The following is a 113,794-nucleotide window of genomic DNA, read 5'->3' as shown; positions in this document are numbered from 1 at the left end:
GAAACACGCGCATGGCTGATCGGCTGGTGGCAGCCGCAGCGCTCGCAGCGGAACAGTGCACCGCCTGGCAGCTGCAGCAGTGTGTCCTCGCTGGCGGAGGTGGTCTCCGCGCAATGGTGGCAGGTGACGGTGAGCGCGGTGATGCGTTCAACGCCACCGGACAGGTTGAAGACGGCTTCGAAAGCGCGGATGACAGGGTGGGACATAACCGCTCGCGAGTAGTACACGTCCGCATCCTCGCCTGCCACCCGTGACGGTGCAGTCAGCTGCGTGCATCGACCGGATCAAGACGCCCCACCGTCAGAGCTCCTTCCTTCAGAGCTCCTTCTTCTTGCCGCTCAGATCCAGCGGCGTGTCATCGCCCTTGCGCTCGCTGGACCAGACTTCAAGACTCTTGTTGCAGCGGCTTTCGCGTGCGGCGACCTGCGGCGGCAGGTCCTTCAGGTGCGGTGATTCCTGGCAGCCCGAATGCATGGCCGTGTCGTCATAGGTGGCGCAGGCAGCGAGCGAGGCAAGCATGACGGCATAGACCGAGGCGCGGAGCGCGGCGGGGGCGAAGCAGGTAGGCATGGACGGCATCCTGGGAAAGTGGGGGTGCCCTGATTCAATAATGTGACCCCGTGCCGACGCAATCGGTCTGCCTGCACTTGTTATTCAGTAACAAGTGTGGCGATACTCTGCGGTTGTGGCATCTGCGGGCTACGCGACGCAGATCATGAACAGTGCGGACAGCGCCAGCATCAGCATGAAGACCCGCCGGCTCAGGGCCAGGCAGGCCAGGCAGGCGGCCAGGGCCCAGGCCGCCAGCAGGACGCAGGTGAGCAGCCACAGTCCGGTGGTCATCAGTGACCCTGCAGCAATGGCTGACAGGGCGGACGCCTTGAACAGCGCGATACCCAGCACACTGCCCAGCACGCCGGCCTGCAGGGCGACCGCGTCATGGTGGGCAGGGGCACGGCGGGGAGGCATTGCGGTCCGGACGATCGACCAGGGGGTGTTGATCGAAGTCTGCCCGAACGGATATCCACGCCATGTGTAGTACCGTCGGCGGCCGCCGCAGGCCTGCCTGCCGCGTGCGGCGCCGCGGGACGGCCGGAGGACAGCAGTGTCAGTGACTGCGGGCGACCGTGCGTGCGCGGTTCTTTTCCAGCATCACCGCTACGCACCACAGCAGCAGGCCACCGAAGGCCGTGGCTGCGCCGACATAGCCGGTGGTGGCGGGACTGAAGCCGGCGCTGATGGCCATGCCACCCAGCCACGGCCCCAGCGCGTTGGCGGTGTTGAACGCGGCATGGTTGGAGGCCGCAGCCAGCGTCTGCGCTTCTCCCGCCACATCCATCAGGCGGGTCTGCAGCACGGCGGCGAGCGCACCCATGGTGCCCACGGTGATGATCATCGGGCCGATGGTCCACACCGACTGCGCAGCCAGCGGATACAGCAGCAGCATTACGATCGACCACGCCAGTACCAGCGCGGCGGCCTTGAAGTGGAATCTGTCCACCAGCCAGCCGCCGGCGATGTTGCCGATGATGGCGCCGATGCCGAACACACCCACGGCGAGCGGCATCCACGATTCGGCAACCCCGGTCACCTGCACCAGGGTCGGCGCAAGATAGGTGAACACACAGAACATGCCGGCGAATCCGACCGCACCGATGGCCAGTGCCAGCCATACCTGCGTGGTGTTGAAGGCGCGCAGCTCGCGCATCGGCGAGGTGCGCACCTCCTCCGGGTCGGGCAGCAGGAAGCGCGCGATCATCGCAACGGTGGCAATGGCCAGCAGGGTGACCAGCGCAAACGCCGTACGCCAGCTCAGTTGCTGGCCCAGCCAGGTGGTGAGCGGGTTGCCGATCAGGATGGCGATGGACAGGCCGAGCAGCACGCGCGACATCGCCTGGCCGCGCTGGCCGGCCGGGCTGATCGCCGCCGCTACCAGCATCGCCACGCCAAAGTAAGCGCCATGCGGAAGGCCCGCGACGAAGCGCGCGATGAGCATGGTGGCGTAGTTCGGTGCCAGCGCGCTGGCCAGATTGCCGACTGCATAGAAGCCCATCAGCGCCAGCAGCAGGCGACGGCGTGGGAAGCTGGCGCCGACGAACGCCAGGACCGGTGCACCGACCACCACGCCGATGGCGTAGGCGCTGATGAGATGGCCGACCTGTGTTTCGGTGATCGACAGGCCACGACTGATTTCCAGCATCAGGCCCATGCTGGCGAACTCGCTGGTACCGATGGCAAAGCCGCCGAGCGACAGGGCGAGGATGATCAGGGTGCGCTGGCGGGGCGTCAGCTGCGCGGCCAGGGAGGAATTGGGGCTCATGCGGGGGCGCAGGGGGCGGGGGAGCAGGCTATTGTACTGCTGCACCGCAACAGGGGTCATCGCCGGCTGCCAAGAATCAGCGTCCGGCCAGTGGTAGTGCTGCGCACCGCATGTTGACGGAATCTCCATTTCCATGAACATCTCCATAGCGGAGCAGAGCACCGTGCGGGTGCCTGCCCAGGCAGCTGCATCGCTGTCTTCCGCGAGACCTCCGCGGTTGGACAATCGCGGATGCACGGTTGTTACACCCTTCGTTCCCTGTCGCGGCGGTCTCCGGGCCGGTGCGTGGCCTAGCTCAAGGTGCTCCATGACACTTTCCGTCCGTACTGAAACGCCGGCCGACATCGCCGCCATCCATGCCCTGACCACCGCCGCTTTCGCCACGGCCGGACACAGCAGTCACACCGAGCAGTACATCGTTGATGCGCTGCGCGAGCGCGGCGAGCTGAGCATCTCGCTGGTGGCCGACGCGGCCGGAGAAGTCATCGGCCACGTCGCTGTTTCGCCGGTGTCCGTCAGCGACGGCAGCAGCGGCTGGTACGGCCTGGGCCCGATCTCGGTGCTGCCGGAGCGACAGGGGCAGGGCATCGGTGCCGCATTGATGCGCGCGGCCATCGAGGCCCTTCGCCAGCAGCACGCGCGAGGCTGCGTGTTGCTGGGCGAGCCGGCGTACTACGGTCGTTTCGGCTTCCGCGCCGAGCCGGGGCTGGTGCTGCCGGGCGTTCCTGCCGAGTATTTCCAGGCGCTGTGCCTGCAGCCGCCACTGGCGCAGGGAGAGGTGCGCTACTCCCGGGCGTTCGAAGCGACCGCCTGATCGCGGGCGTTCAGCCCGCGTGCCGAAGGTGGATCAGCGGATACGGACGGCCCTGCGAATCCAGCGCTGAGCGGCCGGTCTCGATGAAGCCCATGCGCAGGTAGAACCCCACTGCCTGCGCATTCTGCGCATTGACGTCGGTGCTCAGCTGCGGATGCAGGGCCAGTGCGTGCTGCAGCAGCTGGCGGCCGATGCCGGTGCCGCGCACGTCCGGGTCGATGAACAAGGCTTCCAGATGCGTTCCGTCGATCAACATGAAGCCCAGAGGACGATCATCTGCATCCACGGCCACGGTGGTCGGCGCCTGGGGCAGGAAACCAGCCACTTCAGCATCGATGGCCAGGCGGTCTTCAGGGCTGAGGAAGTCGTGGGTGGCGTCGACGGCGCGGCGCCACAGGTCGACGAGTGCGGCACCGTCATCGGCGCGCGAGGGGCGCAGGGTGGTCATGGGCGGGAACGTGAAGCGGGCAGGCAGCACAGTATGACGTCATTCTGGCATCCGCTGCGCAGCCCGGCGTTACACTGTGCGCCTGAGCTCCGCCGCCTCACGGAAACCGCCATGACCGACGCCCCGGGTGTACCGGTGCACGACGCCGACGAACAGTGGATGCGCCATGCGTTGGCGCTGGCCGAACGCGCGCAGCGCGAGTTCGACGAGATCCCGGTCGGTGCGGTGCTGGTCGGTGCCGACGGCCAGCTGCTGGGTGAGGGCTGGAACCTCAATATCGCTTCGCACGATCCCAGCGCGCATGCCGAGATCGTGGCGATGCGTGCCGGCGGCAAGGCGCTGGCCAACCATCGACTGTTGGGCAGCACGCTGTACGTGACGCTGGAGCCCTGCGCGATGTGCGCGATGGCAATCGTGCATGCGCGCGTGTCGCGGCTGGTCTACGGTGCCAGCGACCCGAAGACCGGTGCCTGTGGCAGCGTGTTCGACCTGCTGGGCGACGCGCGCCACAACCACCGCGTGGAGATCCACGGCGGGGTGCTGGCCAAGGAGGCGAGCACGCGGCTGACCAACTACTTCCGCGCCAAGCGCGGCAAGCCGCCCCTGTTGCTGGAAGGCCCGGCGGACGAGGGATGAGCAGCGAAAGGGTATGATGGGCGCCCCTTTCCTTTCCCGGCGGCCCGCGGGCCAGCCCTGCAGCGAGACGACACGATGGTGGAGAACGGCGCGGCCAACGAGCGATTGATCTGGATCGACCTGGAAATGACCGGGTTGGATACCGACAACGATTCGATCATCGAGATCGCCACCGTAGTGACCGATGCCCAGCTCAACGTGCTGGCCGAAGGACCGGAATTCGCCATCCATCATCCGCTGGAGACGCTGGAGGCGATGGACGAGTGGAACCGCAACCAGCATCGTCGTTCCGGCCTGTGGCAGCGCGTTCTGGACAGCAGCGTGACCCTTGCCCAGGCCGAGGCGCAGACGGTGAATTTCCTGGCGGAGTGGATTCCGGCTGGCCTGTCGCCGATGTGCGGCAATTCGATCTGCCAGGATCGCCGCTTCCTGCACCGGCAGATGCCGCGCCTGGAGAAGTACTTCCACTACCGCAACCTGGATGTGTCCACGGTGAAGGAACTGGCCAGGCGCTGGGCGCCGGGCGTGGCCGCTGGCGTCGGCAAGAACAGCAGCCATACCGCACTCAGCGACGTGCATGATTCGATCAACGAGCTGCGCCACTATCGCCGGTTCATGGGCGCGCTTTCAGGGTTGCCGACTGCCTGAACGACGACGCCGGGCATGGCCCGGCGCTACCCATCGTTCAACCGCGTGGCGCTACTATCGGCCCATGAACGAGCCGATCCTGCTGCCGCGCGATATCGCCCACGACGCCCGCGACTGGTCCGACCTGCAGCGGGCGGTGGCACTGCTGGAGGCGCCGACCCTGACCGCGCGCATGGCCAACCTGGTCGGCACGCCGCTGGAGTTCGCAGTGAAGGCCCTGCCGACGTCGGTGTCCAGCCGCATCCACGGCGCGGTGCAGGCGGCGCTGTCGAAATCCGCGCAGGCGGCGCTGTGGAGCATGGACAATTCACCCGGCAAGGGCGCATCCACCCGCTGGCACAAGGTGGCTGCCGCAACGTCCGGCGCGGTCGGCGGTGCCTTCGGTTTTGCCGCGTTGTTCATCGAACTGCCGGTGTCGACCACCATCATGATGCGCGCCGTGGCCGATGTGGCGCGCAGCGAAGGCTTCGACCTGTCCGAGTTCAGCACACGCCAGGCCTGTCTGGAAGTGTTCGCGCTGGGCGGCAATTCGCCGCGCGACGACGCCAGCGAGACGGGCTACTACCTGGCCCGCGGCTTCACCACCGATGTGATGCGCCACCTGTCGGCCGAGCTGGCCGGCCGCGTGGTGACCGGCCGCCGCGACCTCACCCTGGGCGTGGCGCCGAAGGAGGCCGGCAAGCTGTTGGCCAAGCTGGTGGAGAAGGTCGCCGCGCGTTTCGGTGTGGTGGTGACCGAGAAGTTCGCCGCGCAGGCGGTCCCCATCGTGGGTGCTGCCGCCGGCGCCACGCTCAACACCATGTTCACCGACTACTACCAGGACATGGCACGCGGGCATTTCATCGTGCGCCGGCTGGAGCGCAAGTACGGTGAGGATGTAGTGCGCACCTGCTATGACCGCGTGGCGCATGGCGGCGCCCTGATCGAGCCGACGCTCTAACCGGTGTCGGGGTCAGATCCCTCTGCCGTGCAAAGGGATCTGACCCCGGGCGAGACCGCGGGCGAGCCTATCATTGCCCCGGCGGAACAACTGTTTTGCCAGTCCGTGCCTGTTGCCCGGCGGGCGCCATCCCCATTCTTTGCGGCACTCCCCCGCAAGAGATGGCCGACATGCTGTTCACTCCCCACCGCCTGGGCGCACTGACCCTGCCCAACCGCATCGTGATGCCGCCGATGACCCGTTCGCGTGCGGCCCACGGTAATGTTGCCACCGCCGAAATGGCGGCGTACTACGCGCAACGTGCCGGCGCCGGCCTGATCATCAGCGAAGGCACCCAGATCAGCCCGCAGGGCCAGGGTTATGCCTGGACCCCGGGCATCCACAGTCCGCAGCAGGTACAGGGCTGGCGCCAGGTCACCGATGCGGTGCACGCGGCCGGCGGACGCATCTATGCGCAGCTGTGGCACGTGGGCCGTGTTTCGCATGTTGCCCTGCAGCCGAACGGTGAGGCTCCGGTGTCGTCGTCGGCATTGCTGGCCGAAGGCGTGAAGGTGTTCGTTGACCCGACCGGTGCCGGTCCGGAGGCCGGCGTCGGCGAGATGATCCAGCACTCGATGCCGCGCGCCCTGCGCGAGGACGAGATTCCAGGCATCGTCGAGGACTATGCACAGGCGGCGCGCAATGCACTGGCGGCGGGCTTTGATGGGGTCGAGCTGCATGGGGCCAATGGCTATCTCATCAACCAGTTCATCGATTCGCAGGCCAACCAGCGCACCGATGGCTACGGTGGCGCGCTGCAGAACCGGCTGCGCTTCCTGCGCGAGGTGACGCGGGCGGTGGTCGAGGTGGCGGGCGGCGACCGGGTGGGGGTGCGCCTGGCGCCGCTGACCACGCTGCAGGGGGCGGTGGACGATACGCCGCAGGCCACCTATCTGGCTGCCGCGCATCTGCTGGGCGGGCTGGGTGTGGGCTACCTGCACATCGCCGAAGCCGACTGGGACGACGCACCACCGATGCCGCTGGCATTCAAGCAGGCGTTGCGCATGGTCTATCCGGGAACACTGATCTACGCCGGCAAGTACACCGCCGAGCGCGCCGAGCAGGCACTGGCCGAAGGCTGGGCTGACCTGATCGGCTTCGGCCGGCCGTTCATCGCCAACCCGGACCTGCCGGAGCGGCTGCGCCAAGGTTCGGAACTGAACCTGCCGGACCGCGCGACGTTCTTCGGAGGCGGGGCGGTGGGCTTCACCGATTACCCGACGCTGGAAAAGAGCGTCGCTGCCTGATTCCGCATCCGCCGGGCATGGCCCGGCGTTACCCGTGCCGACCGGTCGAGCAGGTAACGCCGGGCCATGCCCGGCGAGCGCGCAGCGCGGGATGAGGCGCGGCGGTCAGGGCGTGTCGCGCACCAGCGCGTCGGCCTCGACCACGCCACCGTCCTTGCCGTGCAGGTACAGATGCATGTCCTGCTGCGGGTAAGGAATGTTGATACCAGCCTTGTCGTAGCCCAGCTTGATCTGCTCGAGCAGCGTCACCTTCGTGCCGAACCAGTCGGCCGACTTCACATAGCAGCGGATGCCCAGATTGATCGCGTGCGCGCCCAGCTCGTAGACCACCACGTCCGGCACCGGCGTCTGAAGTACGCGCGGGTCGGCCTTCATCAGCGCGAGGGCGGTATCGCGCGCCAGCTGGATGTCGTCGTCGTAGCCGATGCCGACCACCAACTCGACGCGACGGGTCGGTTCGGCCGTGAGGTTGATGATCGGCGCCGCGGTGATCAGGGTGTTCGGAATGGTGGTGTGCTGGTTGTCAGCGCCGGTGATAACGGTCTGGAAAATGCGCACTTCGCGTACCGTGCCGGTCTGGCCGGCGACCGTCACCACATCGCCCACGCGGAACGGGCGCAGGGTCACCAGCATCACGCCTGAAGCGATGTTGGACAGCGAATCCTTCAGCGCCAGGCCGACGGCCAGGCCTGCGGTACCGAGCACGGCCAGCAGCGGGGTGATCTGCACGCCCAGCGTGCCGATGGCCAGCACCACCACGATCACCAGCGATGCGGCGTAGACCACGTTGCGCAGGAAACTGCCCAGCATCGGGTCCACGCCCATGCGCGCGGTCGCGCGCGGCATCGCGTTGGACAGGCGGCGTGACACCCACAGGCCGACCAGCAGCACCACGATGGCGGCCAGCAGTGGCACGCCATAGGTTTCCAGCAGTCGCTCCCAGTCCAAGGTGTGGAACCAGGATGACGTGGCGGGCGTAGCGGGTGCGGCGGCGATCATGCGGGTGGTCCTCTGCTGCGAAAGGGAGTTGCCCAGGGCAGGGCAGGGCGTGCGCGCACGCCAGAAACAGCAAGCCCCGCAGAGGCGGGGCTTGCATGCAGCAGCAGTATGGGCGGACGTCGATGAAAACGACGTCAGCCTGCAGCCTTCAACGCATCATGCGCTGGCCTTCAGCTTGGCCAGGCGCAGCCAGGTATCGACCACGGTGTCCGGGTTCAGCGACACCGATTCAATGCCTTCCTGCATCAGCCATTCGGCCAGGTCCGGGTGATCGGACGGGCCTTGGCCACAGATGCCGACGTACTTGCCCTTGGCCCGTGCCGACTTGATCGCCATCGACAGCAGCTTCTTCACTGCCGGGTTACGTTCGTCGAACAGATGGGCGACGATCGACGAGTCGCGGTCCAGGCCCAGGGTGAGCTGGGTCAGGTCGTTGGAGCCGATCGAGAAGCCGTCGAAGATCTCCAGGAACTCATCGGCGAGCAGTGCGTTGGACGGCACTTCGCACATCATGATGATCTTCAGGCTGTTCTCGCCCTGCTTCAGGCCGTTCTGGGCGAGGACTTCCACCACCTTGCGGCCTTCTTCCAGCGTGCGCACGAACGGAATCATGACCCAGAGGTTGTCCAGGCCCATTTCGTTGCGCACGCGCAGTACGGCCTTGCACTCCAGCGCGAAGGCAGCCGAGAAGCTCGGATCGACATAACGGCTGGCGCCGCGGAAGCCGATCATCGGGTTCTCTTCGTGCGGCTCGTAGTTGCTGCCGCCGATCAGGTTGGCGTACTCGTTGGACTTGAAGTCCGACAGGCGCACGATCACCGGGTTCGGCGCGACCGACGCGGTGAGGGTGGCGATGCCCTCGGCCAGGCGGTCCACGTAGAAGCTGACCGGGTCGCCATAGCCGGCGATCTTCTCGTCGATCTTCTTCTTCGTTGCCGCGTCCTGGCGGTCGTACTCCAGCAGCGCGTTCGGGTGGATGCCGATGTGGCTGGCGATGATCATTTCCAGGCGCGCCAGGCCGATGCCGGCGTTCGGCAGCTGGCCGAAGTCGAAGGCACGTTCCGGGTTCGCCACGTTCATCATGATCTTCAGCGGAGCCGGCGGCATGTTGCCCAGATCGGTGGTGGTGCGCTCAAAGCCGAGCTTGCCTTCGTAGATGAAGCCGGTATCGCCTTCAGCGCAGCTGACGGTGACCAGCTGGCCGTCTTCGATGACCTTGGTGGCGTTGCCCGAGCCGACCACGGCCGGTACGCCCAGTTCGCGGGCGATGATCGCGGCGTGGCAGGTACGGCCACCGCGGTTGGTGACGATGGCCGAAGCGCGCTTCATCACCGGTTCCCAATCGGGATCGGTCATGTCGGCAATCAGCACGTCGCCCGGCTGCACGCGGTTCATGTCGTCCAGCGTCTTCACCACGCGGGCCACGCCCGAACCGATCTTGGCGCCCACGGCACGGCCTTCAGCCAGCACGTTACCGCCCTTCTCGGTCAGCGCGAAGCGCTCGATCTGGGTGGCGTGGCTGCGCGACTTCACCGTCTCCGGGCGCGCCTGCACGATGAACAGCTTGCCGCTGACACCGTCCTTGGCCCACTCGATATCCATCGGGCGGCCGTAGTGCTTTTCGATCACCAGCGCCTGCTTGGCCAGTTCCTGCACGTCCTCGTCGCTGATCGAGAAGGTGTTGCGCAGTTCGGCCGGAGTGTCCTCGATCCTGACGCGCTCGCCGGGAACGTCCGAATACACCATGCGGATCGCCTTGCTGCCGAGCGAGCGGCGCAGGATCGCCGGCTTGCCGGCCTGCAGGGTGGGCTTGTAGACGTAGTACTCGTCCGGGTTGACCGCGCCCTGCACGACCATTTCGCCCAGGCCGAAGGACGAGGTGACGAACACCACGTCGCGGAAGCCCGATTCGGTATCCAGGGTGAACAGCACGCCGGAGGAACCCACGCCCGAGCGCACCATCAGCTGCACGCCGGCGGACAGGAACACGTCCTCATGCTTGAAGCCGTGGTGTACGCGGTAGGCGATGGCGCGGTCGTTGTACAGCGAAGCGAACACTTCCTTGACCTTGTGCACGACATCGTCGGCACCGGTGACGTTGAGGAAGGTTTCCTGCTGGCCGGCGAACGAGGCGTCGGGCAGATCTTCGGCGGTGGCCGAAGAGCGCACCGCCACGGCCACGTCGCCGCCGCCGTTCTCGGCGCTCAGCTTGGCGTACGCGGTCCGGATGTCCTGGTCCAGCTGCGGCTGCAGCGGAGCGTCGATGACCCAGCCACGGATTTCCTTGCCGGCCGCGGTCAGCGCGGTAACGTCCTCGACGTCCAGCGTGGCCAGCTTGTCGAAGATGCGCTTGGACAGATCGTTGTGCGCGATGAAGTCCTTGAAGGCTTCAGCGGTGGTGGCATAACCGCCTGGCACCGACACGCCCAGACCGGCCAGATTGCCGATCATCTCGCCCAGCGACGAATTCTTGCCGCCTACGCGGGCCAGGTCGGCCAGACGCAGTTCGTGCAACCACAGGATGTTCTCGTTCAAGCGCGATGCTCCGTTTGGCCATCGCCCGAGGCGGGCTGTAATGGCCGCGTCCGTAGGAAGAAGCCGATATGATGCCGGGCAGAGTACCGTCGGCACAAGCTTGTGCTGGCGGCCTTTTTAGGCTTCGTAGGGGGTAAAAGCGCGCATGTCGACCATCCGCCCGGTGTTCTATGTTTCCGATGGAACCGGTATCACCGCTGAAACCATTGGACATAGCCTGCTGACCCAGTTCTCCGGGTTCAGCTTCATTACCGATCGCATGTCGTTCGTCGATGACCCCGAAAAGGCCCGTGAAGCCTGTGCCCGGATCCAGGCGGCGGGGGAGCGCTACCAGGTCCGGCCGATCGTGGTGAACTCCTGCGTGGACCAGAGCCTGAGCCTGATCCTGGCAGACAGCGGGGCGCTGATGCTGGACGTGTTCGCGCCGTTCATCGAGCCGCTGGAGCGGGAACTGTCCAGCCCGCGCTTGGCCCGGGTCGGCCAGGCCCACGGCATGGTCGATTTCGACACCTACCACCGCCGCATCAATGCGATGAACTTCGCCTTGACCCACGACGACGGCATCGCGGTGAACTACGACGATGCCGACGTGATCCTGGTGGCGGTGTCGCGGGCCGGCAAGACCCCGACCTGCATCTACCTGGCCCTGCACTACGGGGTGCGCGCAGCCAACTACCCGCTGACCGATGAAGACCTGGAAAGCGACCGCCTGCCTGCGCGGCTGCGCAACTACCGGCGGAAGCTGTTCGGCCTGACCATCGACCCGGACAGGCTGCAGCAGATCCGCCAGGAGCGCCGGCCGAACTCGCGCTACGCCAATCTGGAAACCTGCCGGCGCGAAGTGGCTGCGGCCGAGACCATGTTCCGCATGGAGAGGATTCCGACCCTGAGCACCACGCACACTTCCATCGAGGAAATTTCCAGCAAGGTGCTGGGCACGCTGGGGCTGCAGCGCGAAATGTACTGATCCTCTCCCGGCGGCGCCGACGATGCCGGGCCACGCTTGATGGCTGCGCTGCGTGCTCGCCGGGCATGCCCCGGCGCTACCCGTCGGCGCGTGGCTGGACAGGGACGATCGCGGCCGGTGGGTTGGCTGCGGCGTGAACCGCCCCCACGTTGAACCACCAACGTGTAGGATCGACCCATGGCCCGAGCCTTGCCCCGAACCGAACGCATTCCCCGCCTGAGCCGGCTGAGCTGGCTCATGGGCCTGTATGCGGAAAACTACCGGCACCTGGTGCGCCTGTTCGCACCGGCCGAGCTGGTTGCGGGCAGCTACATCTCTTCGGTGGGTGATGGTCTGGATGTGCGTCTGGACGTGATCGAGTGCCATCGCTACACCGTCGAACTGCGCCTGACCTACGACCTGGCCGACCCGGTGACCGGCGAGCCGGACCCGTCGGCCTATGTGCGCCTGTACCGCGACGCACGCCAGGCTGAAACCACCCATTGCTACGTCGGCCGCCGCTGGCAGGACACCATGGGGCTGTATCCGCCGCCGGCCGAACTGATCAGCCACCGCATGCGGATGAACACCTTCCTCGGCAAGTGGCTGGAATACCTGGCCGAGCGTGGCCATGGCGTGGCCACCCTGCGTCGCGATCCGGACGGCAGCGCGGCAGCCGATGGCGAGCGTCGCCTGTCGCTGGTGCGCTGATCGGCCATAATCCGGGGCTGACCTGCCGCCGGATGCCGCCATGCCGTATACCCCGATCGTCGCCACCCTGGGCTATGTGCTTTCGCCCGACGGGCGCCAGGTGCTGATGATCCATCGCAATACCCGCCCCGGCGACCACCATCTGGGCAAGTACAACGGCCTGGGGGGCAAGATCGAGCCGAGCGAGGACGTGGCAGCCGGCATGCGCCGCGAAATCGCAGAGGAAGCCGGCATCGCGTGTACCTCGATGCGTCTGCGCGGCACCATCAGCTGGCCGGGTTTCGGCAAGCACGGTGAGGACTGGTTCGGGTTCGTGTTCGTGATCGATGGCTTTGAAGGCAGCCCGCATGGCGGCAACCATGAGGGCACGCTGGAGTGGGTGGACCTGGACAAGCTCGACACGCTGCCGATGTGGGAGGGCGACCGCAATTTCCTGCCGCTGGTGTTCGATGCGGATCCGCGTCCATTCCACGGGGTGATGCCCTACAAGGACGGACGCATGCAGAGCTGGTCGTTCAGCCGGCTGTGAACTGCGTCGAGGCAGTGTGGATTAATACCCGGGTGATATTGACGCCATAAAATTGCCCGGGTAATATTTCCGCATCGCCCCGGTGCCCGTGCCATGTCCAATGCTCCCCTTCCGCCGTTCAGCTGCTTCGACGGTCATCGACTTGTCGCTTCCGGTACGCCGGACGTCGCCGCGCTGGCGCTCAGGCAGCTGCGTGCCGATGCGGCCGCCGGCCCGCTGCTGGTGTTCGACAACGCCACCGGCCTTACCCGGGATTTCGACACGCGTGGCAGCGTCGCGCAGCTGCTGGTGCGTATCGCCCAGGCCTTCCCGGCATCACGCCCGGACGCCGATGTGCAGACGGCGGCCACCGATGAACCGGTGGTGGCGCGCGGGCGCGGGCGACCGAAACTGGGTGTGATCGCGCGCGAGGTCACGCTGCTGCCGCGTCATTGGACCTGGTTGGCCGGACAGCCGGGCGGCGCCTCGGTGGCGCTGCGGCGGCTGGTGGAAGCGGCCAGCCGGGCCGGTGCGGATCTGGACCGGCAGCGCCGCAACGCCGAGCGCGCGTATCACTTCCTGCAGACCATCGGCGGCGATCTGCCCGGCTTCGAGGAAGCCACGCGTGCGCTGTTCGCGCACGACCGCGCGCGCCTGCAGGCTGTGCTGGAAAGCTGGCCTGTCGACGTACGCAGCCACGCTTTGCGTCTGGCCTTCGACGAACCTGCCGGCAGCACCGACGACTGACCTGCCGCCCCGCACATGCAAGCGGCCGCGCTGACCGCGGGCCGTTACTCCTCCCACCTGCGTCTCCTGCTGGCCCCTTGGCCGGGCAGGGCAACGCTTTGCCCATGGAATGCCCATGAATCCCCCATCACTGTCCGCAGCGCCTGTGTCGCCCCCCCTGTGGCGCGCCTATCTCGGGTTGTTGCTGCCGATGCTGTTGACCAACGCTCTGCAGCTGGCCTCCGGGACGCTCGACAACATCTACCTCGGCCACCTGCTCGGTGCACATGCGGTGGCCGCAGCGGCAGCGGTGTTTCCGATGTTCTTCCTGTTGCTGGCCCTGGCAATGGGCCTGGCTACGGGCGCCACGGTGCTGATCGGGCGGGCGTGGGGGTGCGGTGATGTGGTGCGGGTGCGGCGGGTCGCCGGAACGGCGATCGCACTGATGCTGGCGGTGTCGTTGCTGGTGATGGTGGTCGGCAACCTGTTCGCACCGCAGCTGCTGCAGGCGCTCGGCACATCGGCGCCGATCCTGGGTGAGGCCATCGCCTACGCGCGCATCATGCTGAGCGGCGTGCCGGTGATCTTCCTGCTCTGGCTGGCAACGTCGGTCAGCCGCGCGGTGGGCGATGCGATTTCGCCGCTGCACGCGTTGCTGATCGCCACCTTGATCGGCCTGCTGTGTACACCCTTGCTGATCGTCGGTGCTGCAGGCCTGCCGAGGATGGGAGCAGCCAGCGCCGCATTCTCCGCGGTGCTGGCTTCCACGCTGGCGTTGGCCTGGCTGTCGTGGCGCTGGCGCCGACAGGGGCATCCGCTGGCACCCGACCGTAATCTGCTGCGTGCGGTGCGCGTGGATGCGGGCACGGCGCGATCAATGTTGCGGATCGGGGTGCCGTCGTCGCTGCAGATGCTCAGCCTGGCCGTTGCCGAAATCGTACTGCTGGGCTGGATCAACCGGCACGGTTACCTGGCGACCGCCGCCTATGGCGCGGTCAACCAGCTGATGAGCTGGGTGCAGCTGCCGGCGATGTCGCTGGGCATCACCGCCACTGTACTGGCTGCGCACGCGATGGGCGCAGGGCGCGTGGCGCGGCTGCCTGCGATCGCCCGCACCGGTGCGTGGCTGGGGGGCGGGCTGCTGGCTGCGGTGGTGGGGCTGGTGATGCTGTCGGCACCGTGGCTGGTCGGCCTGATCCTGGACGCACCGGACGTACGCGCGCTGGCGACAGGGCAGCTGCGCACGGTGGCCTGGGGCGTGCTGGCAATGGGCGGCGCCTCGGTGCTGGTGGGCGTGATGCGCGGCAGCGGCACGGTCGTGTGGCCGGCGCTGCTCGGAATGGCGGCCATCGTGCTGCTGGAACTGCCGCTGGCGGCCTGGCTGCATGCGCGGCATGGCCTGGCGGGACTGTGGTGGGCCTGGCCGCTGGGACTGGTGATGATGCTGGTGCTGCAGCTGTTCTGCTTCGCCGGTTGGCGGCGCCGGATTGCCGGCTGAGCGCCTGTGCGCCTGGCCGCTGCGCTCGCCGGGCCATCCCCGACGGAAAACGATCACTGCCGGTGCGCCAGCAGCAGATGGAAGTGCTTCTCGCGCTGCTGGCCATCGTTGCCTTCCGCGGTTTCACGGTGTGCCCGCCAGGCCGAAACACGGAAGCCCGAGATCCGCAGCGCGCGTTCCACCGCCTCCAGTTCGTGCAGGTGGAAGGTCGAGGCAAACGGCAGACCGCGCATGAAAGTGGCATCGCCGAACGCCAGGCACAGGCGGCCGCCAGGGCGCAGCACCCGCGCCAGTTCGTCCAGCACCGGCGCCAGGTTCGGCCAGAAGTAGAGGGTGTTTACGCTCAGCGCCGCGTCCACGCAGGCATCGGTGACGGGCAGGGCGTGGGCGTCGCCATGGCGCAGTTCCGCGCGATCACCCAGGCCGGTCGAGGCCAGTCGCTGGTTGCCGGCCGCAACCATGGCGGTGGACAGTTCGATACCGAGGTAGCGGCTGTTGGCCGCTTGCAGCAGCAGGGGCGCGAACGCGCCATTGCCCGGGCCGATTTCCAGCACGCTCTCGCCTGCAGCGGTCGCGAGCAGGCGGATGGCGGCCTGGTTGAGCCCGCCATTGCTGCGGTTCATCGCGTCGGCCACGTCCAGGGCGTGGTCGCCATGGGGCATCCGCAGTTGAGCGGCCAGGGTGGCTGCGTCCAGCATCGGCATCGTCCGGTGAGGGGATCAGGACGTGGCGACGGCGGGTCCGCCGCTGACCATAGCGCCAGAGAGCCGGCTTGGGAAGGGCGGAAACCCCGCCAGAAGTGATGAGCAAATGTCCACCGTCGCAGTCGGTGAGAACGGGTTGTCCACAGGGGGTGTGGATTACGCGTGGGCAACTTTGTGGATAAGCCTCGACAGGCGCCACCCCCCTAGGCTGTCAAGATGGGTGGCGAAAAATTCACCGCTGGTGACGATGCGTGAGCGACCGGTGAAGGGGGAACGCGGGCCGTGCTGTCGCCAGCGGCTGCGCTCGCGGTAACCTGTGGTCCTTGATGCCCCGTGAGACTTCATGAAACGTCACTTCTCGATGCTGCGCGAGTTCCAGCTGGCGGACTGGTTCACCCTGGCCAACGCCTTCTGCGGCACCGGCGCGGTGTTCGCCGCCATGCGCTTCCTGCAGGATGGCGAGCGTGGCTACCTGCTGTTCGGCATGGCGTTGATCCCGCTGGCCTTCATCTTCGACGCGCTGGACGGCCGCATCGCGCGCTGGCGCAAATCCAGTTCGACGCTGGGCCGCGAGCTGGATTCGCTGTCCGACGTGATCTCCTTCGGCGTGGCCCCGGCCGCGCTGGCCTATGCCTGTGGCATGCAGGGCGGGTGGGACTGGCTGGTGCTGAGCTACTTCGTCTGCTGTGGCGTCAGCCGTCTGGCCCGCTACAACGTGACTGCCGAGGCGCTGGCCGGCGACGAGGGCAAGGTGAAGTTTTTCGAGGGCACCCCGATCCCGACCAGCCTGGTGCTGGTGATCGTGCTGGCGATCGCGGCGGGTACCGACGCGATCGGCCCGGACATCTGGCTTGGCCAATGGCAGCTGGGTCCGTGGCAGTTGCATCCGATGGTGCTGCTGTTCGCCCTGTCCGGGTCGCTGATGATCAGCAAGACCCTGCGTATTCCCAAGCCATGACGGCATCCTGCGGAGGCATGCGATGACCAGTTCGGCCCATGACGCCGGCAGCAGCGATTTCGAGACTCTGGCCCGGCAGTATTTCGGGGCTTGGGGCGATGCCCTGCGCCATGCCTCCGCCGCCGGTGCGCCGGGCAGCGGCGATGCCGGCAACTGGCAGCGCCTGTTTGACGGCTGGAGCCAGATGCTGCCCGAGCAGGGGCCGGGAGCGCCGGAGGACGCGGTGCGCCGGTTCCGCGAGCAGGCGGGCAGCTGGTACGGCACGATGCAGGAGGTCGCCAGCCGTTTCGCCGGTCGCGATGCCAGCAGCGAAGAAGTGGCACAGGCCTGGCGTGAGGCAGTGCAGGGCCAGGGGGATGGCCTGCTGCAATGGATGCTGCAGGGCGCGCGCGGCAGCACCCAGGCCGGCGGTTCGTTGCCGGAGTTCGCCAACTGGCTGCAGCAATGGCAGCTGCAGGCGGGCCCGTGGCTGCAGAGCCCCGCCTTCGGTCCCGGCCGTGAACACCAGGCGCGCTGGCAGGCCCTGCTGCGCGCGCAGGAGGATTACCAGCAGCAGTCACGCGCCTATGTCGAACAGATCCGGCAGGCGCTGGACGAGGCCTTCGAGCTGTTCGAGCAGCGGCTGGCCCAGCATGAGCAGCCCGGCAGCCAGTTGACCAGCGCGCGTGCGATGTTCGACCTGTGGATCGAGGCGGCCGAAGAGGCTTACGCCAAGGTGGCCCTGTCCGAGCCGTTCCAGCAGGTCTATGCCGACCTCGGCAACGCACAGATGCGCCTGCGCGCTGGGTTGCAGCGCGAAGTGGAGCAGGTAAGCGAGCGGATCGGCCTGCCGACCCGTTCCGAAATGGATGCCGCGCACCGTCGCATTGCCGAGCTGGAGCGCAGCCTGCGTCGCCTGCAGGCGCAGGTGACGGTGCTGGCGGGTACGGCGACGGTGGATCCGGCCGCACAGCCGGCCCCGGCCAGGGTGAAGCCTGGCACTCGCAGGGCGGCCGCGAAGAAGGCGGCGCCAACGCCGAAGGCGGCAGTCAAGAAGGCTGCAGTCAAGAAGGCTGCTGCAAAGCGTGCGCCAGCCAGGAAGGCGACCTCCCGTACTTCCTCGCGGAAAACATGACCGATGAAGGGACCTCTGGGCTTCAATGCCGATGACCTGATGCAGGAGACCCTGGCCATGCAGCGCAAGCTGATGGAAGGGCTGAAGCTGCTGCCGCAGGTGGAAGATGTCGATTACGGGGTGACCGCCCGCGAGGAAGTCTGGCGTGATGGCAAGGTGGTGCTCTATCGCTTCGTCGGCGAACAGGCACCGACCCGGCGGACGCCGCTGCTGATCGTCTACGCACTGGTCAACCGCCCCTACATGGTTGACCTGCAGGCCGATCGCTCGCTGGTGCAGAAGCTGCTGTCACTGGGGCAGGACGTGTACGTGCTGGACTGGGGCTACCCGGATCGATCCGAGCGGTTCCAGACGCTGGAGGACTACCTGCTGCGCTACATCGAGGGCGCGGTGGATGCCCTGCGCGCGCGCAGCGGCGGCCCGGTGGACCTGCTCGGCATCTGCCAGGGCGGTGTGTTCGCGCTGTGCTATGCGGCGCTGCGCCGGCAGAAGCTGGGCAAGCTGATCACCATGGTGACGCCGGTTGATTTCCACACCGCCGACAACATGCTCTCGCACTGGGCACGGCAGGTGGATGTGGACCTGCTGGTGGACACGCTGGGCAACATCCCGGCCGACCTGATGAATGCCAGTTACCTGATGCTCAAGCCGTTCCGCCTGAACGTGCAGAAGTACGTGGGCCTGCTGGACATCCTCGATGACAAGGCCGCGCTGGAGGATTTCCTGCGCATGGAGAAATGGATCTTCGATTCGCCGGATCTGGCGGGCGAGGCATTCCGCGACTTCATCAAGCAGTTCTACCAGGACAACGCGCTGGTGAACGGTACGGTGCGGATCGGCGAGGAAGCCGTGGATCTGTCGCAGGTGACCCTGCCCGTGCTGAACATCTATGCCGAACAGGACCATCTGGTGCCACCGGATGCGTCGCGCGCGATGCGGGGGCGCCTGGGCACGGAGGACTACACCGAGTCCAGTTTCCGCGGGGGGCATATTGGAATCTACGTGTCCGGACGGGCGCAGCGCGAAGTGCCAGCTACGATTGATGGCTGGTTGAAGGCCCGGGACGGGAAGGGCTAGTCTCAGGCGCTCTGGACGGGCTGGAGCCAAGGATGCTGTCGCACAAATCACTGCTGGTTGCAGCGCTGCTGCTGACCCCTGCATGGGCCCCTGCGGCCCCGGGCCCCGTAGCGCGCGGCGAAATCGCGCAGCTGATCTCCAGCCTGGACGGCTCCCAGTGCCGTTTCCAGCGCAACGGCCGCTGGTACGACGGCAGCAGTGCGCGCGCGCACCTGCAGCGCAAGTACGACTACCTGCTGAAGAAGGACCTGGTGGACAGCGCCGAGCAGTTCATCGAACGCGCCGCTACCCAGAGCAGCATGAGCGGCAAGGCCTACCGCATCCAGTGCCCCGGGCAACCGGAGCAGGCGTCGGCTGCATGGTTCAGCGCACGGCTGCAGGCGCTGCGCCAACGCACGCCGTAGACAGGGGGGCGGTGTAGAGTCGAGCCCTGTTCGACTGCTTTATGCACTGCCAGGAGGATCCGCCATGAGTACCACGCCCCGCACGTTGTCGCGCTCGCTGAACGACCGGATGATCGCCGGGGTGATGGGCGGCATCGCGCATCGCTTCGGCTGGAATTCCACGCTGCTGCGGGTGGTTTTCGTACTGGTGTCGCTGGCATCGGCGGCATTTCCCGGCATCCTGGTCTATCTGATCCTGTGGCTGCTGATTCCCAACGAGGCCGATTGAACCGTCCTGCCATGGTCCGGCCGATCTGGCTGCGTGCCTTGCAGGTGCTGGGGGCAGCCTGGACCGTTCCCAATTCGCTGATCGGCCTGGTCGGAGGCCTGGCCGGGCTGCTGGGCGGTGCGACGGTGCGCTGGAGCGGTCGTGAGTGCGCGCTGGTGTTCGATCGCTGGCCGTGGGGCCCCGGCGGCGCGATCACGCTGGGCAACGTGATCCTGCATACCGGGCATGACCTGGGCATTTCCTGCCGCACCTATGCGCATCAGGCGGGGTGGGGCGTGGAACCGCTGATCCGGCTGGATGATCACGAACGTGCGCACGTGTACCAGTACATGGTGCTGGGGCCGCTGTACCTGCCGGTGTACCTGCTGTGCGGCGGGGTGAGTGCGCGCAACCCGTTCGAGCGGGCTGCGGATCATTACGCCCGGTTCGGGCACGGCTGGTGGCCGTAGTCTGCAGCCAACGGCACAGCCCCTCGTGGGCGGCGAAGTGGGTTGCGGAAAGTCGGTCTACTGTGGGCTGGCCGGGTGGGTGGGACTGGCGGGGACGCCGTGAACCCGTCCTTGGGGGCTTAGCCGCGCCATCCATGGCGCGGATACCCCGCCAGCCCCACCCACCCGGCCGCTGACAGTTTTCTGCTGCGTCTACCGCCCACGGAAAAGAAAAAAGAAGATCAAAAGCAAAAGCAGCCTGGCCGGCTGCTTGATCGTTTCCTGTAGAGCCCGATCATGCTTGGCTCACAAGCACGCGCAGCGGGCGACCCGCTTCTGCTGTTCTTTCTTCTTTTCCGTGGGTGGCGAGGCCACGGCCATCTGACAGAGGGCGGTCGGGTTGGGTTCGCGGGGGTGTCCGCGGCATGGATGCCGCGGCCAAGCCCCCAGGGACGGGTTCACGGCGTCCCCCGCGAACCCAACCCGACCGACCAGCCCGCCGGTTCTGCATTTGGCGACAAAGCGTCGCCGCCCGCGAGGGGCTGCGCCGTTGGCGGGAATTCCCTTGGAATTCGTTAGCTGGAAGTTAAAGATCCGTAAGCATTCTGCTGCGATCCCGCCGTCATCTGCATGCAACCGATCGTCATTAGCCTGCGTGACGTTCCAGTCAGGTACAACGCGGTAAGCTCCTCTCCGATGGGCTCGCAACATCGCTCATCGAGTGCAGTACGCAGTAGCAATTTGGAGGAATACATCACATGGCAATCGTTCTCTATGTCGGTGGTAGCAAGGATGGCGAGAAGGGCGTGGTGCCCTATGGCTTCAGCAAATCGCGCGCCGACACCGCGCTGGGGCCGGAGTTCTACACCGAGCGGTTCATGGAACTGCAGGGTGTCGGCAAGGTCAGGCTGATGGCACTGGAAGGCATGCGTGACGAGATCGTCATGCAGCGCGCCGCCCGCCACTACCGCTGACCCTCGCAACACGCGGCAGGGCGCGCCCACCATCGCGCGCCCGCGCCGGCATCCCAGCCCCGGGCCAGTCCGAGCCCCCCTGCCAGGATGCCGGCGTCCAGACCGGCCACGCCGCTGAACCTCGTCTGCTGTCAATGTCTTGTCCGGCTCCGTCGCGGATTGCCAGAATGGGGTCTTCCCGTAACGCGGCACAGACCTGAAGCAATGCACGACGCCAAGAACGCCCAGAGCGCGCTCGCCCAGCAGATCGCCCAGACCATCGCCGAGGAAATCGGTGCCCAGCCCAGCCAGGTGCGCGCCGCGGTCGGCCTGCTTGACGAAGGTGCCAGCGTTCCGTTCATCGCCCGCTACCGCAAGGAAGTGACCGGTGGCCTGGACGACACCCAACTGCGCAATCTCGAAGTGCGACTCACCTACCTGCGCGAACTGGAAGACCGCCGTGCGGCGGTGCTGGCCAGCATCGACGAGCAGGGCAAGCTCAGCGACGAACTGCGCAACGACATCCTCGCCGCCGATACCAAGAGCCGGCTGGAAGACCTGTACCTGCCGTACAAGCCCAAGCGCCGTACCCGTGCGCAGATTGCCCGCGAGGCCGGCCTGGAGCCGCTGGCCGATGGACTGCTCGCCGATCCGACGCAGGACCCTCAGGCCTTCGCGGCCAGCTTTGTCGATGCTGACAAGGGCGTGGCCGATACCAAGGCGGCGCTGGAGGGCGCGCGGGCGATCCTGATGGAGCGCTGGGGGGAAGATGCCGCGCTGGTGGGCGAACTGCGCACCTGGCTGGGCGAACACGGCGTGATCCGCGCCCGCGTGGCCGAGGGCAAGGAGACCGAGGGCGCCAAGTACCGCGACTATTTCGAGCACGCCGAAGCCTTGGCGAAAATTCCCTCGCATCGCCTGCTGGCGCTGTTCCGCGCGCGTCGCGAGGAGATCCTGTACCTGGAGCTGGACCCGGGCAGCGATGCCGAGGCAGGCCATCAGTACGCAGAGGGGCGCGTGGCCCGCAAGGCCGGCATCGCCGACCAGGGCCGTGCCGCCGACCGCTGGCTGCTCGATGCCTGCCGCCTGACCTGGCGTGCCAAGCTGCACATGCACCTGCTGCTGGATCTGTTCAACCAGGCCCGCGAAAAGGCCGAAGCGGACGCGATCACCGTGTTCGGTGACAACCTGAAGGATCTGCTGCTGGCTGCGCCGGCGGGCCCGAAGACCGTGCTCGGGCTGGATCCAGGCATCCGCACCGGCTGCAAGATCGCAGTGGTCGATGCCACCGGCAAGCTGGTCGCCACCGAGACGATCTATCCGCACGAGCCCCGGCGCCAGTGGGAGCAGTCGCTGCAGACGATCAGGCAGCTGTGTACGCGGCACAACGTGGAACTGATCGCGATCGGCAACGGCACCGCCAGCCGCGAGACCGACAAGCTGGCCGGCGAAGCGATCAAGGCGGTCGGCAACCCGAAGCTGCAGAAGGTGGTGGTCAGTGAGGCCGGTGCTTCGGTGTACTCGGCTTCCGAGCTCGCAGCCAGGGAGTTCCCGGACCTGGACGTGTCGCTGCGCGGCGCGGTGTCGATCGCGCGCCGCCTGCAGGATCCGTTGGCCGAGCTGGTCAAGATCGAACCGAAGGCCATCGGCGTGGGCCAGTATCAGCATGACGTCGATCAGTACCGCCTGGCGCGCGCGCTGGACGCACGCGTGGAGGACTGCGTGAACGCGGTCGGGGTGTACGTGAACACCGCCTCGGCCGCGCTGTTGTCGCGCGTGTCCGGCCTGTCGGCGACGGTGGCCGAGAACATCGTGCGCCATCGCGATGACAATGGTCCGTTCAAGCGCCGCAAGGACCTGCTGAAAGTCGCCCGGCTGGGTGAGAAGACCTTCGAGCAGTGTGCCGGCTTCCTGCGCATTGCCGACGGCGACGAGCCGCTGGACGCGTCCGCCGTGCATCCGGAAGCCTATCCGGTGGTCGAACGCATCGTCGCCAGTACCCAGCGCCCGATCAAGGCGTTGATCGGCGATGGCAGCTTCCTGCGTGGGCTGAAGGCCGAGCAGTTCACCGATGCGACCTTCGGCGTGCCGACGGTGCGCGACATCCTCAGGGAGCTGGAAAAGCCCGGCCGTGACCCGCGCCCGGAGTTCAAGGCCGCACATTTCGCCGAGGGCGTGGAAGACATCAAGGACCTGCGCGAGGGCATGGTGCTGGAAGGCGTGGTCAGCAACGTCGCCGCGTTTGGCGCCTTTGTCGATATCGGCGTGCACCAGGACGGCCTGATCCACATTTCGGCGCTCTCCGACACCTTCGTGAAGGACCCGCGCGACGTGGTCAAGGCTGGCGATATCGTCAAGGTGAAGGTGCTTGAGGTGGATGTGCCGCGCAAGCGCATCGCGCTGACCCGGCGCCTGGACGATACCCCCGGCCAGGCCACCAGCCGCCCCGGCAGCCGTGACGAGCGTGGTCAGGGACGAGGGCCGCGGCGTGACGCAGGCGGGCCGGGCCGGAGCCCGGGGCGGGGCCAGGGCAACGGCGGTCGGCCCGCCCCCTCGGCAGCCCCGGCCAACAACGCACTGGCTGAAGCCTTCGCCCGCGCCAAGCGCAGTTGAGGAGCGTGTTCCCCGTCACGGTTGAACCGGGACGGGGGACTTGTCGATTTTCCCCGTGATTGCGCACACTTGCGCATCTGGGGAGGCGCGTGGCCGACCCGCTGTCGCTGGGGAGGACCATGACGCCAGCACGCCCCGTCCGATTCCGTGACAGCTGCAGCGGATTGCTGCGGCCCGTGCACGCCTGCGCGGGACGGAGAAGGGCTTGATGGCGGGTCAGGGCAACAACAGCAACGATCTGCTCGAACGCCGTCTGCATGCGCTGGCCGAAGAGCGTCGGCGGCTTGCGATGATCATCGAAGGCACCGCTGCCGGCACCTGGGAGTGGAACGTGCAGACCGGCGAAATGCGGGTCAACGCGCGCTGGGCCGAAATCGTCGGCTACCGGCTGGAAGAGCTGGAGCCGATCTGCCAGAAGACCTTCGCGGCACTGGTGCATCCGGACGACATCGCGCTGTCGGACACCGCGCTGCAGGAGCATTTCGATGGGCGCAGCGACAACTACGCCTGCCTGGTGCGTATGCGCCACAAGAACGGCCAGTGGATCTGGGTCCATGACCGCGGTCGCGTGTTCGAATGGGACGGTCAGGGGCGGCCGCTGTGGATGGCGGGTGCCCACGCCGACGTCACCGAGCTGCAGCAGGCACGACAGGACGCGGCCGAGAGCCGCCAGCGCCTGCAGTCGGTGGTGGACGCCTCCGACGACGTCGCGGTGATCGCGACCGATACCGATGGCACCATCACCCTGTTCAACACGGGGGCGCAGCGCCTGCTGGGTTACAGCGCCGCCGAGGTGGTCGGCCTGCGGCGGCTGGATGCCTTCCATGAGCCGGATGAGCTGAAGGCCTGGCTGCAACCGCTGGCCGACCCGCAGGGTCACCTGCCGGATGTGTTCGAGGCCCTCAGTGCGCATGCCGAAGGGCAGACCTATTCGCGGCGATGGACGCTGCTGCGCAAGGATGGACGGCAACGCCAGGTGCGGCTTTCGATCAGCCGCATGGACGGCGCCGATGGCACGCGCATCGGCTATGTCGGCATGGCCATCGATATCACCGAGATCCTGCAGGCACGTGCGGAAGCACGCATGGCGGCGGAGAAGTTCGCAGGCGCCTTCACCTCGGCTGCGCTCGGCATGGCGCTGGTTTCGCTGGAAGGGCGCTGGCTGGATGTCAATGACGCGCTGTGCCGCATCCTGGGCTATGCGCGCGAGGAGCTGCTGCAGGTCGATTTCCAGCGGCTGACCCATCCGGACGATCTGCAGGCCGATCTGGCCCTGGTGCAGGACCTGCTGGCAGGCCGGTGCAGCCATTACCACCTGGAGAAGCGCTTTCTCGATCGCAACGGCAGGGTGATCTGGACGCGGCTGTCGGTATCGCTGGTGCGCAACGAACGCGGTGAGCCGGTGCATTTCGTCTCGCAGATCCAGGACATCAGCGCACAACGCAGCAGTGAACAGCGCCTGTTTGAAAGCGAGCAGCGCAGCCGCATCACCCTCGACGCCGTCGCCGACCTGGTGCTGAGCGTCAGCCTGGAGGGCCGCATCGAATATGCCAATGCCGCTGCCGTGCGCATGCTGGCCGGCGACGGCGCACAGGCGCTGGCCGGCTACAGGGTGCAGGACGTGCTGGAACTGACCACCGAGTACGCCCCCGGCTCGATGCTGGACGTGGCAGTACTGCTGGACCCGGAAAGCAACGCGGTCGACCTGCATGCCGACCTGCTGCTGCGGCTGGGCACGGCGACGGTGCCGGTGGACCTGACCCGCGCCTGGCTGCGCGACGATGAGGGCCATGTGCGCGGTGCGGTGTGGGTGCTGCGCGACGATACCCAGCAGCGTGCACGGCAGCGCGAAGCGCGCCAGCTGGCGGAGATCGATCCGCTGACCGAACTGAGCAACCGGCGGGGGTTCGAAGTCCATCTGCAGCAGGCCATCACCCGGGTCGAGCGGACAGGCCAGGCGGCATCGCTGATGTACATCGACCTGGACCGCTTCAAGCCGGTCAACGACACCTGGGGCCACCTGGCCGGCGATGCGGTGCTGTGGGCGGTGGCCAGCGTGCTGCGCCACGGCGTGCGCGATTCGGACGTGGTGGCCCGGCTGGGCGGGGACGAGTTCGCGGTGATCCTGTCCGGCTGCACGCCGCGCCGCGCGGCGCGGATCGGCGGCGAACTGCTGCAGACCCTGGCCAGCCTCTCCATTCCCTGGGACCAGCACCGCCTGCGGGTGGGCGCCAGCATCGGTATCGCACCGCTGCTGGGCGGCATGGGGGTGGACCAGGCCGTGGCTGCGGCCGATGCGCAGTGCTACAGGGCCAAGGCAATGGGACGCAACAACGTGCAGGTGCAGGGGGAAGCCGGCGAATGGCCGGCTGAGGGCGTGGACAGCGACGCCGGTGGCGGCTGATCTCAGTCTGTGAGAGGACGGCCGCGAACACTGCGCGCACACCCACCCCGTTGGAGAACGACATGCGTTTCTGGACCCCGGATGCCCTGCGTGCCTTCGCGCCGGCAATGGTCGGCTGGTGGCTGGCGGTAGCCGCCTGCCTGCGTTTGGAGCAACTGCACGGCGATGCCCGGGCGCAGGCGCTGCTGCCCACCCTGCAGGGCGGCGTGGTGGTGCTGCTGATGCTGACCCTGGGTGCCATCGTGGCCGCCTGCGTGCTGCTGTGGCGGTCGCGGCGCGGGGATGCGCCGGCACGCTGCTAGCCCTGGCGCTCAGTCCAGCACGCTGTTGGCATCAACCAGCAGCACGTCGTGCATCTGGTTGAGGTAGGCCTCGTAGTAGCCCTTGTGCGAGGCGCCGACGAGGGTCAGCATGCGGGTGCCCGGGTGCTGGCCCAGCACCTCGCGCATGTTGGCGACCATGCGCAGGTTGCGGGTTTCCCAGTAGCCGACGTAGTTGCGGCCGAAGCCTTCTGGCGATGGTTCGACCAGGGCCGCGCCGAAATCGCTGTTGTAGACCTGGGCGATGGTGTCGGGCGCGTTGTAGTTCCGATAGAGCGCCAGCAGGCCATCCGTGCTGCCGAGTTCGGCGTGCAGGGCCGTATCGGCGGCCCGTCGTGCCTTGCTGGCGGGATTGTTCCAGGCGTTCATGATGGCTTCGCCAGCTGCCTTCTCCAGTGCCGCAGGGGTGGGCGAATCAGCGGTGTGGTCATCGACTGCCCACAGGCGTTCCAGGCCCAGGCGTGCGGCAAGCTCGGCCGCGATCAGGCTGACTTCGTTGCGTCGCACGGCGCGTTTGTCGAGGAACTGCACCAGTTGCGGTGACAGGCTGTCTGCGGCGCGACGCTCCTGCGGCGGCAGGCGCAGCCACTGCACCAGCGCAGAGCCGTTCTCACCTGCGGCCAGGAACAGTGCGGCCAGCCGGCGACGCTGTGCGTGCGTCGGTGTGGCGGGCCATGCCGCCAGCACGCGATCGACTTCGGCATTGGCCGCTGGAACATCCAGACCGGTGGCGGCCTGGGCAGGTGCAGGATCGACGCAGTAACTTCCCACGCTCTCGGCATAGCGGGCGGGATTGCGGCGCATGAAATCGCATTGCAGTCCGGACAGGTTCTCCACCGCGATCGCCGTCGGCCGCCATGCCTGCAGGCGCTGCAGCAGCGGCTCCAGCATTGCCGGCTGGAAGGTCGGGGGCAGGCCGGACAGGTGCGGTGAGCCCAGCACCAGCACTTCGTTGACGCGGCCGGCGGGCGGGCCCTTGAGCTGTGCGGGGTTGAAACTCGGCCGATAGCCTGCATCGGCGGCCAGCGCGCCGCTGCTGCACAGGCCGAGGGCGAAAAGAGCAGCCAGGCGTGAAAACATGCGATCTCCGTGTCGATGGACGGTCCGTGGTGGGCGCATCCTTGCCTGTCCACCCCCTTGCCGACAGCCCCGATGGTCATGGCAACCTTTTCGTTGCAGGCTGCATCGAGGGCGCCGTCAGGCGCTGCAGGGGGGAGGGGGCTGGACAGGGCCCGCTGCGGAGGGGCCTAAAGCCCGGAACGGAGGTGCCGATAACCTCACTGGATCCCGCTCCCGTCACCCGCTGCAGGACCCCAGGCTGCCCTGTCGGGCGGCCCGCGCAGTGTGTTCCGCCGCTCCCGGATACCGATCGCACCCGCCCCCAGATGTTCTTGCCCGTTGCTCGAGAGGTGCCTGCCGGCACCTGTAGTCCAAGCAATTGATGTTGCCGTCGGGCATCCCGCTTGACGGATCGCAGCCGCTTACCGGACACCGAGGATCAGACAATGCTCATTCCAGGCCTCACGGCGGGCGCGCAGGCGCCGGCCGAGCTGCACACCCGTTGGTCGCCGTTGCGTTCCCTGCTGGGGGCGCTGGCGGGACAGCCTCGGCCCGGCAGGGTCGACACCGACCGCGGTCATGCCGAGCTGGCCGCCCAGGTGGCCGCACTGCATCGCGTGCAGGCGGTGATCGAATTCGATCTGGATGGCACCATCCTGCAGGCCAACGACAACTTCCTGCAGGCGGTGGGTTATCGTCTGGACGAAATCCAGGGCAGGCATCATTCGCTGTTCGTCGATCCCGATCAGGCGTCCAGCGCCGAGTATCGGGACTTCTGGGCCCGGCTGGGACGTGGCGAGTTCGACGCCGGACAGTACCGACGGCTGGGCAAGGGCGGGCGCGAAATCTGGATCCAAGCCTCCTACAACCCGGTGCTGGACCCGCAGGGCCGGCCCTTCAAGGTCGTCAAGTTCGCGACCGACATCACCGCGCAGAAGCTGCAGGCCGCCGACTCGGCGGGGCAGCTTGCCGCCATCGACAAGTCGCAGGCGGTGATCGAGTTCAGCCTGGACGGGCACATCCTCTCGGCGAACGCCAACTTCCTCGCCGCCACCGGCTACAGCCTGGAAGAAGTGCGCGGCCAACACCATGCGCTGTTCGTGGAGCCCGAGCTTCGCGGCAGCCTCGAGTACCGCCGGTTCTGGGAAAAGCTCGGGCGCGGCGAGTACGACGCCGGGCAGTACCGGCGGCTCGGCAAGGGCGGCCGCGAGATCTGGATCCAGGCCTCCTACAACCCCATCCTGGATGGCAACGGCAGGCCCTTCAAGGTCGTCAAATACGCTACTGACATCACCGCGCAGGTGCATGAGAACCAGGCCATGCAGCGTGCGGTGGCGCAGACCCGGGAGGTCGTGGCGGCGGCCAAGCAGGGCGATCTGACCCGAACCGTCGCCATTGCCGACAAGAGTGGCCCCATCGCCGAGCTGTGCGATGGCGTCAACGCGCTGGTCGAAGCCATGGCGGGCATCATCGGCCAGATCAAGTTCGCTGCCGATACCATCGCGGTCGGCGCGACCGAAATCGCGCAAGGCAACAGCGACCTGTCGCAGCGCACCGAACAGCAGGCGGCCTCGCTGGAAGAAACCGCCGTGTCCATGAAGGGCCTGGCCGATACGGTGCAGCGCACGGCGGCCAATGCGCGCCAGGCAAGCCAGCTGGCCGGCGGCGCGGCGGAGGTGGCTGCGCGTGGCGGCAGCGTGGTGCACGAGGTGGTGGCGACGATGGCCTTGATCAACGCCTCCTCGCGTCGCATCGTCGACATCATCGGGGTGATTGACGGCATCGCATTCCAGACCAACATCCTGGCGCTGAACGCTGCCGTGGAGGCGGCCCGTGCCGGCGAGCACGGCCGTGGGTTCGCGGTCGTCGCCACCGAGATCCGCGAACTTTCGCAGCGCTCGGCCAGCGCCGCCAAGGAGATCAAGCAGCTGATCGACGCATCGGTGGCCAATGTCGGTGCGGGCACGGCGCAGGTGGAAAGTGCTGGCCGCACGATGGACGAGATCGTGCTCAACGTGCGCAGGGTCAGTGACCTGGTCACCGAGATCAGCAGCGCGTCGCAGCAGCAGAGCGATGACATCCAGCAGATGAACCACGCGGTGGACCTGATCGACCAGGGAACCCAGCAGAACGCGGCGCTGGTCGAGGAAGCGTCTGCCGCGGCGCGCAGCATGGAAGAACAGTCGGCCCACCTGCTGCAGACCGTCGCCGGATTCCGTGTGCAGGGGGCGGCGGGCGGCGCTGCCCTGCAGCATGGCGTGCCGACCCTGCGCGTGGTCTAGGCGCGCAGGGCAGGGGCCGCTGTACGTTCCGGCAAAGCCTCGCCGCGGACGCAGTTGCGGCCCGCGCGCTTGGCCCGGTACAGGGCCTGGTCCGCACGTTCGACCACGCTGTCCGGTTCCTGCCGAGCATCGGCAGCCAACCATGCCACGCCGATGCTGACGGTTACGCTGGACGGGCCGGACGGCAGCGCGGCGTCTTCGACCGCCACGCGGATGCGCTCGCCCATGGCCATCGCATGGGCCACGTCGGAGGAAGGCAGCGCAGCGATGAATTCCTCGCCGCCGTAGCGGGCGAGCAGGTCGTCACCGCGCTGCAGGCAGCCATCGATGATCGTGGCCACCGCCTGCAGGCGGCGATCGCCCTCCGGGTGCCCGTAGGTATCGTTGAGGCGCTTGAAGTGGTCGATGTCGATCATCAGCACCGCCAGGCCCAGGCCCTGGCGCCGCGCGCGCCGTTGGGCACCCGGCAGCGATTCATCGAAACTGCGGCGGTTGCCCAGCCCGGTCAGCGGGTCGCGCCGGGCCAGCGCTGCCAGATCGTCGCGCTGGCGCTGGATGTCCACCTGGCTCAGCACGCTGCGCAGCGCATAGCCCAGCATGGCGCCGATGAAGCCCACCGTTGCCATCGTCTGGTTCGTGCGCGCCATCAGCAATGCGACCAGCATCAGCAGAAGCGGCAGCATCAACGGCACGCTGGCCTCGACGAAACGCCGCAGGTTGCGGGGGACAGGCGGCGCGGTCCTGCGCCGCGGACTGCCGGCGATCACCGCCAGCAGCAGGAACAGGCCGCTGATGAGCAGATCTGCCCATCCGCCGTCCGGGGTCTGCGGCCGATACCGGCTGACGTACTGCTCGATCAGGAAGTAGCCGAGCAGGAACAGGGTGAGGGTGCGGAAGAAGTCGCGGCGATCTGCGTTGTCCTCGGCCAGGTAGCGGATCAGCGCGAAGCTGAACAGCAGGCTGTTCTGCGTGGTGCTGATGGCGTTCAGGCCATGCGTCCACAGCGCGGTATCCAGCTGCGCAGTCGATTGCGCGTGCGTGTAGTACAGCAGCCAGAGCAGGCCGATGATCGACAGGTCGACGCTGCGGACATGGCGGTTCCGGCTGTCGGCGCTGGCGGCCACGTAGGTCAGCGGGATGCGATAGAACACGTAAAGGATCAACGATGTCAGTGCGACCTGCGTCGGCCAGGCATCGGTGATGCCTGGAAACAGCAGTGGGAGCAGTGCGACCGGAAACAGGCTGACGGCGAAAGCGAAGGTCCTCCATTTGCAGGCGGCGTGGCTGTCACGCGCACGGCGCACGCATGCCATGGCCGCCAGCAGCGGCGCGGCGCTTGACATCAGGAACGAACCCACCGGATCTCCAGGGCCTGCCAGGCCGACGACGAATGCATGCGTGACCAGAAAAAACAGTGCAGCCGGCAACGTCATGCATTCCCCCGCCCCCAGGTACGGCCAGTCACGATAGGCAGATGCGCGTGCGCCTTGCAAGAATTCCGCAGCGTTGGCCTGCTGGCAACGTTGTCAGCTGCGGCGCGCACGGTGGCGGCGCTGGGCGGTCGCCGCGCGGGAGGGGCGACGAAGATGACGGGCCGGAAATGCAGAAGGCCAGGTCGTGGACCTGGCCTTTGATGCATGGTGCCGGTGAAAGGACTCGAACCTTCATGGGGTTGCCCCCGGCTGATTTTGAGTCAGCTGCGTATACCATTCCGCCACACCGGCAGGCAGCGGGTGATTTTACCCGAGGTCGAGCGCACTTTCATAGAGGCTGCCCGGCGCGGGACGATTGCGGCCGAATCTGCCGGCATTGCCCCCGTGATCGCTATACTGCGCCGGCGTGATATGCACAGGAGCGGGAATCGATGGCGGCGTTGCAGGACCTGCGGGTACTGGTGGTCGAGAACGACGAGATGAGCGCGGCCCTGCTGCAGATGCAACTGGTGCAGGCCGGTGCACAGGTGGTGGGGCTGGCTGCGAGCGTCGGCGAAGCACTGAGGCTGCTGGAAGAAACCACGCCGGACGTGGCGCTGCTGGACTATCGCCTGGCCCACCAGGAAACCAGTGAGCCGGTCGCGGCGGCGCTGGCCGCCCGCGGCGTGCCCTTCGTGCTCGCGACCGGCATGTCGGCGGAGCAGCTGCCACAGGCCATGCAGTCGGGTGTGCTGCTGGTCAAGCCCTACCTGTCCGCGGAGCTGTCGCAGGCGCTGGCCCGCGCGGTCGGGCATTCCAGCGCCCGCGCCTGATCCAGGCGCGGTGCCCGGACGATCCGGCCGCAGTGCGTGCTCAGGCGGACTCCTCGAAGACGTAACGGATCTCCTCGCGATCGTCGAGGATGCGGTATTGGCTGGCCAGATCGCCAGGTTCCGGATTGAGCCATGCATCGAGGTGCTCGGGCCGGATCGGCACGATGCCGCGATCATGGCCGGCGGCGGAGATATCGGCCGGCGGCGTATCGGTGATGGTCGCAAATGAGAGGAGGCGTCCTTCGGGGCCGTCCCACTCGGACCAGAGGCAGGCTACCAGCAGGTCGCGGGGCGGGTCGGGGCGGAACTCAAGGACCACATCTCCCGTCCTGTCATCAGGGGCCGGTGCGCGTCCGCCAACCGCGTGCCGGGACACATGCTCGTAGAAGGCCTGGATGACGACCACGCCATGACGCTGCCCGAAAGCGCCGCGCCAGTAGCCTTCCAGGCTGTCACGGCGGGCGTTGTAACTGCCCGGATAGAGCACGTCGTTGCGCGCGGGCGCATCCGGCAGACGGCACCGGTAGCGCATCGGCTTGATCACCCGTTGCCCGTTCTCGCTCACCATCACAGGCGCGTAGGTGCCGGGGAAAATGCGGTTGTCGCGAGGCAGCAGCTGCACGCGATGCAGGTCGTCGAGCCGGGTCTGCGCGCGATCGATGCGGTTGCCGGCGATGCGCAGCTCGTTGCGCGCCTTCAGTGTGGGACGGGTGGCCAGGGCTGCGATTGCGATGTCGCGGCGTTCGCGCTGCTGGGCCAGCTCGGCTTCCAGCGTGGCCTGCTCCTGTGCATGCCACCGCTGGATGCGGGCCACGATGTCGCGGCCGAGCTCCGTGCGCGCGCCAGCGAAGCCGTCATCCATGGCCTTGGGCGTCCTGGGTTGCTTCTTGCCGGGGTCGTACGCATACAGCGCGGCGAACTCCTCCAGCGACAGCACGGCACCGAACTCGCGCACCAGTTTGGCGTAGTCGGCCCGGATCAAAGCGGAGTAGCACATGCGATATCTGCCGGGGTGGGTCGCGGCGGCTGCGACGCGGATGCGGCAGGATAGCCTGACACTCAGGGAGATTCCGCATGAACGATCCTGCCCATTGCCATTTCCGTGAAGGCGTGCCCACGGTCGAGGCCTATTGCCAGCTCCGGGCGCTGGCCGGGCTCAGCGCCAAGACCGCCGAAGCGGCTGCACGTGCGCTGCCCAATACCCTGTTCGGTGTCTGCGCCTATCAGGGCAGTGAGCTGGTGGCGATGGGCCGGATCGTCGGCGATGGCGGCTGCCACCTGCAGGTCTGCGATATCGCCGTGCTGCCGCCGTTGCAGGGGCAGGGACTGGGCAAGGAGGTGATGCGGCGTCTGGACGAATGGATGCAGGCCAACCTTCCGCCTTCGGCCTATGTGAGCCTGCTCGCCGATGGCGAGGCACATCGGTTGTATGCGCAGTACGGATTCGCGCCGACGGCGCCAGCCTCGATCGGAATGTATCGACGCTTCTGAAAAGAAAAACCCCGGCCGAAGCCGGGGTTTTCAGAAATTGGCGTCCCCACGGGGATTCGAACCCCGGTCGCCACCGTGAAAGGGTGATGTCCTAGGCCTCTAGACGATGGGGACGCACGAAAACTTCAAGTTGTAGAACCTTCGACGGCCTGATGTCGAAAGTGGTGGAGCCAAGCGGGATCGAACCGCTGACCTCCTGCATGCCATGCAGGCGCTCTCCCAGCTGAGCTATGGCCCCATGAAACCAGGATGCCTGCCGGGAGCAGGGTCCTTTTGAAACTGGCGTCCCCACGGGGATTCGAACCCCGGTCGCCACCGTGAAAGGGTGATGTCCTAGGCCTCTAGACGATGGGGACGCACGAAAAACTTCAAGTTGTAGAACTTTCGACGGCCTAATGTCGAAAGTGGTGGAGCCAAGCGGGATCGAACCGCTGACCTCCTGCATGCCATGCAGGCGCTCTCCCAGCTGAGCTATGGCCCCGTGTTACCGAGCCGCCTATCATACCTGCGTGTTCACGTTTGTGGAAGCCTTTTGAGCTTTTTTCGTTCCGGCGCCCCGCATACGATCCGGGAGACCACCGTGACGCCACAACCTGAATGCCGGTTGGCGGTGAACAAAAAAGACCCGGTTATCGGCCGGGTCCTCGTTGTTCGTGATGAGTGGCGTCCCCACGGGGATTCGAACCCCGGTCGCCACCGTGAAAGGGTGATGTCCTAGGCCTCTAGACGATGGGGACGCAATTCTCATCAATGTTCTTTAGCGACCTTTCGACGGCCTAATGCCGAAAGATTGGTGGAGCCAAGCGGGATCGAACCGCTGACCTCCTGCATGCCATGCAGGCGCTCTCCCAGCTGAGCTATGGCCCCACGTCGCTGAGGAGCGAAATAATAGCGATGCCCCCTGGGGTTGGCAAGCATTTGTTGCACTTTTCTTCACGTCCGCGGCCGGGTGCGCCATCGTTCCGCCGGGTGCCTGGTCACTCGCCGTCTTCGGTCAGCGCCGCCAGGATCGGGCAGTGCACCAGCGCACCGTGGCCAGGGCAGGCCTCGACCAGTTGCGACAGTGCCGCATGCATGCGCTGCAGTTCGTTCATGCGCTGCTCGATGTCGCGCAGGCGCGTCCGTGCGGTGTCACGCACGCTGCCCATGTCGTGCTGGTGCTGGTCGCTCAGTGCGAGCAGTTCAGCGATCTCCTCCAGGCTGAAACCCAGCGCCTTCGCACGGCGGATGAAACGCAGGCGACGCAGGTCCTGCTCGCCGAAGATGCGGTAGCCACCGGCCGAACGTGCCGCGGTGGGCAACAGCTGCTGGCGCTCGTAGTAGCGGACCGTATCGATCGGGACGCCGGCCCGGCGCGCCAGCTGACCAATGTTCATGGCGGAATTCCTCGGGTTTCCGGTCGCCATTCTGAACCCTTGAGTCTGGTCCAGGGTCAATGCGATGTGTGAGTTACGCATCCAGTGCACTTTGCAACTTTCTTCATAGCCTCGCCGATGGAGCACTTTCTACCCTGCACCTGAACCGGTCATTCGCTGGCCAGAACCGAGGAGGTGCACCGTGGAGGGAATCAGGAGCGAGGGGTTCGTTGAAGTGGGGGTGGTCGAGTACCCCGGTGGCGACCCGTCGGCAGCATCGGTACTGGCTGAAATGGCACATGTGGCCAACCGCGTGGCGCAGCAGCAGCGGCGCCCGTTCAAGCGGGTGCTGGTGACCCGCTGGATCGTGCCGGCCAGCCGCAGCGGGGTACATCGCATCGCGGGCGCGGACATGCTGGACGCGGCCATTCCCGCGGTGATCGCGGTTCCGGGCCAGGTCAGTTCGACGGCCTCTCTTCGTACCGATGAAATCCTGCTCGACTGGCTCCGTGCGCACTACGACGGCGGCAGTCTGCTGGCGGCCGCGGCGGATGGGGTGAGCGTATTGGCCCGGGCCGGCCTGCTGGCGGGCCGGACCGTGTCGGGTCCGGATCTCAGCCGCCATCCCGGACTGGTGGCGCAGGCTGTCAGCTGGGTACCCAGCGAACGCGCACTGGTGGACGATGGTGATCTGCTGACCGTCGCAGGTGTGCAGGCATGGCGCTTTCTCGGCCTGCGACTGCTGCACCGGCTGTTCGGTCAGGGCGTGGCCAGCGCGGTGGCCACGCAGCTCGCGATCACCGTTCCGGAACCGATCCAGCAGGATCTGGAGCGCTTCAGCGCCAACTTCGCCCATGGGGACCGCGACGTGCTGAAGGCCCAGCGCTGGCTGCACACCACGGCGGCGCGCGGCGCCACGCTTGCTTCGATCTGCGAAGTGGCCGGGCTGGAGCCGCGCACTCTGCAGCGCCGCTTCCTCAGAGCGACCGGGTTGCGTCCGATCGAATACTGCCAGCGACTGCGGGTGGCCAAGGCGCAGACATTGCTGCAGCAGGGGGCGGGTATCGATGAGGTGGCCTGGGGGGTCGGCTATGCCGATCAGAGTGCGTTCCGGCGTCTGTTCCTGCGCATCGTCGGCATGACGCCGGCGAACTATCGACGTCACGTCAGCAACAAGCGCCGCGAACGCCCGCTGCTGCCCTCCGTGGCAGGGAGCCTGCGCGGATTGGCGCCGGCGCCGACGCCGGGCATTCAGATGGGGCGCAGCGCGGCTTGACGATTGACGGTCGGTCGTCGCGCTTGCATCGCAGGCGCGACGCTTCGACCATGCGGTCAGTCGATCGTTGAGTGGGTGGAATGATGTCCAGCGTTGGGCCGGTGCCGATGCCGGTCGTTCTGATTCTGATCTGTGTACTGATTGCGATGACGATCGCCCGGCTCTGGCCCGGTCGCCGTGCGCAGGGACCGCAGCCTTCGGCGGCCGGCATGGTGCTGGATATGCTGCTGGTGGGGCTGCTGTGTGGCCGCATCAGCTTCGTCGCCGTCAATGCGGCGCTGTATCGCGACTCGCCATGGAGCGTTCTGCAGATCACCGATGGTGGATACCACCTGGTCGTCGTGCTGATGGCTGCGTTGGCGTGGGGATTGTGGCGGCTGCGTGGACATCCCGCGCTGCGCCGGCCGGTATTGGCAGCAGCGCTGGCAGGTACGCTGCTGTGGGGCGCAGCCACTCACGGCGTGTCCGGGTGGCAGGCGCGGCATATGCCGCTGCCCAGGCTGGAGGTGATGGAACTGCAGGGCCGTGTCATCGATCTGCAGCAGTTCCGCGGGAAACCCGTGGTCGTGAATCTATGGGCAACGTGGTGTGGTCCGTGCCGACGTGAAATGCCCGTGCTGGCAGCCGCGCAGGACGCACATGACGATGTGCGGTTCGTGTTCCTCAATCAGGGAGAAAGTCTGGACGAGGTCCAGGGTTTCATTGCCGGCGAACGCCTGCAGCTGCGCAACGTGCTGCTGGATGACGATGCTGCCGCATCTGCGGCGCTCGGGGTGCAGGCGTATCCTTCTACCCTGTTCTTCGATGCTGACGGACGCCTGCAGGAGCTGCATCTGGGTGAACTGACCATGGCAGGGCTTGAACACAAACTGCGCCGGCTGCGGTAGCCTGCGCTGGCATCCCACTATGGAGTTCCCATGTCGTTGATTTCCCTGCGCACCGTTCCTGCGGTGCTGTTGCTGCCGGCCCTGCTGGCCTTGGCCGCCTGCAGCCAGGCGCAGACGCCACCGGGCAAGGCAGGAGCTGCGCCGGCAACCGGTGCGCCGGCCTCCGCTGCCAAGGGGGATCGCCCGGCGGTCCTGAAGGGCATCGAGAAGCATGGTTTCGAGGTCGTCGCCGAGTTCGACGCACCGGGTGGGCTGCGCGGCTTTGCCGGCGTGGTCGGTGGCCAGCAGCCTGCCGCCGCTTACGTGACCGCGGACGGCAAGCACGTGGTGGTAGGCAGTCTGTTCGATGCCGAGGGTAACGATGTCGCCGCTGATGCAGTGGAAAAGCTGGTGGCCGCGCCGATGTCGGCCAAGATGTGGAGCAAGCTGGACGCCAGTGCATGGGTGCGGGATGGCAAGGCCGACGCACCGCGCGTGGTCTACACATTCAGTGATGCCAACTGCCCGTACTGCCACAAGTTCTGGGAGGCGGCACGCCCATGGGTGGATGCCGGCAAGGTGCAGCTGCGTCATGTGATGGTCGGTGTGATCCGCGAGGACAGCCCGGCCAAGGCGGCCGCGATTCTGGCCGCACGCGACCCCAGCGCGGCGCTGCTGGAGAACGAGCGCCAGTTCGACCGCGGTGGCATCAAGCCGCTGCCGAACATCAGCCGCGAGATCGCGGGGAAGCTGGATGCCAACCAGGTCCTGATGATCGAGATGGGCTTCCAGGGTACGCCGGGGATCCTGTTCCAGGATGCGCAGGGCCAGGTGCAGCGTCGCTCCGGTCTTCCACAGGGTGCCGATCTGCAGACGGTGCTGGGTCCACGCTGAAAAGCGATCCTGCATGCAGGGTGTCATCGACAGGCCCGTACGGAAACGTGCGGGCCTGCTGCGTTCGTACGGCCATAACGGTGTGAACGGCTGCGCAGTGCTTGCTCGCCGTCACGTCTGAATCGTGACTGAGATCAAGCATCGTGCCTTGATTCCAATCAAGGCCAAAAACGACGTGCGCACTAGCCTGTGACGCATGAAATACAGCGATATCGCTTCTGCACTGCTGCACACGCAGGGCTCTCCCCAGAGCATGCCTGCATCGCAATTCACGACACTCTCACTCTGCGCTTGCTACCCAGACTGCTCCGGTCGCTGCCTCATCGGCGGTGCGAACCTGCCGGCGACCGTCTGTCTTAATCGCAGTATCCGTATTTCCAGCAACGGCGGAGCGAAGCCAGGACGGCGCACGCGTGCGGTCCGGCATCGCGTGGCGAGTGTTCGTGCACGGGGGATGCAATGCGCATGGCAGTACTGAGTCTTGCCTGCCTGGCCGCGCTGGCCGCTGCGCCGCTGCAGGCGCAGGCGGTTGCCGACGACGACGCGCAGGCGCTGCGCCGTGAGATTGCGGCGATGCGACAGGCCCTGGAAGGCATGCAGCAACGCCTGGACCAGCTCGAGCGGCATGATGCGGGCGTCGTGCCTGCTGCTACGGCTACGCCCGTGTCCCCAGCTCCGGCGACGACGGCCGCCACATTGCAGCCCACCCGCGTGCCCGGCGTGGCGCAACCGGTGCTGCCGGCGCGCGAATCAGTGGCGGACCCGTCGACGGCCGCCTCGCGTCCAGACAACGCTGCCAGCCCCACCGACGCGGATCTGAAAGGCTTCTTCGCCATCCCCGGAACCGACACGGTCATCCGCATCGGCGGCTATGCCAAGCTCGATGCCATCGCCGACTCGCGCCGGGCGGGGGACGAGGACCAGTTCATCCCTTCATCGATGCCGGTAGGGGACAGCCATCGCGATGTTTCCAACTTCAACATCCACGCCAAGCAGACGCGGTTCAGCTTCGAGGCGCGCCGGCCGACCACGCATGGCAACCTGCGCTTCTATCTGGAGAATGATTTCTTCGGCAGCAGCGATGGATACCAGTTCCGCCTGCGCCACGCCTATGGGCAGCTTGGCAATACCTATGCCGGTTATGGCTACTCCAGCTTCATGGATGCCGACAGCCTGCCCGATACGCTGGATTTCGCAGGCCCGGGAGGTGCTGGCTACCTGCTGGTGGCCGGCATCCACCACAGTTTCGCGCTGGGCAAGGGAAGCACGCTGACGATCGCCGCCGAAGACCCGGAGACGGAACTGGCCGGGGCCAGCGAGACGCTGGCGGCGGTGAACCGGCTGCCGGATGTCACGGTAACCGCGCGCATGGAGCGCGATTGGGGCCACCTGCAGATGGGTGCGGTGGCCCGCAGTCTGGCCTATGACGGCCAGGACCAGCGCGACCGGCGCATCGCCGGCGGCCTGCAGCTCAGCGGTTCTGCTTCCGTGGGCGCGCGCGACCTGCTGCTGTTCGGCGTGCTGGGCGGCCGCGGCCTGAGCCGCTACACCGCTGATCTGACCGGCTCCGGCCTGGATGCCGTGGTGGATGCGGACGGTCGCCTGGAGGCACTGGATCTGCACGGCGGCTTCGTCGGTTACACCCATTACTGGTCCGATCTGTGGCGCTCGAATCTGATTTTCGGACAGCTCACGCTGGAGCGGAACGCCGCTCTTGCCAGTGACGCGTTCCGGCAAAGCCGTTACGGCGTCTTCAACCTGATCTGGAGCCCCGCGCCCTCGTGGACGATGGGCATGGAGCTGCTTTACGGCCGCCTGCAGCAGCAGGACGGTGCACGCGGCGACACAGTAAGAGTGCAGGGCAGCCTGCAGTACAACTTCATCAAATAGGCGCCAGCGGCAGCACGCCAGCGCAGCCAACCCCCATGCCCGGCGCAACCGGGCTGATGCCGGTACAGGAGATTGTCATGGCAGAAGCAAAGAAGATCGGTGTGGTGGGAGCCACCTTCCTCGTCGCGGGCAACATGATGGGCTCAGGCGTATTCCTGTTGCCCTCCAGCCTGGCCAAGATCGGTACCGCCTCGATCTGGGGCTGGCTGATCACCACGGCGGGTGCGCTGCTGTTGGCGTTCGTGTTCGCCAAACTGGGCAAGCTGGCCCCGAAGGCCGGCGGCCCCTATGCCTATGCGCGCGACTGGTTCGGCCCCTACATGGGTTTCCAGACCAATACCATCTACTGGTTCGCCAACTGGATCGGCAATGTCGCCATCCCGATCGCGGCGGTGGGTTACTTCAGCTACTTCTTCCCGATCCTGTCCGAGCCGCTGGTGCGCTGCATCGCGGTCCTGGTGCTGGTGTGGGCGCTGAGTTTCGCCAATGTGATCGGTCCGGCCTTCGTCAGTCGCGTGCAGACCGTCACCACCAGCTTCGCGCTGGTGCCGATCCTGGGCATCGCCATCTTCGGCTGGTTCTTCTTCGATGCCGACATCTTCAAAGGGGCCTACAACGTCTCCGGTGAATCCAACTTCGGTGCGATCTCCAGTGCAGCCGCACTGACGCTGTGGGCGTTCATCGGCGTGGAGTCAGCGTCGGTGACCGCCGGCGTGGTCGAGAACCCGGAGAAGAATGTCGCGCGCGCTACGCTGGCCGGCGTGTTCCTTGCGGCCATCGCCTACATCGCCAGTTCGTCGGTGATCATGGGCATGGTCCCCAACGGTGAACTGCAGACTTCGGACGCGCCGTTCGCCTTGGCGGCGGCCAAGGCCGTGGGGGGTGGGGCGGTGCGCTGGTCAGCCTGTGCGCGTTCATCGGTGCGGCCGGCTCGCTCGGTGGCTGGATCCTGCTGACCGCACAGAGCGCGAAGGCCGCATCGGATGATGGCCTGTTCCCGAGCATCTTCAGCAAAACCAACAAGGATGACGTGCCGGTCAAGGGCGTGCTGATCGTGGCGGTGCTGATGACGCTGGCCGTGCTGGTCACTTCCACCTCGGAAACGGCATCCGCGCAGTTCGATGTGATCACCTCGGCCGCGGTGGTGCTGACCCTGCTGCCCTACATCTATTCCTGCGTGGCCTGCTACTTCGTGGTCGAACGCTCGCACACCCTGGTGCATACCGGCGCATTCTGGACCTTGACCAGCCTCACCGTCGTGTACTGCCTGTGGGCGATCTATGGCTCGTCGGGAACGATCGTGCAGTACGCCTTCCTGTTCGTCCTGTTCATCACCGTGTTCTATCCCTTCTTCAGCGAGGAGCGCCGCCAGCAGCGGCAGCGTGCCCGCGAGGCGGCGGCGATTTCTGCCGGCGCGCAGCATTCCTGATTCGGACAAGGAGAAACAACGTGTATTTCAAGTCATTGGACTATCCGGTCATAGTCATCGACGGTGATTACGACTCACCACGCATCGGCGGCATCCTGATCCGCGCTCTGGTGGAAGAGCTGCGCAGCAACGACCAGCGCGTGCTGTGCGGGTTGAACCTGGATGATGCCCGTGCAGGAGCACGCACCTATGTTGCGGCGTCGGCCGTGCTGATATCGATCGATGGAAGCGAGGAAGTCGATGGCGAGTTCCAGCGCCTGACCGCGTTCCTGCGCGAGCAGAGTGCGCGCCGCGCGAACCTGCCGGTCTTCCTGTATGGCGAGCGCCGTACCATCGAGAAGGTACCGAGCAAGCTGCTCAAGTACATCCACGGCTTCATCTTCCTGTTCGAGGACACCAAGAACTTCATCTCCCGGCAGGTGATGCGGGCCGCTGAAGACTACATGCAGCACCTGCTGCCGCCGTTCTTCAAGGCACTGATCCATCATGCCGCCGAGTCGAACTACTCCTGGCATACGCCCGGCCACGCCGGTGGCGTGGCCTTCACCAAATCGCCGGTTGGCCGTGCATTCCACCAGTTCTATGGCGAGAACACGCTGCGCAGCGATCTGTCGATCTCGGTGCCGGAGCTGGGATCGCTGCTGGACCACACCGGGCCGATCAAGGACGCCGAGAACGAAGCGGCCCGCAACTTCGGCGCCGACCATACGTTCTTCGTGACCAATGGCACCTCCACGGCCAACAAGATCGTATGGCACGGCACGGTGGCGCGGGGCGATGTGGTGTTCGTCGACCGCAACTGCCACAAGTCGCTCCTGCATGCGCTGATCATGACGGGCGCGGTACCCGTGTACTTCACGCCCAGCCGCAACGCGCACGGCATCATCGGCCCGATCAGCCTGGACCAGTTCACTCCGGAATCGCTGCAGCAGCGCATCGCCGCGAACCCGCTGGCGAGCAAGGCATACACGGCGGGCTCCAAGCCGCGTATCGCCGTGGTCACCAACTCCACCTACGATGGCCTGTGCTACAACGCCGAGAAGATCGCCGACGAGATCGGCAGTGCGGTGGACTTTCTGCACTTCGATGAGGCCTGGTATGCCTACGCCGCATTCCATCCCTTCTACGAGAACCACTACGGCATGGCCAAGGGCAAGCCGCGCGAGCAGGATGCGATCATCTTCACCACGCACTCCACCCATAAGCTGCTTGCCGCGTTCTCGCAGGCCTCGATGATCCATGTGCGCAACTCGGCACAGCGCAATCTGGATGCGGAGCGTTTCAACGAATCATTCATGATGCACACCTCCACCAGCCCGCATTACGGCGTGATCGCTGCCTGTGATGTCGCGTCGAAGATGATGGAGGGCGAGGCCGGTCGCTCGCTGGTGCAGGAGATGCACGACGAGGCGATCGCATTCCGGCGCGCCATGCTGCATGTGCGCGACGATCTCGGCCGTGATGATTGGTGGTTCAGCGTGTGGCAGCCGACCAAGGTCGAGCGCAGCCTTGACAAGGGCGACACGCCGGCGCCGATGGTGGCCAAGCGGGAGGAGTGGTACCTGCAGCCGGATGGGCACTGGCATGGTTTCGAGAATCTGGTGGACGACTATGTACTGATCGATCCCATCAAGGTGACCCTGCTGACCCCCGGCCTGTCGATGGATGGCGGAATGGGCCGGCTGGGCATTCCAGCGGCGGTGCTGAGCAAGTTCCTGTGGGGTCGTGGCATCACTGTGGAGAAGACCAACCTCTACTCGGTGCTGTTCCTGTTCTCGATGGGGATCACCAAGGGCAAGTGGAGCACGCTGGTCACCGAGCTGATGGCGTTCAAGGAGCTGTATGACCGCAACGCCCCCCTGAGCCAGGCGCTGCCGACGCTGGCGGCGGACTATCCCGTTGCCTACGCCGGCTGGGGACTGCGTGACCTCTGCGATGCGCTGCACGCCTTCAACCAGGAGTTCGCAGTGGCCCGGGTGATGCGCGAGATGTACGTGGACCTGCCGACGCCGGTGATGACCCCGGCCGATGCCTACAACCATCTGGTGAAGGGGGAAATCGAACGGGTGGACATCGAACAGCTCAGTGGCCGCATCGCGGCGACCATGCTGGTGCCGTACCCGCCCGGCATTCCCACCATCATGCCGGGCGAGCGCTTCGGTGCCAGCGATGAGCCCATCATCGAGTCGCTGCGCATCGCACGCGAGCAGAATGCGCGCTTCCCGGGCTTCGAGTCGGACGTGCACGGACTGATCATCGAGCACGACGGCGAGACCGTTTCGTACAAGGTGGAAGTGCTGAAGGCCTGAGCTACTCCGTGGTCCTCCGCACGCGTCGCGGTGCGGAGGACTGCCGGGCGGCGAACCCGGTGCACGGGCACGCCGATTCCGCTGCTGCGTCATGCTGTTGGAGATCGAAGCGTAAGCGTACAGCGCCTAGCGCAGGTAGTACTCCACGGGCACCACCAGTTCCTGCGGCGCCTTCATTTCGTCGGGAATGCGTGGCAGCGGTTGTGCGCGGCGGAAGGTCTGCAGCGCCGCGTCATCGAGCAGGGACTGGCCGCTGGACTGCTCCAGGCGCAGCGCCAGAAGGCGTCCGTCGCGGTCGATGCTGGCGCGGACCCAGCTGGTGCCCTGCTGGCGCCGCGATCTAGCGCTGGAGGGGTAGTAGCGGTATCGCTCCAGTCGTGCCATCAGCCGCGCTTCCCACTGGTCGCTCGCAGCGCCGGCCTGGACGTCCGCGGGTGGAGCGTCTGGAGCAGGCGGCGCGGCCGAGATCGATGCCGGTGCAGGACGGGCATCGGCCGTGGGCGCAGGTGGGGCGACCCGCGTGGGTTGCCGGCCGGCGCCGGCGATCTCGCTGGCGGCCAGTTCGCCTTCACGCGCGTGGGTCGGCGCGGGTGGCGGCGGCGATTTCCGTGGCTGCGCGGCGCGCGCCTGTTGCGCCTGGCTGGGCTGTTCGGCCTGGCGTTCCTCCACAGGCTGTGGCGGTGCAGCCGGCGCAAGCAGGCGCAGGCTGATGCGCACATCCTGCTCTGGCGGCGGCAGCGTAGGCGGGGCTGCCACCCAGTGCACGAGCAGCAGCAGCGGCAGCAGGTGGATACCGACGGTGATCGCCATTGCCTGCCAGTGTTGCCTGCGTTCACTCATCTGCGATCACCCACAGCAGGTCGGCGTCGCTGGCGTCGATGGCTTCTTCCGCCGATGCCAGAGCGACCACCAGCGCAGGCGCGGATGCGGGCAGATAGCCCGGTACGCCGGTGCCGCGCAGCACATGCCAGCGGCCGGCAACCAGCAGCGCGGGTGTCTGTGCGGCCGCCAGTACCTGCGCCATACGCGAATCGCGGGCCTGCTGAACGGCCAGCATGCCTTCCAGCAGCGGTGCGGCGTCGGCGTGCTGGGCCAGCACTACGTTCGACAGGCGGTGGCGTGCGCCAGGCACCGGGAAGCGCGCCGGTGCCGACGAAGCGAGCAGCGCGTCGACCTCCGCACGCGAGAGGTTGCCACCGTGCAGGGCGATGCCTGCAGCGGCGGCATCCTGCACCAGTCCGCCATAGGCCGACCACGGCCAACGGGGGTCCCAGCCCAGCAGTTCCTGCAGGTGTTGCCCGTCGGCACGGTTGCCCTTGTCCAGCCAGCGCTGCACGCGCTGCAGGCGGGGCTGGCGTTCACTGCCGATCATCTCCAGGACCAGCGCACCCTGTGGTCGCTGCTGGTGCAGGGCCTGCAACAGCCAGCGTTCGGCGGCATGGTCGGCGGCGACGTCATGGCGTTCCCCCAGCAGCAGGTGCCGGGCGGCGGCGACGCGCTGCACGAACGCCGCTTCCTGCAACGGCCGGCCGCTGGCCAGGTCGATCACCGTGCCGGGCATCGACTGGGCCTGCCCGGTCGCCAGCACGGCAAGCAGGCACAGCGGCAACCAGCGTCGGCTAGAACGCCACGTTGACGCCCATCGAGACGGTGCGGCCGCGGCCGTTGCCGCGGTCCAGGATCGGGCTGAAGATGCTGTCGATCGAGGCATTGTTGTCATAGGCTTTGTTTTGCAGGTTTTCGATGTTCAGCCATACGGTGGTGCTGGCCTGTGGCTTGAAGCTGGCGTAGAAGTCCAGCAGCACACCCGTGCCGCGGGTCTTGCGGGTCTGGAAGAAGTCGTAGCCTTCCTCGGTGGGGCCGGAGTATTCGGCGCGCACGCCGGCCTGCACGCGCTGCTGCCACCAGCGACCGCCGACGTCCAGCGTCCAGTAGCGGTCGGGAAGCGCGGTGATGTCTTCCAGGTTGACGAACTCGATGGCGGGCGCGCTGGTGTGTGATCGTGTCCAGCTCAGCGTCGCGTGATAGTGCTCGCTGGCGTAGTGGGCCTCCAGCTCGATGCCACGCATGCGCACCACGCCCGGGTCGTTCATCCAGCGGGTGGTGACGCTGAAGTCGTCCACATCCAGCGCATCGGTCCAGGCCGAAAGCTGCGGGTCGCTGTCGATCGGTACCACGACGGGCTCGATTTCCGGTGGATGCACGATCAGCAGGTACTGCGGCTTGATGTAGTCGCGGATGCGGTTGTCGAAGCGGGTTACCCGCAACTGGGCCAGGTCGCCGTCGCGCAGCAGCGAGTCGGTGCTGAGATTGGCGCCGAACTGCAGGTTGCGCGAGCGTTCGCGACGCAGGAATGGATTGGCGCCTACGCCATCGGCATCGCTCATGCCTTCCAGCGGAATCTTCTCGAAGAACATCTCCTGCACGCGTGGCGGCCGCGATGTTCGCGAGGCCTCGGCGTACAGCTGCAGCCAGTCGGTTGCCTGCAACGAAACCGAGAGGCTGGGACTGAGTGCATGTTGGCGGCGGCGGATGTCGATGCCCCCGCCGTTGATCCGGGTGCACTGGCCCGGCACATCCGAACAGGCCGGGATGTGCCCGCGGATGCCGTAGCGATCCTGGCGCAGCCCGGTGGTCAGTGCGTAGATGCCGTACTGCAGTTCGAGCGTACTGAACACGCTGTCCAGCTGGCTGCGCCCCTGCGGGTTGGCGCCGCGCAGGGTGGGCGTATCAGCAACGAAAATGTCCGACTGGTGCTTGAGGCCTGTGTTCCAGCGTGCCTGCAGCGAGCCGATCTCGAAGCGGCTGGTGTTGTCGATGTTCCAGCTGCTCAGGCTGCTGTGGGTACGCCGGCCGACGTAGCTGGACACTTCCACCGGCGGATAGAACAGCCGCGTCTTGTTGGCGGCGAAGCTGGCGCGCAGATCGATCCAGGGTGTGTAGGGCGTGTAGTGATAGCTGGCGCGCTGGTTGCGTGCCGAAATCTGCCACGGGTAGTTGTGATAGAAGTCGTTCTCGTAGCGCATGTGGCTCAGGTCCAGCCGGTGCAGCTCACTGGGTTGCAGGCGGGCCTTGAGCAGCCAGCTTCTGGGGTGCTGGCTGCCCGGGTCGGCGCTGTTCTTCTGCCCGTTAGCGGTCGCGTACTCGCTGCTGCGGCTGCTGCTGGCCGCCGCAAGCAGGCCGAACTGGCGGTCACCGCCTTCCTCGCTGTGGCGCCACGCGCCGGCGAAGGTGCGGCCACTGCCATAGCCGTTGTCGCCGTGCCGGTAGCCGGCGCGCAGGCCCCAGTCGCGGCTCTCACCCAGCAGGTCATCGATATCCAGCGTGCGGAAGTTGGCGGTACCGGCCAGGGTGCCAGCGCCATCGCCGCCAGCGACGGCACCGCGCTGCACATCCACCCCGGCCAGCAGGAATGGATCGACATAGGCGAACGGGCCGCCGGAGCCGTGCCCGGCGTTGTTGCGGAAGGTCTGGGTGACACCGTCGATCATCGTGTTGACGCGGCCGGCGCCGGTCATGCCACGGATGTTGACCTGGAGGCCGGGCTGGCTGCGCGAGTGGAAGCTGTGCGTGCCGGGCATCGAGCGCAGCAGGCTGTTGCCCTCCTGGCGTTCGGCCATCGCCACGCGTTCACTGCCAACGGCTGGCGCGAAGCCATCGCGGGTGGCGGGGACGTACTGGCTGGCGCCGGTGCCGGGCGCATGGCCCTGTGCAGGAGTGCCCTGCACGCGCAACGGACCGGTGCGGCGGCTGCCATCGCTGGACTCGGCAGGCGCCGGCTCGAGGGTGGCACGCCGTGCATCGATGAAGCGGGGCCGCAGGCCGGTGCCGGCCAACAATTGTGACAGCGCCTGCCTGTCGTCGAAGTTGCCGCGCAGGGCGGGCGCCATCTGGCGCTGGGGCAGCGCGCCACCGATCACCAGATCGATGCCGGTGAGCCGGCTGTAGGCATCCAGTGCGCCGGCCAGCGGCTGTGCAGGCAGGTCGTAGTGGCGGGTTGCGGTCTGTGCCTGGGCATGGCCGGACAGGAATGGAACCGGGCTGGCGCAGGCCAGCGACAAGGCCAGGACAAGGGGGCGGTGGGACAGCATCGAGGTCTCCAGGGAGTGACGCAGAGCGTCGTCAGCCTGGGAAGACGCACGGGCAGGGACGATGTCAGGGTGCATGGCCGGCGCCGTGCGTTGATGACAGCCACAGCTGCAGTCCGGGACCGATGCGCAGCACGCGAACCTGCAATTGCCGGGCGAGCTGGTCGCGGGTGCCGGTGGCGCCGGTGGCATTGCCCAGCACGGTGACCCGCTGCTGGCGCAGGTGCGCGCCCATGATCCAGGTGTGCCCACCGTCCCAGCGGTCCAGCCCCCGGGCGACATCCTCCAATGGGGCCGATACCCAGTGCAGGCGCCGCTCGCGCCAGGCGAGCACGCCTGCCGGTGCGGCCGACGGGGTGCCGGGTGTCTGGCCATCGAAGCGCAGTTGTTCGCCCTGGCTTGCCTCTCCGCTGCCGCTGCCGCTGTCCACCCGCACCTGGTGTTCGGTGACGGTCACCACGCTGCTGCCGTTCTGCACGGCGACATCGAATGCGGTGCCCAGCGCGGTGACCCTGCCATGCGGCGTGCGCACCTGGAACGGCCGGTCGGCATCGGCGGCAACCTGGAACCAGGCCTGTCCCTTCTTGAGCTGCAGCTGCCGGCGCTGCCCGTCGATGCGGACGCGCACCTCGCTGCCCGGAGAAAGCACGACGCGCGAACCGTCCTGCAAGGGTGTCTCGCGGATCTCGCCGACGGTGGTGCGCAGCACCAGTTCTGGCGGCGGTGCGTCCTGGCGGAGCGACAGGCCCAGCACGCACAGCAGCAGGGCGCCGATGCCCGCCTCGCGCAGGGCACGCCGGCGGTGACGCTGCTGCTGGCGTTGCAGGCTGGGCAGGCCGGCACCGGCCTGCCACAGCTGCTGCAGGTGCAGGTACTGTGCTGCATGGCGCGGGTCTGCCTGATACCAGTGGGCGAACGCGCGCTCGTCGCGCGTACCGTCATGGCCGTCGAGCCACCAGCGTGCGGCTTCGCGTGCGATCGTGTCCTGACTCATGGGCCGGGCACCTGTTGCAGCGCGACCAGCGCGCGCAGCAGGTGTCCATGCACGGTCTGCCGGCTGATGCCGAGCTGGCGACCGATTTCGGCCAAGGCCATCTGTTCGACCCGGGCCAGCAGGAACACCTGCCGCGAGCGCGGCGGCAGGGCGGCGATGATCGCGTCCAGGTGACGCAGTTGTTCGAGATCGAGCAGGCGTTGTTCCGGCAGGGGCGCCGGATCGGCGAGGGTGGTCAGAGATGCTTCGTCCAGCGGGTCTTCCCGGCGGCGCTGGCGTTGCCGGTAATGGTCGGCGATCAGGTTGTGGGCGACGCGGTACAGGTAGGCGCGGCCATTGCTGAGCAGGCCACTGGCGGCGACCTTGACGACACGCAGCCAGGTCTCCTGGACGACGTCATCGGCATCGCTGCGTTGCGGGAGTTTGCGGCGGACGTGGGCGTGCAGCGGCCGGTAATGGGCGGCGCACAGATGCGCGACATCCGTCGGTTCGACAGGCGTGGACACGGGGCGGGCTACAACTGGGAAAGGGAACAGCCCGCGGCGGCAAGGGCAGCGCCTGCACCTTACAGTAAAAGAGAATCATTTGCATCCATGGTGCCGGCGCATCGAAGGCGAGCGGGCCGGCAGCGCGCTCTGCGTCAGAGGTCGCGGTACTGGATCTGTGCAGCGAGCACACGCAGGCCTTCGGCGCTGCTGGACAGGATGCGTTCTTCGCCAATGCCCTTCTGGCGTTGCAGCTGGAATCCCGCTGCGTTGGGCAGGTGCGCGGCGATGGTCTCCAGGCGTTGCAGCGCATCGGCCCCTTGGCAGTCGAAATGACCCCAGTAGGCGCCGTGACGGTGGACCAGCAGGCGGTAGTTCATCGTGCGTTCTCCGGTAGTTCCTGCAGCCAGTGGTTGAACATCGCAGTCGCGGCTGCGGCCAGCGGGGCGCCATAGCGGCGTGCCTGCGCGCGAAGATCGTTCGGGTCGATGCCCGCCTGGGCCAGCTCGAGCGCGTGGCCGATCAGCCAGCGTTCGAACTGCCGCGCGTCCAGTTCCGGGTGGCACTGCAGGGCCAGTGCATGCTTCCCGATGGAAAAGGCCTGGTGGCGGCAGGCGGGTGTGCTGGCAAGACGGTGCGCACCGTCCGGGAGTTCGAAGGCTTCGCCATGCCAATGCAGCACAGGAATGCCCTGCAATGCCAGCAGGGGAGAACGCTGGCCCTCGTCGGTCAGCAGCAGTGGCGCGAATCCGATTTCCTTGCCTCCGCTGGGCGCCACCTCCGCCCCCAGCGCACGTGCCATCAGCTGCGCACCCAGGCAGATGCCGAGGGTCGGCCGCTGCAGGTGCAGGCGCCGTTGCAGCAGCGCGATGCTGTCAGCCAGGAAGGGGTAGAGCAGGCCATCGTTGACGCTGACCGGGCCTCCCAGTACGACCAGCAGATCAGCCGCTTCGGCCGCGTCAAGCGCATCGATGCCGGCCTGCAGCACGTGCAGCTGCCAGCCCTGGGCCAACAGCAGCGGCTGCAGCGTGCCGAGGTCTTCGAAGGCGATGTGTTGCAGGACGACTGCGTGCTTCATGCGGCCCCTCCACGGGTGGGCCAGTAGGCGCTGTCCGGTGTCGCGCGTGCTCCGAAGATGGCCTGGCCGACGCGGACCACGGTGGCGCCCTCCTCGATGGCGACCTCGAAGTCGCCGGACATGCCCATCGACAGCTGCGACAGGTCGATGCCGGTCGGCGCGCTGCGCTGCAGCTGGTCGCGCAGCGTGCGCAGGCGGACGAAGCAGGCGCGTACGCGTTCCACCTCCGGAGTGAAGATGGCCAGGGTCATCAATCCGCGTACGCGCAGGCGGTCGAACATGGGCAGCTGCTGCACGAAAGCGTCGACGGCACCGGGCTCCAGGCCGTACTTGCTGGGTTCGGCGGAGGTGTTGACCTGCACGAACACGTCCAGAGTGCGGTCCTCAAGCAGCAGGCGCTGCTGCAGCGCTTCGGCCACGCGCAGGCTGTCCAGCGCCTGGAATTCACTGGCGAAGTGCGCCACATGGCGGGCCTTGTTGGTCTGCAGGTGGCCGATCACCGACCAGCGCACGCCAAGGTCGGCCATCGACTCGGCCTTGCGCTGTGCCTCCTGCACCTTGTTCTCACCCAGCTCATGGCAGTCGGCAGCCACGGCCATGCGGATGCGCGCCTCATCCACGGTCTTGCTGACCGGCAGCAGGCGCACGCTCTGCGGGTCGCGGCCCGCGCGGGCACAGGCCCGCGCGATGCGCTGGCGCACCGTGAGCAGGTTGCGGGCGATCTGTTCGACGGACCGGGCGACAGGCCAGTCGGCGGCGGCAAGGGGCATGCGTGCACCTCCAATGCAGGGTGGCCAGGGTGGGATACACTGGCACAGGACAAGATTTATTTTGGCATAGGACAAAATGAAAATCACCGGGCACAGTGCCGAATCGATCTTCGACAGCATCCGCGAGGGCATCGGCGACGGGCGGCTGACCGCCGGCAGCGTGCTGCCGCCGGTACGCGAGCTGGCCGAGCGGCTGGGCGTCAACCGCAACACGGTGGCGGCCGCGTACAAGCGGCTGGACGCGGCGGGCCTGGCCAGTACGGGGGGGCGGCGCGGTACCACGGTGCGTGGCGTGCCGGCCCCCGTCGCGCGCGAAGGCAGTCCGCCGGGGCTGGCGCTGAACGATCTGGCAGGTGGCAATCCGGACCCACGGCTGTTGCCGAGCCTGCGCCTGGCACCGGCGCCACCTCGGCTGTATGGCGTGGGTACGGTCGACCCGCGCATGCAGCGGCTGGCACGTGCGTCGCTGGATGCCGATTGTCCGCAGGGCTACGCCCTGGAGCTGAGCCACGGTGCGGTCGATGGCATCGAACGCCTGCTGGCTGCCTGGCTGCTGCCCGGTGACCGCATCGCTGTGGAGGATCCCTGCTTCCTTGGCAGCCTCAACGTGCTCAATGCCGCTGGCCACACGCCGCTGCCCGTGGCGGTGGACACGCATGGGATGCAGGTGGCGTCGCTGCGGCGGGCGCTGGAGGCTGGCGCACGCGCGGTACTGCTGACGCCGCGCGCACACAATCCTACCGGCGCCAGCCTGGATGCGAAGCGGGCGCGGGCACTGCGCCAGCTGCTGGCCGGCTACCCGCAGGTGGCAGTGCTGATCGACGATCATTACGCGTTGCTCTCGCAGCAGGCCTACCACTCGGTGCTGCCCGTCGATGGCCGGCGCTGGGCACTGCTGCGCTCGCTGTCCAAGCCGTTGGGCCCGGATCTGCGCCTGGCGTGGCTGGCCTGCGATGAGGAAACCGCAGTACGGCTGCGCCTGCGGCTGGCAGCGGGAACCGGCTGGGTCAGCCACCTGCTGCAGGACGCGGCGGTCTCGGTGCTGGAATCAGCCCCGCAGCGGGCGAAGATCGCTTCGGCCGGCGTGCGTTACCAGCAGCGGTTGCAGTCGCTGCAGATGCTGCTGCAGGCGCGGGGCGTGCAGCAGGCCGTGCCGATGGAGGGGTTGAACCTGTGGTTGCCGCTGCAGGATGACAGCCGCCCGCAGGTACTGGCGCTGGCCGCCCGCGGCTGGCATGTGCGTGCCGGCGAAGTGTTCGCGGTTTCCGCCCCCGGTCATGGCCTGCGCATCACCTGTGCGGCGCTGGGAACACCGCAGCAGCGACAGCTGGCCGATGACCTGGCGGCCGTGCTGGGATGATGAACCCGCGTCCTTCAGGGCGCGGCACTGACGCCGGGGCGCACGTAGTAGGACTGTCCGCTGTCATCTACGAACATCAACTCCGGCTTGCCCTGCCAGGAGGTGAGCATCGCGCCGGTGTTGTTCTGGTGTTTGACCATCAGGCTGGCGCCGCGGTCGGGGTTGGCGACCACCTTGAACACTTCGGTGGTGCCGGCTGCATCGTCAAGCGTCAGCAGGGCTTCGCCACCGTGGTCGGTCGTGCCGTAGCCGCCGCGTTCGGAGCCGTCCGGACCCAGCAGAACCAGGCCGGACAGGGCGCTGGCACGTGTTCCCTGCACCTGGCCGCGACTGCGCGGGTCGGGCACCGGGGCGCCCAGGATCACCCGCGCCTGACCGGCGCCATCGTGGATGACCAGGCCCCGGGCTTCGATCACCCGCTGCGGCGATTGGCTGCGATGCAGGCTCCAGGCAGTCCAGCCGGAAACGAGCAGGGCGAGGGTGGAGACCAGCAGCGTGGTCAGCGTGAGTGCACGGGGCATCGGATCGTCCTTCCTTGGATGTGCCGACGATAACGGAAGCGGGCCGCCCATGACCAGTTCGCTGTGTGATGCGGTGTGTCCTCAGTGGAAGTCGCGGCTTCGGCTGCGCAGGCCCTGCAGCAGTTCATCCAGGCAGTGCATGCGTTGCACGATCACATGCTGCACGCCATCGACACGCTCCAGGCGGCCGTCGATCTGCATCAACTGGGTATCGACCAGTACACGGTGCTGCCGGTCGGCCAGGTGCCGCCAGACCACGGCATTGACCATGCCGGTTTCATCTTCCAGGGTAAGGAAGGTGACGCCGCTGGCGGTCTGGGGACGCTGGCGCATGCGTACCAGCCCGGCGATGCGTACGCGGCGGCCATGGCCGTGGCTGGCCAGTTGTGCGGCGTCGAGGCAGCCGCGGCTGCGCAGCTGCGTGCGCAGGAATGACATGGGATGGCGACCCAGGGTAGTGCCGATGCTGCGGTAGTCGGCCTGCATGTCTTCCCACGCACTGGGCAACGGCAATGGCACGCGTGCTTCAGCGGTGGTGCGGGCCTGATCGAACAGCGGCAGGCGGTTTTCCACGCCGGAGACATCCCAGCGCGCACGATGACGATGCCCGCTGAGGCCGCGCAGCGCGCCGGCATCGGCCAGCAGGCCCTGATGGCGCCGGTCCAGGACGGTGCGCTGGCACAGATCGCCGACATCGTCGAATGGCCGTCGCGCGCGTTCGCGCATGATGGCCTGTGCCACCTGTTCGTTGCAGCCATCGACCAGGCGCAGGCCCAGCCGGATCGCCGCGGGACCCCTGCTGAAATCCAGCGTGCAGTCCCAGTCGCTGTGGCGCACGTCCACCGGCAGCACGATGATGCCGTGCCGGCGCGCATCCTGCAGCAGCTGGTCGGGGCTGTAGAACCCCAGTGGCTGGCTGTTGATCAGGCTGGCGGTGAACGCGGCCGGATGATGGCACTTCAGCCAGCAGCTGTTATAGGTCAGCAGGGCGAAGCTGGCGGCGTGGCTTTCCGGGAAGCCGTAATCGCCGAAGCCCTTGATCTGCTCGAACAGGTGCTCGCCGTATTCGCGACTGAAGCCGTTCTCCAGCATGCCGGCCAACAGCTTCTCGCGATGCGGCTCCAGCCCGCCGCGGCGCTTCCAGGCCGCCATCGAACGGCGCAGGGCATCGGCCTCGCCCGGGGTATAACCGGCCGCATCCACCGCCAGCTGCATCACCTGTTCCTGGAACAATGGCACGCCCAGCGTACGTGCGAACACGCGTTCCAGCCGCGGTGGGTAGAGCGGATTGTGTGGATCGTTCAGTGCATCAGGGCCGTGCTCGCGCAGGATCCGCCGCCGCTCCAGATAGGGATGCACCATGTCGCCCTGGATCGGACCGGGTCGCACGATCGCGACTTCGATCACCAGGTCATAGAACGTGCGCGGCTGCATGCGCGGCAGCATCGCCATCTGCGCGCGCGATTCGATCTGGAACACGCCGATGGTGTCGGCGGCGCAGATCATGTCGAAGGTCTTCGCATCCTTGGGCGGGATCGCATCCATGCGTCCTTCGTGCAGGCCATGCTGCTTCAGCATTGCCAGGCATTTGCGGATGGCGGTGAGCATGCCCAGCGCCAGGCAGTCGACCTTCATCAGGCCTGTGGCATCCAGATCGTCCTTGTCCCACTGGATGACGGTGCGGTCGGCCATCGCTGCGTTCTCCACCGGCACCAGCGTCGACAGCGGGTGTTCGGAAATCACGAAACCGCCCGGATGCTGCGACAGGTGGCGCGGGAAGTCGATCAGCTCGGCGGTCAATGACAGCAGTCGCCGCATCAGCGGCGTCTCCGGGTCGAAGCCGCGCTCGCGCAGGGTTTCCGGTAGCGGAATGTTGCCACCCCAATGGTCCATCGCCGCGCCCAGTTCATTGACCTGGTCCATCGGCAGTCCCAGCGCGCGGGCGACATCACGGATCGCACTGCGGCCGCGATAGCTGATCGCCACCGCCGTCAACGCGGCGCGTTCGCGGCCATAGCGCTTGAACACGTACTGCAGGACTTCCTCGCGCCGTTCATGCTCGAAATCGATATCGATATCCGGTGGTTCATTCCGCTCGGCGGAGATGAAGCGCTCGAACAGCAGATTGCTGCGCGCGGGGTCGATCTCGGTCACGCCCAGTACGAAGCACACCGTTGAATTGGCGGCCGAGCCGCGGCCCTGGCAGAGGATGTCCTGGCTGCGGGCGAAGCGCACGATGTCGTGCACGGTGAGGAAGTAGGAGGCATAGTTCTTCTTCTTGATCAATGCCAGCTCGTGCTCGATCTGCCTGCGCTGTGGTTCCTGGATGCCCTCCGGCCAGCGCCAGGGAATCTTTTCTTCCACCAGCTCGCGCAACCAGCTGTCCGGGTCATGACCTTCCGGCACCAGTTCACGCGGGTAGGTGTACTTCAACTGGTCCAGGGTGAAGTGGCAGCGCTCGGCGATGCGCACGGTCTCGGCCAGCAGTGCAGGGGGGTACAACCGGGCCAGCGCGGTGCGCGGGCGCAGATGGCGTTCGCCATTGGGGAACAGGCGCCAGCCGGCTTCGGCCACGCTGCAGCGGTGACGGATCGCGGTCAGCGTGTCCTGCAGCGCGCGGCGGCGGCGCACATGCATGTGCACATCGCCGCTGGCGACCAGCGGCAGGCCGTGGCGTTCGCCGAACGCCTGCAGCTGCTGCAGGCGGCGCGCGTCGTCGTGCTCATGATGCAGTTCCACCGCCAGCCACAGGCGGTCCTTGAAGGCTGCGCGCAGCAGTGGCAGATCGGTGGCGGCGGGCTGCCGGTCCAGCCACAGGCACAACAGGCCGTCGGGCAGGCCGGACAGGTCATCGCGCAGGCAGCGGTACTCGCCCTTGCCGGCCCGCCGCCGGCAGGTGGTGATCAACTGGCACAACCCGGCGTAGGCAGCCTGGTCGGTGCACAGCAGCACCAGCTTCGGGCCCTCTTCGACCTGGAACTCGGCACCGACGATGAGCGCCACGCCCTGTGTCTTCGCTGCCTGCCAGGCGCGCACGATGCCAGCCAGCGAACACTCGTCAGTGATCGCCAGCGCGCGGTAGCCCTGGCCGCGGGCACGTGCGAACAGTTCCTCGGCGGTGGAGGCACCGCGCTGGAAGCTGAAGGCCGACAGGCAGTGCAGTTCGGCATAGCCGGGCAGTTCATCATGCATGGTGGTTCAGCCGAACCAGCCGTGCAGCATCCACGGTGCATGTGGATCATTGCGCTCACGGAAGGCCCAGCCGCGCTGGCCGTGTGCGGTTTCCACCACGTAGTAGTCACGGCGCGCATCGGCGTGGTCCCACCAGCCTGATTCGATCCGCTCCGGCCCGGTGACGATGCGCAGCCGCGGGTCACGCAGCACCTGTGGTGTGTCCAGCAACCAGCCGGGGCGCAGCGGCCAGTACGCCGGTGGCCTGGCGGGTGCCTGGGTGCCACTGGCGCGTTCGGGGCGATGGTCGGCCTGCACGGCAAGGGGCTGCACGGCGTCATCGCCGAGCCGTGCACGCAGGCGCTCGCGCAGCTGGGTCCAGGGCATCGCCTGTGCCGGGCGGGTGTCGAACAGATCGCGTGCGGCGGGCACGAAGGGCGGCAGCTGTTCGGCCTGCAGGCGCAGGGCCCGGCTGCCCGCCGGCAGCGGGAAAGCCTCCAGGCGGTTACGGGCGATCTCGAACAGCAGCGCGGCATCACGCTCGGGTGCGAGCAGGCCAATGGTCAGCACGCTGGCAGGCAGCAGGTCGTGTTCGAAATGCAGGTCGAAACGCTGCACGCCGCCATCGCGCGAGCACAGGAAGGCCGCCAGATCCAGCAGCAGGCGTCGCAGCGGAAACAGCAGGGCCTGGCTGGATTCGATCTCGTACTCGAATTCGATGCGTGCGTCGAAACGGTCTGGTGGCTGGTAGTAGCGCAGGGGTGCGGTGGGCAGGCCACGCAGCGCGTCCAGCTGCTGCAGCACGTCCGGCGCGAAGCGACGCGCCAGGCTTTCGCGCGGCAGGTCGAACACTGCCCCCAGCGTACGCAGCCCGGAGCGGCCAAGCACGGTCACCGCATCGGCCGGCAACCCGCTGCGCGGCAAGGGCAGCTGCGCCAACAGGGCTGGCAACTGTCCTGCATCGATACCGAGGCCATCATGCACGTTGGCCAGCACCCGTGCGGCATGGGGATTGGGCGCCGCGACCAGGCGGTGACGGAATCCAAGTTCATGCAGGCCATCACGCAGGCGCCGTTCGATCGCCAGCCAATCGCCGAACAGGGCACGGCTGGCACCGATCTCCAGGACCAGGGCATGGGGAAAGTCGAGGCTGACCTGCGAACTGAAGCCGTACAGCCAGCTGGCCAGCAACTGGCGGGTGTGCAGCTCGGTGGCCGGATCGTAGTCATGCAGCTGCAGGTCCTGCACCAGTACCTGTGCGGCCGACAACAGCATGCCCGGACGCAGGCCGGCTGCACGCGCAGCAGGGCTGACGGCGCGCAGCACGCGACGCTGCGCCGGCCCCTGCAGCAGCACCAGTGGCCGCTGCGGATCCGCTTGCAGGCGCAGCACGCAATCCAGCGCCAGCTGCGGCAACAACAGGCAGGCCCAGTCCATGCGGCCGCCTCAGTGGGCGATGGCCAGTGGCAGCGGCTGTGCCGGCGGCAATCCGCCACGGCACTTCAGGACCCGGACCTGGCCGTGGTCGAGCTGCAGGCGCAGGCTGGCCGGGGACGGGTTGCGGGCTGCACGCGCCTCGCGGAACACGAAGCCCAGGCACTGGCCACTGTCGGCGGCTACCTGCAGGCGGCGCAGGGCGCGGTCGTCGGCCTGCTGTGGCCAGCACAGCACTGCCGCGCAGGCCGCCGAGCGCAGGCATTGTTCGGTGGCCCACAGCGCCTGCTTCGGCCCGGCCTGGATGATCTGCAGCTGCGCCAGATCCAGCCCGGCCGCGGCCCAGGCCGGCGCATGCGGCCGGTAAGGCGGCGCGACCAGCACGATCGGCCGCTCGCGGCGGCTCAGCTTTGCCAATGCCGGCCAGACCAGCGCCAGTTCGCCTACACCCGGCGCGCCCTGCAGCACCTCGCACAGCCCGCTGGCCGGCCATCCCCCCCGGGCAGGCGTGCATCCAGGGCGGGGTGGCCACTGGCCAGATGGTCGCTGGCCGGGCCGTGCCGCGCCGGACCGCGCCATAGCTGGCGACCGTCCAGGAGACGGTCGAGGGCAATGACCGCACCCATCAGCCCACCGTCCGGAAACGCGTGGGGGCTGGCTGAGAGCGACAATAGTTGTCGGAAACGGCTGGCATGGAGCGAGTATCGACAGGCCGGTATCAAGGGCTGAGACCGGACATGCTACTCGCCTCGTGAGTAGAATTACTAATGAATTCGGGAGCCGCGTTTCAGGTTGCTGAAGAGCGGGCGCGGTTCATCGATCAACGTGCCCCGCACTCACCGCCCCTGCGGATCCGGGCGATGGTGCACGTACTCGACCACGGTGCCATCGGGATGGACTGCATTGAACGCCGCACCGGTCGGGACGATCTGCAGCGGGAAGATGATCTCGGCCCCGGCAGCGATCAGTTTGTCGTGATAGGGCCGGACATCGTCGACCAGCAGGGTGCCCGTGGTCGAGGTGAAGGGTGCCAGTGCGGTCTCGCTGCCTTCGATCAACAGGAAGGCACCGACCATGGCCAGGCGCAGTCCTGCATCGGGAAACGGAAACCCGGCATCGGCGACCACACCCTGCAGCTGCTCGTAGAACGCCACACTGCGCTCCAGTTCGCCGGGAGCGACGAATACGCGGATCAGCACGCGCGGGCTGCGTTGGCTGGAGGTGTCACAGCGGTCGCGCCAGAGATGGTCGAAGTCGCGATGTACGTTCATGGGCGTGATCCGTGGCCAGGGGCTTCCATTATCGGCAGCGCCGCGCACCCCACTGATGACCGCCGGTGATGGACTGATAACCGGCGTGCAGGGGTTGGCCTGTGCCTTAGGTCCTGTTGACAGGCATGAACGCCCTCGCACAATCTTCACAGGTTGGGCCACGTGCGTGGCCCGGGCAGGCAGGTTGTCACGCCGGGAGGAGGGTCCCGCGCGCAGACCGGTCCGCCCTCCGGCCTGAGGTGTTGCCCGGCAACGCCTGTACGGCATGAACGCTGCACCCTTCGGCGGCATTTTCCCTGGACCGATTGCCTTGGCAACGGAATTACGCCCGTCGATGAAAACGTTTACAAAGCCGCTTGCCCTGTCCCTCGCCGTGTCCGCCGCCGTCATCGCGCCGGCGTGGGCCGATCCCGCCGCGTTCACCGTGTTGACCCTGGAGCAGGCGCCGCCGGCCGAAGCGATGCCGGCCCTGGCCACCCAGCTTGGATCCCTGCAGGTGGATGCCGTGAGTGTGCGGCAGGTGCAGCGCAGCATCGACCAGGTCGATCCGCTGCAGCTGCTGGCTGATGGCCTGGGCTACGAATACCGCTTCATCGCCGCCGGGAAGGACGATGGCCGGACCCAGCGCGGTCAGGCCGTGCTGACCCGGTTGCCGATCGCGGCGGAATCCGGCCCGGACCAGCCGGGGCTGAACTACCTGCGCCTGGATGACGGTCGCCACACCGTTGCGGTCTACACCGATGCCGGCGCGGGTGCCCTGCAGTTGCCGGCCCTGGTGTCGCGTTCGCGGCTGGGTGCGCCGGCGGTGCTGCTCGGCGCTGTTGCTGGCGATTCCGCCAAGGCTGCCGGTTTCGATCCGGCGCGGGTGGCCCTGGAAGCCGATGCCAGCTACTTCAGCGATGGCTTCCAGGCCGCCAGCAGTGCGCCGTTCAAGGTTGAGGGCAGCGCCCTGCGCGCGACCCTGCTGACCCTGGCCTATGCCGCCGACAAGGGGGGCGATGCGCCGTGGATGGACACCACCCTCAACGCCGACGCCCGCGCTGCGCTGCTGCTGAAGGCGATGACCGAGGATGAGAAATTCCAGATGTTGCACAGCTACTTCGGGCTGGGCAAGGACGGCGGCCCGCTGCCGGACGGCGCGGTCGGTTCGGCCGGTTTCGTGCCGGGCGTGCCGCGCCTGGGCATTCCCTCGCAGCAGTCGGCCGACGCCGGCGTCGGTGTGACCAACCCCGGCGGCATCCGGCCCGGCGACTTCGCCACCGCCATGCCCTCCGGCCCGTCCACCGCATCGAGCTGGAACCGCGAAGTGGCTTTCGCAGGCGGCGCGACGATGGGCCGCGAGGCCTGGCAGCAGCGTTTCAACATCCTGCTTTCCGGCAGCGTCAACCTGCAGCGCGATCCGCGCAACGGCCGCAACTTCGAGTACGCCGGCGAAGATCCGCTGCTGGCAGGCTCGATGGTCGGCGCGTTGATCCAGGGCGTGCAGAGCCAGCACGTGATCTCCTCGATGAAGCACTTCGCGCTGAACGACATGGAGACCCGCCGCAACTTCCATGACGTACGCATCGGCGAACAGGCCATGCACGAGTCCGACCTGCTGGCCTTCGAGATCGCGCTGGAGACCGGCCGCCCGGGCGTGGCGATGTGCTCGTACAACAAGATCAACGGCACCTACGGCTGCGAGAACGGCTACCTGATGAACCAGGTGCTGAAGCAGGAATGGAAGTTCCCTGGTTTCGTGATGTCCGACTGGGGTGGCGTGCACAGTGGCTCGAAGGCGGCGCTGGCCGGCCTGGACCAGCAGTCGGCCGGTGAAGTGTTCGACGCGGCGGTGTTCTTCGACGAGCCGCTGCGCCTGGCCGTGCACGGCGGCGTGGTGCCGCAGGCGCGCCTGAACGACATGGTGGCGCGCATCCTGCGCACGATGTTCCTGCACGGCAACTTCGACAACCCGCCGCAGCACCAGAAGGTTGATGCCGAGGCCGGCTTTTCCGTGGCACAGCGCACGGTGGAAGAGGGCAGCGTGCTGCTGCGCAATGAAGGCAACCTGTTGCCGCTGGCCGACAGCGTGAAGCGCATCGTCATCATCGGCGGCCATGCCGACAAGGGCGTGATCGGTGGTGGCGGTTCGTCGATGGTGGGCGTGACCGCCAAGGGCACCAACGCGGTGCCGGGCGTGATGCCGACCACCTGGCCGGGCCCGGTGATGTTCCATCCGTCCTCGCCGCTGGAGGCGCTGCGTGCAGCGCGCCCGGACGCCACCATCGCGTATGTGGACGGCAACAATGCCGCGGCTGCAGCCAAGGCCGCCGCACAGGCGGATGTCGCCATCGTGTTCGCCACGCAGTGGGCCGCCGAATCGGTGGATCTGCCGGACATGCAGCTGCCGGACAATCAGGATGCGCTGATTTCGGCGGTGGCCAAGGCCAACCCGAAGACCGTGCTGGTGCTGGAAACCAACGGCCCGGTGCGCACGCCGTGGCTGGCGCAGGTGCCGGCGATGCTGCAGGCCTGGTATCCCGGCATCCGCGGTGGCGAGGGCATCGCCGCACTGCTGACCGGCCAGGCCAATCCGTCCGGCCGCCTGCCGGTGACCTGGGTGACGGACGAGTCGCAGCTGCCGCGCCCGCATATCGATGGCCTGGGCTTCAAGCCGGCCAAACCGTTCGGTGATGTGTTCGATTTCGATATCGAAGGCGCCAACGTCGGCTACAAGTGGATGGCCGCCAAGGGCCTGACTCCGACCTTCGCCTTCGGCCATGGCCTGTCCTACACCTCCTTTGCCTACGACAACCTGAAGGTGAGCGTGGAAGGTTCGCGCCTGGTCGCCAGCGTGGACATCCGCAACACCGGCAAGCGCGCCGGTGCCGATGTGGCCCAGCTGTACCTGAAGCTGCCGGCGGGCAGCAGCACGCCGATCCGGCTGATCGGCTACGACAAGGTGCAGTTGCAGCCGGGTGAGCAGCGCCGCATCCGTATCGAAGCCGAGCCGAAGACCCTGGCCCACTACGATGCGCAGGCCCGCCAGTGGAAGATTGAAGGTGGCACCTACCAGGTGCAGCTGTCGCGCAATGCCGCCGAACCGCTGCAGACGGTGGACGTGCAGCTGGTGGAGCAGGTGCTGCGCTGACACCGCGTGGTACTCACGCTTGCAGACACGGCCCCGCAAGGGGCCGTGTCTGTTTGCGGCCTGCCGCTGCGCTCGCCGGGCATGGCCCGGCGCTACCCCATGACCCGCACGAGCGGTAGCGCCAGGCCATGCCCGGCGGCGCAACGATGGGCAGAGGAATGCGGTAGCACCGGGCCATGCCCGGCGAGCGCAGCGGCAGCATAGGCACATGTGCCATCAGTCCTGCCCGCATCCGCCGCAGAATGCAAAGCCGTCACACCCTTCACAGGGCAGGGCAGGAGTAGGCTTGGAACTTTCCCGCCGGAAGGGGTTGTCCATGCGTGTGCGTGCCGTTGCAATAGCCATCGCCCTTTGCCTGTCCAGCAGCGTGCTGGCTGCCGATACTCCGCCGATGACCCCGGACATCAGCGGCAAGCCTTTCGTTGCCCCGGATGTGGGGCGCGACTACGACAAGCGCGTGGTGATGGTGCCGATGCGTGATGGCACCAGGCTGTATACGGTGATCGTGGTACCCAAGGGCGCCCGTAACGCGCCGATCCTGCTGACCCGCACGCCCTACGATGCTGCCGGCCGCGCCAACCGCAGTGACTCGCCGCGCATGCGCGACCTGCTGCCACAGGGCGACGAGGTGTTCGTCGACAGCGGTTACATCCGCGTATTCCAGGACATCCGTGGCAAGTACGGCTCCGAAGGCGATTACGTGATGACCCGGCCGCTGCGCGGGCCGTTGAACAACACCAAGGTGGATCACTCCACCGACGCCTGGGACACCATCGACTGGCTGGTGAAGCACGTGCCCGAGAGCAACGGCAAGGTCGGCATGCTGGGCTCGTCCTATGAAGGTTTCACCGTGGTGATGGCGTTGACCGATCCGCATCCGGCGTTGAAGGTGGCGGCGCCACAGAGCCCGATGGTCGATGGCTGGATGGGCGACGACTGGCTCAACTACGGTGCCTTCCGCCAGGTCAACTTCAACTACTTCGCGATGCAGACCGAGAAGCGCGGCAAGGGCACGCCGCTGCCGAGCCTGGGCTATGACGACTACAGCACGTTCCTGCGCATCGGTTCGGCTGGCGACTACGCCCGTTTCACCGGCGTGGACCAGCTGACCTGGTGGAAGAAGCTGGTCGAGCACCCGGCGTATGACGCCTTCTGGCAGGGCCAGGCGCTGGATGCGGTGATGGCCAAGACGCCGTTGAAGGTGCCGACCCTGTGGTTGCAGGGCCTGTGGGACCAGGAGGACATGTGGGGTGCCAACCACGCCTACCAGGCGATGGAAGGGCGCGATAGCGGCAACGACCGCAACTATCTGGTGATGGGGCCATGGCGGCACAGCCAGGTGAACTACAGCGCCAGCGAACTGGGCGCGCTGAAGTTCGACGGCGATACCGCGCTGCAGTTCCGCCGCGATGTGCTCAAGCCGTTCTTCGACCAGTACCTGGTGGACGGCGCGCCGAAGGCGGACACACCGCCGGTGCTGATCTACAACACCGGTGAAAACCACTGGGATCGCCTGAAGGGCTGGCCGCGCAGCTGCGACCAGGGGTGCGCCGCCAGCAGCAAACCGCTTTATCTGCGTGCCGGCGGCAAGCTGGCGTTCCAGGCGCCGGCGGCGGGCGAGGGCGACTTCGAGGAATACGTGTCCGACCCGGCCAAGCCGGTGCCGTTCGTACCGCGCCCGGTGCGCTTCGGTGACCGCGACATGTGGACGACCTGGCTGGTCAAGGATCAGCGCTTCGTCGATGGCCGACCTGACGTGCTGACCTTCATCACCGAACCGCTGGCCGCGCCACTGCGCATCGGCGGCGCGCCGGTAGTGCACCTGCAGGCGTCCACCAGCGGCACCGATAGCGACTGGGTGGTGAAGCTGATCGATGTGTATCCGGACCAGGAGGCCTCGGCGCCGGAGATGGGCGGCTATGAGCTGCCGGTGTCACTGGCGATCTTCCGTGGCCGCTACCGCGAAAGCTTCAGCGATCCGAAGCCGCTGGCGGCGAACCAGGTGCTGCCCTACCGCTTCGACCTGCCCAACGCCAACCACACCTTCCAGAAGGGGCACCGGGTCATGGTGCAGGTGCAGTCGAGTCTGTTCCCGCTGTATGACCGCAACCCGCAGACCTATGTGCCGAACATCTACCTGGCCAAGCCGGGCGACTACCAGAAGGCCACGCAGCGGGTCTGGCACAGCGCGGCGCAGGCCAGCTACATCGATCTGCCGGTGTACTGAAACGGGGCGGGCAACGCCGGGCCTGGCCCGGCGCCACCTTACATGGGCAACGTCGGGCCATGCCTGGTCGCGGTGGACCGGGCATGCACCTGTCGTCAGGCATCCAGTGCCGGGTAGTCGATGTAGCCGTGTTCGCCACCGCCATACAACGTGGCCGGGTCGAGCTCGGCCAACGGCGCACCGCTGCGCAGTCGCGCGACCAGATCCGGGTTGGCGATGAAGGGCCGACCAAACGCGATCATGTCGGCATAGCCGCTGGCAATGGCCTGTCCGGCACGCTCAACGTCGTATCCGTTGTTGGCGATCCAGGCGCCACGGAAGCGTGCGCGCAGCGCAGGGTAGTCGAACGGGATGTTGTCCCGATCGCCGCCGGTTGCACCTTCGATGACATGGATGAAGGCCAGTCCGTCGATCGTGTCCAGGCGCTCCACTGCACGGTTGAACAGCGGTTGCGGGTTGCTGTCATGGGCATCATTGACCGGGGTGACCGGTGACAGGCGCACGCCGGTGCGGCCGGCGCCGATTGCTTCGGCGACCGCGCTGACCACCTCGAACAGCAGCCGCGTACGGTTCTCGATGCTTCCACCGTAGGCATCGTCCCGATGGTTGCTGCCATCGCGCAGGAACTGGTCGATCAGGTAGCCGTTGGCTGCATGTACCTCGACGCCATCGAAGCCTGCGGCAATGGCATTGCGCGCGGCGACGCGGTAATCCTCGATGAGTTGCGGGATCTCCTCCAGCGCCAATGCGCGCGGCGCGGAGACATCCTCGAATCCATTGGCGGTGAAGGTCTTGCCGTTGGCGCGGAGGGCGCTGGGTGCCACCGGCACTTCGCCTTCCGGCAGCAGGCTGGTGTGGGAGATGCGACCCACATGCCACAGCTGCAGCACGATGCGGCCACCTTCGGCGTGTACCGCGTCGGTGATGGATTTCCACGCAGCGACCTGCTCGGCGCTGTAGATACCCGGCGTATCAAGGTAGCCCTGGCCCAGAGGGCTGATCTGGGTGGCTTCTGCAATGATCAGGCCGGCACTGGCACGTTGGCGGTAATAGGTGATCGCCAGCGGAGAAGGGACGCGGTCGGGCAGGGCGCGGTTGCGCGTCAGCGGTGCCATGGCGATGCGGTTCGCGGCAGCGATGTCACCCAGGTGAGTGGGCGTGAACAGCAGGGCGTCAGCGGGATTCATTGGAGTTTCCACAGCAGGGGAGGGTGAGGTCGAGCATACGGTCGAACGCGTTGCAGCGATGGGAAGGTTCGTTGCAGCGCCTGGAAGTGGCGCGGCCGTAACACGGCGGGGCGTACCGTGGGTCGCGGGTGGACGCGTGTCCACATCGATTCCCGATAGATGGAGAACACAGATGATCGACTATCAGCTCGGCGGCAAGACGGCGATCGTGACCGGTGGCGTTTCCGGCATCGGCCTGGCCGTGGCCGAACTGCTGGCAGCGTCCGGTGCTGCGGTGTCAGTGTGGGACCTGAAGCAGGACGCGGTGGATGCCACCGTGGAAGCGCTGGCCCGGCGTGGCAGCCGCGCCATCGGCATCGCCTTGGATGTCACGGATGAGGCTGCCGTGGAAGCGGCGGTGCAGCGCACAGTGAAGGAGCTGGGCGGGGTGCACGTCGCGGTCAACAACGCCGGCATCAGCGGTCCGGCGGCGAGCAGCGGCGACTATCCCGTCGATGGCTGGAAGCGGGTGGTCGATGTGAATCTGACCAGTGTATTCCTGTGCCAGCGTGCGCAGATCCAGGCCATGCGCGCGGCCGGGAAGGGCGGGAGCATCATCAACATGGCCTCGATCCTGGGCCAGGTGGGCTATGCCGGTTCGACCGCGTACGTGGCAGCCAAGCATGGTGTGGTCGGCCTGACGCAGACTGCAGCGTGGGAGCATGCCGCCGATGGCATCCGTGTCAATGCGGTGGGGCCGGGCTTCATCGCCACGCCGCTGCTGGAGAAGATGGATCCGAAGGTGCGCGCCACGCTGGAAGACCGCCACGCGTTGAAGCGCCTGGGCAAGGCCGAGGAAGTGGCGGCGCTGGTGGCCTGGCTGGCCAGCGATGATGCCTCGTTCGCGACCGGCACCTATTACGCGATCGATGGCGGTTATCTGGCGCAGTGATGCGGTGACCGCAGGGACGGTGGTGCCGGGCATGGCCCGGCGCTACCGGGTGAACGGGCCGTGGTGCGGCCTTCACCGCGATCCGACGGCTGACGCGCAACGCTCCGGGAAACTCCCGGAGACGTCGATGGAACTCAACCAGGATGTATCGATCCTGCTGCGCGTGGCCGCCGCGATGCTGTTCGGTGGCGTGCTCGGTATCGAGCGCGAGATGGGCAAGCATGCGGCGGGCCTGCGCACGCACATGATGATTGCCGGCGCCGCAGCGCTCATCGTGGGGCTCGGCGATTCCGTGGCCGAGCATTTCCAGCAGGAGCGCTACCGCGACCTGCTGCAGGTCGACCCGGTGCGCCTGATCGAAGCGGTGGTGGCCTGCGTCGGCTTCGTTGCCGCAGGCACCATCCTGCGTGGCAGCCGCGAGGACCAGGTCAGCGGGCTGACCACGGCCAGTTCGCTGGTGATGGCCGCCGCCATCGGGATTGCGGTGGGCATCGGCAAGTACGTCATTGCCCTTGGTGTGAGCGTGCTGTGCCTGCTGGTGCTGGCGGTGATGCGACGGTTGGCGGACAGGCTCTAGCGGGGCAGCACCTTCGAGCTTCTGTCATGTGGCGCTTTATTGGTAATACCAATATGTCCGGTAACTCTATGGTCTAATAGGCTCTTCGTCGAAATGGCGGTTCAATCGGCTTCAAGTGGTCCGATGAATCTGATTATTGGTAATACCAATAATCGTGACCACGGCGTCCCATCGCATGCGGTGGGGAAACATTCCGCCCCCCGTCGAGAGCCTCCATGCAGCCCTGGCAACACCTGTACGACCCCGCCGGCAACCTGTGGTTGTCCAGCCTGATCGCGTTGCTGCCGATCGCGTTCTTCTTCGTTGCCCTGGCCGTGCTGCGCATGAAAGGCTGGCTGGCCGGCACGATCACCGTGGCCATCGCACTGGCCGTGGCCCTGCTGTTCTACCGCATGCCGCTGACCCAGGCGTTGGGAGCGGCCGGCTTTGGTTTCGTCTACGGGCTGTGGCCGATCGCCTGGATCATCATCGGCGCGGTGTTCCTGTACAAGGTCTCGGTCAAGACCGGGCAGTTCGACATCATCCGCGCTTCGATCCTGTCGGTGACCGAAGACCAGCGCCTGCAGATGCTGATGGTCGGCTTCGCCTTCGGTGCCTTCCTGGAAGGCGCGGCGGGGTTTGGCGCGCCGGTGGCGATCACCGCAGCGCTGCTGGTCGGGCTGGGCTTCAAGCCGCTGTATGCAGCGGGCCTGTGCCTGATCGTCAATACCGCGCCGGTGGCATTCGGTGCGATGGGCATTCCGATCATCGTGGCCGGACAGGTCACCGGGCTGGAGGCCTTCGAGATCGGCCAGATGGCCGGTCGCCAGCTGCCGTTCCTGACCATCATCGTGCTGTTCTGGATCATGGCAATCATGGATGGCTGGCGTGGCGTCAGGGAAACCTGGCCGGCGGTGCTGGTGGCCGGCGGGTCGTTCGCCATTGCCCAGTACCTGACCTCCAACTTCATCGGGCCGGAGCTTCCGGACATCACGGCGTCGCTGGCGTCGCTGGTGTGCCTGACCCTGTTCCTGCGCCGCTGGAAGCCGGTACGGATCTTCCGCTTCGATACCGAAACCAGCGCCGAGGCGGCCGCCCAGGCGCTGGAAGCGCCGCGCTACAGCGTTGGCCAGATCGCCAAGGCCTGGTCGCCGTTCCTGATCCTTACCGCGATGGTCACGCTGTGGAGCATCAAGCCGTTCAAGTCGCTGTTCGCGGCGGGTGGCCCGCTGGAAAGCTGGGTGCTGAAGATCCCGGTGCCGGGCCTGGACCAGATGGTGCAGAAGATGCCACCGATCGTGCCTGCGCCGTTGAGCTACGAGGCGGTCTATAAATTCGACGCGTTCTCGGCCACCGGCACGTCGATCATCCTCGCCGCAGTGATTGCCATCATCGCCCTGCGCATGCCGGCCAAGGCGGCGCTGCAGACCTTCGGCGAGACCGTGCGCGAGCTGCGCACACCGATCTACTCGATCGGCATGGTGCTGGCCTTCGCCTTCATCGCCAACTATTCGGGCCTGTCGGCCACGCTGGCGCTGGCGCTGGCCCACACCGGCAAGGCATTCACCTTCTTCTCGCCGTTCCTGGGCTGGCTGGGCGTGTTCCTGACCGGCTCGGACACGTCCTCCAACGCGCTGTTTTCGGCCTTGCAGGCCACCACTGCGCAGCAGATCGGCGTGTCCGAGGTGCTGCTGGTGGCGGCCAACACCACCGGCGGTGTCACCGGCAAGATGATCTCGCCGCAGTCGATTGCCATCGCCTGCGCCGCGGTCGGCCTGGCCGGCAAGGAATCGGACCTGTTCCGCTTCACTGTCAAGCACAGTCTGATCTTCACCGTGATGGTCGGCCTGATCACCACCGCGCAGGCGTACTGGCTGACCTGGATGATTCCCTGAGCCATGCAGCCGACGACCTATCCGCGCAGCATGGGCCGCACCTGCCAGGCGCTTCGGGCCACAATGGCGCCATGAGCACGCAACGGATTTCAGACAAGGTGGCCGCGCAGCTGCGTGGTCTGGTGCAGGAGCGGCAGCTGCAGCCGGGTGACCGGCTTCCGGCCGAGCGCGCGCTGGCTGTGCAGCTGGGTGTCTCGCGCACGGCGCTGCGCGAGGCCATCGCGCAGTTGTCCAGCCAGGGCCTGCTGAGCGCACGCGTGGGCGGCGGCACCTACGTGGCGGAGCCGGCCACGCGCGCGCGGCAGGCGCTGGATGAACCCCTGGCTCCGTACCTGCCGTTGTTCCAGGGCGACCCGGAATACCGCTTCGACGTGCTGGAGATCCGTCACGCGCTGGAAGGAGCGACGGCCTGGCATGCAGCGCTGCGTGCCACCGATGAGGATCGGGCGCGCATCGCCCAGGCCTTCCAGACCATGATGGATGCGCATGGCAAGGATGATCCTTCAGGCGAGGCGGAGGCCGATGCGGCCTTCCACCTGTCCATCGCCGAAGCGTCGCACAACCTGGTGCTGCTGCAGGTGATGCGTGGCCTGTTCGATCTGCTGCAGACCAACATCTCGCAGAGCCGCGAGAAACTCTATACCTCGGCGAGGACCTTCTCGCCGTTGTCCGACCAGCACCGCGAGATGATGGATGCGGTGCTGGCCGGTGATCCGGAGCGCGCGCGCGCCGCCGCGCATGCCCACCTCGAGTTCGTGCACACCACGCTGCGCACGCTCGACGACAACGAAGCCCGGCGCGCGCGGGCCTCGCGCCTGCCTTCCCCACACGGTTGACCCCATGATCATCTCCGCCTCCACCGATTACCGCGCCGCAGCCAAACGCCGGCTGCCGCCGTTCCTGTTCCACTACATCGATGGCGGCGCCTATGCCGAGCACACGCTGAAGCGCAACGTTTCGGATCTGTCCGACATCGCACTGCGCCAGCGCATCCTGCGCAACATGTCCGACCTGAGCCTGGAGACCGAGCTGTTCGGCGAGACGCTTGCGATGCCGGTGGCACTGGCGCCGGTCGGCCTCACCGGCATGTATGCACGCCGCGGTGAAGTGCAGGCGGCGCGGGCAGCTGACAGCCGCGGCATTCCGTTCACCCTGTCCACCGTGTCGGTGTGCCCGATCGAGGAAGTGGCCCCGGCGATCCAGCGGTCGATGTGGTTCCAGCTGTACGTGCTGCGCGATCGCGGCTTCATGCGCAACGCCCTGGAGCGCGCCCAGGCGGCGGGCGTTACGACGCTGGTGTTCACCGTGGACATGCCGGTACCGGGTGCGCGCTATCGAGACGCGCACTCCGGCATGAGCGGTCCGAATGCTCCGCTGCGCCGCATCGGCCAGGCCATCACCCATCCGCGCTGGGCCTGGGACGTGGGTCTGTTCGGACGTCCGCACGATCTCGGCAACATCTCCACCTATCGCGGCAACCCCACCGGGCTGGAGGACTATATCGGCTGGCTGGGCAGCAACTTCGATCCATCCATTTCGTGGAAGGACCTGGAGTGGATCCGCGAGTTCTGGAAGGGACCGATGGTGATCAAGGGCATCCTCGACCCGGAAGACGCACGCGACGCGGTTGCATTCGGTGCCGACGGCATCGTGGTCTCCAATCACGGGGGGCGCCAGCTCGATGGTGTGCTGTCCACCGCACGCGCGCTGCCGGCCATCGCTGACGCGGTACAGGGCGACCTGAAGATCCTCGCCGATTCCGGCATCCGCACCGGACTGGACGTGGTGCGCATGCTGGCGCTGGGCGCTGACACCGTGCTGCTGGGGCGGGCCTTCGTCTATGCGCTCGCGGCGCAGGGTGAGGCCGGCGTGGCCAACCTGCTGGACCTGATCGCCAGGGAGATGCGCGTGGCAATGACGCTGACCGGCGCACACCGCATTACCGACATCGGCCGAGATTCACTGGTGCGGCTGCCATGACTGGCCACGGGGCCATGCTGTCGCAGCTGCGTGCTGCTGTCGGCAGCCGCCATGTGCTGACCCGCGACAAGGCGACCCGCCGCTTCCGCCGGGGCTATCGCTTCGGCGACGGCGCGGTGCTGGCCGTGGTGCGTCCGGGCACGTTGCTGGAATTGTGGCGTGTGCTGCAGACGGCTGTGCAGGGTGGGGCAGCGATCATCCTGCAGGCCGCCAATACCGGCCTGACCGGCGGCTCGACCCCGGATGGCAATGATTATGGGCGCCCGGTCGTGCTGGTCAGCACCCTGCGCTTGACCGGCATCCAGTTGTTGAACGAGGGCCGCCAGGTGGTGTGTCTGCCGGGCGCCACCCTGGACCGGCTGGAGCAGACGCTGGCGCCGCTGGGGCGCGAGCCGCATTCGGTGATCGGCTCGTCCTGCATCGGCGCCTCGGTGCTGGGCGGCATCTGCAACAACTCCGGCGGTGCGCTGGTGCGGCGTGGCCCCGCCTATACCGAGCTGGCGCTATATGCGCGGGTTGATGCGCAGGGCCGGTTGCAGCTGGTCAACCACCTGGGCATCGCGCTGGGCGATACGCCCGAGCAGATCCTGCAGCGCTTGCAGGCCGGTGACTACGATGCCGCCGATGTCAGCGACGGCGACGGCCGTTCCGCGTCCGACCCGCGCTACGCCGACGAAGTGCGCAGGGTCGATGCCGATACCCCGGCGCGCTTCAATGCCGATCCCAGTCGTCACTACGAAGCGGCGGGTTCAGCCGGCAAACTGGCGGTGTTCGCGGTGCGCCTGGATACGTTTGAGAAGGAGCCCGCCGAGGTCTTCTACATCGGCAGCAACCGTACCGGGAGTTTCACTGCCATCCGCCGCCAACTGCTGACCGGCTTCGATCGCCTGCCGATCGCCGGTGAGTACATCCACCGAGACGCCTACGATATCGGCGAGCGCTATGGAAAGGACACATTCCTGCTGATCGACCGGCTCGGGACCGCACGGGTGCCCGCGGCATTCGCACTGAAGAGCAGGGTTGACGGCTGGTTCGAGCGGTTGGGCCTGCGCGGCGTGACCGACCGGGTAATGCAGGTGCTGACCGGCCTGTTGCCCTCGCACCTGCCCCAGCGCATGGGCGAGTTCCGGCAGCGTTACGAGCATCATCTGCTGCTGAAGGTCTCCGCACAGGATGCAGCCGAGACCGAGGCCTGGTTGCAGCAATTCTTCGCCGAGCACGAAGGCGGCTATTTCCACTGCACGGCCGAAGAAGGGCGCAAGGCCTTCCTGCATCGTTTTGCCGTGGCCGGTGCTGCCGTGCGCTATCGCGAGGTGCATCGCCAACAGGTGCAGGACATCGTCGCGCTCGACATCGCATTGCGTCGCGACGACGCAGACTGGTTCGAGCAGCTGCCCGCCGCCATCGAAAGTCGCCTGCTGCACAAACTGTACTACGGCCACTTCCTGTGCCACGTGTTCCACCAGGACTACATTGCACGCAAGGGCGAAGATCCGATGGCGATCGAGCACGCGATGTGGGCACTGCTCGACCGGCGCGGGGCCGAGTATCCGGCCGAGCACAACGTCGGTCACCTGTACCCGGCCAAGCCGGCGCTGGCTGGGTTCTACCGACAGTTGGACCCGAGCAACACCTTCAACCCGGGCATCGGGCAGACTTCGAAGGCCAAGGGCTGGGGTGGCTGCGACTGCGATGGGCATCCGTGACGTACCCGCTGAGAATTCGGATTTCTTGCATTCCTCAGTGATCGGGCTGGTACTAGGCTGAAATCCTGGCTGAGACGGATACAGGATCAATGCAGAGCGCAGATCAGATATGGACTTCCATCAAAGCGTCGCTTTTCGAGAAGGGCTGTCTGAATGAAGTACAGCTACGGTCGGGAGCCTCTGAAGGCGAACTGGTTGAATTGGAAGCTCAGCTTGGAGTCCCCCTGCCAGATCTGCTGAGGCAGCTTCTGAAGATTCACGACGGGCAGGATGGGGCCGGGTTTCTGTTTGGGAGTCAGATGCTCTCGGCGACGGAGATTTTGCGGAAATGGCAAGGTTGGCGTGAAATCGAGGCCGACGGCATGAACGAGCACTGTGCCGAATTCATGGCATCGAGCCCTGGTGGGGTGGTGAAGCCAATGTACACCAACGCACGCTGGATACCGTTGACCCACGATGGTGGTGGCAATCATATGGGATTGGATTTCGACCCCGACATCGGCGGTGCTGAAGGCCAAATGATTGCCTTTGGTGCGGATGAAGACACCAAGTACCTTCTTGCTTCCACGTTCGCTGAGTTCGCTGAAAAGGCCGTGGCGTGGATCAGGCACGCCCGCTGGGATGGTGAGAATCTCGAGTCGCCAACTGATGACGGCTTCGCTCCTCCGGCCATTCTCCGGACTGCTGGCGGGGCGTAGTCGGAAGCGCCGTTATGCCGGGCAGTGCGTCGGTTGGGTTCCGGTTGACTGGAGCGACTGGCGAACGTCCCGGTTTCCCTGCGCTACCATCGAGATTCCTCATGCCGGAGCCGCCCTCGATGCCCATTGCCGTTGCTCGCACCTTTCTGTGCGTCGTTTTGTTGGCGACGCCGCTACTGGCACTGGCACATAACGCCATCCTGCCACAGCAGCGCGATGCCGCCGGCAATGTGATGGAGCCGCTGGGGCACGTGCTGATCACCCCGGAGGCAGGCCCGGCAGGACTTTATGAGTGCACCCAGGACGGCAACTGGTGTGTACGCGTGCAACCGGTGGCCGAAGAGGGGAAGCGGCCCACCGTGCTGGAAGTGCTTGAGAAGGTGCCGGGCCAGGGCAAGCCAAATAGCTACCACGTCCGCATTGATGTGCCGCAGGAAAGCGAACTGAAGCTGTGGCCGTGGATCGTACGCCTGGCACCCGGTGTCGGCGCGGATGAGGACGTGATTGACCCGCAGCCGCGTGCCCGCCAGAACGTACTGGTAGGCGCCACGGTCACCTTCAGCATGATGTACTCCGGCGGTGGTGCAGACGCATCGACGCTGCAGCTGGCACGCGTGCGCCACCTGCAGGATGGCATCCAGGTGGACGATGATGTGCTGACCGTGCCGTGGGTGGGCAACGCGATGATCCGTGCCTGCTTCAGCGAGCAGGACATCAGGCAGCGTGCCGGTGCCTGCCACGATGAGTATGGGTTCTCGGCAAAGCTGGGGCTGGATCCGGCAGTGCAGGGCATGCCGGTGCTTCGTTACCAGACGGTGGCGACCCGCTTCCCCGCAGGTGCATCGCGTTTCGAGGATTCGCTGGCGAAGGGGCCGTTGAAGACGAAGGACCTGCGCACCGAGCAGGATCCCGCGTGCAGCTATTCGCGTCTTTTCCGTTTCAGTGAGGGCCGTTTTCACCCCGACCAGCCACTGCCGGATTGTGCCGGTTATACCGAACCTTGAGCCCTGTCACGCTGGTCCATGCCCGACGCGCGTTCTGTGTAGAGCCGAGCCCACGCTCGGCTGCTGTTCAGTGGCAGCCGAGCGTGGGCTCGGCTCTACAGAGAATGCGCGGTGGTTACTCGCAGCGGGCTGCGGTGATGATGTTGTCCTTGTCCATGTAGACGCGCAGGCGATCCGGACGGATATCCTTGGTGGTGATCGTGGTCGGGCCGATCGGGTTGACCAGGCCGGCACCGCTCTCACGCGACAGACGACGCATGTTCTCCTCATTGCCCGGCTGGCCGATTGCCCAGCCAAGCCGGCTGGCGTCGCAGCGGCCGGTGCCCTTCACCTCCGGCCCGGGCGTACTGACACAGGCGGCGAGCAGCATCGGCGTGGCGACTGCGGCCAGGGCAAGGCCGACGGAACGGAAACGGGTCATGAGCGGCGCTCCTGCGAGATGGTGGCGCCACCATAGCACCCTGCCCGTGGCGACGGCATGCGTTGGATCAAAGGAGGGGCTCTGGAGCACAGGCACTGACGAGGTTGGCGCGTCCTGGCCGTGACCCTTCACGCCTGCGGAGCGCATGGAGCGCGTCTGCACGTTGCGAGTCAACCCAGCATTATCCTGGCATTCGGCCTATCGGTTTCGCGTCGCATCTGTCGCTATTCACTGCAGGCCTGGATCAGGTCAATGCCGGCTGGACCGCGATAGCGCATCGTCGCCGGGTCGAACTGCAGCTGGATCTTCCCGGTACGGATGGTGTCATTCTGCCCAGTCGGGCAGTCCCGTGTCGCGTCCAGTGCTGGCCAGGCAGCATGCGGCGCGACAGGGGCCGTCAATGTCGTGAACCTGCCCTCCAACAGGCGGATATAGGTTCCATCCGCACACTGGGCAAGGATCAGTTTATCGGCGACATCGACATCGCCGTAGCTGCTGCCGAAGTAGGTGAGGATCGCGTCCTCGCGCCCGTCGTTGTTGAGATCGGGCGCGTCGTTCAAGAAGGTCTTTCCCTGCTGACCGCTGTATGGGCAGTCCTCGTCATTCCCCGGTGGACATGCACTGACGCGTTTCCCCTCCACCGGTACCAGTTCGATCCTGTCATCGATGGCGGTTGCACACGCGCGTTGCAGCGAGCCGGGCGGCGGAGTGCGCGCGATGGCGACGTCCGCGGCAGCGGAGAGCGCCAGCAGCAGGAGAGCCTGATGCTGGCGCTGGCATCGTGACGACGTCACGGTGAGCTTCCGCGCTTGATCGCCTCCCACACCTTGTCTACGTGCGCGCGAAGCACGGGCGCAGCCGAAGCCAGCGCGGGATCGTCCTGCCGGTCGCCGCCGAAGGGTTCATCGCCTTCCACCTCCACCAGCGATTCACCACGTACTTCGTAATACTGCTCGCCCTGGCGAAGCCCAATGCGCAGCTGCTGCGGATCGACGCCGCCGCCGCAGAAGCTGTGGCTGGCCAGCGTCAACTCGGCGCGGCCATCCTTGTCCAGGTCCGTTGCAGTCACCTGGTCCAGGAAGTAGCCGGCCTCCAGATCCAGACCTTCGCATTGAACCGGATCTTCCACGCTCCACCGCGAGGCCCAAGGAGCCGCTTGTCCGGCGCGCCGGAACAGCTCCGCACGTAACGTGATCTGATCCATCGCCTCTTCATCGCCCTGCGCCGGCACTGTCTGCTCGCTGCGCGAAAGCAGCAGCAGGCCCGGCCCGTCGATGTCATTGAACACCACTTGCTTCAGCAGCGTGCCCGAGTAGAGGTCTTTCAGTTCCGCATCTGCCAGGGCGGGCAACAGCTCCAGTCGACCAGCGGGCACGGCCTCAACCTGCCCGGGAAGTGCGTGTGCATTCGTTGCGGCATCGTCTGCTGCATCTGCAACCGGTGAGGACGGCGCACCGCAGCCGACTGCACCGAGTGCAAGCACGGCCAGCACGGCAAGTCGCAGCTGATCAGCGCGTATTGTCGCCAGCCTTTTTGGCCACGACAATGCCGAGCGCCGCGTTGAGGTCCGTGGCTGCCAGTTCATCGAGTTTGGTTTCCTTGAGTTCCTTCTGCGCGAATGGCAGATAGCTTTTCGGCACGTAGTAACGCAGCGTTGCAGGGTTGAAGCGGACAAAATTGATCTGGTCGCTCTGGTTGCCACCCAGCAACACAGGTCGACCGCGGTCCATGGCGTAGACGAACCCTACGTGCGACGTACCGACCAGGGCGACCGCGCCGAACACCGGTTCGTCGATCTGGCTGAAGCGCGTCGTGTCGGCGGCGAACGAACGCGCACGGTACGGGTGTGGAGATGATATAGCGTATCCGGCCGTGCGAAGGCACCAGTTCACGAACGATGCGCACCAAGCGTTGGAGCTTCCGGCCAGCGTAGTGAACTGCTTCCCGTAGCCGAGTTCGGAATGGAAGTTGATGGTGCGGCTGATCTCAGCCTCTTTCTTGCCCGCCCATTTGCGCGCCTGTGCATAGGCGTGCTCCACCCAAGGTGCGCGCTTCTGCGAAAACGGAATGATTGCGATTGGGTGGCCTTCGCCCTCGCGACTTCGGGTATCCCGTGCCTGTACTGACGCCGGCGGCCGCACAGCAGCAGCAGGTGTTTCCGGCGGAGGCTTCACCAGCGAGGGCCGATCAGACGTTTGCGGATTCCCGCTGTTGCCCGCTCGCCGGGAAGACCCGGCCGCTGACGGGGGCACGGCTTCGACCCCAACAGGCAGCGTGATTTTCTGGCCAGGGTTGATTCGATTGGCATTGCTGATCGACGGATTGGCGGCCATCAGCGCATCGACGCTGGTGTGATGGCGGTCTGCAATTCGGCTCAGCGTGTCGCCGGAGCGAACGCTGTAGCTGGCTTGACGTGACCTTGTTGGAGTCGCCGGGGCGCCGTCGTTGGCTGCGTCAGCCGGCGCCTTTCCGTAGATCCAAACCACATGACCGGGATAGATGCGGTTGCGGTTGCGGATATGGTTGTTGCTCACCAGATCGTCAACTGAGGTCTTGAACCTGCTGGCGATCGAGGCGAGAGTGTCGCCTGGCTGCACCACGTAGCGCAGCGGTGTGCGCTTCTCCTTGCTGGGCTGCGTTGGAGTGTGTGGTTGCGAATTCCCGCCGACCGTCATCATGTTGCGCGCAAATACCAGGGACGCTGAGGCCTGCTGAAGCGCAAACTGGCCGATTCGGCTTCCAATCTTGCCTGATTCCTCAAGGAAGAGCTCTATCACTTCTCCTGGCTGGCGGGTGATGAATGTCGGCAGCGCCCCGTGCTCATTGGTGGTGACCTTCTTCTCGCCCGTATTGCTGCTACGCACGATCACGGGCGTTGCCGGCATCGGTCGGGCGCCGTCAGACAAGGTGACCTGCGTGGCGTGCACGATCCGTTCCTTGCGTGTCTCAGGCTTTGCATTGAAGCCCTCATATTGCTCCATCGCAGCGATCATGCCGTTGAACTGCTCATCGGTCATGTCCTTGATGACCGTCTGGTCGGTGGCACCAGATCGCTTGCGCACGTATGCCAGATAGGCCGCTGTGTCGTTTTCCGATTCCGGCGCATAGGTATGCATGGCGTTGTACAACGTCATGTCGTTGTACTTGCGGCGCAGCAGTGCGCGCTTCTCGGCGCGGCCATCCTCGGCCGTAGGAAAAATGGCGAACTTGCCGCTCTTCGTATCGGCCTGGCCGATCATCTTGGCGTACTTTCCGCCTGGACGCAGGTTGCCGGGGTTGTTGAGCAGCCAAGCCAGCGAGCCGCCACTGCGGATGAGCTTGTCACCGTTGTCGGCGGTGAACTCCACAGTGCGCGTATCCTTGTTGAAAACCGCGCTGATGTAGGTAGGCATTCCGTGTCGTCCTATCGGGGCGTCAGCGTGCTCAGGGCCTGTGCGACATCAACGCCCTGGGGCAGACGGCGGGTGGAATCGAGCACCAGTACCCAGCGCTCCTCGTCGGGCTGCTGCTTGAGAAGGTAGCGTTTCAGCTCGACGGCAGCGTCGTCGTCGTATGGCGTGTCCTTGAAGGACAACTCAGCGATGTAGAGGACCACCTTGCCCGCCTCGACCCGCACACGCGCATCGCGGAGCGGGAAGTCAGCCGTGGCCGTCGCCTTTACGAGGAAATCCACCGGCGGCGCATCGTTGCGTGGGAGCAGCGGAAGCTGGTTCCACACGGCTTCGTTGGCAATCGGACGGTACTGGAAGCTGTAAACATGGAAACTGTGGGCATTGGAATGACTGACATACCCGGAATTCACGCGCAACGTACCTTGAGCGGTCTTGATGTCAGTGCTGCCGGTCGAATACTGCTGCGCATTGGCGGAGGGGCCCATGCACAATGCGAGCAGCAGCAGGAAGTGTCGGATGATCATGTTGATGACGGGGGTTCGTTGAGCAGTTCCAGGATCTGTTCGGACGTCAGGGCGCCGGTCGCATCGGCCGCGTCCAGGTTCCCGAGGAAGGGGTCGCTGCCGTCGCTGTCGGGTGTGTCGCCGTCATTCTCGGGTGGGCGGCCCGGCGCCGACACCAACATTTCCCAGGTGTCATCGCCAACCTCCAAGGTCAGCGGCCGACCCAGGCCATCGGCCATCACGCGGGGCAACCGACCGTCCTCACCGATGGTTCCGCTGGCGACCTGTTCGCCTTCGTTGTTGAGGATGCGGTAGGCCTTGTCCTTCCACCCCATTTCCGTGGCCAGTACATCGGCGCCTTCCAGCGCGAAGCGCAGGCTTTCCTTGAACGAGTACAGCCCACTGGGAAGTACCGGCATGGACGGCGCATCACTTCCCCCCCCATGAACGGATGCTCGCCCGCCTTCACCTTGAACTCGCCCGGGCAGCTGAACGTGATGTTGCCGCCTTCCAGGGTGATCGCGCTGCTGCCCGCCTGCAGCACCACTTTGCTCTGCGCCAGCACATCGATGCGGTCATCGGTGGCGGTGATGGTCAGTGCCTGGTCGCTCAGCAGCTCCAGTTCGCCATCGTTGGCCTGCAGGCTGACCGGGCCCTGGGCGGCGATCACCCGCAGCGGGCCGCTCTGCGCGAACAGTGAGACGTGCTCACCGGACACCGTGGCGATGGTCTCGCCTGCGCTGATGTGCAGATCCTGCTGCACCGTCATCTGCAGGTTCTGCCCGGCGTAGGCCACCGCGCTGGCTGGCGTGGTCCAGGCAATGTGGTGCGGTGCTTCGGCCAGCAGCAGCGGCTTGGCCAGACGCTCCACCGGCTGGTCACCCGGGCTGCGGCCATCGCCGCCCGGCTTCATCGCGCTTTGTCCGTTGACCTCGCCTTCGTAGCGTCCCTGTGCCTGCGGATCGATCTGCTCGCGCAGCTGCTTCGTGCGCTCGAACTCGGTCAGTCCGGGCACCTGCTGCTGGGCCAGGGTCTGCTGCATCTGCTCCAGGCTGCGCTCGGCGCCCTTGAGCTGCGCCACCACGCTGGCGTTGTCCATGACCGTGGAAGCGGCCCGCTCCTGCGCGCTGGCGGACAGCAGCAGGCCTTCGGCCGCATGCACGTTTCCCCAGCCCTGCGTGGCCAGCTCGAAGCCCTCGCCGCGCAGGGCGCCGCGGGCGGTGTTCTGGTGCGCGATCAGGTAGCCCAGCTCCAGCCGGCTGTCGGCCAGCGAGCTGTGCAGGCGCGTACGCAGCTGGCCCGGCGTGTCATCGATCACCCATTGCTGGGTGCCGCTGCCGTCATGGGCCTGGGTATGCAGGCCGCTGAGTACGCCGGGATGGCGCGCGTTCTCATCGATGCCGCCGCCGAAGGGTGGGGCGACCTCACCGTTGTAGAGCTGGCCGGTGATGCGCGGCTGGTCAATGTCACCGTGCAGGAATTCCACCAGCACTTCGCTGCCGATGCGCGGCAGGAAGGCCGTGCCCCAGTTCGGGCCGGCCACCCATTCGGCCACCGACACCCAGCTGCCGCTGGTCTGGTCGCCGGGCGCATGGCCGGTCTGGGCGCTGCCGGTGTCGGTCAGACCGCCCGGATTGGGCTGGCTGCCGCGCTGCCAGCCGAACTGGATGCGCACCTGGTGTTCGCGGTTCGGGCTGACGGCCGCATTGGCCACACCCACCACGCGTGCGGTCTGCGGGCCATGCAGGGTGGGGCGGTCCTGCGGCAGGGCTCGCAGCGGCACACCGGCGCCGGTGGCGAGGAAGGCGTTGCGGTAGGCACCGCGCTCCAGATCGGTGCTGCCGAGCAGCTCGGCGATGCCCTGATCCAGATTGTTGACGGCGACATGCTGCACGGCCAGCAGCTGGAAGCGCTGGCCCTCATGCTGCGGATGCTGGGCCAGGCTGAACGTGCTGCCTGCGGCCAGCTGGCGCTCGCTGCCGCTGCCGCTGTACAGCACCTGGCCAACGCGCAGTGCGTCCAGCCGCGCCTGCGCTTCGGCGTCGGCCCAGGCGGGCTGGGCGAAGCGGCCGGCACGCGGCTGCACATAGACCTCCAGCGCGGGCAGGGTGCCGGCATCGGCGCTGGACTGCGCCGCCACGGCATTGACCTGTTCGCTGTGCCAGCTGGCGACGGTACTGGCGTTGGGCACCAGCTGCTGGCGTTCGGCGAAGGCAGTGATGCCATCGCTGCTCTCGGCCATGTCCGCGCGATGGAAACGCACGCGGCCCACATCGGGCAGTTCGGCGCCGGGCTCGAACACCACCAGGGTGTGGGCGGCGTCGCCGTCCTGCACCTGCTCGATGCGCCAGGCCAGGCCGGCCTCGGACAGCAGGCGGGTGACGAAGGCCCAGTCGGTTTCGCGGTACTGGGTGGTGATCGCGCGGGCCGGCAACTGGGCCTGCACGTCGAAGCGGAAGGCGGCCTGCGGGTAGTCGGCGAAGATCTGCTCGCAGATCGCGCGGGTGTCCTGGTCCTGGAAAATCACTGCGTTGCGGCGAAGGCGCAGCAGGGCGGTCCAGGGTTCGAGGGTGAGCCGGTAGCGGGCCAGCCCGCCGTCGCTTCCCAGCTGCGCCGCCTCGGTGCACAGCCCGTGCCACTGCCGCAGCGCGCCATCGGCCTGGCGCAGCTGCAGGGTCAGCGGCTGCTCCAGCCACGGTTCCAGTTCCAGGAACGCATCGGTGGCCAGGCAGTCGATCTGCAGGCGGTTGTCACCGCACACCGATTCGATGCCTTCAAACCGCTCGACCACAAGGCCCTCGTCGGGGCCCTTGAGCTGGATCAGGCGATCCCGATGCGACAGCGAGGCGAGGGAAGCAAGCAGCGTGGAGCGCGAGATGTCCATATCGTCAGGCTCATGGGAGGGTGATCGTAATGTGGGCGGTGCGCTCGGGCATCTGCACCACGTCATTGTAGGCGGCCAGCTGCTGACGGGTTTCGTGTCCGAGGTAGGCGCGCATGCCGAAGAACGCGACGATGCCGAAGCAGCCGACGACCACGGCCGGCAGCCACAGCGGCACGACCCGGCGCAGGCCATGGCGCACGTTGTCGGGTGGCAGCGCATGGGGGGCGAAGCCGTGGCGCTTGCCCTTCAGGTAGACGATCTCGTCACCCAGCCGCGCGGTCAGATAGCCCAGCTTCTCGGTGCCTTCGATACGGTACTTGCCCTCGAAGCCCATCAGCAGGCAGTAGTGATAGACCTCCAGCGACGGCAGCCGCGCCGCGCCCTGGCGGCGCAGTTCTTCCAGCCGGTCGAAGAAGTGCTCGCCGGCGAGGTGCTCGCCGAACAGGCGCAACTGCAGCGGATTGCGTTCCCAGGTTTCGTGCAGCGGCGACGGCTGCGACAGGATCGCCTCATCCACCGCGGCGCAGAACGCGTACTTGGCGGCGTAGACATCTTCGGACGCCACGCCAAGCCGCATCGCGTTGCGTTCGACGCCATCGAGGAACTTCTGCACCGTCTGCACGAAGCCCTCTGCGTCGTGCGGCAACTGGCCACGCTTGAGCAGAAGCAGCAGGTAGAAGCCGTCGGACATCAGATCCTGCAGGCTCTGCGGATTGGCCGCCTGCGGCGTCGGATTGACCATCGCGCCATTGGCGGTCAGCGACGGCATCGGGCCCGGGGTCGGGGGCAGGGGGGAATTCATCATGAGGTCACCGCCACAAGTTCCATCTTCAGCTCGGCAATGCCGGCCGGCACATAGATCATCACCGACTGCGCCTTGAGCATGCGCTCATACAGCGCACCGCGCGAATCAAATTCGAAGTAATGGCTGCCCGGGCGCACCGGGATCGCTGCCGGCACCTGCGCGGCGTGGGTAAGCTTCACGCCTGGCAGTGCGGACAGCACGCACTTCTCGACGTCGTCCGGCGCGCCGACCTTGAAGCGCACCGGGACGCTCTGGATCAGCTCCTGCGCCGGCAGCGAGGCGGAGACGGACAGGTAGAACGAGGCATTCCCGTCGATCCGCTGCGAGTCCAGCCGACCGAGGTGGTAGGACGGCTTGACCTCGTTCAGCGCGATCTTGAAGTAGCGCGTGGAGATCACCGTATCCAGCAGTGCCCGCACGATCTCCAGCAGCTTGCGGAACGAAGCTTCCGGCTGGTCGTGGCGGTACACCGGCAGGTCGCCCAGCTGGTAGGCGTTGGAGAAGGTCAGCAGTGCGCCCGCCATGCGCAGCAGTTCCTGGTGCAGGCGCTCGGGATGCAGCTGCGGATGATGCAGCAGATGGGCCAGCGCGCTGAAGGAACTGTTGATCGTATGCAGCAGCCAGAACGACGCGATGTCGCCCGAGCGGAATTCGATGATGTTCTGCGACGTCTGCCGATGCAGCCCGTACAGCGCATCGACCTTGGCCTGCAGCGCATCGAGCACCGCACGCAGTTCACGATGCAGGAACGGCGAGGCCTGCAGCTGCGCGCAGGGCGGGATGAACTCATCGTCCAGCTCGAAGCCGCCGCTGGAGGTGCGGCGCACACGCGCCACCGGCACGGTGGCATAGGCATCACGGGGCTGGTCGTCGGTAAGCAGCTTCACCGCCTTGCTCAGGTAGGCCAGTTCGGCCTCCACCGCATCGGTGAACAGGTCCTGCGTATCGCGGTTTGCCTGCCGATAGCGCGCAAGCACCGTGCCTTCCGCATCGGTGCAGTTGGCGCCGTCATCGCGCAGCAGCGGAAGTGCCAGGTAGATCACCGTGGACTGCACGCCAGGCGGCAGATCCTGCAGCGACACCGCGTCCGGCAGGCTGTCGTGGGCGGGGGCATCGTAGGTTTCGCCATCGGGAAACACCGCCGACAGATCGAGCGGCCTCAACGTGCCGCCGGACAAGGCATGGGGGTCGAAACGCACGCGGCGCGCGCCCCACGCGTACGGGTGCAGCGTCTGCGAAAGATCCTGCAGCCGTGCCTCGTGATACGCGTCCTGGCGCTGGAAATGCTGGGGCCGCAGGAACAGCCCTTCACCCCAGAGAACCTTCGACATCCTGCTTACATAAGCCACATTCAATCCTTGGAAATACCTTGAAAGGTTGCCCCTTGGGGGCCGGTTCCGCCGTCCTCGCGTTCCGCTGCGGCGAAGGCCCTGCCTTGCAATGTGAAAGTGTGAATCACATGGCACATTGATTGCGGCGGGGCAAACGTTGCGCGGAAGATACTATCGCATTGCGGCAATTTGAGTGCCAGAATTCCGACGCGGTCCTATTTCGCGCCTGCACAGCGGATCGAGGCAAGACTGCCCGGATCGCCGGAAAGTCGTGTGAGCAGGGCCTTGCTGTCGCTGGTCAGGGCACAGGCGTGGACACCGATGGTCACACCGTCCTGCGGCAGGGTCTTGCCCTTGGTGTCGAACGCGAGCCGCCAGCGGTTCTCGGCGGGGGCGCGGAACAGGGCGACCACGCCCAGCACTGCACTTCCTTCACTCAGCTGCTCGGACAATTCCTGCCGGGCCCCGGGGGTCAGCACCACCTCATTGACCGACAGCAGGTCGGCACCGAGGGCGGCCTGCTCTCCGGCCTGGTCCAGGAATGCGTTGAAGGGCGCCTGTTCGAACCGTTGCAGGCTGCGCAGGTGGTAGACCTTGACCACCGCCGCGCTCGCCCGCTTGTCGTTGCCGGCATTGAGGTTGGTGCCGGCATACAGGCGCAATGGGACGGTCGGTGGCGCTTTCGGCTTTTCCTCGCGGATGCCGACGGCCTGCAGCGTCTTGTCCATCGCTTTCCCGAGCTTGCTGTCGCTGGCGCAACCGGCAAGGGAACCCGAAACAATGAAGGAGAAAATCGTGACGGATATCACGCGGCGAAATGAGGAGAGTTGCGCATTCATCTGGAGTCGGCGGGCTCGAAGGGCGGGGTGAAAGTCACGTATGCAACGGATTTCGCTCGCGGATATCACATTGGAATGTGAAGAATGTGTCTATCAAAACCGCCACATTCTTGACGAAATTCACTATACCGATGCGTATTCGCGAATGTACACTGCCGCCGACAGGGGCAGGAATCCCGTGCGGTGTATCGGCGGCGATCCGGCTTCCTTTAGGAACTAATTTCGACGAGGGATCACTATGGAAGTGAAGGCAATGGGGAAGGCTGTCTACCGGCCGATGTTCGCGCTGATGTTGCTGTCGGGCCTGGCGGCCTGCTCATCGGCACCGAAGAAGGCCGAGGTCGTGCCGTTCGAAACGACGCTGAGCAATGCCGAAGCACAGGTCACCACCGGTGGCGCGGATGCCGCCATCAGCGCATTCGAGGAAGCGGCGAAGGCCGATCCGACGCGCAAGGAGCCGTGGGTGCGCATCGCTCAGCTGCAGTTCGACCAAGGCCAGTATGCCCGCGCCATTGTGGCTGCCGAGGAAGTGCTGCAGCGCGATCCCAGCGATCTGGTCGCCGATGGCGTGATCACGGTGGCCGGTTTCCGCATTGCCAACCAGTCGCTGACCCGCCTGCAGGGGCGCGGCGCGCTGGCTTCCGATACTGCCCGCAAGGAAGCGCAGACCCTGGCTACCACCCTGCGCAACACCATGGGTGATGCCATTCTCGATCCGGCGCCCAAGCCGAAGCCGCGCAGCCGCGCCCGTGCCGGCCGTGCCGCCGCGCCCGCCGCTGCCGCACAGCCCGCTGCACAGCCGGCCAAGCCCGCTGCCCGCTCGAACAACTCCGATCCGTTCCAGAACATCGGCAACTGATCCGGACCCGGCCCCAGTCAGGAGACACACATGGCCAAGAAGGAAAGCATCCAGAAGCGGCTGCAGAAGATCCGCCCGCCGCGCGTCCAGCTCACCTACGATGTCGAGAAGGGTGACGCGATCGAGCAGAAGGAACTGCCGTTCGTGGTCGGCGTGATGGGCGATTTCAGCGGCAACCCGGAGCAGCCGCTGCCCAAGGTCAAGGATCGCAAGTTCGTCAGCGTCGACATGGACAACTTCGACGAAGTGATGGAAGGCATCGCCCCGCGTGCGGTCTATCGCGTGCCGAACAAGATCAGCGACGAAGGCGGCGAATTCGGCGTCGAGCTGAAGTTCAACTCCATCGATGACTTCCGTCCCGAGGCGGTGGTCCAGCAGATCGAGCCGTTGCGGCGCCTGCTCGAGTCGCGCACCAAGCTCGCCGACCTGCGCAACAAGCTGGCCGGCAACGAGAAGCTGGAAGACCTGCTGACCGATGTGCTCAACAACACCGAGCAGCTGAAGAAGCTCGGCGTGACCAAGGAGGACTGACCGATGTCAGCCGAAGCCAGCCCGTTGGCCACGCAGGCCGCCGTTGCCGAAGACGTCGGCCTGCTCGACCAGATCGTCGAGAAGAGCAAGGTCGCCAAGTCGAAGACCGAACATGACCGCGCCAAGGACATCATCGCCGCGCTGGCGAAGGAAGTCCTGGACGGCACGGTGGTCGTCTCCGACAACCTCAACCTCACCCTTGATGCGCGCATCGCCGAGATCGACCGGATCATCTCCGAGCAGCTCAGCGCCGTCATGCATGCCGAACCGTTCCAGAAGCTGGAAGGCAGCTGGCGAGGCCTGCATTACCTGTGCCAGCAGACCTCAACCGGCCCGAACATGAAGATCAAGGTCTTCAATTCGCCGCAGAAGGATCTGGTCAAGGATTTCAAGTCGGCCATCGACTTCGACCAGAGCGCGCTGTTCAAGAAGGTCTACGAAGAAGAGTTCGGCACCTTCGGTGGCGCGCCGTTCGGCGCACTGATCGGCGACTACTTCCTCGGCCGCCAGCCGGAGGACATGTACTTCATCGAGCAGATGTCGCACGTGGCTGCCGCCGCGCACGCGCCGTTCATTTCGGCAGCGAGTGAAGGCATGTTCGGCCTGGAAACCTTCACCGATCTGGGCAAGCCGCGCGACCTGGCCAAGGTGTTCGACACGGTCGAGTACGCGAAGTGGAAGTCGTTCCGCGAGAGTGAGGACAGCCGCTATGTCGGTCTGACCATGCCGCGCTTCCTCGGCCGTCTGCCCTACAACCCGAAGGATGGCACCACCGTCGAAGGCTTCAACTTCGTCGAGGAGATCGAAGCGGCCGACCACAGCAAGTTCCTGTGGTGCAACACCGCCTATGCGATGGGTGCGCGCCTGACCCAGGCCTTCGAGAACTTCGGCTGGTGCGCGGCAATCCGTGGCGTGGAAGGTGGCGGCCTGGTCGAGGACCTGCCGACCCATACCTTCCGCACCGATGATGGCGAAGTCGCGCTGAAGTGCCCGACGGAAGTGGCCATCACCGACCGTCGTGAAAAGGAACTCAGTGACCTCGGCTTCATGCCGCTGGTGCACTGCAAGAACACCGACTACGCCGCGTTCTTCGGCGCACAGTCGGCACAGAAGCCGAAGAAGTACAACACCGATTCGGCCAACGCCAACGCGATCCTGTCTGCCCAGCTGCAGTACATTTTCGCGGTGTCGCGCATCGCCCATTACCTCAAGGCGATGATGCGCGAGAAGATCGGCAGCTTCGCATCGGCGGGCAACGTCGAGGAATTCCTGAACCGGTGGATCGCCCAGTACGTGCTGCTGGACGACAACGCATCGCAGGAAGCCAAGGCCCAGTTCCCGTTGCGCGAGGCATCTGTGCAGGTTTCGGAGGTGCCGGGCAAGCCTGGTGTCTACCGCGCGGTGGCCTTCATCAGGCCGCATTTCCAGCTCGATGAGCTGTCTGTTTCGTTGCGTCTGGTCGCCGAACTGCCGGCGTCCGCGAAAAAGTCGTAACGGTTTGCTGTAACTGAAGCGTCCAGGGGAGTCCGCTCCCCGGATTGCAGTGACGCTTATTTCAAGAGGGCGCAGCCCCCCTTAACCGCCAGGCCCCCGCCTGGCACATCAAATCTCACGGAAGAACGGAATTTAGGAGACCAGATATGCAGCACGCTTTCCTCTCGATTGACACCATCAAGGGCGAGTCGCACGACGACAAGCACAAGGACTGGATTGAAATCCAGTCGTTCTCGCAGGACCTGTTGCAGCCGCGTTCGGCCACCGCGTCGACCTCCGGCGGCACCACCGCTGCCCGCGTGAACCTGTCCCCGATCGAAATCACCAAGTCGATCGACCTCGCCTCCACGGCCCTGAACCAGGCCGCCTCCAACGGCACCACCTTCCCGAAGGCGCAGATCCAGTTCATGCGCGCCGACAAGGACGGCAACGCGATCAATTACTACACGGTCGAGCTGCTGAACGTGCTGGTCCACCGCGTCACCACGACGGTGGACAAGGAAGGCATGCCGCAGGAAGTTGTTCAGCTGAGCTTCGGCGCCATCAAGTGGACTTACCAGCAGCAGAAGCCGGAAGGCGGCGTTGGTGGCAAGACCGTGGCGCAGTGGAGCGCAACCAAGAACATCCCGAACTACACCGTGTGATGTTGTGTCACTGCGATGGCGCCTCGTGCGCCATCGCAGTCTGATCGTCGGGCAGGGCCAGGAACGGCCCTGTCTCTGCCGCACCGCTGCCGCCCGCACGGATGCCGAACCTGAGTGGATCGACCAATGAAGGGACTCGAACCCAGCCTGCTGGAAAAACTGTTCGACGACGCCCCCAAGCAGCCGGGCGCCGGGCCGGTATTCAAGTCCGTCTCGCTGGAGCAGTACAAGGAATCCATTGCCCGTGACCTGGAAGGGCTGCTGAATTCGCGCGCCGCGTTCCAGGAAGGCGACATGAAGGAGTTCCCCAACTGCCGGCAGTCGCTGCTGACCTACGGGCTGGCCGATTTCTCCGCGATGAGCTTGGCCAACGCCTATGATCGCGCCGCCATCTGCCGCTCCCTGGAGCAGGCCGTGGCGCGACACGAGCGCCGGCTCCGCAACGTCAACGTGCACCTGGACGCCGGCAATCAGTTTGCCGGCGGCCTGCACTTCACCATCCATGCGCTGTTGGATCTGGAACCGGCGCGCGAGCCGGTCAGCTTCGACGCGATGCTGCAGCCCTCGACCCTGCAGTACCAGGTCACCCGCGCACGTCGCACGCAGGCCGCCTGATGCAGGACCTGCTTCCTTATTACGAACGCGAACTGGCCTATCTCCGTCGTTACGGACGCGAGTTCGCCGAGCGTTACCCGAAGATTGCCGGCCGCCTGCAACTGTCCGCGGAGGGCAGCCAGGACCCGCATGTCGAGCGGCTGATCGAAGCGTTCGCGCTGCTCAGTGCCCGCGTTTCCAAGCGCATCGAGGACGACTATCCCGAGTTCACCGACGCGCTGCTGGATGTGCTCTATCCACATTACCTGCGCCCGTTCCCGTCGTGCTCGATCGCCCACTTCGACATGGAAGGGGTAGCCTCCAAACTGAGCGCGCCGGTGCGCGTACCCCGCGGTACCGCCCTGCAGAGCCGCCCCGTGCGTGGCGTTCCGTGTGATTTCCGCACCGCCTACGACGTGGTCCTGGCACCGGTCGGGGTACAGCAGGTGGTCTACCGCAGTGTCGCCGATGCACCGATGGCCACGACGCTGCCGGCGGGCACCGGCGGCCAGATCTCGCTGGGCTTCCAGCTGCTGTCCGATCAGCTCGGCTTCGGCCAGCTGGGCACCGATCAGCTTCGCCTGTTCCTGGATGGCGAGCCGTCGGTGCGGGCCGCTCTGCGCGATGCGCTGATGCTCGGGGTAAAGGCGGCCTATGTCGAATCCGATGGCGATGGCCGCTGGCGACGCCTGGAAAAGGTCCCGCTGAGCCCGGTGGGCTTTGCCGAGGATGAGGCGCTGATCGACTTCCCGGCGCGCTCGCATCCGGCGTACCGGCTGCTGACCGAGCTGTTCGCCTATCCGGAGAAGTTCGGATTCGTCGATCTGCACCTGCCCACAGTGACCGCCGGCGCCAGTCGTCGTTTCACGCTTCACCTGGTGCTGCATGCGCAGGGCCAGGACCGGGGCAACACGATGGTGCTGGAGGAGCTGGGAACGCACAACGTGCGCCTGGGCTGCACCCCCATCGTCAACCTGTTCAGGACCAGTGGCGAGCCGATCCGCGTCACCCATCGCACGGTCAACTATCCGGTGCTGGCCGACGCGCGTCGCGCCTTCGCCTACGAGGTGCACTCGATCGACTCGGTGCACCGCATCCGGCAGACACCGCAGGGCGAACTGATCCAGGCCTTCCGTCCGTTCTACTCGCTGCATCACGGTGAAGATCCGGAGCGGACCGGTCAGTACTGGGTGGCACGTCGTGATGAGGATGTCGCACGGCAGAGCCCCGGATTCGAGACGGAGATCAGCTTCGTCGACCTGTCATTCAATCCGGTACTTCCGCAGACCGACACGGTCAGCCTGGAGCTGACCTGCAGCAACCGCGATCTGCCCAACCAGCTCGCGTTCGGTGTGGCCGGTGGTGACCTGAACATCGAGGGCGGCAGCCCGGCCAGGGCGATCAGCCTGCTGCGCAAGCCGACCAAACCGCTGCGTTTCCGCCATGGCCGCAATGCGCAGTGGCGCCTGATCTCGCACCTGTCGTTGAACCAGCTGTCACTGACCGCCAGCGGCCTGCCAGCGCTGAAGGAGATGCTGCGCCTGTACGACCTGTCCGGCAGCAATGTTTCCGCTCGCCAGATCGACGGCATCCTTGAGCTGCAGCAGACCCCGACCACCACCTGGATGCATGGTCGCCAGTTCGCTTCGGTGGTGCGTGGCCTGGAGATCCGCCTGACGATCAATGAAGCCCACTTCGTGGGTACCGGTGTGGCCGCCTTTGCCCAGGTGATGGACCACTTCTTCGCACTTTACGTGCATGCCAACAGCTTTACCCGTCTGGTGCTGGTTTCCGGCGACAGCGGGGAGGAGATCGTCCGATGCCCAGCGCGCAGCGGCGAATCGATCCTGGCGTAGCCCAGCAGCTGCTCACCGAGCCCCACCGCTTCCAGTTCTTCCAGGCGGTGCGGTTGCTTGAGCAGGTGTTCCAGCGGCAAGGCGTCAAGCCCGGCCAGGCCGTGCCGATGCGCGTGCGCTTCCGCAACTCGCTGTCGCTGGGCTTCCCGGCCACCGAGTTGTCCGCGGAGGGTGAGGTCTACTCGCTGAAGGGCGAGCGGCTGGAGGGGCGCGAGGCCATCGAGCAGGCGCTGCACGGCGAGGAACTGGCCGAGGTCCACCTGACTCCGCAGTTCATGGGCCTGCTGGGCACCGCTGGCGCATTGCCGCTGCATTACACCGAGACCCTGCAGCTGCGCGAGTTGTACCAGCGCGACCGCACCGCGCGCGCGTTCCTGGACATCTTCTCCACACGCGCCGTATCGCTGCACTACGCGGCGTGGAAGAAGCATCGGCTGGCGCTGCAGTACGAACTGGATCGCCGCGAGCGCTTCCTGCCGCTGGTGCTCTCGCTGCTCGGCATGGGCATGAGCGAGCTGCGCGATCGCCTGCACGAGGGCGAGGGCGAGATCTTCGATCAGGCCGTTGCCTATTACGCCGGTGCCGTGCGCCAGCGCCCCGTATCGGCCGTGCTGATGCAGCGCATCCTGTCGGACTATTTCCAAGTGCCGTTGCACCTGGAGCAGTTCGTCGGCGCGTGGTACCGGGTGCCTGCCGGTCAGGCAACGCGGCTGGGCCAGGCCAATGCGGTGCTGGGGGCGAGTGCCCTGGCTGGCGATCGCGTCTGGCAGCGAGACCTGCGCATGCGACTGCGCATCGGGCCGCTGCGGCGCGATCAGTTCGACGCCTTCCTGCCGGGTGGCAGTGCGGCCGAAGCCCTGTCCAAGTGGTTGTCGTTGTTGACCGGCGGCGTTCTCGAGTACGAAGTGCGGCTGGTGCTGCGCGCCGAGGATGTGCAGGGCAGCGCCCTCGGCAGCGGCGGCGGCGCTCGGCTGGGCTGGGACAGCTACATGTGCACCCAGGCGCAGACCACATCGCGTGAGGACACCACCTATGGCATCCACACGCTGCAATGACAACCCGCCGCAGGCGTCCGTGCCTGCGGTCCTCGAACGGTTCCAGCAAGGAGTGCGTGTTTCCGCATGAGCATCAACCTCAAGACCCTGATCAGCAAGCTGGACGACACCTGCCGCCAGGCGGCCGAACGGGCCGCGAACCTGTGCATGGCGCGCGGCAACTATGAGGTGGACCTGGAGCATCTGTTCCTGGCCCTGCTCGAGCAGCCGCAGAGCGATTTCGTGTTGATTGCCCGTCGCAGCGGCATCCTGCCGGAATCGCTGGAGCGTGATCTCAACGATGAGATCAGTCAGTTCAAGACCGGCAACGGCCGCACGCCGGTGTTCTCCCAGCACATTCCCAAGCTGTTCGAGCACGCCTGGCTGATCGCCTCGCTGGACTCGGAAACCACCCGCATCCGTAGCGGCCATCTGCTGCTGGCGCTGCTGACCGAGCCGGACCTGGCGCAGTTGGCCTACCGTGGCTCGAAGCTGTTCGTGCGTTTCAAGCGCGAAGAGCTCAAGCACGACTTCGCCAAGCTCACCGAGGGCTCGCAGGAGGCGGTGCAGACCGTCCGCTTCGCCGATGCCTCGGCGAAGGACGAGGGCGGTGAGGGCGAGGAAGCCGTATCCGGCGAGGCCAAGGGTGGGTTGTCCAAGACGCCGGCGCTGGACCAGTTCACCACCAACCTGACCCAGCGCGCCCGCGAGGGCAAGATCGATCCGGTGATCGGCCGTGATGGCGAGATCCGCCAGGTGATCGACATCCTGATGCGTCGACGCCAGAACAACCCGATCCTCACCGGCGAAGCCGGCGTGGGCAAGACCGCCGTGGTCGAAGGGCTCGCCCGGCGCATTGCCGACAAGGATGTGCCGGAGGTGCTGCAGGGTGTCGAGCTGCACACGCTGGACATGGGGCTGCTGCAGGCCGGCGCCAGCGTCAAGGGCGAGTTCGAGAACCGCCTGAAGAACGTGATCGACGAGGTCAAGAAGAGCCCGCATCCGATCATCCTGTTCATCGATGAAGCGCATACGATGATCGGCGCCGGGGGAACCGCCGGCCAGAACGATGCGGCGAACCTGCTCAAGCCGGCGCTGGCCCGCGGTGAGCTGCGTACGATCGCGGCGACCACCTGGAGCGAGTACAAGAAGTACTTCGAGAAGGACGCGGCGCTGGCCCGCCGCTTCCAGGTGGTCAAGGTTGAAGAGCCCAGTGAAGTGCTGGCCGCAGCGATGCTGCGCGGCATGGTCGGGTTGATGGAGTCGCACTTCAACATCCGCGTGCTGGACGAAGCGGTGACCGAAGCCGTGCGTCTGTCGCACCGTTACATCAGTGGCCGCCAGCTGCCGGACAAGGCTGTCAGCGTGCTCGATACCGCCTGCGCGAAGGTCGCGCTTGGTCAGAGCGCCACGCCTGCGATCATCGAAGACACCCGCAAGCACCTGGATCGCCTGCAGGCGGAAATCAGCGCGCTGCAGCGCGAAACCGCAGGGGGCAGTGCACAGCACAGCGAGCGCCTGGACGAGCTGCATGCCCAGCAGGCGGAAGCGCAGGCGGTGCTGGCCAGCAATGAGGAGCGCCTCACCCGCGAGCGCGAACTGGCAGGCCGCATTGCCGCGCTGCGCCAGCAGATGGAGCAGGGCCAGGCCCAGGCGGCCGATGGCGAAGCGCCCAGCGATGACGGTGAGGGCGACGTCGCCGTGGCCAAGCCGGCCGCCAAGCGCGGCAAGGCCAAGCCGGAACTTTCGCCGCAGCATGCTGAACTGGCGCGACTGCAGGCCGAGCTGCGCGAGCTGCAGGGCGAGACGCCGATGGTACCGCTGCAGGTTGACGGAACCGTGGTCGCGGAGATCGTGTCGGCATGGACCGGCGTACCGCTGGGCCGCATGGTCAAGGACGAGATCCGTACCGTGCGCACGCTCGGAAACCTGCTGGTCGAGCGCGTGATCGGACAGGACCACGCGCTGGATGCGATCGCCCAGCGCGTGCGCACCGCCACGGCCAAACTGGAAGACCCGAACAAGCCGCGCGGTGTCTTCATGTTCGTCGGCCCCTCCGGTGTCGGCAAGACCGAGACCGCGCTGGCGTTGGCTGACATCCTCTATGGTGGTGAGCGCAAGCTGATCACCATCAACATGAGCGAATACCAGGAAGCGCACAGCGTGTCCGGGCTGAAAGGCTCGCCGCCGGGCTACGTCGGTTACGGCGAAGGCGGCGTGCTGACCGAAGCCGTGCGCCGCAACCCTTACAGCGTGGTGCTGCTTGACGAGGTGGAGAAAGCCCATCCCGACGTGCTGGAGATGTTCTTCCAGGTGTTCGACAAGGGCGTGATGGATGATGCGGAAGGCCGCGAAATCGACTTCCGCAATACCCTCATCATCCTGACCTCCAACATCGGCTCCTCGCAGATCATGCAGGCCTGCCTGAACAAGCCGGCCGAGGAGATTCCGGCGGCCGACGCGCTCGCCGACGCGCTGCGCCCGGTGCTGATGCGCAGCTTCAAGCCGGCCTTCCTCGGCCGCCTCAAGGTCGTACCGTACTACCCGATCAACGATGACGTGCTTGCGCGGATCATCACGCTCAAGCTCGGTCGCATCCGCGACCGCGTCATTGCCAACCACAAGGCCACCTTCAGCTGGGACGACAGTCTGGTGGAGGCCGTGCTTGCGCGTTGCACCGAAGTGGACTCAGGTGCCCGCAACGTTGACCACATCCTCAATGGAACCTTGCTGCCGGAAATCGCCGAGAGCGTGCTGGCGGCGATGGCCGAGGGGAACCGGATCAACGCCATCAAGGTCACCGCCGGCAAGAAGGGTGACTTCAAATACAAAGTGTCTTGACACTGAGCAAATGGAGAAGGCAATGGAATTCTATGGATTCGACCGCGAAGCGGCTCTCAACCACTGTGACAGCCTGGAACTCGGCCTTGGCCGTGAGCTGGACCGTGTGCGTGCCTGGAACCGGCTGCGCCCCGAACATGTGATCGAGCTGCTGGAGACCGCGGTGCCCGCTGCCCGCCAGGATGCCCGCAACGTGGCCGCGCAGATCAGCCGCGGTTCCTGGCGCATCCACATGGATGCCCCGGTCGTGGGCAAGCCGCAGCTGGTGAGCAACGTGCGCGAACTGCAGATCACGGCCGGTGGACGCGATTACCGCCTGAAGATCAGCGAAGGCGTCCGCCTGCAGCTGGAAGAAATCGTCCAGGCCGCCTGATGATCGTGTGAGCCTGTCGCCCCGCACAGGGGCGCAGGCCACGCGGAAGCGGGAACCGGAGGAAGCCGATGCGCACGCCGCATGCAGACCACCTTGAAGCACGGGAAGTCGGGGAATCACCATGGACCTGGTAAACAACCTGCGGGCAGCGCTGGCCGGCCCATCGCATGCACAGCGCTTCCTGCGGCTGCACACCTCGCTGGGGAGCGACGTGCTGGTGGCCGAAACGCTGGATGGCGTCGAACAGATCGACGGCATCGGTTTCCAGTGGACGATCACGGCGCTGTCGCTGGATGCGGGCCTGCCGCTGGGCCCGCTGATCGGGCAGGGCGCGCTGCTGCAGATGCAGCAGGCCGACGGCAGCCTGCGGCCGTTGCATGGACGCATCACCGCCGCCGAGCGGCTGGGCAGCAATGGCGGGCTGGCACGCTACCGGCTGCGCCTGCAGCCGTGGCTGGCGTTCCTGTCGCAGCGGGTGGACAGCTATGTGTTTCACGACAGGACGGTCGTGGAGATCGTCGAGGACATCTTCGCCGACTACGGTGGTCTGGCCCCGGCCTGGCGCTGGTCGCTGGCCGATGCCGGCCAGTACGCGCGGCGCAGTCTGACCACGCAGTACCAGGAAAGCGACCTGGCCTTCCTGCAGCGGCTGCTGGCCGAGGAAGGCATCTATTACTGGTTCGAGCACGCCGGTGACCCTGGCAGTGCCGACTTCGGCAGCCACACCCTGGTGCTGGCCGATCACAGCCATGACACCGCCGAGCTGGGCAGCGTGCGCTTCCATCGGCGCGATGAGAGCGAGCGCAGTGACAGCGTGCAGCAGTGGTCGACCGCGCACCGCTGGCGTCCGGGCAAGGTGCAGCGCGCCACCTGGGACTACCGCACGTTGGAGCGCCGCCAGGCCAGCGCCGAAAGCGGGCAGGCCAACGACCTGGGCATCATCGACCGCGACACCTGCGGCCCCTACGGCTGGCAGGACAATGCCCGCGGCCAGCGCCGCGCGCAGCAGCACCTGGATGCGCTGCGCGTGCGCGCGCAGACCATCGACGGTGCCGGCCAGTGGCGCACGCTGGCCCCGGGTGCACGGTTCGGCCTGTCGCAGCACCCGCAGGTGAGCCAGGACGCGCAGTTCCTGTGCCTGTCGGTGCAGCACCAGGCGCGCAACAACCTCGATGCCGATGTATTCGATGCGCTGGAGCAGACCCTGGGTCCGTCCAGCGTGACCGCGCCGGCACTGCCGGGCGCGCTGTCGGGCCTGGCCAATGGACGTGCGCCCGGTGAGGTCTCCACCGCCTTCTACGACAACCGCTTCGTGGCCATCCCGGCCGAGGTGACCTACCGGCCGCAGACCGACGATGGCCATGGCGCGCATCTGCATCCGCGGCCGACCATCACCGGCACGCTCAGTGCGATCGTGGTCAGCGATGGCGACCCGCTGCTGTCCGACCGCGACCACCGCATCAAGGTGCAGTTCCCGTGGCAGCGCGGCGGCAACGCCAGCAGCGGGCTGGCCCATCCGGGTGGGGACGACAATGCCCCGGCCACCGGGGGGGCCTGGACGTGGGTGCGGGTGATGACCCCATGGGCGGGCGACAACTGGGGCGGCGTGGTGCTGCCACGGCGCGGCCAGGAAGTGCTGGTGGCCTTCCTGGAGGGCGACATCGACCGTCCGGTGGTGGTCGGTGCGGTGTACAACGGCCGTGGCCAGCAGGACGCGCAGCACAACCAGATCAACGGTGGCGGTGCCAACGCCACCGGTAATGCGGCGGCATGGTTCGAGGGCAACGATCACGCCGCGGTGTATACCGGTTTCAAGAGCCAGGCGCTGGCCGACAGCCAGGGCGGGCAGGGCGGCTACCAGCAGCTGCGCTTCGATGACACACCGGGCCAGGGTCGCGCGCAGCTGTCCACCACCCAGCACGAAACCACCCTGACCCTGGGCCATCTCAAGGGCGGCCAGGACAACGTGCGCGAGGGCGAGCGGGGCTTTGGTGTGGAGCTGTCCACGCAGGCACAGGGTGCACTGCGCGCCGGCCGTGGCCTGCTGCTGACCACCGAGCCGGGCACGCCGCAGCTGGCGGCGCCGCAGGCACTGAGCCAGTTGCAGGAAGGCCAGCAGCTGCTGCAGCAGCTGGCCGAGTCGGCAGGCAAGCAGCAGGCGCAGCTGCCTGGCGAGGCGGCCGAACTGCCGGTGGACACGACGCTGACCGAACTGCAGGAGACCCTGCGCGCCACTCACAGTGGCAGCGCGGCGGGCAGCATTGCCGGTGGCGACGGTGAAGCGCCGGGCTGGAGCGCGCCGGTCCTGCTGGGCAGTGGCGTGGCCGGCGTCCTCAGCCTGACCCCGGCCGACCAGGTGTGGGTGAGTGGCACCCACACCACGCTGGCCAGCGGCGTGGCACTGAACTGGATGACCCAGGGCTCACTGACGATGGCCGTGGCCGGCGGGCTGGTGCTGTACACCGCCGGCATGGAACCCAGCGGCGAGAGCCCGAACCAGGAGCGCGGCATCGCGCTGCATGCTGCACAGGGCAAGGTGAGTGCGCGTGCGCACAAGAACCAGGCGATCGTGGCCGCAAAGACGCAGGTGCGCATCGCCAGTACCGAAGCGGACGTGCAGCTGTCGGCACCGAGCAAGCATCTGCTGGCGACGGCGGCCGGGGCCTACCTGCGGATCGAGGGCGACAACATCGAACTGGGCGCGCCGGGCAAGGTGGAATTCAAGGCGAGCCAGCGCGAATGGCTGGGGCCGGCGAGTGTGGTGGGGGAGGCGAAGGTGCCAGATGGTTCACACAAGGCATGCGAGTATCGCGTGCGTGCAGCGGAACAGTCGGGCGCCGGCTTGGTCCCACTGGGAGCCTGAGAGATGCAACTCGATCACCGGCTATTCGAAGCTCATCAGTATGCGTTGATCAATCCACTCCAGATCGATCGACGTATCGCCAAGCTTTGGCCATGCGAACCCATCGTTCCCAAGGAGCTCCTTGGGCAGAAGCATCTTCTTCCCTATCTAATCAGACTGGAAGAAATTGAGCCTGATGCGCGTCTAGCGGCACTTGATGAAACTGTGCACTACGCACGCGATCATGACCGCATCCCATTCTCGGCGTTGCTGAAATGCAATGCCGACAGTCAGCGAGTCCGAAATCACTTGGCTCGTATGATGGTGAGAAAATTTGATGGTGAGAAGATGCTATTCAGATACTACGATCCTCGTGTCTGGAACGCGCTGAAGTGGATTCTCTTGTCGTCGCAGCTGGATGCATTGCTTGGTCCCATCAATGCCTGGACCGCAACCGTGGACAAGGGCGCGCGGTGGCAATCATACGAAAACAGTGGTTGTAACAAGGATGGGATGCATCTAACGTCCGATCAGCTGTACGCGATTTCCTCGTTGGCTTCTGTTAACAGGGTGATCGATCGGTTGCATCGAGAGGGTGGGAGCATTGAGGGTGCTGGGCTTTCGAGACGTGTCTTTGACGAGATGGAGAAGGCCGGCGAGTGCGGGCTGACAGACCCTGACGATAAGGAAGCGTATGCATTTGCTTCAGTATTTCAATCACCCGAAGTTCATAACACGCCGCGGTATCAAGAGGCTCTTCGGATCGCCTGCTTAGAGCCTGGCGCGTTCCGCAGTGCCGTCAGCGACCCCTCCGACGAAGAGGTGGATGAACCTTCATTGGAGCAGACAGAACAAGGAGCTTGGCAGCATGGATAAGAGGCCGACACAGTCGTGTGACCCCGCGAAGAAGTGTGATGTCTGCGATCAGGTCGGCTTGCCGATTCTTCCGATCAGATACGCCATCTGCCGTTCAGACGTCAAGGAAATGTGGCAAGGGCCAAGGCTGGGAGGAGGGTTTGGAAAGGATGTGGCCAGTGTCACCCTTCCGGCCAGTGAGGCTCACTACACGTTGCGACTTGCCCGCCAAGGGTATCTTTATGTATTCAACGAGATCCGTGGCGAATGGAAGGGCTATCAGATCACCAGCGACTCCTATCTCTTGGAGTTCGATCCGCATGCGGCTCCTCCACCGCAGGAAGATTTTCAACCTACATGCGCGCGAATGGCCGATTCGCAGGTGGCCCGCTTCGTTATCATCCCCGACCCCAAGCGAGCTGGAAAAGTTTGGTTTGGCTTCTCGGAGGCTCCATGGACGAAAGAGATCATGGAGCGAAATCGAAAATCCAGCGAGCGCAAGAAGCACATGCGCTGTATTGATGTCCAGATGTGGCTCAAAGGAAAGTCGCTGGATCACGTGGGAAGTGCGGCTGACGCCCCCTCCATGGTCAGCGAGTTCAAGTTTGGCAAGAGAGTAAAATCCGAGTCTGAAGTGAAGATCCCTATGCTCCCCTCGAGTCCGCCGCCGGCTGCGGACCCTGGGAGGCCTCGAACTGTGGATCGTGCAGTTGAGACGGTTCTCGAAGTCGTTGATGTGTATGCTAATCCTGGCTTTTCGTTCTCCTTTGCGCCTTTTTCAAGATGCAAACAGGATGTGCCAGGAATGGAGGCATGGCTTCAGAAGAGCTCTTTGTCTGCGCGTCCGATGATGGTGGCGCTGAATGATCCCGCAGGAATAGCGCAGGAGCTTTCCGCACTTGTTCGGCAGAAGACCCGAGAGCTTCGAAGAGGAAGATGACAGGGGGTGGAAGCATGCAACCTCAGTGGCGATCCGCGGAATCCGGCAGGCAATTGAGGATCAGGCGGCCGCAGAGAAGCTGAGCTCCGTACGTGCCAGCGCGTACACCGGGCGCGCGGCGATGGAGCTGTATGCGGCGGGAATCACCAAAATGCGTGAGGAGTTGACGGCCGAAGAAGACAAGAAAGCCAGAGACTCCGCATGGGATCGCTACCGTGATGATTACAGCCAGCAAGCGCTTGATCAGTTTGACAAAAGCCTCGTGCCGGAAATGGAGCGATACACATCTTCGCACCTGACGCCGATTGCCCAGAGTTTCGTGCGCTGGTACAAGAGCGAGGACTTCAGGACTTGGCTGGCGTGTAATCACAATGATGAGCTGTCATACAGTTCAATGAGATTGACGGAGATTGTCGATAATTCGCTTGAAGGGGTTGTTGGATTTGGGTGCGTACAGGCTGCGCTTCTGGAGGATCTCGCTGGTCGTTTTCAGGACATCAAGAATTGCACTGTTCGAGCGCTGACGCTCAATGATAGGATCGCGGCGGAGGTTATTGAGAAGCAATCCAAGACATTCTTGAGCAACTCGGATAACCCCGGTGCTTGGTCCAATATATTCAAGGCATATGCTCACGTTCTCGACCGAGGTGGTAGCAAGCCCCAGGAGCTGCAACAGGGGTTAGGCTTGGTTGCAGGTCTTGTCTTCAAGATGTCTGGGATGTTTGTAACAGCCCTAACCAAGGCAGGATCAACAGTCGCAAAGGCAGGCATCAATATCGCCATTTCTGCCGCGACAAGGAATAATCTGGTTGGCTTGCTTGGGGTCCTTTCAGGAAAGCGGATCCAACGGGTTAGCATCCGTGCCTCGGAGCGCGAGATGGCGCACTTTCTGGTGGAGGCACTGAGCGAGGGGCAAGCTGGAGTCAACAAGAGGGAACTGAGAGCGCGTGTTGATCAGCATCTTCGACAGGAGCTCAGCGAGCGTAGTGGCGCAAGGGTGGCTACAGGAGATCGCAACTCGCGTGGGAGAAAAGTATTTGAGTGGGCTGTGTTCTGGGACAAGGAGGCGATGGCAGCCGTTCGGAATGGGCAGCCGGGCTCTTTGGGAAATATGCTGATGAGTGAGGAGCAAATACGGGTACTGGTAAGGAACCGTGCTGCCCAGTACAGCGCTCCCCATGTAAACCTTGACGTGCGTCTTGGAGTTGTTGGATTGGTTCTGGATGCATGGAACGTCGCGGATTCCTACGGCAAGCTGGATGTGGAGAAGGAGGGGCCGGCCGGTCGTAGGCAGTTGAGTCTTGCCTCCGCGCTAGTCGGATTTGCGGGCACCAGCGTTGAACTAACAGGGATGGCCTTGGCTAAGACGATGTGGGGCAGAACAGCCTTGGCGTCTGAGATCAGATTTGGTGCAATTGAAGTCGCAAGTAGAGCGGGACTTGTCGGTTTTCTCGGCAGATTGCTGGGCACAGTTGGTGGGCTAATGGGGGCTGTCGTTGATGGGTGGAAAATGTATGAATCAATCAAGACGGGAGATATTCCCATGGCGGTCTTCTATGGAACAACTGCTGTAGCGGGAGCAGTAGTGGCCTACCTCATGTTTGTTGGTGCCATGACAGCGGGGGTCGGTTTTATTGTACTTCTCGTGCTGGGGTTGATAAGTATGCTGGGCGAGTGGCTTATCAATCTCATTCGTGACGATAAGGTGGAGAGGTGGCTTGATATGACGCCTTTTGGAGTTCATGAGCATGGTAGATTCGAGTCGCCTGAAAAGCAGGTTGAGGCATATAACGCTATGCTTCCTGCAGGAGCGTGAGTAGTGAGTCAGTTTGCAGGTTGGCTTGCCCAGAGGTATCGCAACAATCGTCCCCTTACTGAGTACGAAAAGGCTGCTGATGTGCGCCGTTTCGACTCATCCACGTTTGTGCCAATCGATAAGGGAATCATCGCCATTGATGATGATTGCATTGAGTATGTTGATCGTCACTTCCTATATCGCGGTTGGGCATTGATGGGGGCGAGTGTCTTCATTGCGCTGGGATTGCTATTTGTCGTGGCGATCCTGCACGCAACTTCCTCTCTGGTTGACCGAACTGGGCCGCTCGAATCAGGTGATACTTATGCGATCGGAGGCTTGATCGCTCTTGGTGTTGCATTTCTGGCGTTCATTTTCTGCAAGCTGCTCTTGCGGGATGTTCTACGCTATCAGTACTACCCAGTTCGGTTTGATCGAGTCGCACAACAGGTACATGTGTTTACGGGTAAGCGTGAGAGGGTGGTCTCGGTTCCATGGCGGGATGTTAGATTTGTTATTGGTAGGGACAAGCCTGTGGGCCCCGATGAGGGATGTACTTACGATCTTCGGGGGCTTGTAATGGATGGGGAGCAGGTCGTCTATACGTTTGCTGTTGGATCTGACAGCGGTCCCAACCCAGCGATCACGCTCGCACATTGGGAGATGATCCGGCGCTTCATGGAGGAAGGGCGTTCAGCACTTCCGTTTCCGCCATTGCAGCTCTACACCTCGGTAGTACCAAGCTTCCGCAACGCGTTCATCATTCATGTCTCTTCTGCGGGCGCCGGGTTGATGTGGATCGCGCTACCGCTCACCTTGCCCTGGGCCCTGTTCCGCTTCCTGGCAATGAAGTCGTGCCGTAGGCCGGTCTGGCCGGCAGCTGTGACCCGGCGCGGAAAGTCCGAGCCTTCGGGCAGTCCCCCGCTACGTGCACCGGCTGTGTACGGACGCGTGGATAAATCCGGAGGTCGTGCCGATGAAATGGAGCGCTTCTGGAAGGACTCGATCACGGCAGCCAAGGCCCGTAACGATGAGATTCGTCAGCAGCTGCAGGCAACCTCGTTGAATGCGTGAAGTGGGCGTTGGATGCATGGCGTGGCATTCTCGCTCAGACGAGTGAGCGAGGATCACGGATGTACAGCGGCTGGATGCGCAGTTTCCCGACGGATCGCTTTCTCTCGGCGCAGGAGAGCGCCTCGCGTTTCGACCCTCGGATCGCCGAGGATGTCGCACCTGACGAACGTGCGTCGTTGGTTCATTTCAACTCGACCTACATCGATCTGATCGACCGAAGGTTCCGCCTGCGCGGAATGGTCTCGACCACCATGGTCCTGCTGGGGACGCTGGCTCTGTTCCTGTTCGGTTTCTTCTTGCTTTTCACGCTGGTGATCCCGAACCTGGAAGGCGACTTCTGGGACTGGGTGATGTACGCGATGGTCGGCGTGTGCGTGGTCGGTGCTCCGGTGCTGTTCTGGCACACGACGCTGCGCTACGAGTTCTTCACCTATGTCTGGTATCCGACACGGTTCAACCGGCGCAACCGGACGGTCTATTTCTTCACGGGTGGGGAAGAGGGCGCTGTATCCGTCCCATGGGATGAGGCCGTGTTCTACATCGGGCAGGGGACCAGCCAGGCCTTCCTGCGCGACCTGCGCTGCAGCATCCTTGAGGATCGGGTGATCAAGCGGACCTTCGCGGTGGGCCATTACTTCGACGACGAACAGAAGATCCGCGGCATCTGGGAGTTCATTCGCCGCTACATGGAGCAGGGGCCGGCAGAGGTGGTCGATACCATCGAGGGTCGCCAGATGAATCTGTCCGTGACGCCGTCATGGCGCAACTGCTACCTGTTCGTGGTGGCCAGTCTCGGTCCCAGCCTGCTGGCCGCGCGCTTCATCCTGATGCCCTTGCTGCTGCCCTTGGTGTTGTGCAGATGGCTGGTCCTTCGATCCTGCCGCGCGCCCGTGTGGCCACAGTGGGTGGAAGACGAGTGTGCGATCGATGCCAACGATCCTCTTCGGCTCGTGGAACCCGAGGTGATGGCGCAGTTCGAGCCTGATCGGCGTCCGCTCTGAGCGGGCCGCTGCGGCAGCGCCCTGCCTGCGTCAGCAGGCAGGGCTGAGGATCACATCGGCGGGCAGGCCGGATCCTTGCCGCTCACCGCCGCACAGATCCTGCGCCGGCAGTCCACGCCTTTCAGTGAGGTGGGGCTGGGGCAGCTGCGCAGCTGCGCCTGGATGTTGGATTCGGTCGAGGCGGACTTCTTGCTGGCCACGCGCTCGAACGCGGCGCGCTCGTCTTCGGCGCGTTTGCGCTGGTCTGCTTCGATCTGGGCGATCAGATCATCCATGCTCTGAGGCTGGGCCTTGGCTTTTGCCTTGGCCTTGTCCTCTTCCTTGATGATGCCGAGCAGGGTGCCGAGCAGATTTTCATCGCCCTTGCCTGCGGTACCGGCGGCGCGACTGCTGCGTTCACCCGGCTGGGCGCCCCGTGCCCGCGTCGTTGCAGCGGTGCCGGTGGTTGCGGCAGCGCCCGCAGCAACGGTTGCCGCGTCAGCGGCAGGAGCGGGTGGGCTCCCGGTGGTGGCCGGCAGCGCAGGCTCAGTCGGAGAAGCGGGTGCATCGACGATCATCGCGGCACCTTCACCCGGTGCCACGGACGGGGCGTCCGGGTGCCCGGTCACATGGCCGGTGTCGGGTGTCAGTGAATACTCGGACGGGTCGCTGTAGTCATTACTACCGGACAGACCCCAGGCGGTCAGCCCGGCGATGACGACCACGGCGCTGGCCAATGCCAGCCACAGGACCGTACGGCGTTTGCCGCTGGACGGCGCGCGTGCGGCACGTGGCGACGCGGTTGCCTGCCGGCCCTCCATGTCTGCCAGAATACGGCCCGAATTCGGGGCCTGGCCCTTTGCCTGCGCTCCCCCTGAGAGCAGACTTGGCCGATTGATTCCGCCATTATTCAAGTGCATCCAGCCCTTGGTTTGAGTCGGCAACTGCCGAAGCGAATTTGCGCATTCTTAGTGAAAGCGGTTGGGGCGTCAACCAGATCGCGTGTCAGGGAGGACCGGTGTTGCCAATCGTGGTTGCTGCCATTGCCGTCGTACTGTTGGTGGCTGGCGTGTGCTGGGTACTGTTGTTCCCCGAGACGGTCGAATCGCTGCGTCAGGCGATCGCGAAGCGTCTGGGCGGAGTCCGTCGTCGGGCGGGGCAGGTCGGTGACCGGGTCGGCCACGGCGCCACCCGCGTGCGCAGTGGGGTTCGTGAAGAGGTCGGAGCCGTGCACGGCGCACTGCGGCGCCACTGGCTCATTCTGGTTGTCGCCGCAGCGTTGCTGCTGATTCCTCCAATTGTGATATTCGTCACGCGGCAGACCGTGGTGCTGGAGGATTTCAGGGGCGATGATCTGGCGGAATCGAGTTCGATGGTCGCCCAACTGCTACGCGGGGAGCGGCTGACGCCGCCGCCGCCGCCGCCGCCGGAGGTGTTCACCACTGCCGAAGTGCGTCGTCTGCGGCCCGAAATCGTCACGGCTGATCGCAAATGGGATCAGATCGATCCCGATCTGCAGCAGCGCGTGCTGGCCATCTATGAGGTCATGCGACGCCAGTACGGTTACGAAATGGTGCTGATCGAAGGCTATCGCAGTCCGCAGCGGCAGGCCGAACTGATGGCCGGTGGCAAGGCGACCCGGGCCGGTGCCTGGCAGAGCTGCCACCAGTATGGGCTGGGCGTGGACAGCGCACCCATCCGCGATGGCAAGCTGCAATGGGACATGGAAGATCCGTGGACCCGGCGTGGGTACTTCCTGTACGGCGAGCTGGCTGAACAGGCGGGCCTGGACTGGGGCGGAAACTGGCGGAGCATCAAGGACTATGTTCACGTGGAAATGACGGACCGCTGCCGCGCCGCCCGGGTGGCAAAGCGCGAGGAACTGTCCCGTCAAGGGTGATAACCGCACGGCGGTACTGGTATGGTTACGCCGATGGCCTGCGTCGTCGGGGGAACCGGGGGGCGATGGAACGCCGGGTCACACATGGATCAAGGAGCATGATGGATGGCACGACCGTTTATCGTCGTCGGTGACCCGCTCAGCCACGGAGGGACCGTGGTGGCGGGCACCGGACAGACCGACATCAATGGCAGGCCGGTGGCGCGCGTCGGTGATCGTGCGTTGTGCGCCGTGCACGGCGCCACCACCATTGTCAGTGGCGACGCGACAGTGCTCATCGACGGTCAGCCGGTGGCGCGCGACGGCGACCGCACCGCGTGTGGAGCGACGCTGGTCGCTTCACAGGCCATGACCGGTCTGCGTTGACCTGCGCGGTCGACAGGAGCAGCGCATGGAGCAGGGCAACTGATGGCAGGATGGCTGGGCAAAGCAGCTTCGGTGGTGATGATCTTCGTCGCCACCTGGGGCGCGACGATTCTCTACTGGCGCAACAGCGGCACGGTACCGACCGGCATGCAGATGCTGGCCTACCTGGGCCTGCTGCCCGTCGGCCTGAGCGGTGCCGGCTTCATGCTGCGTGGCGCCGCGCGCCGTGGCGTCGATGCGGCGCTGGACAAGGCTGCGACCAACGATGGGGAGCCGACCAAGGGCAAAGGCGAAGCCGTCGCGACGAAGGCGATGGTGCCGCCATCGGTGGCGTTGATTGCCGGTGGCCTCAGGCTGGGTGTGGATCTGGATGCCCAATCATGGCTGGCTGCTGCCGCTGCGCCGCCGCGTCCGACGCTCGATGGCCGCTTCCGCGACAACTACAACCTGCCGGTGCGCATGAGCGCGGCGCAGGACCTCGATGAGTTCCTGGTGCTGCAGGCCCGTCAGGACGGCATCGACACCGCAGCCCACGAACGGCGTGCGCTTGCCCTGCTGCAGCCGGTGCTGGAGGAACTGCTGGAGGCAGCATCCGCGGCGCTGCCGGAAATCATGGCTTCCGAGGAAGTGGTGGTGGCCGGTCTGCGACGTCGCGACGAACAGCGCGTGGAGAACGTACTGAGCGTCGAGCTGCTGGTGCCGGGCAGCTGGTCCGATGCGCTGCGCCCCTGGGTGCAGACATGGCTGCTGGAGCAGGCGCGGATGGCAGGCATCGATGCGCGCCGCTTCGATGTCCGGGTCACCTCGCTGGACGGCGCACGCGAGGTGTGGCCGCACCTGCAACGGGTGATCGACGCACTGGATCAGGGCGAGCCACGCTGGCACCTGCTGGTGTCCGCGTCTTCTTCGATCGATGCCGGCATCGTTTCCTCATGGCAGTCCTCCGGTGTGCTGGCAACCGCACAGAATCCGGATGGCCGCATACCGGGCGAGGGTGCCGCCGGCGTCCTGCTGGCGAGCCGGGGCGTTGCCCATGAAGGCGACGCGCGGCTGTGGCGCCCGCAACTGGTACGCGCCGAGCAGATCGAGGCGACCCGGCCGGCCGAACAGCGCCGTCAGCTGGCGACGCTCGCTGCGCAGTGGCAGCAGACGCTGGGCCTGGAGGGCGCACAGGCCCAGTTCGTGCTGCATGATGCCGATCACCGGGGCGACCTGATGGTCGATGCCGCCGCCATCACCGCGTCGCTGGCTCCCGACCTGGACTTCAGTCCGCAGAGCCTGGCGCTGGCGATCAGCGCAGGCGAACTGGGCCCGGTGCTGCCGTTGGCGCAGCTGGCACTGGCCCGCGCACAGCTTGACCGCCAGGCCGAGCCGGTGCTGTTGCTCGGCGTGGCCGACAACCAGCAGCGACTGTTCGGCCTGGTCGACCCTCTTCCTTCCCCGACGCAGGCGGCCGATGCGCCGTCGGCCCCCTGACTTCCTGGATCCCTGCATGAGTTTGAGCAATTTCAGCTACTACCTGCGCGACTACCGTCTCTGGATGGTGCTCGGCCTGGTCGGTGCCGCTGCGCTGGCCCACTACGGTGAGGCCGAAGCACGGCAGATTGGCATCTGGGTGGCCATCGTGCTGGCCGGCCTGCTGGTGCTGGCGCTGCTGGTCTGGATCGTGAAGCGGATCCTGGCCCGTCGCGCGGCCAAGCGCGTGGAGGCGATGGTCAAGGATGAGGCGGACAAGGCGGTAGCCACCGCTCAACCCGCCCAGCGTGCCGATACCGAGGCGCTGCGCACGCGCATGATGGACGCGGTCAAGCAGATCAAGTCCTCGCGGATGGGCGTGCTGAAGGGCAACGCCGCGCTGTACGAGCTGCCGTGGTACGTGATCATCGGCAATCCGGCTGCGGGCAAGAGTACGGCCATCCTCAATTCCGGCCTGCAGTTCCCGTTCGAGGACAACCGCGGCAACGTGGTGCAGGGCATCGGTGGTACCCGCAACTGCGACTGGTACTTCACCACCAACGGTATCGTGCTCGACACCGCTGGCCGCTACTCGGTCAGCGTCGAGGACCGCATGGAGTGGCTGACCTTCCTCGGCCTGCTGAAGAAGAACCGCCCGCGCGCACCGATCAACGGCGTGATCATCGCCGCCAGCCTGGCCGAGCTGTCCGGCAGCAAGCCGGAGTTCGCGATCGAGCTGGCCAAGAACCTGCGCCAGCGCGTGCAGGAAATCACCGAGCGGCTGGAAGTGTTCGCGCCGGTGTATGTGCTGTTCACCAAGGCCGACCTCATCGCCGGTTTCAGCGAGTTCTTCCGCAACCTCGATCCCGGCGAGCGCGAGCATGTGTGGGGCGCGACGCTGCCGTTCGACGTGCATCAGCAGGGCGACGCGCTGGCGGCATTCGACAGCCATTTCGACGAGCTGGCCGAAGGCATCAAGGAAATGAGCCTGACCCACATGGCGATGCAGCGTGGCCGTGAAGTCTCGCCTGGGCTGCTGTCGTTGCCGCTGGAGTTCGTCGGCATCAAGCCGGCGCTGCGCACCTTCATCGCTACGTTGTTCGAGGACAACCCCTACCAGTTCAAGCCGGTGTTCCGTGGCTTCTACTTCTCCAGCGCACTGCAGGAAGGGCGTTCGGTGCATCACGCGTCCGAACGCGTCGGCCGCCAGTTCAACCTGGAGCGCGGGTCCAATGTCGATGAGGCGCCGACCGGCCATACCGCGTTCTTCCTCAAGGACCTGTTCCGCAAGGTGATCTTCGCCGACAAGGAACTGGTCCGGCAGTATTCCAGCCCGCACCAGAACCGGCTGCGCTATGGCGTGTTCCTGGGCGCAGTGGGTGTGCTGGCACTGGCGCTGGGCCTGTGGACCTGGTCGTACACCACCAATGCCCAGCTGGTGGCCAATGCCACCAAGGACCTGGATCAGGCCGTGCGCGTGCAGAAGGACCGCATGGACCTGAAGTCGCGCATCGATGCCTTGCTTCTGCTGCAGGATCGCATGGAGCAGCTGGACCGTTATGGCAAGGAGGGCGGCATCACCACCCACCTGGGCCTCTACCAGGGCACCGCGATCCGCGAGAAGCTGCTGCGTGAGTACAACCACGGCATGCAGCAGGTGATGCTGGCGCCGACCGTCTCCAATCTGGAGAACTATCTCGGCCAGGTGGTCGCCGAGCGCGACAAGCTTGGCCAGGGCAGCAGCGCTGCCGCCGAGAGTGAGGTGCTGTATCAGAACGCATCGCCGACCAGTACCAACGATGCGTACAACGCACTGAAAACCTACCTGATGCTGGGTAACCCGAAGTACGTCGAAGGTGCTCACCTGTCGCAGCAGCTGACCCTGTTCTGGCGCACCTGGCTGGAGGCCAACCGCGGCCAGATGAGCCGTGAGGAGATGGTGCGCGCGGCCGAGAAGCTGATGACCTTCTACGTGGCGCAGGCGGGCCAGCCCAGCTGGCCGCAGATACAGAACAAGGTCACGCTGGTGTCCGACACGCGCCAGGCGCTGGGGCAGGTGATGAAGGGGCAGCCGGCGATGGAGCGCGTGTACGCGCAGATCAAGGCACGTGCCGGCGCCCGCTTCGGAACCACCACCGTCGACAGCCTGGTGGGTGTGGAGCGCAACGGGCGCCTGATCAACGGCAGCTATGCGATTTCCGGTGCGTTCTCGCGCAAGGCGTGGGAAGAGTACGTAAAGGATGCGATCAAGGAAGCAGCCAATACCCAGCTGAGCACCACCGACTGGGTGCTGGGTACCACCGAGCAGAGCGATCTGTCGCTGGCCGGCAGCCCCGAGCATGTCTCGCGCGAGCTGGTGACCCTGTACAAGAACGACTACGCGCGCGAGTGGAGCAAGTTCGTGCAGGGCCTGAGCGTGGCCGAGTTCAGTACGTTCGACGAGGCGGTGGCCCGCATCAACAAGCTGGGTGATCCCGGCAACTCGCCGCTCCGTGTTCTGCTGGAGCGCATCAACGAGGAGACGGTATGGGACAACCCGCCGGCGCAGGCGCGTTCGAGCAAGGCGCGCAAGGGCTTCGTGGCCTGGTTCCAGCGCACCATCCTGCGCAAGGACCCGGCAGCGACGGCCGCCGCGCAGCCGGTGGGTCCGATCGGCAAGGCGTTCGAAGGCATCGCGCGGCTCACCAGTGAGCGCGGCGATCAGCCGGCAGTGATCACGGCCTACTTCGAGACACTGGGCAAACTGCGTGCGCGCCTGAATGCCATCAAGAGCCAGGGCGAAATCGGCGTGGGCACCCGCAAGCTGATGCAGGACACCTTCAGCAATGAAGGCTCCGAACTGAGCGCGGGCCTGGCGCTGGTCGACGAGCAGGTACTGACCGGGCTGGACGAGAAGCAGCGTGAAGCCCTGCGCCCGCTGCTGCTGCGCCCGTTGACCCAGACCTTCAGCGCCCTGATCCCGCCGACCGAGGAAGAGGTCAACAAGACCTGGAAGGCGCAGGTCTATGACCCGTTCAAGGCACGCATCGGACAGCAGTACCCGTTCAACCTCAACTCGGATGTGGATGCCGCACCGAGCGACATCGCCGGCATCTTCGGTGCCAGTGGCAGCATTGCCGCCTTCAACAAGGACGCGCTCGGCACGCTGGTGATCCAGCGCGGTCCGCTGCTGGAGACCCGCCGCTGGGCAGGACAGGGTGTGAACCTGTCGGCTGAGCTGGTTGCCAACTATGGCAACTGGGTGAGCGGCTCTGCCGCCGGCGCGGCGCAGGACACCACGATCTTCGAGATCCTGCCGTCGCCGGCTGCCGGCGCGCTGGAGTACAGCATCGAGATCGATGGCCAGGTGCTTCGTTATCGCAATACCCCGCCGCAGTGGACCACCATGCAGTACCCGAACGCGGGTCAGGTGCCGGGCGTGAAGATCACGGCGGTGACCGGCGATGGTCGTACCGTGGAGGTATTCAGTGCACCGGGCGCGAACGGCTTCAACCGCCTGATGGCCGAAGGCGAATACGAGCGCCTGGATGATTCCAGCCGTATCACCTGGAACGGCAATGGTGTGGCCGTGACGGTGGAAATGCGCATCGTCCGCCGGGCCGGCAGCGGCAGCGAGGGCGGCGGTGACTGGCAGCGTGGCCTGCAGCTTCCCGAGCGGGTGGCCGGTGGTACCCCTGCCGCGCCCGCGCCGGCAGCCACCGCGCCTGCTGCGGCGCAGACCACGGGAGGTGCGCAATGAGCCGCGTCGTCAGTGCCGGAGTTTCCTACTTCGGCAAGGTGCCATCGCGCGGTGATTTCGTCCGTGCGGCCGACAATCACCAGCTGCTGGGCTGGCTGGACCGGTGGGCGGGCGAGAGCCTGGAACTGCTGAGCCAGAGCCCGGACTGGAAGCAGCGCTACGACGAGGCACCGGAGATTCACTACGCGTTCCTGGGTTCTCGCAGCAAGATGGTGCTGTGCGGGCACTTCCTGGCCAGCCGCGATTCCTCCGAACGCCGCTTCCCGCTGCTGTCCGCGCTGCGCCTGGATGCGCCGGAACCGTTGCCGTTCATCGGCCGCAGCCCGCTGGCGATGTCCAACGCCTGGTCCGGACTGGCCCGCCTGGCACGCCAGGCCTACCAGGAAAGCGACGCGGCGCAGGCGCTGGCGCAGCTGGCGGACGCACGTTTCAGCATCAGCACCGATCCCGGTGACTACAACGGCAGCTTCCAGGACTTCCTGGAGAGCACCTCCGTGGCAGACCTCGAGTCGCGCCTGCGCGATTCCGGTCACGGCGAGGTGGCGCTGCGACAGGTGCTGCCGGCACTGGGCCTGCTGCTGCAGCCGGTGCTCAGCGGGGGCGATGTCAACATCGACAAGGCGCTGGTGTTCCCGCTGGTCCGTGACCCGGCCTATCGCCCACTGGTGGCGGCTTTCTGGCTGGATCTGCTGTCCAGCTTCGTCTCCCGCGGCGATTTCGAACTGGCGGTGCTGATCCGCAACGACGCTGCGCCGAGCATGATCGTCGGTTTCAACGGCGCCGACCGCCAGGTGCTGCGTGCGGTGCTGGACCCGGCGGAAGCCGGCGACTTCCTGATCCGGATCCAGCATTCGGAATGGGTGGACGACTATCTGCGCAGCGATTACAACCTCAACCGCTTCGGCAGCTTCCTCGACCGTGACGATCTGGCCCTGGCCACCGCACGCAAGCTGTTCGGCGAGACTTTCCTGGGAACCTGATGATGCGCTTGTGCAACCCTCTCTCCCTTGCGTTGCCGCTGCTGCTCGCAGCCGTGCCGCTGGCCGCGCAGAACGCGCCTGCTGCGGCACAGGCTGCCACCGAACGACCGGTGGTGATCGAAGGCGTGGTGCCTGACCAGGCGACCAAGGCCAAGCTGCTGAACAATCTGCGTGCCGTGTATGGCGCCGAGCGCGTGGTCGACCGCATCCAGGTCGAGACGATCGCGACCCCACCGAACTGGGGCGATTACGTGGCGGGCATGATCAATCCCGGCTTGAAGCGGGTGTCGCCCGGCAAGCTGGAAGTGAACGGACAGGCAGTGCGGATCACCGGTGAGGTCGGCAACGAAGCGCTGCGGCAGCAGGTGGCCAGCGACCTGAGTCTGGCCAGCAATACCAGTTACACCGTGACCAACGCGCTGAAGGTCGGCTCGCAGCAGAACGTGCTGGACCAGACGCTGGCCAACCGCATCATCGAATTCCAGAGTGGCAGTGCGCGTCTGACCCCGTTTGGCATGAGCATCCTCGACGAGATGGTCGCCAAGATGGCGCAGATGCCGGACAGCCGTTTCCTGATCATCGGCCATACCGACAATGTCGGGCAGCGCGAATCGAACCTGGCGCTCAGCCACGCGCGTGCGCTGTCGGTGAAGAACTACATGGTGTCCAAGGGCATTCCGGGCAGCCACATGGATGTCGTCGGCAAGGGACCGGACGAGCCGGTGGCGGACAACACCAGCAACGATGGCCGCGCACGCAATCGGCGCATCGAGTTCAAGATCCAGTAAACATGACGGGGATCGGGCCAGACCCGGTCCCCGCACGAGCGTGATCCGCAGGCAGATCAGTCTTCTGGATTGACGTCCAGCATCTCTTCCATCTGTTCCAGCGTGCCGTGGTCCTTGATGACGCGCTTGAGCCAGACATGCAGCGGCATCTCGCCCCAGCGTGCGGCCTTCTCGGCGAGATAGGCCACGGGGCTGTGCGGTTCGGTCCGACGGAAGAACTCAGCGACCTGGCGCAGCTGCTGCAGCGCTTCCTTGCGCGAGCCGGGTGCACCCGCAGGGCCACGCGGTGCTGTCACCGGGGCCGCTTCGGTCGCGGGCGCCTCATGGCCGAACGATGCATCTTCAAAATCGTCGGAGGAGGCTTCGGTTTCGCCATCGAGCAACACCCCGGCTTCGCGTGCGAAGCGCAGCACGGTGCGCTGCAGGTGTTCAAGCTGCTCACGCACCGCGCTGAAGCTTGGGCCATCCAGCCCCAGGCGGTTGTCGACCGCGGCCTGCAGTTCGGCCAGGGCCTGGCTGCAGTCGGGCAGGTCGTCGGCCAGCTGCCGGTAGAACCCGTGCTGGGTATCGCGGCGGGCGGCAGTGAGAATGTCAAGGCCAGGGCGGCCGTCATCCTCTTCGCCGCTGTTGGCACGGGCATGGGCATGCTCGAAGTCGGCGAGGCTGAAACGCCCCTGTGGCGCGACGGCAATCGGCACGGAGCGCAACCATTGCAGCGAATTGGTCAGCAACCAGCTCAGGTTGCCGATGCGCTCTTCAAAATCGCCGTCAGGTGCCTGAGGATGCACGTCATCCCAGTAGCGGTCGCACAGGCCGGCGGTGAGCCGGTAGCCAGCGGCGAGGCCCTGGAATCCTTCCAGCTGGGTGGCGGCTTCGCTGAGCCAGCCTGCCAGCCGCAGGTCCTTGGTCCGGGTCTGCAGCAGGTCGGTGGCATCACGCAGCACGCTGCTCCAGTCAGCGTACTTGATGTCGGTCTGCCACGCCCCCTGGTCCAGGGTCGGGTCGTCGGCACGACGGTTTTCGATGATCCGATCGAATTCAGCCGAGAACGACAGGTCTTCACCGGTCGGGGCGTGTTCCGAAATCGGGGCCAGCAGGGCTTCCTGATCCAGCATGGCGGGTCTCGTTGGGGACTGTGGGCGATTCTAGCCCGCCGATGTGAACGCGGTCGCGGGATTGGTCCGTCCAGGCTTGCCTGAATACGGAATGCCGTCAGTTATGTGACGAACAACGCACTTCCATGGCGGTAGAGGCGTCGTGATTTTGACGAACACCGCAATCTGGTAGATTTGATGGCTGGAATCCGACGCCGCCGGGTAGGTGCAGGCGTCTTCACACTGGAATTGGCATGGATCAGCTGAACTACGTGATGACCCAGGTTGCCGGGCTCGGTGACGCGCAACGCCTGTATCGACTGCGGTCCGATGCACTGGAAGGGTGCACGGTGGAGCGGTGGCGCGGCGGTGATGCGCTCGGCCAACATGCCTGGACCGATGTCGATGTACTCGCCACGCGCGCTGATATCGCGCTGGACGCCCTGCCGGGCACGCGTGCGACACTGGTCGCGCAGATGGCCGATGGTGGTCAATGGCAGCGCAGCGGCCTGATCGCGGACGCTTCCTGCCTGGGCAGCGACGGTGGCCTGGTGCGCTACCGGCTGCAGCTGGTGTCATGGACGTGGTGGCTGCAGCATGCTCGGCACAGCCGCGTGTTCCAGGAACAGAGCGTGCGTGCGATCGTCGATGCCGTACTGGCAGGGCACGCTGGCATCGCGCGCTGGCGCTGGGCCGAGGGCGTCGACGCCTTCCTTGGCCAGCGCGTGCGCAGTTACTGCGTGCA

At 66.0% G+C, this 113,794-nt stretch carries 98 protein-coding genes, 7 tRNA genes and 2 pseudogenes (2 of these 107 only partly in view); 62 read left to right on the top strand and 45 right to left on the bottom strand.

Going from position 1 to position 113,794, the window contains the following annotated elements; genetic code table 11:
- The 4 genes from ACZK08_RS12320 to ACZK08_RS12305 all read right to left on the bottom strand — a co-directional run.
- Positions 1-206, bottom strand: partial view of a hypothetical protein gene (locus ACZK08_RS12320; protein WP_053517863.1) — the 5' portion only. It extends 34 nt beyond the left edge of the window; only the first 206 of its 240 coding nucleotides appear in the window; it begins with the start codon at positions 204-206; its stop codon lies off the left edge, out of view.
- A gap of 109 nt (positions 207-315) precedes the next feature.
- Positions 316-570: a hypothetical protein gene (locus ACZK08_RS12315; RefSeq protein ID WP_065183040.1), complete on the bottom strand. Its 255-nt coding sequence runs from the start codon at positions 568-570 to the stop codon at positions 316-318.
- Positions 571-699: 129 nt separating this feature from the next.
- The gene (locus tag ACZK08_RS12310) at positions 700-969 is read right to left on the bottom strand and encodes a hypothetical protein (protein WP_053517866.1); all 270 of its coding nucleotides are present in this window, start codon (positions 967-969) and stop codon (positions 700-702) included.
- Positions 970-1,108: 139 nt separating this feature from the next.
- The gene (locus ACZK08_RS12305; RefSeq protein ID WP_053517900.1) at positions 1,109-2,320 is read right to left on the bottom strand and encodes an MFS transporter; all 1,212 of its coding nucleotides are present in this window, start codon (positions 2,318-2,320) and stop codon (positions 1,109-1,111) included.
- A gap of 307 nt (positions 2,321-2,627) precedes the next feature.
- Here ACZK08_RS12305 and ACZK08_RS12300 point away from each other — a divergent pair, with 307 nt between their 5' ends.
- Positions 2,628-3,134 carry a GNAT family N-acetyltransferase gene (locus ACZK08_RS12300; RefSeq protein ID WP_065182719.1) on the top strand — a complete coding sequence of 169 codons (507 nt, stop codon included), beginning with the start codon at positions 2,628-2,630 and terminating at the stop codon, positions 3,132-3,134.
- A 10-nt stretch (positions 3,135-3,144) separates the two neighbouring features.
- Here the strand turns inward: ACZK08_RS12300 and ACZK08_RS12295 are convergent, their stop codons facing one another.
- Complete coding sequence (locus ACZK08_RS12295; RefSeq protein WP_065182778.1) at positions 3,145-3,582, bottom strand: acetyltransferase; 438 nt, start codon at positions 3,580-3,582, stop codon at positions 3,145-3,147.
- 111 nt (positions 3,583-3,693) lie between these two features.
- On the opposite strand from ACZK08_RS12295, the gene tadA reads away from it, so the two are divergent.
- From tadA to ACZK08_RS12275, 4 genes are all read left to right on the top strand, one after another.
- Positions 3,694-4,218, top strand: a complete 525-nt coding sequence (tadA, locus tag ACZK08_RS12290) for a tRNA adenosine(34) deaminase TadA (RefSeq protein WP_053517868.1) — start codon at positions 3,694-3,696, stop codon at positions 4,216-4,218.
- 75 nt (positions 4,219-4,293) lie between these two features.
- Positions 4,294-4,866: an oligoribonuclease gene (orn, locus tag ACZK08_RS12285; RefSeq protein WP_053517870.1), complete on the top strand. Its 573-nt coding sequence runs from the start codon at positions 4,294-4,296 to the stop codon at positions 4,864-4,866.
- Between the two features lie 64 nt (positions 4,867-4,930).
- Positions 4,931-5,806: an EcsC family protein gene (locus ACZK08_RS12280; protein ID WP_065182720.1), complete on the top strand. Its 876-nt coding sequence runs from the start codon at positions 4,931-4,933 to the stop codon at positions 5,804-5,806.
- A gap of 170 nt (positions 5,807-5,976) precedes the next feature.
- Entirely contained in the window at positions 5,977-7,092 is a 1,116-nt protein-coding gene (locus tag ACZK08_RS12275; protein WP_065182779.1) for an alkene reductase, read from the top strand.
- Positions 7,093-7,197: 105 nt separating this feature from the next.
- On the opposite strand, the gene ACZK08_RS12270 is transcribed toward ACZK08_RS12275, so the two are convergent.
- Together ACZK08_RS12270 and ppsA are read right to left on the bottom strand one after the other, a co-directional pair.
- Positions 7,198-8,091, bottom strand: a complete 894-nt coding sequence (locus tag ACZK08_RS12270) for a mechanosensitive ion channel family protein (RefSeq protein ID WP_065182721.1) — start codon at positions 8,089-8,091, stop codon at positions 7,198-7,200.
- A 156-nt stretch (positions 8,092-8,247) separates the two neighbouring features.
- Entirely contained in the window at positions 8,248-10,626 is a 2,379-nt protein-coding gene (gene ppsA / locus ACZK08_RS12265; protein WP_065182722.1) for a phosphoenolpyruvate synthase, read from the bottom strand.
- A 145-nt stretch (positions 10,627-10,771) separates the two neighbouring features.
- Between ppsA and ppsR the strand changes: the two genes are divergently transcribed.
- The 5 genes from ppsR (at position 10,772) to ACZK08_RS12240 (ending at position 15,015) form a co-directional block, all read left to right on the top strand.
- Positions 10,772-11,593 carry a posphoenolpyruvate synthetase regulatory kinase/phosphorylase PpsR gene (ppsR, locus tag ACZK08_RS12260; protein ID WP_053517875.1) on the top strand — a complete coding sequence of 274 codons (822 nt, stop codon included), beginning with the start codon at positions 10,772-10,774 and terminating at the stop codon, positions 11,591-11,593.
- 177 nt (positions 11,594-11,770) lie between these two features.
- Positions 11,771-12,283, top strand: a complete 513-nt coding sequence (locus tag ACZK08_RS12255) for a DUF1249 domain-containing protein (RefSeq protein WP_053517876.1) — start codon at positions 11,771-11,773, stop codon at positions 12,281-12,283.
- A gap of 40 nt (positions 12,284-12,323) precedes the next feature.
- A complete protein-coding gene (locus tag ACZK08_RS12250) occupies positions 12,324-12,812 on the top strand; it encodes an NUDIX hydrolase (RefSeq protein ID WP_053517878.1) in 489 nt (162 codons plus the stop codon).
- 93 nt (positions 12,813-12,905) lie between these two features.
- A complete protein-coding gene (locus ACZK08_RS12245) occupies positions 12,906-13,538 on the top strand; it encodes a DUF2239 family protein (protein ID WP_065182723.1) in 633 nt (210 codons plus the stop codon).
- A gap of 115 nt (positions 13,539-13,653) precedes the next feature.
- Positions 13,654-15,015: an MATE family efflux transporter gene (locus ACZK08_RS12240; RefSeq protein WP_065182724.1), complete on the top strand. Its 1,362-nt coding sequence runs from the start codon at positions 13,654-13,656 to the stop codon at positions 15,013-15,015.
- A 53-nt stretch (positions 15,016-15,068) separates the two neighbouring features.
- On the opposite strand, the gene ACZK08_RS12235 is transcribed toward ACZK08_RS12240, so the two are convergent.
- Positions 15,069-15,719 carry a class I SAM-dependent methyltransferase gene (locus tag ACZK08_RS12235; RefSeq protein WP_065182725.1) on the bottom strand — a complete coding sequence of 217 codons (651 nt, stop codon included), beginning with the start codon at positions 15,717-15,719 and terminating at the stop codon, positions 15,069-15,071.
- Between the two features lie 343 nt (positions 15,720-16,062).
- Between ACZK08_RS12235 and ACZK08_RS12230 the strand changes: the two genes are divergently transcribed.
- The 10 genes from ACZK08_RS12230 (at position 16,063) to ACZK08_RS12185 (ending at position 26,240) form a co-directional block, all read left to right on the top strand.
- Entirely contained in the window at positions 16,063-16,677 is a 615-nt protein-coding gene (locus tag ACZK08_RS12230) for a CDP-alcohol phosphatidyltransferase family protein (protein ID WP_053517884.1), read from the top strand.
- Positions 16,678-16,699: 22 nt separating this feature from the next.
- Positions 16,700-17,791, top strand: a complete 1,092-nt coding sequence (gene phaE, locus ACZK08_RS12225; protein WP_065182726.1) for a class III poly(R)-hydroxyalkanoic acid synthase subunit PhaE — start codon at positions 16,700-16,702, stop codon at positions 17,789-17,791.
- 3 nt (positions 17,792-17,794) lie between these two features.
- Positions 17,795-18,868 carry a class III poly(R)-hydroxyalkanoic acid synthase subunit PhaC gene (phaC, locus tag ACZK08_RS12220; RefSeq protein WP_065182727.1) on the top strand — a complete coding sequence of 358 codons (1,074 nt, stop codon included), beginning with the start codon at positions 17,795-17,797 and terminating at the stop codon, positions 18,866-18,868.
- A 32-nt stretch (positions 18,869-18,900) separates the two neighbouring features.
- Positions 18,901-19,272, top strand: a complete 372-nt coding sequence (locus tag ACZK08_RS12215; RefSeq protein ID WP_053517888.1) for a YfeK family protein — start codon at positions 18,901-18,903, stop codon at positions 19,270-19,272.
- Positions 19,273-19,336: 64 nt separating this feature from the next.
- Positions 19,337-19,540: a PspC domain-containing protein gene (locus ACZK08_RS12210; RefSeq protein ID WP_053517889.1), complete on the top strand. Its 204-nt coding sequence runs from the start codon at positions 19,337-19,339 to the stop codon at positions 19,538-19,540.
- A gap of 11 nt (positions 19,541-19,551) precedes the next feature.
- Entirely contained in the window at positions 19,552-19,989 is a 438-nt protein-coding gene (locus tag ACZK08_RS12205) for a hypothetical protein (RefSeq protein WP_065182728.1), read from the top strand.
- Positions 19,990-20,726: 737 nt separating this feature from the next.
- Positions 20,727-20,942: a hypothetical protein gene (locus tag ACZK08_RS12200; RefSeq protein WP_005410085.1), complete on the top strand. Its 216-nt coding sequence runs from the start codon at positions 20,727-20,729 to the stop codon at positions 20,940-20,942.
- Positions 20,943-21,146: 204 nt separating this feature from the next.
- Positions 21,147-23,534, top strand: coding sequence for a Tex family protein (locus tag ACZK08_RS12195; RefSeq protein WP_065182729.1), 2,388 nt, complete (start codon positions 21,147-21,149; stop codon positions 23,532-23,534).
- Positions 23,535-23,742: 208 nt separating this feature from the next.
- On the top strand, positions 23,743-25,938 hold the full coding sequence (locus ACZK08_RS12190) for a PAS domain S-box protein (RefSeq protein ID WP_065182730.1): 2,196 nt from the start codon (positions 23,743-23,745) through the stop codon (positions 25,936-25,938).
- A 62-nt stretch (positions 25,939-26,000) separates the two neighbouring features.
- Positions 26,001-26,240: a hypothetical protein gene (locus tag ACZK08_RS12185; RefSeq protein WP_053517894.1), complete on the top strand. Its 240-nt coding sequence runs from the start codon at positions 26,001-26,003 to the stop codon at positions 26,238-26,240.
- A 9-nt stretch (positions 26,241-26,249) separates the two neighbouring features.
- On the opposite strand, the gene ACZK08_RS12180 is transcribed toward ACZK08_RS12185, so the two are convergent.
- Complete coding sequence (locus ACZK08_RS12180) at positions 26,250-27,338, bottom strand: DUF5694 domain-containing protein (RefSeq protein ID WP_065182731.1); 1,089 nt, start codon at positions 27,336-27,338, stop codon at positions 26,250-26,252.
- Positions 27,339-27,763: 425 nt separating this feature from the next.
- Between ACZK08_RS12180 and ACZK08_RS12175 the strand changes: the two genes are divergently transcribed.
- The gene (locus ACZK08_RS12175) at positions 27,764-29,599 is read left to right on the top strand and encodes a methyl-accepting chemotaxis protein (protein WP_065182732.1); all 1,836 of its coding nucleotides are present in this window, start codon (positions 27,764-27,766) and stop codon (positions 29,597-29,599) included.
- On the opposite strand, the gene ACZK08_RS12170 is transcribed toward ACZK08_RS12175, so the two are convergent.
- Together ACZK08_RS12170 and ACZK08_RS12165 are read right to left on the bottom strand one after the other, a co-directional pair.
- Positions 29,596-31,032: a GGDEF domain-containing protein gene (locus ACZK08_RS12170; protein WP_065182733.1), complete on the bottom strand. Its 1,437-nt coding sequence runs from the start codon at positions 31,030-31,032 to the stop codon at positions 29,596-29,598. The two genes, ACZK08_RS12175 and ACZK08_RS12170, sit on opposite strands and share 4 nt — an antisense overlap.
- 205 nt (positions 31,033-31,237) lie before the next feature.
- A tRNA-Leu gene (locus ACZK08_RS12165) sits at positions 31,238-31,323 on the bottom strand.
- A gap of 140 nt (positions 31,324-31,463) precedes the next feature.
- Between ACZK08_RS12165 and ACZK08_RS12160 the strand changes: the two genes are divergently transcribed.
- Positions 31,464-31,844 carry a response regulator gene (locus tag ACZK08_RS12160; protein WP_053520434.1) on the top strand — a complete coding sequence of 127 codons (381 nt, stop codon included), beginning with the start codon at positions 31,464-31,466 and terminating at the stop codon, positions 31,842-31,844.
- A 40-nt stretch (positions 31,845-31,884) separates the two neighbouring features.
- Here the strand turns inward: ACZK08_RS12160 and ACZK08_RS12155 are convergent, their stop codons facing one another.
- Positions 31,885-32,841, bottom strand: coding sequence for an SOS response-associated peptidase family protein (locus tag ACZK08_RS12155; RefSeq protein ID WP_053520435.1), 957 nt, complete (start codon positions 32,839-32,841; stop codon positions 31,885-31,887).
- 77 nt (positions 32,842-32,918) lie between these two features.
- Between ACZK08_RS12155 and ACZK08_RS12150 the strand changes: the two genes are divergently transcribed.
- Positions 32,919-33,335 carry a GNAT family N-acetyltransferase gene (locus ACZK08_RS12150; RefSeq protein WP_065182734.1) on the top strand — a complete coding sequence of 139 codons (417 nt, stop codon included), beginning with the start codon at positions 32,919-32,921 and terminating at the stop codon, positions 33,333-33,335.
- A gap of 38 nt (positions 33,336-33,373) precedes the next feature.
- On the opposite strand, the gene ACZK08_RS12145 is transcribed toward ACZK08_RS12150, so the two are convergent.
- The 7 genes from ACZK08_RS12145 to ACZK08_RS12115 form a co-directional block, all read right to left on the bottom strand.
- A tRNA-Glu gene (locus ACZK08_RS12145) sits at positions 33,374-33,449 on the bottom strand.
- A gap of 48 nt (positions 33,450-33,497) precedes the next feature.
- Positions 33,498-33,573: transfer RNA gene (locus ACZK08_RS12140), tRNA-Ala, on the bottom strand.
- A gap of 42 nt (positions 33,574-33,615) precedes the next feature.
- Positions 33,616-33,691, bottom strand: a tRNA-Glu gene (locus ACZK08_RS12135).
- Between the two features lie 49 nt (positions 33,692-33,740).
- Positions 33,741-33,816, bottom strand: a tRNA-Ala gene (locus ACZK08_RS12130).
- A 180-nt stretch (positions 33,817-33,996) separates the two neighbouring features.
- Positions 33,997-34,072, bottom strand: a tRNA-Glu gene (locus ACZK08_RS12125).
- Between the two features lie 54 nt (positions 34,073-34,126).
- Positions 34,127-34,202 (bottom strand) — tRNA-Ala (locus ACZK08_RS12120).
- 110 nt (positions 34,203-34,312) lie between these two features.
- A complete protein-coding gene (locus tag ACZK08_RS12115) occupies positions 34,313-34,711 on the bottom strand; it encodes a heavy metal-responsive transcriptional regulator (RefSeq protein WP_065175310.1) in 399 nt (132 codons plus the stop codon).
- 181 nt (positions 34,712-34,892) lie between these two features.
- Between ACZK08_RS12115 and ACZK08_RS12110 the strand changes: the two genes are divergently transcribed.
- From ACZK08_RS12110 to ACZK08_RS12085, 6 genes and pseudogenes are all read left to right on the top strand, one after another.
- Complete coding sequence (locus ACZK08_RS12110; RefSeq protein WP_065182735.1) at positions 34,893-35,966, top strand: GlxA family transcriptional regulator; 1,074 nt, start codon at positions 34,893-34,895, stop codon at positions 35,964-35,966.
- A gap of 83 nt (positions 35,967-36,049) precedes the next feature.
- Positions 36,050-36,853, top strand: a complete 804-nt coding sequence (locus ACZK08_RS12105; RefSeq protein WP_065182780.1) for a TlpA disulfide reductase family protein — start codon at positions 36,050-36,052, stop codon at positions 36,851-36,853.
- Positions 36,854-36,883: 30 nt separating this feature from the next.
- Positions 36,884-37,726: a thiol:disulfide interchange protein DsbG gene (gene dsbG, locus ACZK08_RS12100; protein ID WP_065182736.1), complete on the top strand. Its 843-nt coding sequence runs from the start codon at positions 36,884-36,886 to the stop codon at positions 37,724-37,726.
- 459 nt (positions 37,727-38,185) lie between these two features.
- Positions 38,186-39,616 (top strand): DcaP family trimeric outer membrane transporter, encoded by a 1,431-nt coding sequence (locus ACZK08_RS12095; RefSeq protein ID WP_065182737.1) that lies wholly within the window; start codon positions 38,186-38,188, stop codon positions 39,614-39,616.
- Between the two features lie 77 nt (positions 39,617-39,693).
- Positions 39,694-41,045: pseudogene (adiC, locus tag ACZK08_RS12090) on the top strand (arginine/agmatine antiporter).
- A 20-nt stretch (positions 41,046-41,065) separates the two neighbouring features.
- The gene (locus tag ACZK08_RS12085; RefSeq protein WP_065175308.1) at positions 41,066-43,354 is read left to right on the top strand and encodes an Orn/Lys/Arg family decarboxylase; all 2,289 of its coding nucleotides are present in this window, start codon (positions 41,066-41,068) and stop codon (positions 43,352-43,354) included.
- 126 nt (positions 43,355-43,480) lie between these two features.
- Here ACZK08_RS12085 and ACZK08_RS12080 read toward each other — a convergent pair whose 3' ends face one another.
- The 8 genes from ACZK08_RS12080 to ACZK08_RS12045 form a co-directional block, all read right to left on the bottom strand.
- Positions 43,481-44,194, bottom strand: coding sequence for an energy transducer TonB (locus ACZK08_RS12080; protein WP_065182738.1), 714 nt, complete (start codon positions 44,192-44,194; stop codon positions 43,481-43,483).
- Complete coding sequence (locus ACZK08_RS12075; RefSeq protein WP_065182739.1) at positions 44,187-44,963, bottom strand: ChaN family lipoprotein; 777 nt, start codon at positions 44,961-44,963, stop codon at positions 44,187-44,189. Before ACZK08_RS12075 ends, ACZK08_RS12080 begins: the two co-directional genes overlap by 8 nt.
- Positions 44,964-44,973: 10 nt before the next feature.
- Positions 44,974-47,445, bottom strand: coding sequence for a TonB-dependent receptor (locus ACZK08_RS12070; protein ID WP_065182740.1), 2,472 nt, complete (start codon positions 47,443-47,445; stop codon positions 44,974-44,976).
- A 64-nt stretch (positions 47,446-47,509) separates the two neighbouring features.
- Positions 47,510-48,436, bottom strand: coding sequence for a FecR family protein (locus ACZK08_RS12065; protein WP_065182741.1), 927 nt, complete (start codon positions 48,434-48,436; stop codon positions 47,510-47,512).
- Positions 48,433-48,942 carry an RNA polymerase sigma factor gene (locus ACZK08_RS12060; protein ID WP_053517659.1) on the bottom strand — a complete coding sequence of 170 codons (510 nt, stop codon included), beginning with the start codon at positions 48,940-48,942 and terminating at the stop codon, positions 48,433-48,435. Before ACZK08_RS12060 ends, ACZK08_RS12065 begins: the two co-directional genes overlap by 4 nt.
- Positions 48,943-49,076: 134 nt before the next feature.
- The gene (locus tag ACZK08_RS12055) at positions 49,077-49,301 is read right to left on the bottom strand and encodes a hypothetical protein (RefSeq protein ID WP_065182742.1); all 225 of its coding nucleotides are present in this window, start codon (positions 49,299-49,301) and stop codon (positions 49,077-49,079) included.
- Complete coding sequence (locus ACZK08_RS12050) at positions 49,298-49,999, bottom strand: glutamine amidotransferase (RefSeq protein ID WP_065182743.1); 702 nt, start codon at positions 49,997-49,999, stop codon at positions 49,298-49,300. Before ACZK08_RS12050 ends, ACZK08_RS12055 begins: the two co-directional genes overlap by 4 nt.
- Positions 49,996-50,769 carry a YggS family pyridoxal phosphate-dependent enzyme gene (locus ACZK08_RS12045; protein ID WP_065182744.1) on the bottom strand — a complete coding sequence of 258 codons (774 nt, stop codon included), beginning with the start codon at positions 50,767-50,769 and terminating at the stop codon, positions 49,996-49,998. The genes ACZK08_RS12050 and ACZK08_RS12045 overlap by 4 nt, the downstream gene beginning before the upstream one ends.
- Positions 50,770-50,845: 76 nt before the next feature.
- On the opposite strand from ACZK08_RS12045, the gene ptsJ reads away from it, so the two are divergent.
- The gene (ptsJ, locus tag ACZK08_RS12040) at positions 50,846-52,129 is read left to right on the top strand and encodes a MocR-like B6 salvage transcription factor PtsJ (RefSeq protein ID WP_065182745.1); all 1,284 of its coding nucleotides are present in this window, start codon (positions 50,846-50,848) and stop codon (positions 52,127-52,129) included.
- A gap of 14 nt (positions 52,130-52,143) precedes the next feature.
- Here the strand turns inward: ptsJ and ACZK08_RS12035 are convergent, their stop codons facing one another.
- The 5 genes and pseudogenes from ACZK08_RS12035 to ACZK08_RS12015 form a co-directional block, all read right to left on the bottom strand.
- Positions 52,144-52,650, bottom strand: coding sequence for a hypothetical protein (locus ACZK08_RS12035; RefSeq protein WP_053517653.1), 507 nt, complete (start codon positions 52,648-52,650; stop codon positions 52,144-52,146).
- An 81-nt stretch (positions 52,651-52,731) separates the two neighbouring features.
- Positions 52,732-55,842 (bottom strand): error-prone DNA polymerase, encoded by a 3,111-nt coding sequence (locus ACZK08_RS12030; RefSeq protein WP_065182746.1) that lies wholly within the window; start codon positions 55,840-55,842, stop codon positions 52,732-52,734.
- Between the two features lie 6 nt (positions 55,843-55,848).
- Positions 55,849-57,258 (bottom strand): Y-family DNA polymerase, encoded by a 1,410-nt coding sequence (locus ACZK08_RS12025; protein ID WP_065182747.1) that lies wholly within the window; start codon positions 57,256-57,258, stop codon positions 55,849-55,851.
- A 9-nt stretch (positions 57,259-57,267) separates the two neighbouring features.
- Positions 57,268-57,881, bottom strand: a pseudogene (gene imuA, locus ACZK08_RS12020) (translesion DNA synthesis-associated protein ImuA).
- A 210-nt stretch (positions 57,882-58,091) separates the two neighbouring features.
- A complete protein-coding gene (locus ACZK08_RS12015; RefSeq protein WP_053517644.1) occupies positions 58,092-58,526 on the bottom strand; it encodes a VOC family protein in 435 nt (144 codons plus the stop codon).
- A 334-nt stretch (positions 58,527-58,860) separates the two neighbouring features.
- Between ACZK08_RS12015 and ACZK08_RS12010 the strand changes: the two genes are divergently transcribed.
- Positions 58,861-61,656, top strand: coding sequence for a beta-glucosidase family protein (locus tag ACZK08_RS12010; RefSeq protein ID WP_081284440.1), 2,796 nt, complete (start codon positions 58,861-58,863; stop codon positions 61,654-61,656).
- Between the two features lie 316 nt (positions 61,657-61,972).
- Positions 61,973-63,883, top strand: coding sequence for a CocE/NonD family hydrolase (locus tag ACZK08_RS12005; RefSeq protein ID WP_065182748.1), 1,911 nt, complete (start codon positions 61,973-61,975; stop codon positions 63,881-63,883).
- A gap of 95 nt (positions 63,884-63,978) precedes the next feature.
- Here ACZK08_RS12005 and ACZK08_RS12000 read toward each other — a convergent pair whose 3' ends face one another.
- Positions 63,979-65,070, bottom strand: a complete 1,092-nt coding sequence (locus tag ACZK08_RS12000; protein ID WP_065182749.1) for an alkene reductase — start codon at positions 65,068-65,070, stop codon at positions 63,979-63,981.
- 172 nt (positions 65,071-65,242) lie between these two features.
- On the opposite strand from ACZK08_RS12000, the gene ACZK08_RS11995 reads away from it, so the two are divergent.
- The 8 genes from ACZK08_RS11995 (at position 65,243) to ACZK08_RS11960 (ending at position 73,840) form a co-directional block, all read left to right on the top strand.
- On the top strand, positions 65,243-66,001 hold the full coding sequence (locus ACZK08_RS11995; protein WP_053517641.1) for an SDR family NAD(P)-dependent oxidoreductase: 759 nt from the start codon (positions 65,243-65,245) through the stop codon (positions 65,999-66,001).
- 127 nt (positions 66,002-66,128) lie between these two features.
- Positions 66,129-66,578, top strand: a complete 450-nt coding sequence (locus tag ACZK08_RS11990; protein ID WP_053517640.1) for an MgtC/SapB family protein — start codon at positions 66,129-66,131, stop codon at positions 66,576-66,578.
- 215 nt (positions 66,579-66,793) lie between these two features.
- Positions 66,794-68,452 carry an L-lactate permease gene (gene lldP / locus ACZK08_RS11985; RefSeq protein ID WP_065182750.1) on the top strand — a complete coding sequence of 553 codons (1,659 nt, stop codon included), beginning with the start codon at positions 66,794-66,796 and terminating at the stop codon, positions 68,450-68,452.
- Between the two features lie 71 nt (positions 68,453-68,523).
- Positions 68,524-69,288 carry a transcriptional regulator LldR gene (gene lldR / locus ACZK08_RS11980; RefSeq protein WP_053517636.1) on the top strand — a complete coding sequence of 255 codons (765 nt, stop codon included), beginning with the start codon at positions 68,524-68,526 and terminating at the stop codon, positions 69,286-69,288.
- Positions 69,289-69,292: 4 nt separating this feature from the next.
- Positions 69,293-70,432 carry an FMN-dependent L-lactate dehydrogenase LldD gene (gene lldD, locus ACZK08_RS11975; RefSeq protein ID WP_053517634.1) on the top strand — a complete coding sequence of 380 codons (1,140 nt, stop codon included), beginning with the start codon at positions 69,293-69,295 and terminating at the stop codon, positions 70,430-70,432.
- Positions 70,429-72,138 carry a D-lactate dehydrogenase gene (gene dld / locus ACZK08_RS11970; RefSeq protein ID WP_065182751.1) on the top strand — a complete coding sequence of 570 codons (1,710 nt, stop codon included), beginning with the start codon at positions 70,429-70,431 and terminating at the stop codon, positions 72,136-72,138. The genes lldD and dld overlap by 4 nt, the downstream gene beginning before the upstream one ends.
- Before the next feature lie 89 nt (positions 72,139-72,227).
- A complete protein-coding gene (locus ACZK08_RS11965; protein ID WP_065182752.1) occupies positions 72,228-72,836 on the top strand; it encodes an SMI1/KNR4 family protein in 609 nt (202 codons plus the stop codon).
- A 119-nt stretch (positions 72,837-72,955) separates the two neighbouring features.
- Positions 72,956-73,840: a hypothetical protein gene (locus tag ACZK08_RS11960; RefSeq protein ID WP_065182782.1), complete on the top strand. Its 885-nt coding sequence runs from the start codon at positions 72,956-72,958 to the stop codon at positions 73,838-73,840.
- Positions 73,841-73,955: 115 nt separating this feature from the next.
- On the opposite strand, the gene ACZK08_RS11955 is transcribed toward ACZK08_RS11960, so the two are convergent.
- The 10 genes from ACZK08_RS11955 to tssJ all read right to left on the bottom strand — a co-directional run bounded on the left by ACZK08_RS11955 (position 73,956) and on the right by tssJ (position 83,904).
- The gene (locus ACZK08_RS11955; RefSeq protein ID WP_065182753.1) at positions 73,956-74,261 is read right to left on the bottom strand and encodes an I78 family peptidase inhibitor; all 306 of its coding nucleotides are present in this window, start codon (positions 74,259-74,261) and stop codon (positions 73,956-73,958) included.
- Positions 74,262-74,485: 224 nt separating this feature from the next.
- Complete coding sequence (locus tag ACZK08_RS11950) at positions 74,486-75,055, bottom strand: hypothetical protein (RefSeq protein ID WP_065182754.1); 570 nt, start codon at positions 75,053-75,055, stop codon at positions 74,486-74,488.
- Positions 75,052-75,753 (bottom strand): M949_RS01915 family surface polysaccharide biosynthesis protein, encoded by a 702-nt coding sequence (locus ACZK08_RS11945; RefSeq protein WP_065175287.1) that lies wholly within the window; start codon positions 75,751-75,753, stop codon positions 75,052-75,054. The genes ACZK08_RS11950 and ACZK08_RS11945 overlap by 4 nt, the downstream gene beginning before the upstream one ends.
- A 16-nt stretch (positions 75,754-75,769) precedes the next feature.
- On the bottom strand, positions 75,770-77,653 hold the full coding sequence (locus ACZK08_RS11940; protein ID WP_065182755.1) for a TIGR02594 family protein: 1,884 nt from the start codon (positions 77,651-77,653) through the stop codon (positions 75,770-75,772).
- A gap of 11 nt (positions 77,654-77,664) precedes the next feature.
- Positions 77,665-78,177 (bottom strand): hypothetical protein, encoded by a 513-nt coding sequence (locus tag ACZK08_RS11935; protein WP_053517625.1) that lies wholly within the window; start codon positions 78,175-78,177, stop codon positions 77,665-77,667.
- Entirely contained in the window at positions 78,174-78,395 is a 222-nt protein-coding gene (locus tag ACZK08_RS11930) for a hypothetical protein (RefSeq protein WP_478452198.1), read from the bottom strand. Before ACZK08_RS11930 ends, ACZK08_RS11935 begins: the two co-directional genes overlap by 4 nt.
- Positions 78,395-81,040 carry a type VI secretion system Vgr family protein gene (locus ACZK08_RS11925; RefSeq protein WP_478452197.1) on the bottom strand — a complete coding sequence of 882 codons (2,646 nt, stop codon included), beginning with the start codon at positions 81,038-81,040 and terminating at the stop codon, positions 78,395-78,397. The genes ACZK08_RS11930 and ACZK08_RS11925 overlap by 1 nt, the downstream gene beginning before the upstream one ends.
- Positions 81,041-81,050: 10 nt before the next feature.
- Positions 81,051-81,842: a type IVB secretion system protein IcmH/DotU gene (gene icmH, locus ACZK08_RS11920; protein WP_065175286.1), complete on the bottom strand. Its 792-nt coding sequence runs from the start codon at positions 81,840-81,842 to the stop codon at positions 81,051-81,053.
- Positions 81,842-83,176 carry a type VI secretion system baseplate subunit TssK gene (gene tssK, locus ACZK08_RS11915; protein ID WP_053517623.1) on the bottom strand — a complete coding sequence of 445 codons (1,335 nt, stop codon included), beginning with the start codon at positions 83,174-83,176 and terminating at the stop codon, positions 81,842-81,844. The genes icmH and tssK overlap by 1 nt, the downstream gene beginning before the upstream one ends.
- 215 nt (positions 83,177-83,391) lie before the next feature.
- The gene (tssJ, locus tag ACZK08_RS11910) at positions 83,392-83,904 is read right to left on the bottom strand and encodes a type VI secretion system lipoprotein TssJ (protein ID WP_229765827.1); all 513 of its coding nucleotides are present in this window, start codon (positions 83,902-83,904) and stop codon (positions 83,392-83,394) included.
- A gap of 349 nt (positions 83,905-84,253) precedes the next feature.
- On the opposite strand from tssJ, the gene ACZK08_RS11905 reads away from it, so the two are divergent.
- From ACZK08_RS11905 to ACZK08_RS11835, 15 genes are all read left to right on the top strand, one after another.
- Entirely contained in the window at positions 84,254-84,874 is a 621-nt protein-coding gene (locus ACZK08_RS11905; RefSeq protein WP_180877009.1) for a tetratricopeptide repeat protein, read from the top strand.
- Positions 84,875-84,904: 30 nt separating this feature from the next.
- Entirely contained in the window at positions 84,905-85,405 is a 501-nt protein-coding gene (gene tssB, locus ACZK08_RS11900; RefSeq protein ID WP_053517620.1) for a type VI secretion system contractile sheath small subunit, read from the top strand.
- A gap of 3 nt (positions 85,406-85,408) precedes the next feature.
- A complete protein-coding gene (tssC, locus tag ACZK08_RS11895) occupies positions 85,409-86,899 on the top strand; it encodes a type VI secretion system contractile sheath large subunit (RefSeq protein ID WP_053517619.1) in 1,491 nt (496 codons plus the stop codon).
- A 146-nt stretch (positions 86,900-87,045) separates the two neighbouring features.
- Positions 87,046-87,543: an Hcp family type VI secretion system effector gene (locus tag ACZK08_RS11890; protein WP_006465355.1), complete on the top strand. Its 498-nt coding sequence runs from the start codon at positions 87,046-87,048 to the stop codon at positions 87,541-87,543.
- Between the two features lie 126 nt (positions 87,544-87,669).
- Positions 87,670-88,158 carry a type VI secretion system baseplate subunit TssE gene (tssE, locus tag ACZK08_RS11885; RefSeq protein WP_057496761.1) on the top strand — a complete coding sequence of 163 codons (489 nt, stop codon included), beginning with the start codon at positions 87,670-87,672 and terminating at the stop codon, positions 88,156-88,158.
- On the top strand, positions 88,158-89,993 hold the full coding sequence (gene tssF / locus ACZK08_RS11880) for a type VI secretion system baseplate subunit TssF (protein WP_053520395.1): 1,836 nt from the start codon (positions 88,158-88,160) through the stop codon (positions 89,991-89,993). The genes tssE and tssF overlap by 1 nt, the downstream gene beginning before the upstream one ends.
- Entirely contained in the window at positions 89,957-91,048 is a 1,092-nt protein-coding gene (gene tssG / locus ACZK08_RS11875; RefSeq protein ID WP_053520394.1) for a type VI secretion system baseplate subunit TssG, read from the top strand. Before tssF ends, tssG begins: the two co-directional genes overlap by 37 nt.
- A gap of 66 nt (positions 91,049-91,114) precedes the next feature.
- Positions 91,115-93,868 (top strand): type VI secretion system ATPase TssH, encoded by a 2,754-nt coding sequence (tssH, locus tag ACZK08_RS11870; protein WP_065182756.1) that lies wholly within the window; start codon positions 91,115-91,117, stop codon positions 93,866-93,868.
- A gap of 22 nt (positions 93,869-93,890) precedes the next feature.
- Positions 93,891-94,241 (top strand): hypothetical protein, encoded by a 351-nt coding sequence (locus ACZK08_RS11865; RefSeq protein WP_053520392.1) that lies wholly within the window; start codon positions 93,891-93,893, stop codon positions 94,239-94,241.
- A 121-nt stretch (positions 94,242-94,362) separates the two neighbouring features.
- Positions 94,363-97,104 (top strand): type VI secretion system Vgr family protein, encoded by a 2,742-nt coding sequence (locus tag ACZK08_RS11860; RefSeq protein WP_065182757.1) that lies wholly within the window; start codon positions 94,363-94,365, stop codon positions 97,102-97,104.
- Positions 97,105-97,107: 3 nt separating this feature from the next.
- Positions 97,108-97,959, top strand: a complete 852-nt coding sequence (locus ACZK08_RS11855; protein WP_081284442.1) for a DUF4123 domain-containing protein — start codon at positions 97,108-97,110, stop codon at positions 97,957-97,959.
- Entirely contained in the window at positions 97,952-98,878 is a 927-nt protein-coding gene (locus ACZK08_RS11850) for a T6SS effector BTH_I2691 family protein (RefSeq protein WP_478452194.1), read from the top strand. The genes ACZK08_RS11855 and ACZK08_RS11850 overlap by 8 nt, the downstream gene beginning before the upstream one ends.
- Complete coding sequence (locus tag ACZK08_RS11845) at positions 98,838-100,694, top strand: T6SS effector BTH_I2691 family protein (protein ID WP_478452193.1); 1,857 nt, start codon at positions 98,838-98,840, stop codon at positions 100,692-100,694. Before ACZK08_RS11850 ends, ACZK08_RS11845 begins: the two co-directional genes overlap by 41 nt.
- Positions 100,695-100,697: 3 nt before the next feature.
- Positions 100,698-101,747 carry a DUF6708 domain-containing protein gene (locus ACZK08_RS11840; protein WP_155761061.1) on the top strand — a complete coding sequence of 350 codons (1,050 nt, stop codon included), beginning with the start codon at positions 100,698-100,700 and terminating at the stop codon, positions 101,745-101,747.
- Positions 101,748-101,806: 59 nt separating this feature from the next.
- Positions 101,807-102,748, top strand: coding sequence for a DUF6708 domain-containing protein (locus ACZK08_RS11835; RefSeq protein WP_065182760.1), 942 nt, complete (start codon positions 101,807-101,809; stop codon positions 102,746-102,748).
- 50 nt (positions 102,749-102,798) lie between these two features.
- Here the strand turns inward: ACZK08_RS11835 and ACZK08_RS11830 are convergent, their stop codons facing one another.
- The gene (locus tag ACZK08_RS11830; RefSeq protein ID WP_065182761.1) at positions 102,799-103,548 is read right to left on the bottom strand and encodes a hypothetical protein; all 750 of its coding nucleotides are present in this window, start codon (positions 103,546-103,548) and stop codon (positions 102,799-102,801) included.
- 197 nt (positions 103,549-103,745) lie between these two features.
- On the opposite strand from ACZK08_RS11830, the gene ACZK08_RS11825 reads away from it, so the two are divergent.
- The 6 genes from ACZK08_RS11825 to ACZK08_RS11800 all read left to right on the top strand — a co-directional run bounded on the left by ACZK08_RS11825 (position 103,746) and on the right by ACZK08_RS11800 (position 111,955).
- The gene (locus tag ACZK08_RS11825; RefSeq protein ID WP_478452192.1) at positions 103,746-104,627 is read left to right on the top strand and encodes a M15 family metallopeptidase; all 882 of its coding nucleotides are present in this window, start codon (positions 103,746-103,748) and stop codon (positions 104,625-104,627) included.
- A 105-nt stretch (positions 104,628-104,732) separates the two neighbouring features.
- The gene (locus ACZK08_RS11820) at positions 104,733-104,993 is read left to right on the top strand and encodes a PAAR domain-containing protein (protein WP_053518398.1); all 261 of its coding nucleotides are present in this window, start codon (positions 104,733-104,735) and stop codon (positions 104,991-104,993) included.
- 42 nt (positions 104,994-105,035) lie between these two features.
- On the top strand, positions 105,036-106,469 hold the full coding sequence (locus ACZK08_RS11815) for a hypothetical protein (RefSeq protein WP_065182763.1): 1,434 nt from the start codon (positions 105,036-105,038) through the stop codon (positions 106,467-106,469).
- Between the two features lie 16 nt (positions 106,470-106,485).
- The gene (tssM, locus tag ACZK08_RS11810) at positions 106,486-110,187 is read left to right on the top strand and encodes a type VI secretion system membrane subunit TssM (protein ID WP_053518395.1); all 3,702 of its coding nucleotides are present in this window, start codon (positions 106,486-106,488) and stop codon (positions 110,185-110,187) included.
- Positions 110,184-111,167: a type VI secretion system-associated protein TagF gene (gene tagF, locus ACZK08_RS11805; protein WP_065182764.1), complete on the top strand. Its 984-nt coding sequence runs from the start codon at positions 110,184-110,186 to the stop codon at positions 111,165-111,167. The genes tssM and tagF overlap by 4 nt, the downstream gene beginning before the upstream one ends.
- A gap of 2 nt (positions 111,168-111,169) precedes the next feature.
- Positions 111,170-111,955: an OmpA family protein gene (locus ACZK08_RS11800; protein ID WP_111185953.1), complete on the top strand. Its 786-nt coding sequence runs from the start codon at positions 111,170-111,172 to the stop codon at positions 111,953-111,955.
- 56 nt (positions 111,956-112,011) lie between these two features.
- On the opposite strand, the gene tssA is transcribed toward ACZK08_RS11800, so the two are convergent.
- Complete coding sequence (gene tssA, locus ACZK08_RS11795; RefSeq protein ID WP_065182766.1) at positions 112,012-113,070, bottom strand: type VI secretion system protein TssA; 1,059 nt, start codon at positions 113,068-113,070, stop codon at positions 112,012-112,014.
- Between the two features lie 233 nt (positions 113,071-113,303).
- Between tssA and ACZK08_RS11790 the strand changes: the two genes are divergently transcribed.
- A protein-coding gene (locus tag ACZK08_RS11790; protein ID WP_065182767.1) for a type VI secretion system Vgr family protein crosses the window boundary here: on the top strand, positions 113,304-113,794 show its beginning. 2,293 nt of this gene lie beyond the right edge of the window; the window shows 491 of its 2,784 coding nt (coding positions 1-491); its start codon is at positions 113,304-113,306; the stop codon falls past the right edge of the window.

This window comes from Stenotrophomonas sp. 112478_Sma (assembly GCF_056479905.1).
The sequence above is the reverse complement of the archived record's forward strand: the minus strand, read 5'-3'. Positions and strand labels throughout refer to the sequence as shown.

What these genes read in the sequence shown, in the direction of transcription:
- ACZK08_RS12315 (WP_065183040.1), bottom strand. Translation starts at nt 570, where the DNA reads ATGCCTACCTGCTTCGCCCCCGCCGCGCTCCGCGCCTCGGTCTATGCC.
- ACZK08_RS12310 (WP_053517866.1), bottom strand. Translation starts at nt 969, where the DNA reads ATGCCTCCCCGCCGTGCCCCTGCCCACCATGACGCGGTCGCCCTGCAG.
- ACZK08_RS12305 (WP_053517900.1), bottom strand. Translation starts at nt 2,320, where the DNA reads ATGAGCCCCAATTCCTCCCTGGCCGCGCAGCTGACGCCCCGCCAGCGC.
- ACZK08_RS12300 (WP_065182719.1), top strand. Translation starts at nt 2,628, where the DNA reads ATGACACTTTCCGTCCGTACTGAAACGCCGGCCGACATCGCCGCCATC.
- ACZK08_RS12295 (WP_065182778.1), bottom strand. Translation starts at nt 3,582, where the DNA reads ATGACCACCCTGCGCCCCTCGCGCGCCGATGACGGTGCCGCACTCGTC.
- tadA (WP_053517868.1), top strand. Translation starts at nt 3,694, where the DNA reads ATGACCGACGCCCCGGGTGTACCGGTGCACGACGCCGACGAACAGTGG.
- orn (WP_053517870.1), top strand. Translation starts at nt 4,294, where the DNA reads ATGGTGGAGAACGGCGCGGCCAACGAGCGATTGATCTGGATCGACCTG.
- ACZK08_RS12280 (WP_065182720.1), top strand. Translation starts at nt 4,931, where the DNA reads ATGAACGAGCCGATCCTGCTGCCGCGCGATATCGCCCACGACGCCCGC.
- ACZK08_RS12275 (WP_065182779.1), top strand. Translation starts at nt 5,977, where the DNA reads ATGCTGTTCACTCCCCACCGCCTGGGCGCACTGACCCTGCCCAACCGC.
- ACZK08_RS12270 (WP_065182721.1), bottom strand. Translation starts at nt 8,091, where the DNA reads ATGATCGCCGCCGCACCCGCTACGCCCGCCACGTCATCCTGGTTCCAC.
- ppsR (WP_053517875.1), top strand. Translation starts at nt 10,772, where the DNA reads ATGTCGACCATCCGCCCGGTGTTCTATGTTTCCGATGGAACCGGTATC.
- ACZK08_RS12255 (WP_053517876.1), top strand. Translation starts at nt 11,771, where the DNA reads ATGGCCCGAGCCTTGCCCCGAACCGAACGCATTCCCCGCCTGAGCCGG.
- ACZK08_RS12250 (WP_053517878.1), top strand. Translation starts at nt 12,324, where the DNA reads ATGCCGTATACCCCGATCGTCGCCACCCTGGGCTATGTGCTTTCGCCC.
- ACZK08_RS12245 (WP_065182723.1), top strand. Translation starts at nt 12,906, where the DNA reads ATGTCCAATGCTCCCCTTCCGCCGTTCAGCTGCTTCGACGGTCATCGA.
- ACZK08_RS12240 (WP_065182724.1), top strand. Translation starts at nt 13,654, where the DNA reads ATGAATCCCCCATCACTGTCCGCAGCGCCTGTGTCGCCCCCCCTGTGG.
- ACZK08_RS12235 (WP_065182725.1), bottom strand. Translation starts at nt 15,719, where the DNA reads ATGCCGATGCTGGACGCAGCCACCCTGGCCGCTCAACTGCGGATGCCC.
- ACZK08_RS12230 (WP_053517884.1), top strand. Translation starts at nt 16,063, where the DNA reads ATGAAACGTCACTTCTCGATGCTGCGCGAGTTCCAGCTGGCGGACTGG.
- phaE (WP_065182726.1), top strand. Translation starts at nt 16,700, where the DNA reads ATGACCAGTTCGGCCCATGACGCCGGCAGCAGCGATTTCGAGACTCTG.
- phaC (WP_065182727.1), top strand. Translation starts at nt 17,795, where the DNA reads ATGAAGGGACCTCTGGGCTTCAATGCCGATGACCTGATGCAGGAGACC.
- ACZK08_RS12215 (WP_053517888.1), top strand. Translation starts at nt 18,901, where the DNA reads ATGCTGTCGCACAAATCACTGCTGGTTGCAGCGCTGCTGCTGACCCCT.
- ACZK08_RS12210 (WP_053517889.1), top strand. Translation starts at nt 19,337, where the DNA reads ATGAGTACCACGCCCCGCACGTTGTCGCGCTCGCTGAACGACCGGATG.
- ACZK08_RS12205 (WP_065182728.1), top strand. Translation starts at nt 19,552, where the DNA reads ATGGTCCGGCCGATCTGGCTGCGTGCCTTGCAGGTGCTGGGGGCAGCC.
- ACZK08_RS12200 (WP_005410085.1), top strand. Translation starts at nt 20,727, where the DNA reads ATGGCAATCGTTCTCTATGTCGGTGGTAGCAAGGATGGCGAGAAGGGC.
- ACZK08_RS12195 (WP_065182729.1), top strand. Translation starts at nt 21,147, where the DNA reads ATGCACGACGCCAAGAACGCCCAGAGCGCGCTCGCCCAGCAGATCGCC.
- ACZK08_RS12190 (WP_065182730.1), top strand. Translation starts at nt 23,743, where the DNA reads ATGGCGGGTCAGGGCAACAACAGCAACGATCTGCTCGAACGCCGTCTG.
- ACZK08_RS12185 (WP_053517894.1), top strand. Translation starts at nt 26,001, where the DNA reads ATGCGTTTCTGGACCCCGGATGCCCTGCGTGCCTTCGCGCCGGCAATG.
- ACZK08_RS12180 (WP_065182731.1), bottom strand. Translation starts at nt 27,338, where the DNA reads ATGTTTTCACGCCTGGCTGCTCTTTTCGCCCTCGGCCTGTGCAGCAGC.
- ACZK08_RS12175 (WP_065182732.1), top strand. Translation starts at nt 27,764, where the DNA reads ATGCTCATTCCAGGCCTCACGGCGGGCGCGCAGGCGCCGGCCGAGCTG.
- ACZK08_RS12170 (WP_065182733.1), bottom strand. Translation starts at nt 31,032, where the DNA reads ATGACGTTGCCGGCTGCACTGTTTTTTCTGGTCACGCATGCATTCGTC.
- ACZK08_RS12160 (WP_053520434.1), top strand. Translation starts at nt 31,464, where the DNA reads ATGGCGGCGTTGCAGGACCTGCGGGTACTGGTGGTCGAGAACGACGAG.
- ACZK08_RS12155 (WP_053520435.1), bottom strand. Translation starts at nt 32,841, where the DNA reads ATGTGCTACTCCGCTTTGATCCGGGCCGACTACGCCAAACTGGTGCGC.
- ACZK08_RS12150 (WP_065182734.1), top strand. Translation starts at nt 32,919, where the DNA reads ATGAACGATCCTGCCCATTGCCATTTCCGTGAAGGCGTGCCCACGGTC.
- ACZK08_RS12115 (WP_065175310.1), bottom strand. Translation starts at nt 34,711, where the DNA reads ATGAACATTGGTCAGCTGGCGCGCCGGGCCGGCGTCCCGATCGATACG.
- ACZK08_RS12105 (WP_065182780.1), top strand. Translation starts at nt 36,050, where the DNA reads ATGTCCAGCGTTGGGCCGGTGCCGATGCCGGTCGTTCTGATTCTGATC.
- dsbG (WP_065182736.1), top strand. Translation starts at nt 36,884, where the DNA reads ATGTCGTTGATTTCCCTGCGCACCGTTCCTGCGGTGCTGTTGCTGCCG.
- ACZK08_RS12095 (WP_065182737.1), top strand. Translation starts at nt 38,186, where the DNA reads ATGCGCATGGCAGTACTGAGTCTTGCCTGCCTGGCCGCGCTGGCCGCT.
- ACZK08_RS12080 (WP_065182738.1), bottom strand. Translation starts at nt 44,194, where the DNA reads ATGAGTGAACGCAGGCAACACTGGCAGGCAATGGCGATCACCGTCGGT.
- ACZK08_RS12070 (WP_065182740.1), bottom strand. Translation starts at nt 47,445, where the DNA reads ATGCTGTCCCACCGCCCCCTTGTCCTGGCCTTGTCGCTGGCCTGCGCC.
- ACZK08_RS12065 (WP_065182741.1), bottom strand. Translation starts at nt 48,436, where the DNA reads ATGAGTCAGGACACGATCGCACGCGAAGCCGCACGCTGGTGGCTCGAC.
- ACZK08_RS12055 (WP_065182742.1), bottom strand. Translation starts at nt 49,301, where the DNA reads ATGAACTACCGCCTGCTGGTCCACCGTCACGGCGCCTACTGGGGTCAT.
- ACZK08_RS12050 (WP_065182743.1), bottom strand. Translation starts at nt 49,999, where the DNA reads ATGAAGCACGCAGTCGTCCTGCAACACATCGCCTTCGAAGACCTCGGC.
- ACZK08_RS12045 (WP_065182744.1), bottom strand. Translation starts at nt 50,769, where the DNA reads ATGCCCCTTGCCGCCGCCGACTGGCCTGTCGCCCGGTCCGTCGAACAG.
- ptsJ (WP_065182745.1), top strand. Translation starts at nt 50,846, where the DNA reads ATGAAAATCACCGGGCACAGTGCCGAATCGATCTTCGACAGCATCCGC.
- ACZK08_RS12035 (WP_053517653.1), bottom strand. Translation starts at nt 52,650, where the DNA reads ATGCCCCGTGCACTCACGCTGACCACGCTGCTGGTCTCCACCCTCGCC.
- ACZK08_RS12030 (WP_065182746.1), bottom strand. Translation starts at nt 55,842, where the DNA reads ATGCATGATGAACTGCCCGGCTATGCCGAACTGCACTGCCTGTCGGCC.
- ACZK08_RS12025 (WP_065182747.1), bottom strand. Translation starts at nt 57,258, where the DNA reads ATGGACTGGGCCTGCCTGTTGTTGCCGCAGCTGGCGCTGGATTGCGTG.
- ACZK08_RS12015 (WP_053517644.1), bottom strand. Translation starts at nt 58,526, where the DNA reads ATGAACGTACATCGCGACTTCGACCATCTCTGGCGCGACCGCTGTGAC.
- ACZK08_RS12010 (WP_081284440.1), top strand. Translation starts at nt 58,861, where the DNA reads ATGAAAACGTTTACAAAGCCGCTTGCCCTGTCCCTCGCCGTGTCCGCC.
- ACZK08_RS12005 (WP_065182748.1), top strand. Translation starts at nt 61,973, where the DNA reads ATGCGTGTGCGTGCCGTTGCAATAGCCATCGCCCTTTGCCTGTCCAGC.
- ACZK08_RS12000 (WP_065182749.1), bottom strand. Translation starts at nt 65,070, where the DNA reads ATGAATCCCGCTGACGCCCTGCTGTTCACGCCCACTCACCTGGGTGAC.
- ACZK08_RS11995 (WP_053517641.1), top strand. Translation starts at nt 65,243, where the DNA reads ATGATCGACTATCAGCTCGGCGGCAAGACGGCGATCGTGACCGGTGGC.
- ACZK08_RS11990 (WP_053517640.1), top strand. Translation starts at nt 66,129, where the DNA reads ATGGAACTCAACCAGGATGTATCGATCCTGCTGCGCGTGGCCGCCGCG.
- lldP (WP_065182750.1), top strand. Translation starts at nt 66,794, where the DNA reads ATGCAGCCCTGGCAACACCTGTACGACCCCGCCGGCAACCTGTGGTTG.
- lldR (WP_053517636.1), top strand. Translation starts at nt 68,524, where the DNA reads ATGAGCACGCAACGGATTTCAGACAAGGTGGCCGCGCAGCTGCGTGGT.
- lldD (WP_053517634.1), top strand. Translation starts at nt 69,293, where the DNA reads ATGATCATCTCCGCCTCCACCGATTACCGCGCCGCAGCCAAACGCCGG.
- dld (WP_065182751.1), top strand. Translation starts at nt 70,429, where the DNA reads ATGACTGGCCACGGGGCCATGCTGTCGCAGCTGCGTGCTGCTGTCGGC.
- ACZK08_RS11965 (WP_065182752.1), top strand. Translation starts at nt 72,228, where the DNA reads ATGCAGAGCGCAGATCAGATATGGACTTCCATCAAAGCGTCGCTTTTC.
- ACZK08_RS11960 (WP_065182782.1), top strand. Translation starts at nt 72,956, where the DNA reads ATGCCCATTGCCGTTGCTCGCACCTTTCTGTGCGTCGTTTTGTTGGCG.
- ACZK08_RS11955 (WP_065182753.1), bottom strand. Translation starts at nt 74,261, where the DNA reads ATGACCCGTTTCCGTTCCGTCGGCCTTGCCCTGGCCGCAGTCGCCACG.
- ACZK08_RS11940 (WP_065182755.1), bottom strand. Translation starts at nt 77,653, where the DNA reads ATGCCTACCTACATCAGCGCGGTTTTCAACAAGGATACGCGCACTGTG.
- ACZK08_RS11935 (WP_053517625.1), bottom strand. Translation starts at nt 78,177, where the DNA reads ATGATCATCCGACACTTCCTGCTGCTGCTCGCATTGTGCATGGGCCCC.
- ACZK08_RS11930 (WP_478452198.1), bottom strand. Translation starts at nt 78,395, where the DNA reads ATGGCCGATGGCCTGGGTCGGCCGCTGACCTTGGAGGTTGGCGATGAC.
- ACZK08_RS11925 (WP_478452197.1), bottom strand. Translation starts at nt 81,040, where the DNA reads ATGGACATCTCGCGCTCCACGCTGCTTGCTTCCCTCGCCTCGCTGTCG.
- icmH (WP_065175286.1), bottom strand. Translation starts at nt 81,842, where the DNA reads ATGAATTCCCCCCTGCCCCCGACCCCGGGCCCGATGCCGTCGCTGACC.
- tssK (WP_053517623.1), bottom strand. Translation starts at nt 83,176, where the DNA reads ATGTCGAAGGTTCTCTGGGGTGAAGGGCTGTTCCTGCGGCCCCAGCAT.
- tssJ (WP_229765827.1), bottom strand. Translation starts at nt 83,904, where the DNA reads ATGGACAAGACGCTGCAGGCCGTCGGCATCCGCGAGGAAAAGCCGAAA.
- ACZK08_RS11905 (WP_180877009.1), top strand. Translation starts at nt 84,254, where the DNA reads ATGGAAGTGAAGGCAATGGGGAAGGCTGTCTACCGGCCGATGTTCGCG.
- tssB (WP_053517620.1), top strand. Translation starts at nt 84,905, where the DNA reads ATGGCCAAGAAGGAAAGCATCCAGAAGCGGCTGCAGAAGATCCGCCCG.
- tssC (WP_053517619.1), top strand. Translation starts at nt 85,409, where the DNA reads ATGTCAGCCGAAGCCAGCCCGTTGGCCACGCAGGCCGCCGTTGCCGAA.
- ACZK08_RS11890 (WP_006465355.1), top strand. Translation starts at nt 87,046, where the DNA reads ATGCAGCACGCTTTCCTCTCGATTGACACCATCAAGGGCGAGTCGCAC.
- tssE (WP_057496761.1), top strand. Translation starts at nt 87,670, where the DNA reads ATGAAGGGACTCGAACCCAGCCTGCTGGAAAAACTGTTCGACGACGCC.
- tssF (WP_053520395.1), top strand. Translation starts at nt 88,158, where the DNA reads ATGCAGGACCTGCTTCCTTATTACGAACGCGAACTGGCCTATCTCCGT.
- tssG (WP_053520394.1), top strand. Translation starts at nt 89,957, where the DNA reads ATGCCCAGCGCGCAGCGGCGAATCGATCCTGGCGTAGCCCAGCAGCTG.
- tssH (WP_065182756.1), top strand. Translation starts at nt 91,115, where the DNA reads ATGAGCATCAACCTCAAGACCCTGATCAGCAAGCTGGACGACACCTGC.
- ACZK08_RS11865 (WP_053520392.1), top strand. Translation starts at nt 93,891, where the DNA reads ATGGAATTCTATGGATTCGACCGCGAAGCGGCTCTCAACCACTGTGAC.
- ACZK08_RS11860 (WP_065182757.1), top strand. Translation starts at nt 94,363, where the DNA reads ATGGACCTGGTAAACAACCTGCGGGCAGCGCTGGCCGGCCCATCGCAT.
- ACZK08_RS11855 (WP_081284442.1), top strand. Translation starts at nt 97,108, where the DNA reads ATGCAACTCGATCACCGGCTATTCGAAGCTCATCAGTATGCGTTGATC.
- ACZK08_RS11850 (WP_478452194.1), top strand. Translation starts at nt 97,952, where the DNA reads ATGGATAAGAGGCCGACACAGTCGTGTGACCCCGCGAAGAAGTGTGAT.
- ACZK08_RS11835 (WP_065182760.1), top strand. Translation starts at nt 101,807, where the DNA reads ATGTACAGCGGCTGGATGCGCAGTTTCCCGACGGATCGCTTTCTCTCG.
- ACZK08_RS11830 (WP_065182761.1), bottom strand. Translation starts at nt 103,548, where the DNA reads ATGGAGGGCCGGCAGGCAACCGCGTCGCCACGTGCCGCACGCGCGCCG.
- ACZK08_RS11820 (WP_053518398.1), top strand. Translation starts at nt 104,733, where the DNA reads ATGGCACGACCGTTTATCGTCGTCGGTGACCCGCTCAGCCACGGAGGG.
- ACZK08_RS11815 (WP_065182763.1), top strand. Translation starts at nt 105,036, where the DNA reads ATGGCAGGATGGCTGGGCAAAGCAGCTTCGGTGGTGATGATCTTCGTC.
- tssM (WP_053518395.1), top strand. Translation starts at nt 106,486, where the DNA reads ATGAGTTTGAGCAATTTCAGCTACTACCTGCGCGACTACCGTCTCTGG.
- tagF (WP_065182764.1), top strand. Translation starts at nt 110,184, where the DNA reads ATGAGCCGCGTCGTCAGTGCCGGAGTTTCCTACTTCGGCAAGGTGCCA.
- ACZK08_RS11800 (WP_111185953.1), top strand. Translation starts at nt 111,170, where the DNA reads ATGCGCTTGTGCAACCCTCTCTCCCTTGCGTTGCCGCTGCTGCTCGCA.
- tssA (WP_065182766.1), bottom strand. Translation starts at nt 113,070, where the DNA reads ATGCTGGATCAGGAAGCCCTGCTGGCCCCGATTTCGGAACACGCCCCG.